The sequence below is a fragment of the Saccharothrix longispora genome (assembly GCF_030852425.1).
Lineage (GTDB): Bacteria > Actinomycetota > Actinomycetes > Mycobacteriales > Pseudonocardiaceae > Actinosynnema > Actinosynnema longispora.
Genome location: NZ_NSDM01000021.1, coordinates 1 through 115,343 on the forward strand (window position 1 = coordinate 1; position 115,343 = coordinate 115,343).

68 protein-coding genes, 2 pseudogenes and 1 riboswitch (1 of these 71 running past the window's edge) are annotated in these 115,343 nt (G+C 76.1%); of the genes and pseudogenes, 37 read left to right on the top strand and 33 right to left on the bottom strand.

The genetic code is table 11. The features are described from left to right. The 4 genes from CKY47_RS33385 to CKY47_RS33400 form a co-directional block, all read right to left on the bottom strand. A partial coding sequence (locus CKY47_RS33385) for a type I polyketide synthase (protein WP_371320782.1) occupies window positions 1–1,733 on the bottom strand: 1,733 nt, incomplete at its 3' end. Between the two features lie 54 nt (window positions 1,734–1,787). Then, window positions 1,788–12,320 carry an SDR family NAD(P)-dependent oxidoreductase gene (locus CKY47_RS33390; protein ID WP_306750349.1) on the bottom strand — a complete coding sequence of 3,511 codons (10,533 nt, stop codon included), beginning with the start codon at window positions 12,318–12,320 and terminating at the stop codon, window positions 1,788–1,790. A 25-nt stretch (window positions 12,321–12,345) separates the two neighbouring features. Further along, window positions 12,346–34,629, bottom strand: coding sequence for a type I polyketide synthase (locus CKY47_RS33395; protein WP_306750350.1), 22,284 nt, complete (start codon window positions 34,627–34,629; stop codon window positions 12,346–12,348). Window positions 34,630–34,729: 100 nt separating this feature from the next. Then, window positions 34,730–43,822 (bottom strand): SDR family NAD(P)-dependent oxidoreductase, encoded by a 9,093-nt coding sequence (locus CKY47_RS33400; protein WP_306750351.1) that lies wholly within the window; start codon window positions 43,820–43,822, stop codon window positions 34,730–34,732. 194 nt (window positions 43,823–44,016) lie between these two features. On the opposite strand from CKY47_RS33400, the gene CKY47_RS33405 reads away from it, so the two are divergent. Genes CKY47_RS33405 through CKY47_RS33435 form a run of 7 tightly spaced genes read left to right on the top strand, consistent with a single transcriptional unit; the run spans window position 44,017 to window position 50,316 of the window. Then, entirely contained in the window at window positions 44,017–45,273 is a 1,257-nt protein-coding gene (locus tag CKY47_RS33405; RefSeq protein ID WP_306750352.1) for a glycosyltransferase, read from the top strand. Beyond that, entirely contained in the window at window positions 45,270–46,109 is an 840-nt protein-coding gene (locus CKY47_RS33410) for a 3-hydroxyacyl-CoA dehydrogenase family protein (RefSeq protein ID WP_306750353.1), read from the top strand. The genes CKY47_RS33405 and CKY47_RS33410 overlap by 4 nt, the downstream gene beginning before the upstream one ends. Beyond that, window positions 46,106–46,363, top strand: coding sequence for an acyl carrier protein (locus tag CKY47_RS33415; protein ID WP_306750354.1), 258 nt, complete (start codon window positions 46,106–46,108; stop codon window positions 46,361–46,363). Before CKY47_RS33410 ends, CKY47_RS33415 begins: the two co-directional genes overlap by 4 nt. After that, entirely contained in the window at window positions 46,356–47,462 is a 1,107-nt protein-coding gene (locus CKY47_RS33420) for an acyl-CoA dehydrogenase family protein (protein WP_306750355.1), read from the top strand. Before CKY47_RS33415 ends, CKY47_RS33420 begins: the two co-directional genes overlap by 8 nt. 19 nt (window positions 47,463–47,481) lie before the next feature. Then, a complete protein-coding gene (locus tag CKY47_RS33425; protein ID WP_306750356.1) occupies window positions 47,482–48,579 on the top strand; it encodes an HAD-IIIC family phosphatase in 1,098 nt (365 codons plus the stop codon). Next, window positions 48,576–49,559 carry an ATP-binding cassette domain-containing protein gene (locus tag CKY47_RS33430; RefSeq protein WP_306750357.1) on the top strand — a complete coding sequence of 328 codons (984 nt, stop codon included), beginning with the start codon at window positions 48,576–48,578 and terminating at the stop codon, window positions 49,557–49,559. The genes CKY47_RS33425 and CKY47_RS33430 overlap by 4 nt, the downstream gene beginning before the upstream one ends. After that, window positions 49,549–50,316: an ABC transporter permease gene (locus CKY47_RS33435; protein WP_306750358.1), complete on the top strand. Its 768-nt coding sequence runs from the start codon at window positions 49,549–49,551 to the stop codon at window positions 50,314–50,316. Before CKY47_RS33430 ends, CKY47_RS33435 begins: the two co-directional genes overlap by 11 nt. 82 nt (window positions 50,317–50,398) lie before the next feature. On the opposite strand, the gene CKY47_RS33440 is transcribed toward CKY47_RS33435, so the two are convergent. Beyond that, complete coding sequence (locus CKY47_RS33440) at window positions 50,399–51,532, bottom strand: DegT/DnrJ/EryC1/StrS family aminotransferase (RefSeq protein ID WP_306750359.1); 1,134 nt, start codon at window positions 51,530–51,532, stop codon at window positions 50,399–50,401. An 11-nt stretch (window positions 51,533–51,543) separates the two neighbouring features. After that, window positions 51,544–52,968: an NDP-hexose 2,3-dehydratase family protein gene (locus CKY47_RS33445; protein WP_306750360.1), complete on the bottom strand. Its 1,425-nt coding sequence runs from the start codon at window positions 52,966–52,968 to the stop codon at window positions 51,544–51,546. 113 nt (window positions 52,969–53,081) lie between these two features. Between CKY47_RS33445 and CKY47_RS33450 the strand changes: the two genes are divergently transcribed. Then, a complete protein-coding gene (locus tag CKY47_RS33450; protein ID WP_306750361.1) occupies window positions 53,082–54,299 on the top strand; it encodes a macrolide family glycosyltransferase in 1,218 nt (405 codons plus the stop codon). Continuing rightward, complete coding sequence (locus CKY47_RS33455; protein ID WP_306750362.1) at window positions 54,299–55,057, top strand: NAD-dependent epimerase/dehydratase family protein; 759 nt, start codon at window positions 54,299–54,301, stop codon at window positions 55,055–55,057. The genes CKY47_RS33450 and CKY47_RS33455 overlap by 1 nt, the downstream gene beginning before the upstream one ends. 19 nt (window positions 55,058–55,076) lie before the next feature. On the opposite strand, the gene CKY47_RS33460 is transcribed toward CKY47_RS33455, so the two are convergent. Next, window positions 55,077–55,787 carry a helix-turn-helix transcriptional regulator gene (locus CKY47_RS33460; RefSeq protein WP_306750363.1) on the bottom strand — a complete coding sequence of 237 codons (711 nt, stop codon included), beginning with the start codon at window positions 55,785–55,787 and terminating at the stop codon, window positions 55,077–55,079. Between the two features lie 339 nt (window positions 55,788–56,126). Between CKY47_RS33460 and CKY47_RS33465 the strand changes: the two genes are divergently transcribed. The 3 genes from CKY47_RS33465 (at window position 56,127) to CKY47_RS33475 (ending at window position 58,612) form a co-directional block, all read left to right on the top strand. Then, window positions 56,127–56,849 carry an SDR family NAD(P)-dependent oxidoreductase gene (locus CKY47_RS33465; protein ID WP_306750364.1) on the top strand — a complete coding sequence of 241 codons (723 nt, stop codon included), beginning with the start codon at window positions 56,127–56,129 and terminating at the stop codon, window positions 56,847–56,849. A 189-nt stretch (window positions 56,850–57,038) separates the two neighbouring features. Beyond that, window positions 57,039–57,392, top strand: a complete 354-nt coding sequence (locus CKY47_RS33470) for a YciI family protein (protein WP_306750365.1) — start codon at window positions 57,039–57,041, stop codon at window positions 57,390–57,392. After that, window positions 57,389–58,612, top strand: coding sequence for an RNA polymerase sigma factor (locus CKY47_RS33475; protein ID WP_306750366.1), 1,224 nt, complete (start codon window positions 57,389–57,391; stop codon window positions 58,610–58,612). The genes CKY47_RS33470 and CKY47_RS33475 overlap by 4 nt, the downstream gene beginning before the upstream one ends. A 33-nt stretch (window positions 58,613–58,645) precedes the next feature. Here CKY47_RS33475 and CKY47_RS33480 read toward each other — a convergent pair whose 3' ends face one another. Beyond that, the gene (locus CKY47_RS33480; protein WP_306750367.1) at window positions 58,646–61,603 is read right to left on the bottom strand and encodes an AfsR/SARP family transcriptional regulator; all 2,958 of its coding nucleotides are present in this window, start codon (window positions 61,601–61,603) and stop codon (window positions 58,646–58,648) included. 66 nt (window positions 61,604–61,669) lie between these two features. On the opposite strand from CKY47_RS33480, the gene CKY47_RS33485 reads away from it, so the two are divergent. After that, window positions 61,670–64,816, top strand: coding sequence for an ATP-binding protein (locus CKY47_RS33485; protein WP_306750368.1), 3,147 nt, complete (start codon window positions 61,670–61,672; stop codon window positions 64,814–64,816). A 90-nt stretch (window positions 64,817–64,906) separates the two neighbouring features. Continuing rightward, entirely contained in the window at window positions 64,907–66,436 is a 1,530-nt protein-coding gene (gene mhpA / locus CKY47_RS33490) for a bifunctional 3-(3-hydroxy-phenyl)propionate/3-hydroxycinnamic acid hydroxylase MhpA (RefSeq protein ID WP_306750369.1), read from the top strand. Here mhpA and CKY47_RS33495 read toward each other — a convergent pair. Continuing rightward, window positions 66,409–66,768, bottom strand: a complete 360-nt coding sequence (locus CKY47_RS33495; RefSeq protein WP_306750370.1) for an LOG family protein — start codon at window positions 66,766–66,768, stop codon at window positions 66,409–66,411. The two genes, mhpA and CKY47_RS33495, sit on opposite strands and share 28 nt — an antisense overlap. Window positions 66,769–66,885: 117 nt before the next feature. Further along, the gene (locus CKY47_RS33500; RefSeq protein ID WP_306750371.1) at window positions 66,886–67,314 is read right to left on the bottom strand and encodes a hypothetical protein; all 429 of its coding nucleotides are present in this window, start codon (window positions 67,312–67,314) and stop codon (window positions 66,886–66,888) included. A 212-nt stretch (window positions 67,315–67,526) separates the two neighbouring features. On the opposite strand from CKY47_RS33500, the gene CKY47_RS33505 reads away from it, so the two are divergent. Then, a complete protein-coding gene (locus CKY47_RS33505) occupies window positions 67,527–70,595 on the top strand; it encodes a discoidin domain-containing protein (RefSeq protein WP_306750372.1) in 3,069 nt (1,022 codons plus the stop codon). A 99-nt stretch (window positions 70,596–70,694) separates the two neighbouring features. Further along, window positions 70,695–70,880, top strand: coding sequence for a hypothetical protein (locus CKY47_RS33510; RefSeq protein WP_306750373.1), 186 nt, complete (start codon window positions 70,695–70,697; stop codon window positions 70,878–70,880). 9 nt (window positions 70,881–70,889) lie between these two features. Here CKY47_RS33510 and CKY47_RS33515 read toward each other — a convergent pair whose 3' ends face one another. The 3 genes from CKY47_RS33515 to CKY47_RS33525 form a co-directional block, all read right to left on the bottom strand. Beyond that, entirely contained in the window at window positions 70,890–71,342 is a 453-nt protein-coding gene (locus CKY47_RS33515; RefSeq protein ID WP_306750374.1) for a hypothetical protein, read from the bottom strand. Between the two features lie 159 nt (window positions 71,343–71,501). After that, window positions 71,502–71,804, bottom strand: a complete 303-nt coding sequence (locus tag CKY47_RS33520; protein ID WP_306750375.1) for a DUF1540 domain-containing protein — start codon at window positions 71,802–71,804, stop codon at window positions 71,502–71,504. Window positions 71,805–72,056: 252 nt separating this feature from the next. Then, window positions 72,057–73,709 (bottom strand): cellulose binding domain-containing protein, encoded by a 1,653-nt coding sequence (locus CKY47_RS33525; RefSeq protein ID WP_306750376.1) that lies wholly within the window; start codon window positions 73,707–73,709, stop codon window positions 72,057–72,059. A gap of 514 nt (window positions 73,710–74,223) precedes the next feature. Between CKY47_RS33525 and CKY47_RS33530 the strand changes: the two are divergent. The 3 genes and pseudogenes from CKY47_RS33530 to CKY47_RS33540 form a co-directional block, all read left to right on the top strand. Continuing rightward, window positions 74,224–74,922: pseudogene (locus CKY47_RS33530) on the top strand (glycoside hydrolase family 18 protein); the annotation flags it as partial. Between the two features lie 549 nt (window positions 74,923–75,471). Further along, window positions 75,472–76,413, top strand: a complete 942-nt coding sequence (locus CKY47_RS33535) for a DNA polymerase domain-containing protein (protein ID WP_306750418.1) — start codon at window positions 75,472–75,474, stop codon at window positions 76,411–76,413. A 114-nt stretch (window positions 76,414–76,527) separates the two neighbouring features. Continuing rightward, window positions 76,528–77,829 (top strand): M28 family peptidase, encoded by a 1,302-nt coding sequence (locus tag CKY47_RS33540; protein ID WP_306750377.1) that lies wholly within the window; start codon window positions 76,528–76,530, stop codon window positions 77,827–77,829. A 25-nt stretch (window positions 77,830–77,854) separates the two neighbouring features. On the opposite strand, the gene CKY47_RS33545 is transcribed toward CKY47_RS33540, so the two are convergent. Further along, window positions 77,855–78,694 carry a PhzF family phenazine biosynthesis protein gene (locus CKY47_RS33545; RefSeq protein WP_306750378.1) on the bottom strand — a complete coding sequence of 280 codons (840 nt, stop codon included), beginning with the start codon at window positions 78,692–78,694 and terminating at the stop codon, window positions 77,855–77,857. 66 nt (window positions 78,695–78,760) lie between these two features. Between CKY47_RS33545 and CKY47_RS33550 the strand changes: the two genes are divergently transcribed. The 6 genes from CKY47_RS33550 (at window position 78,761) to CKY47_RS33575 (ending at window position 84,441) form a co-directional block, all read left to right on the top strand. Further along, window positions 78,761–79,318, top strand: coding sequence for a PadR family transcriptional regulator (locus CKY47_RS33550; protein ID WP_306750379.1), 558 nt, complete (start codon window positions 78,761–78,763; stop codon window positions 79,316–79,318). Continuing rightward, complete coding sequence (locus CKY47_RS33555; protein ID WP_306750380.1) at window positions 79,315–81,321, top strand: NADPH-dependent 2,4-dienoyl-CoA reductase; 2,007 nt, start codon at window positions 79,315–79,317, stop codon at window positions 81,319–81,321. Before CKY47_RS33550 ends, CKY47_RS33555 begins: the two co-directional genes overlap by 4 nt. A 10-nt stretch (window positions 81,322–81,331) precedes the next feature. After that, window positions 81,332–81,739 (top strand): nuclear transport factor 2 family protein, encoded by a 408-nt coding sequence (locus CKY47_RS33560; RefSeq protein WP_306750381.1) that lies wholly within the window; start codon window positions 81,332–81,334, stop codon window positions 81,737–81,739. A 108-nt stretch (window positions 81,740–81,847) separates the two neighbouring features. Then, window positions 81,848–82,597 (top strand): GAF and ANTAR domain-containing protein, encoded by a 750-nt coding sequence (locus CKY47_RS33565; protein WP_306750382.1) that lies wholly within the window; start codon window positions 81,848–81,850, stop codon window positions 82,595–82,597. 127 nt (window positions 82,598–82,724) lie between these two features. Next, complete coding sequence (locus tag CKY47_RS33570) at window positions 82,725–83,774, top strand: cellulose binding domain-containing protein (protein ID WP_306750383.1); 1,050 nt, start codon at window positions 82,725–82,727, stop codon at window positions 83,772–83,774. A 187-nt stretch (window positions 83,775–83,961) separates the two neighbouring features. Then, a complete protein-coding gene (locus CKY47_RS33575; RefSeq protein ID WP_306750384.1) occupies window positions 83,962–84,441 on the top strand; it encodes an allene oxide cyclase barrel-like domain-containing protein in 480 nt (159 codons plus the stop codon). Here the strand turns inward: CKY47_RS33575 and CKY47_RS33580 are convergent. Next, window positions 84,431–85,495 carry an ABC transporter substrate-binding protein gene (locus CKY47_RS33580; RefSeq protein ID WP_306750385.1) on the bottom strand — a complete coding sequence of 355 codons (1,065 nt, stop codon included), beginning with the start codon at window positions 85,493–85,495 and terminating at the stop codon, window positions 84,431–84,433. The two genes, CKY47_RS33575 and CKY47_RS33580, sit on opposite strands and share 11 nt — an antisense overlap. A 122-nt stretch (window positions 85,496–85,617) precedes the next feature. On the opposite strand from CKY47_RS33580, the gene CKY47_RS33585 reads away from it, so the two are divergent. Next, a complete protein-coding gene (locus tag CKY47_RS33585) occupies window positions 85,618–86,214 on the top strand; it encodes an HD domain-containing protein (protein ID WP_306750386.1) in 597 nt (198 codons plus the stop codon). Window positions 86,215–86,235: 21 nt separating this feature from the next. Here CKY47_RS33585 and CKY47_RS33590 read toward each other — a convergent pair whose 3' ends face one another. After that, window positions 86,236–89,475 carry a S8 family serine peptidase gene (locus CKY47_RS33590; protein ID WP_306750387.1) on the bottom strand — a complete coding sequence of 1,080 codons (3,240 nt, stop codon included), beginning with the start codon at window positions 89,473–89,475 and terminating at the stop codon, window positions 86,236–86,238. A gap of 157 nt (window positions 89,476–89,632) precedes the next feature. Then, window positions 89,633–89,821, bottom strand: a complete 189-nt coding sequence (locus tag CKY47_RS33595; protein ID WP_306750388.1) for a hypothetical protein — start codon at window positions 89,819–89,821, stop codon at window positions 89,633–89,635. Window positions 89,822–90,034: 213 nt separating this feature from the next. Here CKY47_RS33595 and CKY47_RS33600 point away from each other — a divergent pair, with 213 nt between their 5' ends. Next, window positions 90,035–91,177 carry a hypothetical protein gene (locus tag CKY47_RS33600; RefSeq protein WP_306750389.1) on the top strand — a complete coding sequence of 381 codons (1,143 nt, stop codon included), beginning with the start codon at window positions 90,035–90,037 and terminating at the stop codon, window positions 91,175–91,177. 257 nt (window positions 91,178–91,434) lie between these two features. After that, complete coding sequence (locus CKY47_RS33605; protein WP_306750390.1) at window positions 91,435–92,175, top strand: zf-HC2 domain-containing protein; 741 nt, start codon at window positions 91,435–91,437, stop codon at window positions 92,173–92,175. A 31-nt stretch (window positions 92,176–92,206) separates the two neighbouring features. Here the strand turns inward: CKY47_RS33605 and CKY47_RS33610 are convergent, their stop codons facing one another. Together CKY47_RS33610 and CKY47_RS33615 are read right to left on the bottom strand one after the other, a co-directional pair. After that, a complete protein-coding gene (locus CKY47_RS33610) occupies window positions 92,207–92,881 on the bottom strand; it encodes a response regulator (RefSeq protein WP_306750391.1) in 675 nt (224 codons plus the stop codon). Beyond that, on the bottom strand, window positions 92,878–95,427 hold the full coding sequence (locus CKY47_RS33615; protein ID WP_306750392.1) for a DUF4118 domain-containing protein: 2,550 nt from the start codon (window positions 95,425–95,427) through the stop codon (window positions 92,878–92,880). Before CKY47_RS33615 ends, CKY47_RS33610 begins: the two co-directional genes overlap by 4 nt. Before the next feature lie 224 nt (window positions 95,428–95,651). Between CKY47_RS33615 and CKY47_RS33620 the strand changes: the two genes are divergently transcribed. After that, window positions 95,652–97,349, top strand: a complete 1,698-nt coding sequence (locus CKY47_RS33620) for a PHP domain-containing protein (protein WP_306750393.1) — start codon at window positions 95,652–95,654, stop codon at window positions 97,347–97,349. Continuing rightward, window positions 97,349–97,873 (top strand): hypothetical protein, encoded by a 525-nt coding sequence (locus tag CKY47_RS33625; RefSeq protein WP_306750394.1) that lies wholly within the window; start codon window positions 97,349–97,351, stop codon window positions 97,871–97,873. Before CKY47_RS33620 ends, CKY47_RS33625 begins: the two co-directional genes overlap by 1 nt. A 184-nt stretch (window positions 97,874–98,057) precedes the next feature. On the opposite strand, the gene CKY47_RS33630 is transcribed toward CKY47_RS33625, so the two are convergent. The 4 genes from CKY47_RS33630 to CKY47_RS33645 form a co-directional block, all read right to left on the bottom strand. Next, entirely contained in the window at window positions 98,058–99,629 is a 1,572-nt protein-coding gene (locus CKY47_RS33630) for an MDR family MFS transporter (RefSeq protein WP_306750395.1), read from the bottom strand. After that, window positions 99,626–100,102, bottom strand: a complete 477-nt coding sequence (locus CKY47_RS33635; RefSeq protein ID WP_306750396.1) for a MarR family winged helix-turn-helix transcriptional regulator — start codon at window positions 100,100–100,102, stop codon at window positions 99,626–99,628. Before CKY47_RS33635 ends, CKY47_RS33630 begins: the two co-directional genes overlap by 4 nt. Window positions 100,103–100,410: 308 nt before the next feature. Next, entirely contained in the window at window positions 100,411–100,698 is a 288-nt protein-coding gene (locus CKY47_RS33640; RefSeq protein WP_306750397.1) for a hypothetical protein, read from the bottom strand. Beyond that, the gene (locus tag CKY47_RS33645) at window positions 100,695–100,877 is read right to left on the bottom strand and encodes a hypothetical protein (RefSeq protein ID WP_306750398.1); all 183 of its coding nucleotides are present in this window, start codon (window positions 100,875–100,877) and stop codon (window positions 100,695–100,697) included. The genes CKY47_RS33640 and CKY47_RS33645 overlap by 4 nt, the downstream gene beginning before the upstream one ends. Before the next feature lie 51 nt (window positions 100,878–100,928). On the opposite strand from CKY47_RS33645, the pseudogene CKY47_RS33650 reads away from it, so the two are divergent. Then, a pseudogene (locus CKY47_RS33650) lies at window positions 100,929–101,153 on the top strand (cytochrome P450); the annotation flags it as partial. Between the two features lie 155 nt (window positions 101,154–101,308). On the opposite strand, the gene CKY47_RS33655 reads toward CKY47_RS33650, so the two are convergent. The 3 genes from CKY47_RS33655 to CKY47_RS33665 all read right to left on the bottom strand — a co-directional run bounded on the left by CKY47_RS33655 (window position 101,309) and on the right by CKY47_RS33665 (window position 104,240). Then, complete coding sequence (locus CKY47_RS33655; RefSeq protein WP_306750399.1) at window positions 101,309–101,893, bottom strand: TetR/AcrR family transcriptional regulator; 585 nt, start codon at window positions 101,891–101,893, stop codon at window positions 101,309–101,311. Window positions 101,894–102,028: 135 nt separating this feature from the next. Further along, window positions 102,029–103,609: an MDR family MFS transporter gene (locus CKY47_RS33660; RefSeq protein ID WP_371320781.1), complete on the bottom strand. Its 1,581-nt coding sequence runs from the start codon at window positions 103,607–103,609 to the stop codon at window positions 102,029–102,031. 19 nt (window positions 103,610–103,628) lie between these two features. Further along, a complete protein-coding gene (locus CKY47_RS33665) occupies window positions 103,629–104,240 on the bottom strand; it encodes a TetR/AcrR family transcriptional regulator (RefSeq protein ID WP_306750400.1) in 612 nt (203 codons plus the stop codon). Window positions 104,241–104,421: 181 nt separating this feature from the next. Here CKY47_RS33665 and CKY47_RS33670 point away from each other — a divergent pair, with 181 nt between their 5' ends. The 3 genes from CKY47_RS33670 to CKY47_RS33680 all read left to right on the top strand — a co-directional run bounded on the left by CKY47_RS33670 (window position 104,422) and on the right by CKY47_RS33680 (window position 106,639). Next, window positions 104,422–104,709 (top strand): early set domain-containing protein, encoded by a 288-nt coding sequence (locus CKY47_RS33670; protein WP_306750401.1) that lies wholly within the window; start codon window positions 104,422–104,424, stop codon window positions 104,707–104,709. A gap of 103 nt (window positions 104,710–104,812) precedes the next feature. Then, complete coding sequence (gene pip, locus CKY47_RS33675) at window positions 104,813–105,730, top strand: prolyl aminopeptidase (RefSeq protein WP_306750402.1); 918 nt, start codon at window positions 104,813–104,815, stop codon at window positions 105,728–105,730. Window positions 105,731–105,832: 102 nt separating this feature from the next. After that, window positions 105,833–106,639 (top strand): Clp protease N-terminal domain-containing protein, encoded by an 807-nt coding sequence (locus CKY47_RS33680; protein ID WP_306750403.1) that lies wholly within the window; start codon window positions 105,833–105,835, stop codon window positions 106,637–106,639. On the opposite strand, the gene CKY47_RS33685 is transcribed toward CKY47_RS33680, so the two are convergent. The 5 genes from CKY47_RS33685 to CKY47_RS33705 all read right to left on the bottom strand — a co-directional run bounded on the left by CKY47_RS33685 (window position 106,615) and on the right by CKY47_RS33705 (window position 111,551). Further along, the gene (locus tag CKY47_RS33685) at window positions 106,615–107,868 is read right to left on the bottom strand and encodes a serine hydroxymethyltransferase (protein WP_306750404.1); all 1,254 of its coding nucleotides are present in this window, start codon (window positions 107,866–107,868) and stop codon (window positions 106,615–106,617) included. The two genes, CKY47_RS33680 and CKY47_RS33685, sit on opposite strands and share 25 nt — an antisense overlap. Window positions 107,869–107,897: 29 nt before the next feature. Next, window positions 107,898–107,984: riboswitch (ZMP/ZTP riboswitch) on the bottom strand. A gap of 37 nt (window positions 107,985–108,021) precedes the next feature. Continuing rightward, the gene (locus CKY47_RS33690) at window positions 108,022–109,008 is read right to left on the bottom strand and encodes an NAD(P)-dependent alcohol dehydrogenase (RefSeq protein WP_306750405.1); all 987 of its coding nucleotides are present in this window, start codon (window positions 109,006–109,008) and stop codon (window positions 108,022–108,024) included. Next, on the bottom strand, window positions 109,005–109,637 hold the full coding sequence (locus CKY47_RS33695) for a DUF2306 domain-containing protein (protein ID WP_306750406.1): 633 nt from the start codon (window positions 109,635–109,637) through the stop codon (window positions 109,005–109,007). The genes CKY47_RS33690 and CKY47_RS33695 overlap by 4 nt, the downstream gene beginning before the upstream one ends. Window positions 109,638–109,749: 112 nt before the next feature. Next, window positions 109,750–110,421, bottom strand: a complete 672-nt coding sequence (locus CKY47_RS33700) for a response regulator (RefSeq protein ID WP_306750407.1) — start codon at window positions 110,419–110,421, stop codon at window positions 109,750–109,752. Beyond that, window positions 110,418–111,551 (bottom strand): sensor histidine kinase, encoded by a 1,134-nt coding sequence (locus CKY47_RS33705; protein ID WP_306750408.1) that lies wholly within the window; start codon window positions 111,549–111,551, stop codon window positions 110,418–110,420. The genes CKY47_RS33700 and CKY47_RS33705 overlap by 4 nt, the downstream gene beginning before the upstream one ends. Before the next feature lie 228 nt (window positions 111,552–111,779). On the opposite strand from CKY47_RS33705, the gene CKY47_RS33710 reads away from it, so the two are divergent. Both CKY47_RS33710 and CKY47_RS33715 read left to right on the top strand, forming a co-directional pair. Then, complete coding sequence (locus CKY47_RS33710) at window positions 111,780–112,643, top strand: hypothetical protein (protein WP_306750409.1); 864 nt, start codon at window positions 111,780–111,782, stop codon at window positions 112,641–112,643. After that, the gene (locus tag CKY47_RS33715; RefSeq protein ID WP_306750410.1) at window positions 112,640–113,299 is read left to right on the top strand and encodes an extensin family protein; all 660 of its coding nucleotides are present in this window, start codon (window positions 112,640–112,642) and stop codon (window positions 113,297–113,299) included. Before CKY47_RS33710 ends, CKY47_RS33715 begins: the two co-directional genes overlap by 4 nt. 91 nt (window positions 113,300–113,390) lie before the next feature. Here the strand turns inward: CKY47_RS33715 and CKY47_RS33720 are convergent, their stop codons facing one another. Then, window positions 113,391–114,146: an SDR family NAD(P)-dependent oxidoreductase gene (locus CKY47_RS33720; protein WP_306750411.1), complete on the bottom strand. Its 756-nt coding sequence runs from the start codon at window positions 114,144–114,146 to the stop codon at window positions 113,391–113,393. 101 nt (window positions 114,147–114,247) lie between these two features. On the opposite strand from CKY47_RS33720, the gene CKY47_RS33725 reads away from it, so the two are divergent. After that, a complete protein-coding gene (locus CKY47_RS33725; protein ID WP_306750412.1) occupies window positions 114,248–115,120 on the top strand; it encodes a helix-turn-helix transcriptional regulator in 873 nt (290 codons plus the stop codon). On the opposite strand, the gene CKY47_RS33730 is transcribed toward CKY47_RS33725, so the two are convergent. Then, on the bottom strand, window positions 115,107–115,343 hold the 3' portion of the coding sequence (locus CKY47_RS33730; protein WP_306750413.1) for a hypothetical protein. The gene runs 177 nt beyond the window's last position; 237 of the gene's 414 nt are visible here — the last part of the coding sequence; its start codon lies off the right edge, out of view — the gene reads right to left on this strand; it ends in the stop codon at window positions 115,107–115,109. The genes CKY47_RS33725 and CKY47_RS33730 overlap by 14 nt on opposite strands.

The window sequence follows — 115,343 nt, forward strand, 5'->3', positions numbered from 1 at the left end:
CCCCACAACGGGTCCACCACCGCCGCCACCTCGTCCAGGGCCTCCGCGAACACCGGGAAACGGGACGCCAACCCCACACCCATGCCCGGCCGCTGCGCACCCTGCCCCGAGAACAGGAACACCACACCGGGATCGGCGGCGGTCCCGCCGATCGCACCGGGGGCCGCGCCCTCGGCCAGCCAGCCGGTCAGCGCCGCGCGGCGCGCCGCCGCGTCGGGGCCCACCAGTGCCAGCCGGTGCTCGAACGCCGCGCGGCCGGTCGTCAGCGCCCGCGCGACGTCCGCGTCCCGCACGCCGTCGGCCGAGTCCAGGAAGTCGGCCAGCGCCGCCGCCTGCGCCCGCAGCGCCGCCGGGGTGCGGCCCGACAGCACGAGAGGCAGCTCCGGGTCCGCTCCGGGAGCGGCCTCGGCGGGCTCCTCGGCGACCGGTGCCTCCTCCAGGACCACGTGCGCGTTGGTGCCGCTGAACCCGAACGACGACACCGCCCCCCGCCTCGGCCGGTCGCCGCGCGGCCACTCGCGGCCGGTGCGCAGCAGCGACACCGCGCCGGCCGACCAGTCGACGTGCGGGGTGGGCTCGTCGACGTGCAGGGTGCGCGGCAGCAGCTCGTGCCTCAGCGCCTGCACGACCTTGATCACGCCCGCCACGCCGGCCGCCGCCTGGGCGTGGCCGATGTTGGACTTCACCGAGCCCAGCCACACGGGCGTCGCGCGCCCCTGGCCGTAGGTCGCGAGCAACGCCTGCGCCTCGATCGGGTCGCCCAGCGACGTGCCGGTGCCGTGCGCCTCCACCAAGTCCACGTCGGACGGCGCGAGACCGGCGTCGTCCAGCGCCGCCCGGATCACCCGCTGCTGCGCCGGCCCGTTGGGCACGGTCAACCCGCTGGTCGCGCCGTCCGAGTTGACCGCCGTCCCCCGCACGACCGCCAGCACCGGGTGGCCGAGCGACCGCGCCACCGACAACCGGGCCAGCACCAGCACACCGACGCCCTCGGCCCAGCTGGTGCCGTCGGCGTCGGCGGAGAACGCCTTGCACCGCCCGTCGCCCGCGATCCCGCCCTGCCGGTCGAACTCGCCGAACACCTCGGGCGCGGCGACCACCGCGACGCCGCCCGCCAGCGCCAGGTCGCACTCGCCGCCGCGCAGCGCCCGCACGGCGAGGTGCAGGGCCACCAGCGACGACGAGCACGCGGTGTCCACGGTGACGGTGGGCCCGTGCAGGCCCAGCACGTAGGAGATCCGCCCGGACAGCACGCTCGCCGTGTTGCCGGTGCTGACGTGCCCCTCGTCGCGCTGCGCCGACCCGCGCAGCAGCTCCGGGTAGGACTGGCCGCTGGTGCCGACGAACACGCCGGTCCGCGAGCCGCGCAGCGACGACGGGTCGATGCCGGCGTGCTCGACCGCCTCCCAGGTCGTCTCCAGCAGCAGCCGCTGCTGCGGGTCCATGGTCACGGCCTCGCGCGGCGGGATGCCGAAGAAGTCCGCGTCGAACAGGTCCACGCCGTCGAGGAACCCGCCGCGCCACCGCCGGTGCGCGGCGGGCCAGCCCCGGTCGGCGGGGACCGTCGTGGTGGCGTCCGCGCCGGACGCCACCAGGTCCCAGAACGCGGCGGGCCCGGCCGCGCCCGGGAAGCGGCAGCCGACACCGACGACGGCCACCGGCTCCACGGCCCGGGCCCGCACCTCGTCGAGCCTGGTCCTGGTGCGGTGCAGGTCGGCGGTGACCCGCTTCAGGTAGTCACGGAGCTGGTTCTCGCTGGCCATCGGGGTCCCTCTCGCGGTCGGGCGTCACGTACCGCGCAGCTCGCGGTCGATGAACTCGAAGATCTCGTCGTCGCTGGCGTCGTCGATCACGTCGACGAACCCCGCCCCGCCGGCGGGGACCGGCACGTCCCCACCGCCGCCGAGCAGGTCGAGCAGGGCGCGCAGCCGGCCGGCCACCTCGTCCCGCGCCGCCTCGGGCAGGCCGCCGGACACGGCGGCCTCCAGCGCGGCGAGGTCGGCCAGGTGCGCGTCCGGCACGGACTCGAACCCGGGTTCCAGCAGCGACAGCAGGTGCGCGGCCAGGGCCGTCGGGGTCGGGTGGTCGAACACGGTGGTCGCGGCCAGCCGCAGCCCGGTCGCGCCGTTGACGCGGTTGCGCAGCTCCACCACGGTCAGCGAGTCGAACCCGAGGTCGGTGAAGCCGCGGTCGGCCTCGACGGCGTCCGGGGACCGGTGCCCGAGCACGGCGGCCACCTGCTCGCGCACGAACCGGACCAGGGCGCGCCTGCGCTCGCCCGCGGTCAACCCGGCCAGCCGGTCCACGAAGGACCCCGCGTCCGCCGCCTCGGTCGCGGCGGACCGGCGGGCCGCCCCGGTGACGAGGCCGCTCAGCAGCGGCGGCAGGTCGGTGTTGGCGCGCAGCCCGGCCTGGTCGAACCGCACGGGCAACGGGGACGGGTCGGCGGCGGCCAGCGCGGCGTCGAACAGGGCGTGCCCGTCGGCCCAGGACAGCGGCCGGGTGCCGGAACGTCCCGACGCGCCGCCGAGGGCCGCGGTCATCCCCGCCTCGGCCGTCCACGGGCCCCACCGCAGCGACTGGCCCGGCAGGCCGCGCGCCCGGCGGTGCTGGGCGAGGGCGTCGAGGAACGCGTTGGCGGCGGCGTAGCTGCCCTGCCCCGGACCGCCGACCGTGCCGACGACGGACGAGTAGGTGGTGAACGCGGCGAGGTCGGCGTCCCGGGTGAGCCGGTCGAGCACGAGCGCCGCGTCCGCCTTGGCCCGCAGCACGGTCGCGAGCCGTTCCGGGGTGAGCGCGGACAGCACGCCGTCGTCGAGGACGCCCGCCGCGTGCACCACGGCGGTCAGCGGGTGCTCGGCGGGCACGGCGGCGAGCACGGCGGCCACCGCGTCCGGGTCGGCGGCGTCGCACGCGACCACGTCCACCCGCGCGCCCGCGTCACCCAGTTCCGCGCGCAGCTCGGCCGCGCCGGGGGTGTCCGGTCCGCGCCGGCCGAGCAGCAGCAGCCGCGTGGCGCCGTGCTCGGCGACCAGGTGCCGGGCCAGCCTCGACCCGAGCGCGCCGGTGCCGCCGGTGATGAGCACGGTGCCGTCGGCCCGCCACGGCGCGGGCAGGGTGAGCACCACCTTGCCGGTGTGCTTCGCCTGGCTGATGTGCCGGAACGCCTCGGGCGCGCGCCGGACGTCCCACGTGGTCGCGGGCAGCGGCCGGACCGCGCCGAGGTCGAGGAGTTCGGCGAACATCCGCCCGAGCCGGTCCGGACCGGCCTCGACCGTGTCGAACGCCGTGTAGGTGATGCCGGGGTGGTCGGCGGGGTCGCGGACGTCGGACTTGCCCATCTCGGCGAACCTGCCGCCGGGGGCGAGCAGCTCCAGCGAGGCGTCGGTGAACGCGCCCGCCAGCGAGTTGAGCACCACGTCGACGCCGCGCCCGCCCGTGGCGGCCCGGAACGCGTCCGCGAAGTCGAGCGTCCGCGACGACGCGATCCGCTCGTCCGGCAGGCCCAGTTCGCGCAGGGCGGCCCACTTGCCGGGGCTCGCCGTGGCGTAGACCTCGGCCCCGAGGTGCCGGGCGAGGCGGATGGCGGCCATGCCGACGCCGCCCGCGCCCGCGTGCACCAGCACCGACTCGCCGGGCTTGAGCCCGACCAGGTCCACCAGCGCGTAGTACGCGGTCAGGTAGGCCATCGGCACGGTCGCCGCGTCGGTCCACGACCAGCCGTCCGGCACCCTGGTCACGGTGCGGCGGTCGGCCAGCGCGCGCGGGCCGTACGCGCCGGACAGCACACCCATCACCCGGTCGCCGGGCGCGAGGTCCGTGACGCCCGGCCCGACCTCCAGCACCACGCCCGCGCCCTCGACGCCGAGCGGGCCGGGTTCGGCGCCCGCCGCGAGGCCGAGCACCGACAGCACGTCGCGGAAGTTCACGCCCGCCGCGCGCATCCCGATCAGCACCTCGCCGGGGCCGGGGGCCGGCACGTGCACCGGCACGGCCGCGATCCCGTCGACCGCGCCGCTGCCGGTCGCGTCGAGCCGCCAGCCCTCGCCGAGGCCGAACGCGGACGGCAGGGCCACCACGTCACCGGGCGCGGGCCGCACCACGCGCGGCGCGAGCAGCGCGCCCCGGCGCACGGCGGCCTGCGGCTCACCGGAGGCGACGGCGGCGGCCAGCAACGCGGCGTCCGCCGTGCCGTCGTGGTCGAGGAGCAGGAACCGGCCGGGTTCCTCCCACTGCGCCGAGCGCACCAGCCCCCACACCGGGGAGGCCGGCAGCCCGGTCAGCGCGTCGGACGGGCTCGCCGCGACCGCGTCGCGGGTGAGCACCAGCAGCGGGACGGCGGCCAGGTCGTCGCGGGCCGCCCAGTCGCGCAGGACCTCCAGCACGGACGCGGTGGCGCCCTCCTCGGCGGGCACCGGCAGCACCGCGAAGGCGGGTGCGGGTGCGTCCGCGGCGAGTTCCGCCGCCAGGGCCGCGGCGTCGGCGACGCGCCGGCCCGGGGTGTCCGGACCCGGCACCGGCGGGCCCAGCACCACCGGCTCCACCGCCCCGACGCCCCCGGCGGTGTCGACGGGCGTCCAGATCAGCGAGTGCAGGCCGTCGGCCCGGCCGCGCGGCGACCCGGTGTCGGCCGGGCGCAGCACCAGCGCGCCGATCGTCGCGACCGGGGCGCCGGCGGTGTCGGCGACGGTCAGGGTCACCGAGTCGGGTCCGGACGACGCGAGCCGCACCCGCAGCCGGCCCGCGCCCGTGGCGTGCAGGGCGACCCCGGTCCAGGAGAACGGCAACTGCTTCGGGTCGGTGTCGGGGTGCGCGAACGAGATGGCGTGCAGGGCCGCGTCGAGCAGCGCCGGGTGCAGGCCGAAGCCCTCCGCCGCGCCCTGCTCGTGGCCGGGCAGCACGACGTCCGCGAACACGTCCTCGCCGCGCCGCCACACCGCGGTCAGGCCGCGGAACACCGGGCCGTAGTGGAAGTGGCGCTCGGCGTGGTGCTCGTAGAAGCCGTCCAGGTCCATCGGTTCGGCCCCGGCGGGCGGCCACGCCCCGTCCAGCGCCACGCCCTCCACGGCCCGCGGGGACAGCAGGCCGCCCGCGTACCGGGTCCACGGCGCGTCGTCGCCGTCCGGTCGGCCGAACACGGCCAGCGTCCGCGTCCCCGCCCCGTCGGGTGGGCCGACGACGACCTGCACGCGCACCGCGCCGTCCTCGGGCAGCAGGAGCGGCTGTTCGAGGGTCAGCTCGGCCACGCTCGGGCAGCCGACCTCGTCGCCGGCGCGGAACGCCAGGTCGAGGAAACCGGTGCCGGGGAACAGGACCGTGTCGCCGACGCGGTGGTCGGCCAGCCACGGGTGGGTGTGCCGGGACAGCCTGCCGGTGAGCAGCACGCCGTCCGAGTCGGGCAGCGGGGTCGCCGCGCCCACCAGCGCGTGCCCGGTGGCGTCGAGGCCGACCGTGCCCACCTCGTCGGCGGCGAACCGCGCCGGCCAGTACCGCTCGTGGTGGAAGGCGTAGGTCGGCAGCGCGACCCGGTTGCCGGGGACGACCGCCGCCCAGTCCACCGGGACGCCCCGGGTGTGCAGGCGGGCCAGGCCCGCGAGCAGGGCGGTGTCCTCCGCGCCGTCGCGGCGGGCCAGGGGCACGACCAGCACGTCCGGGCCGGCGGTGTCCCGCACGGCGGCGGACAGCGAGCCGTCCGGGCCGATCTCGACGACGGTGTCCGCGTCCAGCGCGGCGACCGCGTCGGCGAAGCGCACCGGTTCGCGCACCTGCCGCACCCAGTAGTCCACTGTGGACATATCGGAGGGCTTGCCGGTCACCGTGGAGACCAGCGGGACGGCGGGCGGCGCGAACGCGATGCCGTCGAGCGCGGCGCGCAGGTCGTCCAGCACGGGCTCGACGAGGGGCGAGTGGAACGCGTGGCTGACCCGCAGCGGCCGGGTGCGGAACCCCGCCAGCCGGCGACCCGCCTCGGCCACCGCGTCCGCCGGGCCCGCGACGACCACGGCGTCCGGCGCGTTGACCGCGGCGACGGCCACGCCGTCCGGCAGCAGCGGCACGACGACGTCCTCGGGGGCGCGCACCGACAGCATCGCGCCGCCCGCGGGCAGGGCGGCCATCAGGCGGGCCCGCGCCGACACCAGGCGGCACGCGTCGTCCAGCGACAGCACGCCCGCGACGTGCGCGGCGGCGATCTCGCCCACCGAGTGCCCGACCAGCACGTCCGGGCGCAGGCCCCACGACTCGACCAGCCGGAACAGCGCCACCTCGAACGCGAACAGCGCGGGCTGAGCGACGCCGGTGTCGTCCGGGTCGCCCGACCGCACGTCCACGTCGAGGCGTGCGCACACCTCCTCGAACGCGGCGGTGAACACGGGGAACCGCGCCAGCTCCGCCCCCATGCCGACCCGCTGCGCGCCCTGCCCGGCGAACACGAACGCGGTCGTCGGCGCGCGGTCGGCCCGGCCCACCAGCACGTCCGGCGCGGTGTCGCCGGCGGCGAGCACGGCCAGGCCGTGCCGCAGCCCCGCCGGGTCCGCGCACACGACGGCGGCGCGGTGCTCCAGGTGCGCGCGGGTCGTCGCGGCCGAGAAGGCCAGGTCGCCCAGGGCGCGGGCGTCCAGGTCCAGCCACCGCTCGGCCTGCGCGCGCAGGCCTTCGGGGGTGGCGGCCGACAGCAGCACCGGCACCGTGCCCGCCGCGGTCGCCGTGGCCGCCGTGGTGGTCGGGCGCGCCTCGGCGGGCGGGGCCTGCTCCACGACGACGTGCGCGTTGGTGCCGCTCGCCCCGAACGACGACACGCCGGCGCGGCGCGGCCTGCCGGTCTCCGGCCACGCGGTGGCCTCGGTGACCAGCCGCACCGCGCCGGACTGCCAGTCGACGTGGGGGGACGGGCGGTCGACGTGCAGCGTGCCGGGCACCAGGCCGTGCCGGATGGCCTGGACGACCTTGATGATCCCGGCGACGCCAGCGGCGGCCTGGGCGTGCGCCATGTTCGACTTGACGGAGCCGAGCAGCAGGGGCCGCTCGCGGTCCTGGCCGTAGGTCGCGAGGACGGCCTGCGCCTCGATGGGGTCTCCCAGGGTGGTGCCGGTGCCGTGCGCCTCCACCACGTCCACATCGGACGGCGCCAGGCCCGCGTCGGCCAGCGCCGCACGGATCACCCGCTGCTGCGCCGGCCCGTTCGGCGCGGTCAGGCCGTTCGACGCGCCGTCGGAGTTGACGGCGCTCCCCCGGACCACGGCGAGCGCGGTGTGGCCGTTGCGGCGGGCGTCCGACAGGCGCTCCAGCACGAGGACGCCGACGCCCTCCGACCAGCCGGTGCCCTCCGCCGACTCGGCGAACGACCGGCACCGCCCGCCGGCTGCCATGCCGCCCTGCGCGGTGAACCCGGTGAACGCGGCGGGCGTGGACATGACCATCACACCGCCCGCGAGCGCCAGCGACGACTCGCCCGCCCGCAGCGACCGCGCCGCCAGGTGCAGCGCCACCAGCGACGACGAACAGGCCGTGTCGATCGTCATCGCCGGGCCCTCCAGCCCGAACGCGTACGACACGCGACCGGACAGCACGCTCGCGACCGTGCCCGCGAGGTGGTGGCCCTGGACGTCGGCGGGCGGCCGGTAGTCGGTGCCCACCGCGCCGACGAAGACGCCCGTGGACGAGCCGCGCAGCCCGACCGGGTCGATGCCCGCGTGCTCCAGCGCCTCCCACGAGGTCTCCAGCAGCAGCCGCTGCTGCGGGTCCATCGACAACGCCTCGCGCGGCGAGATGCCGAAGAAGCCCGCGTCGAAACCCGCGACGTCGTCCAGGAAGCCGCCCTCGGCGGTGGCGCTGGTGGTGCCCAGGCCGGCGAGGTCCCAGCCCCGGTCGGCGGGGAACGGCCCCACGACGTCGCGCCCCTCGGCCACCAGCCGCCACAGGCCGTCCGCGTCCGCGACGCCGCCCGGGAAGCGGCACGCCATGCCGACGATCACGATCGGGTCGCTCGTCGCGGAACCGCTCGCGGCCGGGAGGGCGGCGTCGACGGCGGCCGGCCCGAGGAGGAGTTCCGCGAGGTGCGCGGCCAGCGCCTCGGGCGTGGGGTGGTCGAACACGGCGGTCGCGGGGACCGGCGCGCCCGTGGCGGCCCGCAGCCGGTTGCGCAGCTCGACGGCGGTCAACGAGTCGAAGCCGAGTTCGCCGAACGCGCGCCGCGCGGGCACCTCGGCGGCGGACGAGTGGCCGAGCACGGCGGCAGCGGTGTCGCGCACCAGGTCGAGCAGGCGCCGCACGGCCTGTGCCCTGGGCAGGCCCGTCAGCCCGGTGGCCGGTTCCGCGGCGTCATCGGCGGTGGTGTCGGCACGGCCCCTCCGGAACCCCTCCAGCTCGGCGAACAGCGGGCTGGGCCGCTCGGCGGCGAACCACGACGCGAACCGCTCCCAGCCGAAGTCGGCCACGACGAGCTGCGCGGGCCCGCCGTCGAACGCCGAACCGAGGGCCGAGCCGAACGCGTCGAGGGCCCGTTCCGGCGTCAACGCGGGCAGTCCGCGCGAGGCCAGTGTCCCCGCGAGTTCCGCGCCGCGCCCGGTGGCCCACTCGGCCCAGGCGACGACCGTCCCGGGTCGCCCGGCGGCGCGGCGGCGCAGCACGACGGCCTCCGCCGCCGCGTCCGCCGCCGCGGCCGCGGCCTGACCCGGACCGCCGACCGCGCCCGCCAGGCCGGCGAACACCACCAGCGGGACGTCTCCGGCCAGCTCGTCCAGCACCGGGACACCGGCCAGGGCCGTGCGGACCGGGTCGAGCAGGCGCGTGTCGTCCAGCGTGGCCAGCGTGCCGTCGGCCACGACGCGCGCGGCGTGCACCACGGCGGTCAGCGGCCGGTCGGCGGGGATCGCGGCGATCGCGGCGGCCAGCGCCTCCCGGTCGGTGACCGGGCACGCGACGGGCGTCACGTCGTCCGAGGCCTCGTGCGCGTTCCGCGCGACGACGACCACGTGCTCCGCGCCGTGCTCCAGCACCCAGCGGACGACGCGCGAGCCGACCGAGCCGGTGCCGCCGGTCACCAGGACCGTGCCGCTCAGCCCGGGGGCGGCGGAGCTCCCGGAGACCGGCAGGAGGCGTCGGCCGAGCAGACCGCCGGGGCGCACCGCCACCTGGTCCTCGGGCGCGTCGGGCAGGAGCAGTTCGTCGCCCGCCAGGTCGACCAGCCCGCCCCAGCGCTCCGGGTGCTCCAGCGCGGCCACCCGCCCCAGGCCCCACAGCGCCGCGTGGCCCGGGTTGGTCACCGGGTCGTCGTCACCCGTCGACACCGCGCCCCGCGTCACGCACCACAGCGGGGCGGGGAGACCGAGGGAACCCAGGGCGCGCAGCAGCGCCGTCGTCAGCGCGACACCGGTGACCCCGTCGTCCGTGGCGGTCAGCGCCAGCACCCCGGACGGCTCGACACCACCGAGCGCCTCGGTGATCCGGGCCGCGGTGACCCCGGCATCGGCGGACACCACGACACGGGCCGCCGGGCCGTCCGGGGACCACGACGCCTCGTCGGCCACCGCGACCAGCCACGTGCCGTCGAGCGGGCGACCGGGGCCGATCGGCGTCCACCCGGTCCGGTACCGGCCGCTCACCGCGGGCACGGGCAGGTCGGGCCACAGCCTGGTGCGCTGGAACGGGTAGGTCGGCAGGTCGACCCGGCGCGCGCCGGGGAAGAACCCCGACCAGTCCGCGGCGGCACCGGCGCAGAACGCCTCGCCCAGCGACAGCGCGAACCGGTCGTACCCGCCGTCGTCGCGCCGCAGCGTGCCCACGGCGGCGACGGGCGCGCCCGCGGCCTCGGCGGTCCCCTGCACGGCGGCGGTGAGCACCGGGTGCGGCCCGACCTCGACGAACGCGCGGTGCCCCATCGCCACCAGTCCGCGCACGGCCTGCTCGAACCGCACGGTCTCGCGCAGGTTCCCGAACCAGTACCCGGCGTCGAGGCCGGCGGTGTCGAACCAGTCCCCGGTGCGGGTGGAGAAGAACGGCACGGTCCCGGTCACCGGCCGCACGGGCGCCAGCGCGGCGAGCAGGTCGTCGCGCACGGCGTCCACGTGCGCCGAGTGCGAGGCGTAGTCCACCGCGACGCGCCGCACCCGCGCGCCCTCGGCGGCCAGCGACGCGGCCAGCCCGTCCAGCGCGGCCGGCTCCCCGGACACCACGACGGCGGCGGGCCCGTTCACGGCGGCGATCGACAGCCCCGACGGCAGCCGGGGGGCCACCTCGGCCTCGGGCAGCGCCACCGACAGCATCCCGCCGCGCCCGGACAGCGCCCGCCCGATCGCCCGCGCCCGCAGCGCGACGACCCGGGCACCGTCCCCCAGGGACAGCCCGCCGGCCACGCACGCCGCCGCGACCTCGCCCTGCGAGTGGCCGACGACGGCGGCCGGGCGGACCCCGTGCGCCTCCCACAGCGCCGCCAGCGCGACCGCCACCGCCCACGACACGGGCTGGACGACGTCCACGCGGTCCAGGGCGAGGCCGTCGCGCAGCACGTCCACCAGCGAGAAGTCCACGTGCGGGGCGAGCGCGTCGGCGCACTCCCCGATCCGCGCGGCGAACACCGGCGACTCGTCGAGCAGCCGCGCCCCCATGCCCGCCCACTGCGCGCCCTGGCCCGGGAACACGAACACCGGCCGGGCCGCGTCGGGGTCGGCGACGCCCTCGGCGGTCGTCGCCGAGGGGCGGCCGCCGGCCAGCGCGCCCAGGTCCGCCGGGTCGAGCAGGACGGCGCGGTGCGGCAGGGCGGTCCTGGTGGCGGTCAGCGAGAAGGCCACGTCGGACGGCCGGTCGCCGCCGGCGGCGAGGTGGTCGCGCAGCCGCGCGGCCTGCGCCCGCAGCGCCTCCCGGGACCGCGCCGACAGCACCCACGGCACCGGCCCGGGGGGCGCGGCCCCCACCCCCTCGGCCCCCACCCCCTCGGCCCCCACCCCCTCGGCGGCCGGCCCCTCGGCGGGCGCGGCCTCCACGACCACGTGCGCGTTGGTGCCGCTGACCCCGAACGACGACACGGCCGCGCGGCGCGGGGCACCGGTCTCCGGCCACGGCCGGGCGGTGGTCGGCAGCTCGACCGCGCCGGTGGACCAGTCCACGCGCCGCGACGGGTTCGCGGCGTGCAGGGTCGCGGGCACCGTGCCGTGCCGCATCGCCATCACGACCTTGATGAGCCCCGCCACGCCGGACGCGGCCTGCGCGTGCCCGATGTTCGACTTCACCGACCCCAGCAGCAGCGGTCGTGCGCGGTCCCGGCCGTAGGTCGCGAGCAGCGCGCCGGCCTCGATCGGGTCGCCCAGGGCCGTGCCGGTGCCGTGCGCCTCCACCAGGTCCACGTCGGCCGCGGACAGCCCGGACGCCGTGAGCGCCTGGCGGATCACCCGCCGCTGCGCCGGGCCGCTCGGCGCGGTCAGCCCGTTGGACGCGCCGTCGGAGTTCACCGCCGACCCGCGCAGCACCGCGAGCACCGGGTGCCCGTTGCGGCGCGCGTCGGACAGCTTCTCCAGCAGCACCAGGCCGACGCCCTCGGCCCACCCGACGCCGTCCGCGCCCTCGGCGAACGCCTTGCACCGGCCGTCCGGCGCGACCGCGCCCTGCCGGCCGTAGAGCACGAACGCGGTGGGCTTGACCATGATCGTGACGCCGCCTGCGAGCGCCAGCGAGCACTCCCCCGCCCGCACCGCCTGCGCGGCCAGGTGGATCGCGACCAGCGACGACGAGCACGCCGTGTCCACGGTGACCGACGGGCCCTCCAGCCCGAACGTGTAGGACAGCCGGCCGGACACGACGCTCGCCGCGTTGCCGGTGCCCGCGTGCGGGCTGCCGTCCTCGCCGGCCGCCGACAGCAGGTCCAGGTACTCCTGGCCGTTCGTGCCGACGAACACGCCGGTGCGGCTGCCGTGCAGGGCGGCGGCGTCCAGCCCGGCCCGCTCGAACGCCTCCCACGACGTCTCCAGCAGCAGCCGCTGCTGGGGGTCCATCGCCAGCGCCTCGCGCGGGGTGAGCCCGAAGAAGGCCGGGTCGAAGTCGGCGACCCCGGACACGAACCCGCCCTCGCGGGTCGGTCCCACGGCCAGGTCCGCCGGGTCCCAGCCCCGGTCGTCGGGCAGCGGACCCACCGCGTCGACCCCGGCGTCCACCAGGTCCCACAGCTGCTCGGGCGAGGTGACGCCGCCGGGGAACCGGCAGCTCATGGCCACGACGGCGACCGGCTCGGCGCGGCCGGCGGCGAGCTGCCGGTTGAGCCTGCGCAGCCGCTCGTTCTCCTTCATCGACGCCCGGAACGCCTCGATGACCTGGTCGGTGGAGTGGGGCATGGTTCTCCGCTTCGGGGTCGGTTGGTCAGCGGTCCGCGTCGAGGGCGGCCCGGACCAGGGCGTCCAGGTCCATGTCGTCGACGGCCGCGTCGTCCGCGGCCCGGTCGTCCTCGTCGCGGTCCGCGCCGTCGCCCAGGGCGAGCAGGGCGTCGAGCAGGCCGAGGTCGCGCAACCGGTCCAGCGGCACGGTCGCCAGCAGCGCCCGCACCCGGCCCTCCTCGTCGGCCTCCTCCGCCACCGGCGCGTCCGGCGCGAGGACGCCGGCGAGGCCCCGGTGCAGGTGCTCGGCGAGCGCCAGCGGGGTGGGCTGGTCGAACACCAGCGTCGCCGCGAGGGTCAGGCCGGTCAGCGCGGCCAGCCGGTCGCGCAGCTCGACCGCGGTCAGCGAGTCGAACCCGAGGTCGGTGAACGTCCGGTCGGCCGCGACGCGGTCCGCGCCGCCGTGCCGCAGCACGTCCGCCACCTCGGTGCGCACCAGGGACAGCAGCACCTGTCGCCGACCGCCCTCCGGCACGGCCGCCAACCGGGCGCGCAGGGCGTCGGCGGCGTCGTGACCGGTCCGCCCCGCCCCGGTCGGGTTCGCGCCGGTCAGGTGCGCGGTGAGGGCGCCCCCGCGCACCGGGCCGTAGCGCTCCCAGTCGATGTCGGCGACCACGGCGTGCGCGGCGCCGCCCGTCGCCAGGGAGCGCAGCACCTCCACGGCGCGGCGCGGCGGCATCGGCAGCGCACCGGCCCGGCGCGCCGCGTCCCGTGCGGCCGGGTCCGCGGCCATGCCGCCGCCGTCCCACGCGCCCCACGCGACGGACGTCGCGGCGAGCCCGGCGGCGCGGCGGTGGTGGGCGAGGGCGTCGAGCGCGGCGTTGGCGGCGGCGTAGTTGCCCTGCCCGGCGTTGCCGAGGACCGCCGACGCCGACGAGAACAGCACGAACACCGCGAGGTCGCGGTCCCGGGTCAGGTCGTCGAGGTTGCGGGCGGCGGCGAGCTTGGCGCGGAACACGGTGGCGAACCGGTCCGGCGTGAGGCCGTCGAGCAGCCCGTCGTCCAGCACGCCGGCCGCGTGCACGACACCGGTCAGGCCGGGCAGGTCCGCCAGCACGCGGGCCAGTGCGGTGCGGTCGGCCGCGTCGCACGCCACCAGGTCCACCCGCGCGCCGAGCGCGACCAGCTCGTCGCGCAGGCCGGTCGCGCCCGGCGCGTCGGCCCCGGTGCGGCCGAGCAGCACCAGGTGCTCCGCGCCGGCCTCTGCCAGGCCGCGGGCCACGTGCCCGCCCAGCGCGCCGGTGCCGCCGGTGACCAGCACGGTCCCGGTCGGCTGCCACGGGTCGGCGGACGGCGCGGTCGACCGGACGAGCCTGCTGCCGTGCGCCGTCGTGCCGCGCACCGCCACCCGGTCCTCGTCGCCGGACGCCAGCACGGCGGCGAGCACGGGACCGGACGCGGGGTCCCACGCGGCCGGCAGGTCGACGACGCCGCCCCAGCGGTCGGGGCGCTCCGCGGCGGCCACCCCGGTCAGGCCCCACACGGCGGCCCCGGCGACGGAGGGCGTCTCCCCGCCGATCGCCACCGCGCCCCGCGTGACGCACCACAGCGGCACGTCGCCGAGGGCGCGCAGCAGGGCGGCGGTGTCGAGCACGGCGGCGGGCACGCCGTCGCGCTCGGCGTCGTCCACCGCGAAGAACAGGGCGGTCGCGCCGTCGGGCACGTCCGCCGCGCCGCCCACCACCTCGGCGAGGGTCGTCACGCGGGCCTCGGGCAGCGCGGCCAGCACGTCCGCGACCCAGGCGTCCCCGGCGTGGGGCACGACCGCCAGCAGCGCGCCGGGCCGGGCGGCCGGCGGGTCGAGCGGCGCCCAGTCCAGCGCGTAGCGCCAGTCGGGCGTCGGGTCCGCGGTCGGCGCGGCGTCCCGCGGCCAGAACCGCTCCCGCTGGAAGGCGTAGGTCGGCAGCGCGCCCCGGCGCGCCCGGCGACCGCCGTGGAACGCGGCCCAGTCCACGTCCGCGCCGTGCGCGTGCAGGCGGGCCAGCGCCTCGGTCAGCGCGACCGGCTCGGACCGGTCCCCGCGCAGCGCGGGGACGGCCGCCGCGTCGGGCAGCACCTGCCGCACCGCACCCGAGAGCGACCCGTCGGGGCCGATCTCCAGGTGCACGCCCGCACCCGCCGCGGCGACCGCGTCGGCGAAGCGCACGGTGGCCCGGACCTGCCCGACCCAGTAGGCCGGGTCGGTGTGGTCCGCGCCGACGGCGACCGTCGACACGACCGGCACGCGCGGCGGCGCGAACCGCAGGCCGGCGACGACCTCGCCGAACTCCGCCAGCACCGGGTCCATCAGCGGCGAGTGGAAGGCGTGGCTGACCCGCAGCGCGCGGGTCTTGCGGCCGTCGGCGGTCAACCGGTCGGCGACCGCCGCGACCTCCTCGGCGACGCCGGACAGCACGACCGACTCCGGCCCGTTCACCGCCGCCAGCGCCACGCCGCCGGTGAGCAGCGGCGTCACCTCGGCCTCGGTCGCCCGCACGGCCACCATCGCGCCGCCGACCGGCAGCGCCTGCATGAGCCTGCCCCGGGCGGCCACCAGGCGGGCGGCGTCCGGCAGGGTCAGCACCCCGGCGACGTGCGCCGCGGCGACCTCGCCGACCGAGTGCCCGACCAGCACGTCCGGGCGCACGCCCCAGGACCCCAGCAGCCGCGACAGCGCCACCTGGAAGGCGAACAGGGCCGGCTGGGTGTAGCCGGTGAGGTCCAGGTCGTCGGAGGCCAGCACGTCGCGCAGCGGCCGGTCCAGTTCGCCGGCGAGCGCGTCGGCGACCTCGCCCAGCGCGTCGGCGAACACCGGGAAGCGGGCGGCCAGCCCGAGCCCCATGCCGGTCCGCTGCGCGCCCTGGCCGGCGAAGACCCAGGCCCGCACGGGTTCGCGGGCGGCGACCACACCGCTCGACCGGCCCTCGGCCAGCGCGGTCAGGCCGCGCACCAGTTCGTCCCGGTCACCGCACACGACGGCCGCGCGGTGCGGCAGGTGCGCGCGGGCGCGGGCCGACGCCACGGCCAGGTCCGCGAGGTCGACGTGCGCGCCGCGGCCGAGGTGCCCGAGCAGCCGGGCGGCCTGGCCGCGCAACGCCTCCGGGCCGCGCGCCGACAGCAGCACGGGCAGCGGCCCGTCGACGGCGGCGGCGGGCTCCGGCCGGGCGGGTGGGGCCTGTTCGACGACGACGTGCGCGTTGGTGCCGCTCGCGCCGAACGACGACACGCCGGCCCGGCGCGGCGCGCCCGTGTCTGGCCACGCCACCGGCTCGGTGAGCAGCGCGACGTGACCCGCCGCCCAGTCCACGTGCGACGACGGCGCGTCCACGTGCAGGGTGCGGGGCACGACACCGCGGCGCATGGCCTGCACGACCTTGATCACGCCGGCGACGCCGGACGCGGCCTGCGTGTGCCCGAGGTTCGACTTGACGGAGCCGAGCAGCAGGGGCCGCTCGCGGTCCTGGCCGTAGGTCGCGAGGACGGCCTGCGCCTCGATGGGGTCTCCCAGGGTGGTGCCGGTGCCGTGCGCCTCCACCACGTCCACATCGGACGGCGCCAGGCCCGCGTCGGCCAGCGCCGCACGGATCACCCGCTGCTGCGCCGGCCCGTTCGGCGCGGTCAGGCCGTTCGACGCGCCGTCGGAGTTGACCGCGCTGCCCCTCACGACCGCCAGCACCTCGTGCCCGTTGCGGCGGGCGTCCGACAGCCGCTCCAGCACCAGCACCGCGACGCCCTCGGACCAGCCCACGCCCTCGGCCGAGTCGGCGAACGACCGGCACCGGCCGCCCGCCGCGAGCCCGCCCTGGTGGGTGAACTCCTCGAACGCGATCGGCGTCGACATCACGGTGACGCCGCCCGCCAGCGCCAGCGACGACTCGCCCGCCCGCAGCGACCGCGCCGCCAGGTGCAGCGCCACCAGCGACGACGAACAGGCCGTGTCGATCGTCATCGCCGGGCCCTCCAGCCCGAGCACGTACGACACCCGGCCGGACAGCACGCTCGCCGCGTTGCCCGCGAGCAGGTGCCCACGCAGGTCGGCGGGCGGCCGGTAGTCGGCCCCGGTCGAGCCGATGAACACGCCCGCGGCGGAGCCGCGCAGGTCGCCGGGATCGACGCCCGCGTCCTCCAGCGCCTCCCACGAGGTCTCCAGCAGCAGCCGCTGCTGCGGGTCCATCGACAACGCCTCGCGCGGCGAGATGCCGAAGAAGTCGGCGTCGAACAGCGGCGCGTCGTGCAGGAACCCGCCCTCGGCCGCCGCGCTGGTGGTGCGCAGCGAGCCGAGGTCCCAGCCGCGGTCGGTCGGGAACCCGGTGACCGCGTCCCGGCCCTCGTCGACCAGCCGCCACAGGCCGTCCGCGTCGGCGACGCCGCCCGGGAAGCGGCACGCCATGCCGACGATCACCACCGGGTCGTCGGACGCCTCGCGCGGCCGTGCCGCCACCTCGGGGGTCGGGTCGCCGAGCAGCGCGGTGACCAGGTGGTCGCGCAGCGACTCGGGGGTGGGGTGGTCGAACACGGCGGTCGCGGGCAGCGCCAGGCCGGTCGCGGCGGTGAGCCGGTCGCGCAGCTCGACGGCGGTCAGCGAGTCGAAGCCGAGGTCGCGGAACGCCCGGTCGGGCGCGACGTCCGCGGCCGACCCGTGCTCCAGGACGGCGGCCACGGCGGCGCGCACGGTGTCCAGCAGCTCGCGCGCCACCTGCTCGCGCGGCCGGTCCCGGGCGTCCTCCCCGAGGTCCGCGGCGATCCGCACACCGGGGACCTCGGAGAGGACGCGGGAGCCGACCGGGCGCGGGGGGATGCGCGCCCAGTCGACGTCGGCGACCACGACGTCACCGTCGGCGGTCGCGAGCGCGGTCACGGCGGTCGCGCCGTGCAGCGGGGTGAGGCCGGCGCGGTGCAGGCGGTCGGCGGAGGCCGACCCGGCCCACGGGGACCAGGACACGACGGTCGCGGGCAGGCCGAGCGAGCGGCGGCGCGCGGCCAGCGCGCGCAGGGAGGCGTCCGAGACGGCGTCGTCGGCGTGGCCCGCCGCGCCCCACACCCCGGCGATCGTGGTGGGCAGCGCGAACAGGGCCAGGTCGTGGTCGCGGGTCAGCTCGTCGAGGTGGACCGCGCCCTCCCACCGGCCGGCCGCGTGCACCACGCCGGTGAGGGCGTGCGCGGACACCACGGCCGCCAGGGCGTCCCGGTCGGTCACGTCGCAGGCGACGGACTCGGCCGTCGCGCCCAGCGCCTCGACCTCGCGCACCAGGGCGTCGGCGTCGCCGGAGCGGGTGAGCAGCACGAGGTGCGGCACGCCGCGCCCGGCGAGCCACCGCGCGGCGGCCGACCCGACCGCGCCGGTCGCGCCGGTCACCAGCACGGTGCCCCGGGGCGCCGGGGCCTCGGCGGTGTCGACGACCGGGACGAGTCGCTGGGCGCACAGCCCGTCGGACCGCACCGCCACGGCGTCCTCGCCCGCGGTGAGCGCGGCGGCGACCAGGGCTGGGTCGGCGTCTGCCGACACGTCCAGCACGCCGCCCCAGCGGCCGGCGTGCTCCAGCGAGGCGACCCGGCCGAAGCCCCAGAGCGCGGCCTGCGCGGGATCGGTCGCCGCGTCCCGCGTCACGCACCACACCGGGCGGTCCCCGGCGAGCAGCGCGGTCGTGCCCGCCACGTCGAGGAACGACAGCACGCCGTCGTGGTCGCCGGAGGTGGTGACGTCGAGCGGCAGGGAGTCGAGCAGCGGTCGGACCCACCCGGCCGGGTCCTCCGGCAGCACGGCCAGCCAGCGGCCGGTCGGGGCGGGCCCGGCGGGCACGGGGCGCCACTCCAGCCGGTAGCGGTCGACCAGGGCGGCCCGGGCCCTGCGCCTGCCGTCCAGCGCGGCCAGCGCGGAGTCCAGGGCGTCGCGGTCGAGGTCCAGGTCCGCGGCGAGGTCCGCCACGTCGGCGGGGTCGAGGGCGGTCGGGGCGGCGGGTTCCGGCCAGTAGGCGGCCCGTTGGAACGGGTAGGTCGGCAGGTCGACCAGCCGACCGCCGGCGACCCACTCCGACCAGTCCACCGCGATGCCGCGCACGTGGGCGCGGCCGAGGGCGGCGGCCAGCGCGGCCGGTTCGTCCCGGTCGCGCCGCAGCAGCGGCACCACCTCGGCGTCGGGCACGCTCTCCCGCGCCACGGCGGCGAGCGAGCCGTCCGGCCCGACCTCCAGCAGGGTCGTCGCCCCGGTGGCGGCCACGGCGTCGGCGAACCGCACGGTCGCGGTCACCTGCCGCACCCAGTGGTCGCCGTCGAACACCGCGTGCGGCAGCCCGGTCACGGTGGACACGACCGGGATGCGCGGCGCGTGCGCGGTCACCCCGGCGGCGACCTCGGCGAACTCCGCCAGCACCGGCTCGACGAGCGGCGAGTGGAAGGCGTGCGACACGGTGAGCCGCCTGGTGCGCCTGCCCCGCTCCGCCCACCGGCGCGCCAGGGCCAGGACGCCGGCCTCGTCGCCGGAGAGCACCACCGAGCGCGGGCCGTTCACCGCGCCCAGCACGACCCGGTCGCCCAGGAACGGCGCGACCTCGTCCTCCGACGCCTCCACCGCGACCATCGCCCCGCCCGGTGGCAGCGCGGCCATCAGCCGGCCGCGCGCGGCGACCAGCCGGGCCGCGTCCGCCAGGGACAGCGCCCCGGCCACGTGCGCGGCGGCGAACTCGCCGACCGAGTGGCCGACCAGCACGTCCGGCCGCACGCCCCACGACTCCAGCAGCCGGGACAGGGCCACCTCGAACGCGAACAGCGCGGGCTGCGCGAACCCCGTGCCCGCCAGCCGCCCGGCGTCGCCGAGGACGTCGACCGGCAGGTCGAGCGCGGCGAACGCCTCGTCCAGCGCGTCGGCGAACACCGGGAACCGGGCGGCCAGCCCGAGCCCCATGCCGGCCCGCTGCGCGCCCTGACCGGCGAACAGCAGCGCCGACGGCCCGCCGACGGGCGTGCCGGCCGCGACCTCGCGCACCTCGCCGCCGTCGGAGAGCAGCACCACGCGGTGGTCGAACGCGGCGCGCGCGGTCACCAGGGTGTGCCCCACGTCGAGCGGGTCGGCGTCGACGCCGGCGAGCCGCGCGACGGCGGCGCGCACCGCGTCCTCGGAGCGGGCCGACACCGGCCACGGCACCGGGCCGCCCGCGCCGGGGCGCGGGGGCCGGGCGATCTCCGGGGCGTCGAGCACGACGTGCGCGTTGGTGCCGCTCACGCCGAAGGACGACACGCCGGCCCGGCGCACGCGGCCGGTCTCCGGCCACGGCGTCGGCGCGGTCACCACCTCGACCGCGCCGCTCGACCAGTCGACGTGCGACGACGGCTCGGTCACGTGCAGGGTCGGCGGCACGACACCGTGCCGCATCGCCAGCACCACCTTCATGACCCCGGCGACGCCGGCGGCGGCCTGGGTGTGGCCGATGTTGGACTTGACCGACCCGAGCAGCAGCGGGCGTTCGCGGTCCTGCCCGTAGGTGGCCAGCACCGCCTGCGCCTCGATCGGGTCGCCGAGCGCCGTGCCGGTGCCGTGCGCCTCCACGACGTCCACTTCGGACGGTCGCAGCCCGGCGTTGGCCAGCGCCTGCCGGATGACGCGCTGCTGCGAGGGGCCGTTGGGCGCGGTGAGGCCGTTGGACGCGCCGTCCTGGTTGACCGCCGACCCGCGCAGCACGGCCAGCACCTCGTGCCCGTTGCGCCGCGCGTCGGACAGCCGTTCCAGCACCAGCACGCCCGCGCCCTCGGCCCAGGCGGTGCCGTCCGCGCCGTCGGCGAACGCCTTGCACCGGCCGTCCGCGCTGAGCAGGCCCTGCCGGCTGAACTCGGTGAAGATCCACGGGGTGGACATCACGGACACGCCGCCGACCAGCGCCAGCCCGGACTCGCCGGAGCGCAGCGACTGCGCGGCCAGGTGCATCGCGACCAGCGACGCCGAGCACGCCGTGTCCACGGTGACCGCGGGCCCCTCCAGGCCCAGCACGTAGGACACCCGCCCGGAGACGACGCTGCCCGCGATGCCGGTGCCGACGTGCCCGTCGCGCTCCGCGCCGGACCCGAGCAGCAGGTTCCCGTAGTCCTGGCCGTTCGTGCCGACGAACACGCCCGTGTCGCCGCCGCGCAGGCCCGCCGGGTCGATGCCCGCCCGTTCCAGGGCCTCCCACGACACCTCCAGCAGCAGGCGCTGCTGCGGGTCCATGGCCAGCGCCTCGCGGGGCGAGATGCCGAAGAAGCCGGCGTCGAAGGCGGCCACGTCGCGCAGGAAGCCGCCGGAGCGGGTGGTGCTGCCGCGCAGCGCCTCCGCCGACCAGCCGCGGTCGGTCGGGAACGGGCCGATCGCGTCCCGGCCGCCGACCAGCAGCTCCCAGTAGCCCTCGGGGCTGTCCACGCCGCCGGGCAGGCGGCACGCCATGCCGACGATCGCCACCGGCTCGTCCGCGGTCACGGCGGCGCGCGGCCGCTCGGGCTCGGCGGCGGTCCCGCCGAGCAGGGTCTCCAGGTGGGCGACCAGCGCGGTCGGGGTCGGGTGGTCGAACACGGTCGTGGCGGGCAGGTCCACGCCGAGCACGCGCGCCAGGCCGTTGCGGAACTCCAGCGCGGTGAGCGAGTCGAAGCCCAGGTCGCGGAACCGGCCGTGCGGGTCGACCGCGGCGGCGTCGGCGTGCCCGAGGACGGCGGCGGCGCGTTCCCGGACGGCGGCCATCAGGTCGCGGGCCGTCGGTGCGTCGACCGCGGCGGTCCCGGGGACCTCGTGCCGGGACTCCGCGGGCAGCAGCCCGCCCACGAACCGCGCGGACCTCGGCCGCGCCCCGGCGGCCTGCCAGCGCGCCCAGTCGACGTCGGCGACGGCCAGCACGGTCTCGTCGGCCGCCAGCGCGCCCCACAGCGCCTCCACGGCGTGCCCGGCGGCCATCGCGCCGAACCCGTCGCGGCGCGCGCCCGCGTCGACCTGGGCGGCGTCGGCGGCCATGCCGATCTCAGCCCACCGGCCCCAGGCGATCGAGGTCGCCGACAGCCCGGCGGCGCGGCGGTTCCCGGCGACGGCGTCGAGCGCGGCGTTCGCGGCGGCGTAGTTGCCCTGGCCGGGGTTGCCGAGCGTGCCGGCCATGCTGGAGAACAGCACGAACGCGGCCACGTCCCGGTCGCGGGTCAGCTCGTCCAGGTGCCGGGCGGCGTCCACCTTGGTGCGCCACACGGCGTCGAATCGGTCGGGGGTGAGGGCGTCGAGCACGCCGTCGTCCAGCACGCCCGCCGCGTGCACGACCACCTCGGGCGCGTGCTCGTCGAGCAGCGCGGCCAGCGCCTCCCGGTCGGTCACGTCGGCGGCCACGACGCGCAGGTCCACGCCGTCGAGTTCGGCGCGCAGCGCGGCCGCGCCCGGCGCGTCCGGTCCGCTGCGGCTCACCAGCACCAGGCGTTCCGCGCCGGCGCTCGCGAACCGGCGGGCGACGTGCGCGCCGAGCGCGCCCGTGCCGCCGGTGATCAGCACCCGCCCGGTGGGCACCGGGCGGACGGCCGCGCGGCGCGGCGCGCGGACCAACCGGCGGCCCAGCACGCGCCCCGACCTGATCGCGGCCTCGTCCTCCCCCGCCGCGCCGGTCAGCACGGCGGCCAGCAGGCCGGTGTCGACGTCGCCCGGGGGCACGTCCACCAGACCGCCCCAGCGGTCGGGGTGCTCCAGGCCGACGACGCGGCCGAGTCCCCACACGGCGGCCTGCTCCGGGTCGGCCGGGGCGTCGCCGGTGTCCACCCCGCCCCGGGTCAGGCACCACAGCGGCGCGGTGATCCCGGCGTCGCCGAGCGCCTGCACGAGCGCGGCGGTCGCCACGACCGGGTCGCGGCCGGCCGCCAGCAGGGACAGCACGCCCGCCGGTCCCGGGCCCGTCAGGGCTTCGGCGAGGGCCGCCCGGTCACCGCCGGGCACGAGCACGGCGTCGCCGAGCAGCCCGGTCGTCCAGGAGGTGTCGACGCCCTCGGGCGCGACGACCAGCCAGCGACGGAGGGGGGCGGACACCGGGGAGACCGGCACCGGGGAGACCGGCACCGGGGAGACCGGCACAGGGGTCCAGTCGACGCGGTAGCGCCAGGTGTCGACGGTCGCGCCGACCTGGTCGGCCACGTCCGGGACCGGCCAGTAGCGCTCGTGCCGGAACGCGTAGGTCGGCACCTCGGCGGGCGCGACGCCGGGCACGAGGGCGTCCCAGCGCACCGGCACGCCCGCCACCCACGCCTCGGCCACCGACCGCAGCAGCCGGTCCGAGCCACCCTCGCCGCGCCGCAGCGACCCCACCACCACGGCGTCGTCGCCGACGATGTCGCGCACGCTCATCGACAGCACCGGGTGCGGCCCGACCTCGACGAACACCCCGCGCCCGGCGGCCCGCACCGCGCCCTGGAAGTCGACCCGCTCGCGCAGGTTGCGGAACCAGTAGCCGGCGTCCAGGCCGGCCGTGTCGAGGGCCGCGCCGAGCACGCCCGAGTAGAAGTCCACGTCGGTCGACGCGGGCGCGAGGCCGCGCAGGACCTCCGCCAGCGCGTCGCGCACCTCGTCCACGCCGGACCAGTGCGACGCGTAGTCGACCGGGATGCGGCGTGCCCGCACGTCCCGCGCGGTCAACGACGCGACCAACTCGTCCAGTGCCCCGACCTCGCCGGACAGCACGACCGCGCGCGGCCCGTTGACCGCCGCGATCCCCACCCGGTCGTCGACCAGGGCCTCCACCTCGGCCACCGGCAGCGCCACCGACGCCATGCCACCGCGACCGGACAGCGCCTCGGCCACGACCCGGCTGCGCAGCGCCACGACCCGCGCCGCGTCGTCCAGGGACAGCGCGCCCGCCACGCAGGCCGCCGCGATCTCGCCCTGCGAGTGGCCCACCACCCCGGCGGGCGGGACGCCGAGCGACCGCCACACCTCGGCCAGCGACACCATCACCGCCCACAGCGCGGGCTGCACCACGTCGACCCGGGCCAGCGCGTCCTCGTCGGCCAGCGCGTCGAGCACCGACCAGTCGACGTGCCGCGAGAGCGCGGCGTCGCACTCGCGCAGCCGGTCCGCGAACACGGGCGACGACGCGACCAGGTCCAGGGCCATGCCGACCCACTGACCGCCCTGACCGGGGAACACGAACACGGCCTCGCCGCGGTCGGCCGCCGTGCCGAGCACCGCGGCCGGGTCCTCGCCACCGCGCGCCAGGTTCGCCAGCGCGCGGCACCGCTCGTCGTGGTCGGCGCCGAGCACGACGGCGCGGTGCTCGAAGCCGGAACGCCCGGCCAGCGCCGCGGCCACGGCGGCCGGGTCGAGGTCGGGCCGGGCCAGCACGGCGTCGAGCAGCCGGGCCGCCTGGGCGCGCAGCGCGTCCTCCGTGCGGCCGGACAGCACCCACGGCACCGGACCGGCCACGGGAGCCGGGTCGGCGGGCGGCGCGGCGACGGCGGCGGGCGGCTGCTCCAGCACGACGTGCGCGTTGGTGCCGCTGATGCCGAACGCCGACACGCCGATCCGGCGCGGGGCCCCGGTGCGCGGCCACGGGCGGTCGGCGTGCAGCAGCTCGACCGCGCCCGCCGACCAGTCGACGCGCGAGGACGGGGTGTCCGCGTGCAGGGTGCGCGGCAGCACGCCGTGCCGCATGGCGTAGATCGCCTTGACCACGCCCGCGACGCCGGCGGCGGCCTGGGTGTGGCCGATGTTGGACTTCACCGACCCCAGCCACAGCGGCTCGGTGCGGTCGCGGCCGTAGGTGGCGAGCAGCGCGTGCGCCTCGATCGGGTCGCCCAGCGGCGTGCCCGTGCCGTGCGCCTCGACCGCGTCCACCTCGGACGGTTCGAGGCCCGCGTCCGCGAGCGCCGCCCGGATCACGCGCTGCTGCGCGCGGCCGTTGGGCGCGGTCATCCCGTTGGACGCGCCGTCGGAGTTGATCGCCGTGCCCCGCACGACGGCCAGCACCCGGTGCCCGTTGGCGAGCGCGTCGGACAGCCGCTCGACCAGCAGCACGCCGACGCCCTCGGCCATGCCGAACCCGTCGGCCTCCTCGCCGAACGCCCGGCAGCGGCCGTCCGCCGACAGCGCGCGCTGCCGGCTGAACCCGGTCAGCGTCTCCGGCGACGTCATGATCGTGGCGCCGCCCGCCAGGGCCAGGTCGCACTCGCCGGAGCGCAGCGCCCGCGCGGCCAGGTGCAGCGCGACCAGGGCCGACGAGCAGCCGGTGTCGAGGGTGAGGGCGGGGCCCTCGGTGCCGAGCAGGTAGGCGACGCGACCGGACAGGATGCTGGTGGCGCGGCCGGTGAGCAGGTGGCCCTCGTAGCCGTCCTCGTTGGTCAGGACACCGGTGGCGTAGTGCTGGTAGGCCGCGCCGAGGAAGACGCCGGTGCTGCTGCCGCGCACCGAGCGCGGGTCCACGCCGGCGTGCTCCAAGGCCTCCCACGAGGTCTCCAGCAGCAGGCGCTGCTGCGGTTCCATCGCGATGGCCTCGCGCGGCGAGATGCCGAAGAACGCCGCGTCGAAGTCGCCCGCCTCGGGCAGGAACGCGCCGCGCGCGACGTAGGTGCGGCCGGGGCGGTCCGGGTCGGGGTCGTAGAGGCCGGCGAGGTCCCAGCCGCGGTCGGCCGGCAGGTCGCCGACCACGTCCGCGCCCGCCGCCACCAGGTCCCACAGCTGCTCGGGCGCGGTGACGCCGCCGGGGAACCGGCAGCCGACGCCGACGATCGCGACCGGTTCGTCGTTCGCCTCGCGCACGACGGTGGCGGCGGCCCCGTCCTCCCCGAGCAGCAGCACGCGCAGGTGGTCGGCCAGCTCGGCCGGGCTGGGGAAGTCGAAGACCACGGTGCTGGGCAGGGTGAGCCCGGTGCGGGCGTTGAGCCGGTTGCGCAGGTCCACGGCCATCACCGAGTCGAACCCGACCTCGCGGAACGCGCGGTCCTCGGCCACCGCCGAGTCGTCGCGGTGCCCGAGGGCGGCGGCGGCCTCGCCGCGCACCAGCTCGCGCAGCGCGCGGTCCCGTTCGGCGCGCGGCAGGGCGCGCAGGCCCGCGACCAGGTCCGACTCGTCGCGCGCAGGCTCGGGGGCGGCGCGCAGCGCGCGGACCTCGGGGATCTCGTCGAACAGGGCGTTGGGGCGGCCGGTGGTGAACACGGCGTGGAACACCGGCCAGTCCACGTCGGCGACGGCGGGCGCGGTCTCGTCGGCGTCCAGGACACCGCCGAGGGCGGTCAGCGCGAGGTCCACGTCCAGGAACGGCAGGCCGCTGCGGCGCACCTGCTCGGGGTCGACGTCCGGGCGGTTCATGGTGCGCTCGTCGGCCCAGATGCCCCAGCGCACGGACACGCCGGTCAGGCCGCGGGCGCGGCGGTGCTCGGCGAGCGCGTCGAGGTAGGCGTTGCCCGCCGCGTACGCGCCGTGGTCGGCGCTGCCCCACAGGCCCGCGATCGAGCTGAACAGCACGAACGCGTCGAGGTCGGCGGGCAGCAGTTCGTCCAGGTTGGCCGCGCCGGAGACCTTGGCGTCCACCACGGCGGCGAAGTCGGCCAGGGAGGTGTCGGCGAGCACGCCCAGCTCGGTGAGCGCTGCGGCGTGGAACACCGAGCGCACCTCGCGGCCCTCGGCCGCCAACCGCTCCAGCAGGGCGGCCACGGCGGCCCGGTCGCCCACGTCGCACACCGGGAACTCGACCTCGGCGCCCAGGGCTTCCAACTCGGCCTTCAGCCCGGCGTCCACGCCGCGCCGACCGGCGACGACGAGGTGCCGCGCGCCGTCGCGGGCGAGCCGGCGGCACAGGTGCGGGCCGAGCGCGCCGGTGCCGCCGGTGACCAGGACCGTGCCGCGCGGGGTGTACTCGCGGACGCGGTTTGCCGCGCCGGCCCGCACGAGGCGGCGCGCGTGCAGGCCGGTCGGGCGGACGGCGAGCAGGTCGGTGGGCTCGGCGAGCGCGGTGCGCAGCAGGGCGGCGGTGTGCCCGTCGAGGCGGTCCGGCAGGTCGAGGCACCCGCCGAAGCGCGAGGGGTGTTCGAGCGCGGCGACCCGGCCGACGCCGAGCACCTGCGCCGGCACGGGCGAGGTGACGGGGTCGTGCGCGCCGGTCGACACCGCGCCCCGGGTGAGCAGCCACAGCGGCGCGGCGCAGCCGAGGTCGCCCAGCGCCTGCACCAGGGCCACGGTGAGCGCCAGGCCGGTGGCCAGCGCCGGGTGGGCGGGGTGCGGCTCCTCGGCGGCGGCCAGCAGCGAGACGACGCCGGACAGGCCGGCGGTGTCGCCCAACCGGTCGGCGAGCACGGCGCGGTCGTGGCAGTCGGCGTCGAGCACGACCTCCCGGACCTCGACCCCGCCGGCGCGCAGCGCGTCGACGACCTCGGCGTCCCGCCCGGTGGTGCCCCGCCCCGTGCCGACCACGAGCCACGTGCCGGTCAGGGCGGCGGGCCGGGTCCTGGGCAGCGCGCGCCAGACCTCGCGGTAGCGCCAGTGGTCGACGGCGTCCCGCTCGCCGCGCCTGCGCCGCCACGCGGTCAGCGCGGGCAGCACCTCCGCCAGCGCGGGCCGCCGTTCCTCGTCCAGGTCCAGCAGGGCGGCCAGCTCCCCCGCGTCGGCCCGGTCCACCGCGGACCACAGGCCGGCGTCGGCCGGGTCGACCGCCGCGGACGGGTCGGCGGGGCTCACCCAGTAGTGCTCGTGCTCGAAGGCGTAGGTGGGCAGCACGGCCAGCCCGTCGCCCGGCACGGTCGCCGCCCAGTCCACCGGAACACCGGCGACGTGGGCCTCGGCGGCGGCCAGCAGGAGGCGCGCGGCGTCGCCGTCGTCGCGGCGCAGGGTGCCGAGCACCACCGCGTCCGCGCCGACGACGTCCTGCACGCTCGCGGTGAGCACGGGGTGCGGGCTCACCTCGACCAGCGCGGTGTGCCCGTCGGCCACCGCGGCGCGCACGGCCGCCTCGAACTCGACGCGCTCCCGCAGGTTGCGGTACCAGTACGCGGCGTCCAGGCCGGAGGTGTCCAGCGGGCCGCCGGTCACCGCGGAGTAGAACGCGACGTCCGACGCGACGGGCGCGACCGGGGCGAGCACCTCGGCCAGCCGCTGCTCGACCTCGGCGACACCGGAGAAGTGCGAGGCGTAGCTGACCGGGATGCGGCGCGCCCGCACGTCCCGCGCGGTCAACGACGCGACCAACTCGTCCAGTGCCCCGACCTCGCCGGACAGCACGACCGCGCGCGGCCCGTTGACCGCCGCGATCCCCACCCGGTCGTCGACCAGGGCCTCCACCTCGGCCACCGGCAGCGCCACCGACGCCATGCCGCCCCGGCCCTCCAGCGACTCGGCGATGGCCCGCGCCCGCAGCGCCACGACCCGCGCGCCGTCCTCCAGCGACAGCGCGCCCGCCACGCACGCGGCGGCGATCTCGCCCTGCGAGTGGCCGATCACGGCGGCCGGTTCGACGCCCAGCGCGCGCCACGCGGCGGCCAGCGACACCATCACCGCCCACAGCGCGGGCTGCACGACGTCGACCCGCTCCAGCGCGACCGCGTCGCCGAGCACGTCGGACAGCGACCAGTCGACGTGCGCGGACAGCGCCTCGTCGCACTCCCGCAGCCGCCGCGCGAACACCGGGGACGACTCGGCCAGGTCGAGCGCCATGCCGACCCACTGCGCGCCCTGACCGGGGAAGACGAAGACCACGCGACCGGGCGTGCCGGCCTCGCCGCGCACCAGCGCGCCGTGCGGGCGGTCCTCGGCCAGCGCGCGCACGGCGTCGCGGTCGAGCAGCACGGCGCGGTGGTCGAACGACGCGCGCCGCAGCAGGGACCGGGCGACCGCGTCGGCGGGCGCGTCGGGGTGCGCGTCGAGCCAGGACGCCAGCCGCGACGCCTGACCGCGCAGCGCGGCGGGCGTGCGGGCGGACAGCACCCACGGCGTCGACCGCACCGCCGGTTCCCCGGCGGGGGCGGCGGGGGCGGCGGGCGGCTCCTCGATCACGACGTGCGCGTTCGCGCCGCTCAACCCGAACGACGACACACCGGCCCGGCGCGGACGCCCGGCGGGCTCCCACGGCACGGCCTCGCGCAGCAGCCGGACGGAGCCCTCGGACCAGTCGACCCGGGTCGTGGGCGCCTCGGCGTGCAGGGTGCGCGGCAGCACGCCGTGGCGCATCGCCATGACCACCTTGATGACGCCGGCGATGCCCGCGGCCCACTGCGCGTGCCCGATGTTGGACTTGATCGACCCCAGCCACAGCGGGCGCTCGCGGTCCTGGCCGTAGGTGGCCATGAGCGCCTGGAGCTCGATGGGGTCGCCGAGCTTCGTGCCGGTGCCGTGCGCCTCGACCGCGTCCACCTCGGACGGCGCCAGTCGGGCGGCGGCGAGCGCGGCGCGGATCACCCGCTGCTGCGACGGGCCGTGCGGCGAGGTGATGCCGTTGGACGCGCCGTCGGAGTTGACCGCCGTGCCGCGCACCACCGCCCACACCTCGTGGCCAAGTTCGCGGGCCCGCGACAGTCGTTCGACGAGCAGCACGCCGACGCCCTCGGACCAGCCGGTGCCGGCCGCGTCGTCGGCGAACGCCCGGCAGCGGCCGTCCGCGGACAGCGCGCCCTGCCTGCTGAACTCGACGAAGAGCGACGGGTCGGTGAGCACCGTGACGCCGCCGACGAGCGCCATGCCGCACTCGCCGGCCCGCAGCGCGGACACCGCCGAGTGCAGGGCGACCAGGGAGGACGAGCACGACGTGTCGATCGTGACGGCCGGACCCTCCAGGCCCAGGAAGTAGGCGACGCGGCCGGAGGCGAAGCTCGGCGCGGTGCCGACCGCGCGCAGCCCCTCCAGGTGGGCGGCCTCCTCGGCGGTGCCCGGCGCGTACCCGGTCCCGGTCGCGCCGACGAACACGCCGGTGCGGGTGCCGCGCGCGGAGCCCGGGTCGATGCCCGCGTGCTCGAAGGCCTCCCACACGGCCTCCAGGAGCAGGCGCTGCTGCGGGTGCATGGCCAGCGCCTCGCGCGGCGGGATGTCGAAGAAGCCGGCGTCGAACGCGCCCGCGTCGGGCAGGAACCCGCCGGAGCGGGTGTAGGTGGTGCCCTGGCGGGTGCGGTCGGGGTGGTGGATGCGGGCCAGGTCCCAGCCCCGGTCGGACGGGAAGTCGCCGATCGCGTCCACGCCGTCGGCGACGACCCGCCACAGCTCCTCGGGGGAGTTCGCGCCGCCCGGGTACCGGCAGCTCATGCCGACGATGACGATCGGGTCGTCCTCGGCCACGGCCTCCCCGGTCCTGGGCTCGTCCGGCGTGGCGCCGGTCGCACCGAACAGCTCCGCGACCAGGTGGCGGGCGAGGGCGGCGGGCGTGGGGTGGTCGAAGACGGTCGTGGCGGGCAGCCGCAGGCCGGTGGCGGCGGCGAGGCGGTTGCGCAGGTCGACCGCGGTCAGCGAGTCGAAGCCGAGTTCGCGGAACGCGCGGTGCGGCGGCACCTGGCCGGGGTCGGCGAAGTCGAGGACGGCGGCGGCGTGCGTGGCGACGAGCCGGGCCAGCGCGCGCTCCCGGTCGGCGGCGGGCAACGCCGCCGGGCCCTCGGGGTGCGCGGTGGTCGACGCGGCGCGGCGGACCGGGCGGCGGTGGCCGCGCAGCACGCCCGGCAGGTCGGGGCGGCCGGCGAGCACCGCGCGGTCGAGGTCCGCGGGCACCACGACGGGGTCGGCGCCGGCGAGGGCCGCGTCGAACAGGGCCAACGCGTCCGGCGTGGACAGCGGGCGGACGCCGGTGGTGGACAGCCGGGTCACGTCCTGGTCGGTGAGGTGGGCGGTCATCGCGCCGCGCAGTTCCCAGAATCCCCAGGCCAGGGCGTGCGCGGTGAGGCCGCGGGCGTGCCGGTGGGCGGCGAGGGCGTCGAGGAAGGCGTTGGCGGCGGCGTAGTTGGCCTGCCCCGCCTGGCCGAGCGTGCCGGCGAGGGAGGAGAACAGCACGAACGCGGCGAGGTCGAGGTGCGCGGTCGCCCGGTGCAGGTGCCACGCGCCGCCGGCCTTGGCGGCGAGCACGCGGGCCAGCCGGTCGTCGGTCAGGTCGGTGAGCAGGGCGTCGTCGAGGACGCCGGCCGCGTGCACGACGGCCGTCAGGTCGGGGATGCCGTCGACCAGGTGTCGCACGGCGTCGGCGTCGGTGACGTCGCAGGCCACGACCCGGACGTCGGCCCCGTCGAGCCCGCTCGGGACCTCGCCGCCGGTGCGGCCGGCGAGCACGAGGCCCCGCACGCCGTGCCGCTCCACGAGGTGCCGTGCGATCTCGCCGCCCAGCGCGCCGAGCCCGCCGGTCACCAGGACGGTGCCACCCCCGAACGACGCCTCGCCGCTCGGGGTGACGCGCGCGAGCCTGCCCGCGAGGATCGCGCCACCGCGCACGACCAGCTGCGGCTCGTCGGTGCCGGCCAGGAGGGCCGGGACGTCGTCCGGTTCGCCGTCGGTGTCCACGAGCACGAAGCGGCCGGGGTGCTCGGCCTGCGCGGTGCGCACCAGGCCCCACACCGCGCCGGCGGCGACGTCCCGGACCACCTCGTCGGGGAGCGCGGCGACGGCGTGGCGCGTGACGACGACGAGCCGGCCCTCCCCTTCGGCCAGGAACCCGCGCAGGGCGGCGAGCACCCGTGCGCACAGCGCCACGGCCTCGTCCCCGGCGTCGTCGGACACCGACGCGACCGGCAGCACGGTCGTCCCGCCCCGCTCCCGCGCCGTCGGGTCCCCGTCGGCGGGGACGGGCGTCCACTCGACGCGGCGCAGCGCCGCCCCCGTCGTGGTCACGGCCTCCCGGCGGCGCAGGACCAGGCGCTCGACCGACGCCACCGGCGCGCCGGCGGGGTCGACCACCTCGACCGCGAACCCGGTCCCGGTGTCACCCGTCACGCGCACGCGCAGCGCCGTGGCGCCGGTCGCGTGCAGGTCGACCCCGGTCCACGTGAAGGGCAACCCGGCGGGACGGCCCTCGGCGAGCGCGGTGACCTGCAGGGCGGCGTCCAGCAGCGCCGGGTGCAGGCCGTAGCCGTCGGCCGGTGCCGCCTCGGGCGGCGACACCTCGCCGAACAGCTCGTCGCCCCGCCGCCAGGCGGCCGTGAGGCCCCGGAACGCGGGCCCGTAGGCGAACCCGTGCGCGGCCAGCCCGTCGTGGAACCCGGCGAGGTCGACCGGCTCGGCGTCGGCGGGCGGCCACTGGGCGTCCCCCGCCGGGGTCGCCCGCCCGGCGGCCAGCACGCCGGACGCGTGGTGGACCCACTCGTCGCCGACGCGGGAGTGCACGTCGACGGCCCGCCGACCGCCGTCGTCCGCGCCGACCACGACCTGGACCCGGACCCCGGCGGCGGGCACGGTGAGCGGCGCGTGCAGGGTCAGCTCGGCCACGCGCGGGCAGCCGACCTCGTCACCGGCCGCCACCGCCATCTCGACGAACGCCGTGCCGGGCAGCACCGCGGCCCCGTCCACGACGTGGTCGGCCAGCCACGGCAGCGCGGCGGGCCGCAGGCGGGTGCCGAACACCACCGTCCCCGACCCGACCACCTCGATCGGCACGCCCAGCAGCGGGTGCCCCTCGGTGACGGCGGCGGGTCGGGGCGCGGGCCAGTAGCGGCGGCGCTGGAAGGCGTAGGTGGGCAGGTCGGCGAGCGGCCCGTCGGGCAGCGCGTCGGCCACCCGGACGGGGCCGCCGCGCACGGCCAGCTCGCCCAGGGACAGCAGGAAGCGGCGCAGGCCGCCCTCGTCTCGGCGCAGCGTGGCGACGGAGACGCCGGCGCCGGTCTCGGCCAGGGTTTCCGCGATCCCGGCGCGCAGCACCGGGTGCGGCGCCACCTCGACCAGGAACCCGTGCCCCCGGTCGAGCAGCGCGCGCACCGATGGTCCGAAGTGGACGGTCTGGCGGAGGTTGCGGAACCAGTAGCCCGCGTCCAGTTCCGCGGTGTCCAGCCAGTCTCCGGTCACCGTGGAGAAGAACGGCACGGTCCCGGCGCGCGGCGCGACCGGGGCGAGGTCGGCGAGCAGGCGCTGTTCCAGCTCGGCGACCTGGGCCGAGTGCGAGGCGTAGTCCACGTCCACGCGGCGCGCGCGCACGTCCCGCGCGGTCAGCTCGGCGAACACCGCGTCCAGCGCGCCGACCTCGCCGGAGACGACCGCGGACGAGGGCCCGTTGACCGCGGCGATCGACACGTCGGGGTGGTCGGCCAGCAGCGCCTCGACCCGCTCGGCGGGCCACGGCACGGACACCATGCCGCCGCGCCCGGCGAGCCGCTCCCGGATGGCGGTGGCCCGCAGCGCCACGACGCGCGCCCCGTCCTCCAGCGACAGGCCGCCCGCGACCACGGCCGCCGCGATCTCGCCCTGGCTGTGGCCGACGACGGCGGCGGGCCGCACGCCGTGCGCGCGCCACACCTCGGCCAGCGACACCATCACCGCGAACAGGGCGGGCTGCACGACGTCCACGCGGTCCGCCGGCACCTCGCCGCGCAGCACGCCGGCCAGGTCCCAGCCGACGTGCGGCGCGAGGGCCCGCGCGCACTCCTCGGCGCGACGCCGGAACACCGGCGAGGTGTCCCACAACTCGCGGCCCATCCCCACCCACTGCGAGCCCTGCCCGGGGAAGACGAACACGGCCTTGCCCACGCCGTCGGCCACGCCGGTCACGACGTTGGCCGCCGGCTCGCCCGCGGCGAGCGCCGCGAGACCCGTCACCAGCTCGGCGCGGTCCGCGCCCACGACGACGGCCCGGTGGTCGAGCGCCGAGCGCGCGCCGGCCAACGCCCGGCCCACGTCGGCCGGGTCCAGGTCGGGCCGCTCGGTCAGCCACGCGTGCAGCTTGGCCGCCTGGGCGCGCAGCGCTCCCCCGGTCCGGCCGGAGAGCAGCCACGGCACGGCCACCGGGTCGGCAGCGGGCCCGGCCGCGTCCCGGGTGGTCGGGCCGTCCTCACCGGACGCGTCCTCCTCGTCGACCGGCGCGGCCTCGGGGGCCTGCTCCAGCACGACGTGGGCGTTGGTGCCGCTGATGCCGAACGACGACACGGCCGCGCGCCGAGGTCTACCGGTCTCCGGCCAGGGCTCGGCCCCGGTCAGCAGCCGCACCGCGCCCGACGCCCAGTCGACCCGGGTCGACTGGGCGTCGACGTGCAGGGTGCGCGGCAGCACGCCGTGGCGCATCGCCTCGATCACCTTGATCACACCGCCGACGCCGGCGGCGGCCTGCGCGTGCCCGATGTTGGACTTGAGCGACCCCAGCCGCAGCGGTTCGGGCCGCTCGCCGCCGTACACGGCCAGCAGGGCCTGCGCCTCGATCGGGTCGCCCAGCGACGTGCCGGTGCCGTGCGCCTCCACCGCGTCCACGTCGGACGGCGCGAGGCGGGCGTCGGCGAGGGCCGCGCGGATCACCCGCTGCTGCGACGGCCCGTTGGGGGCGGTGAGCCCGTTGGACGCGCCGTCGGAGTTGACGGCGGTGCCGCGCACGACCGCGAGCACCCTGCGGCCCTCGCGCACGGCGTCGGACAGCCGCATCAGCACCAGCACGCCCACGCCCTCGGCCCACCCGGTGCCGTCCGCGCCGTCGGCGAACGCCTTGCAGCGCCCGTCGGCGGCCAGCCCGCCCTGCCGGGTGAAGTCGACGAACATCGACGGCGTCGCCATCACCGTGACGCCGCCGACGAGCGCCATGCCGCACTCGCCCGAGCGCAGCGACCGGACCGCCCAGTGCAGCGCGACCAGCGACGACGAGCACGCCGTGTCCACCGTGACGGCGGGCCCCTCCAGGCCCAGCACGTACGCCAGCCGCCCGGACAGCACGCTCGTCGTGTTGCCGGTCAGCCGGAAGTCCTCCGCGTCACCGCTCAGCGCCGCCGCGTAGTCCTGCGCGAACCCGCCGACGAACACGCCGGTCCGGCTGCCGCGCAGCGACAGCGGGTCGACGCCGGCGCGCTCGACCGCCTCCCAGGCGACCTCCAGCAGCAGCCGCTGCTGCGGGTCCATCGCCAGCGCCTCGCGCGGCGAGATCCCGAACAGCTCGGCGTCGAACCCGGCCGCGCCGTGCAGGAACCCGCCGCGGTCGGTCGCGGACAGCTCCGCCAGCGCCTCCAGGTCCCACCCGCGGTCGGTGGGGAACGGCGTGGTGGCGTCCACACCGGACTCCACCAGCCGCCACAGGCCCTCCGGGTCCTCCACCCCGCCGGGGAAGCGGCAGGCGGTGGCCACGACGGCGAGCGGTTGGCCGTCCCGCTCCTCCAGGTCCTTCACCCGCTGCTTGCTGCGCCGCAGGTCGGCGGAGGCACGGCGGAGGTAGTCCCGGAGCCTGTCTTCGTTGCCCATTCAACCCAACCCATCTCGACGGTCGACGGCGACACGAACGGGTACGCGTCTGCCCAGTCTCGACGGGTGATCGCCGGAAAATCCCTAGAGTCGCGGCGGCCTAGGACAGCCCCAGCTCGTTGTCCAGCAGCTCGAAGATCTCGTCGTCGCCGGCCAGGTCGAAGTCGAAGTCGGCCGGCTCGTCGCGCACGGCGGGACCGCCCCACCGGCCGCGCAGCGAGTCCAGCCGCAGCGCGACCTGGTGGTGCAGCTCGGCGTCCGGGTCGGCCTGCGCGCACAGGGCGTCCAGGCGGTCCAGCTCGACCAGGATCGCGGCCCGCTCCGAGGTCTCGGCGAGGCCGAGCCCGGCGAGCAGCAGGCCGGCCAGCGCGGCGGGCGTGGGGTGGTCGAACACGGCGGTCGGCGCGAGCCGCGCGCCGGTGGCCCCGGTGAGCCGGTTGCGCAGCTCCAGCCCGGTGAGCGAGTCGAACCCGGTGTCCCGGAAGGACCGGTCGGGGGCGACCCGCTCGGGTCCGGACAGGCCGAGCACGAGCGCGGCCTCGCGCCGCACCAGGTCGAGCGCGGCGTCCGCGCGGTCCGGTCCCGGCAGCGCGGCGAGCCGCTCCGCCGCGCCGGACGCGGCGGGCGCGGCGGCGGCGGGCCGGGTGGTGCGGCCCAGGCCGCGCAGGGCGGCCGGCGCGTCGGCGGTGAGCGCGTCGACGTCGACCCGGGTCGCGACGACGGTCGGGTCGGTCCACCCCAGCGCCGCGTCGAACAGGGCGAGGCCGTGCGCGGCGTCCAGCGGCGGGGTGTGCCGGGTGAGGCGGGCCAGGTCGGCGTCGGCGAGCCCGCCGGTCATGCCCGCCTCCACCGTCCACGGGCCCCAGGCGAGGGACCTGGCGGGCAGGCCCTCGGCGTGCCACCGGTCCACCAGGGCGTCGAGGTGGGCGTTCGCGGCGGCGTAGGCGGCCTGCCCGGCGGCGCCGAGGGTGCCGACGACGGACGAGTAGGTGACGAACGCGGCCAGGTCGAGGTGCCGGGTCGCCTCGCGCAGCGCGCGGGCGCCGTCCACCTTGGGCCGCAGCACGGCCGCCAGCCGGTCCGGGGTGAGCGCGTCGAGCAGGCCGTCGTCCAGGACGCCCGCCGCGTGCACCACGACCGTGAGCGCCGGGACGCCCGCGACGAGGTCGGCGACGGCGTCCGGGTCGGCCACGTCGCACGCCGCCGCGGTCACCTCCGCGCCCAGCTCGCGCAGCGCGGCCAACTCCTCCTCCCGGCCCTCGCCGCCGCCGCGCCCGACGAGCACCAGGCGTGTGACGCCGCGGTCGGTGACGAGGTGCCGGGCCAGGGCGAGCCCGAGCCCGCCGAGCCCGCCGGTGATCAGCACCGCGCCGTCCGGGTCCCACGCTCGGGGCACGGTGAGCACCACCTTGCCGACGTGCTTGGCGCGGCTGACGTGCCGGAACGCGTCGGGCGCGCGGCGCACGTCCCACACCGAGGCGGGCAGCGGCGCGAGCGCCCCGGCGGCGAACAGGTCGCCCAGCTCGGCCAGCACCGGCGCGATCCGCGCGGGCGGCAGCTCCAGCAGGTCGAACGCGGTGTAGTCCACGCCGTCCGGGTCGCGCGGGTCGGTCTTGCCCAGCTCGACGAACTTCCCGCCGGGCGCGACCAGGTCCAGCGAGGCGTCGGTGAACTCGCCGGCGAGGCAGTTCAGCACGACGTCCACGCCCCGGCCGCCGGTGGCGGCGCGGAACGCCTCCGCGAACTCCAGGGTCCGGGAGGACGCGATCCGGTCGTCGGCGAGCCCGAGCGCCCGCAGCGCGCCCCACTTGCCGGGGCTCGCGGTGGCGAACACGTCCGCGCCGAGGTGCCGGGCGAGCTGGACGGCGGCCATGCCGACCCCGCCCGCGCCCGCGTGCACCAGCACGGACTGCCCGGCCCGCACGCCCGCGACCCCGACCAGCGCGTGGTGGGCGGTGAGGAAGACGACCGGCGTCGCCGCCGCCCGCACCCACGACCAGTCGGCGGGCACGGGGGCGAGCAGGTCGCGGTGCGTGTCGGCGACGGGGCCGAACGCGCCCGCGAACAGGCCCATCACCCGGTCGCCGACGGCCAGGTCGGTCACGCCCGCGCCGACCGCGAGCACGACGCCCGCGCCCTCGATGCCCATCGGTCCCGGCTCGCCGGGGTAGCGGCCGAGGGCCGTGAGCACGTCGCGGAAGTTCACGCCGGCCGCCCGCACGCCGACCCGGACCGTGCCGGGCGCCGGTTCGGCCGCGGGGGTGTCGAGTGCGCGCAGGACCAGCGCGTCCAGCGTGCCGGGCGCGGTGGTGTCGAGGCGCCAGGGGCCCTCCGGAGGGGTGAGCGCGTCGTCGGGCCGGCAGCGCGCCAGCCGGCCGACCTTCGCCACGCCCGAGCGCACCGCGGTCTGCGGCTCGTCGGTGAGCAGGGGCGGTCCGCCGTCGACGTCGACCAGGAGCAGCCGGCCCGGGTCCTCGGCCTGCGCCGAGCGCACCAGCCCCCACACCGCGGCGGCGTCGGGGTCCCGCACGGCTTCGCCGGGTTCGACGGCCACCGCGCCCCTCGTCACCACGGCCAGTGGGAAGGCCGGGGCGTGCTCGCGCCACAGCCGCAGCTCGTCGAGCACGCGGACCACCTCGTCGCCCGACACGGGCAGCAGCGCCAGGCCCGGCGCGACCTCGCGCGCCGCGACGGCCTTGACCAGCGCGGCGACGTCCGGGTAGCGGTCGGCGGCGGGCAGGCCGAACGGGTCCTCCCCCACCACGACGGCGTCGGCCGGCAGCGCGCGGGAGGGCGCCGGGGTCCAGTCGAGCCGGAACAGCGCCTCCGGGCCCGGTCGGGCCGCGCCGGTGGGCGCTGCCCGCAGCACGAGCCGGTCCACGGCCGCGACCGGCGCCCCGGTCGAGTCGGCGAGGACCAGCCCCACCTCGCCGGGCGCCACGCCGGTGACCCGCACTCGCAGCCCGGTCGCGCCGGCGGCGCACAGGCGCAGGCCGGTCCAGGCGAACGGCAGGCCGGGCAGGCGGGCGGGTTCGGTGAGCAGGGCGGTGGCGTGCAGGGCCGCGTCGAGCACGGCGGGGTGCAGCGCGAACCGGTCGTCCCCGACCGCCTCGACCGCGCCCGACACCTCGGCGAACACCTCGTCGCCGCGCCGCCACGCCGCGCGCAGGCCGCGGAACGCGGGGCCGTAGGCGAACCCGTCGGCGGCCATCCGCTCGTAGAAGCCCTCCAGCGGCACGGACCGCGCGCCCGGCGGCGGCCACGCGCCCGCGAGGTCCGGCACGGGCGCGGCGGTCGGCGCGAGCACGCCGCGGGCGTGCCGGGTCCACGGCCCGTCCTCGCCCACCCGGCCGTGCACGGACAGCGCCCGCCGCCCGCCCTCGTCCGGCCCGTCCACGACGACCTGCACGGTCACCGGGTCGTCCGCCAGCACCAGCGGGGCCTCCAGGGTCAGCTCGTCCACGGCGGGCACCCCCACCTCGTCGGCCGCGCGGACCGCCAGCTCGGCCAGCGCGGCCCCGGGCAGCAGCACCGCACCGCCCACCACGTGCTCGGCGAGCCATGGCCGGGTGTGCGCGGACAGCCGGCCGGTGAGCACCGCGCCCCCGGTGCCGGGCAGCTCGGTGGCCGCGCCCAGCAGCGGGTGGCCGGGCACCCGCAGGCCCACGGTGGACACCTCGGCGGCCGGCGCGGACGACCAGAACCGCTCGTGCCGGAACGGGTAGGTGGGCAGGTCGACCACGCGCCCGCCGGTGCCCGCGCAGAACGCCGCCCAGTCGACGGCGACGCCGTGGACGTGCAGCCGGGCGACCGCCTCGGCCACCGCGTGGTCCTCGTCGCGGCCCGTGCGCAGGGTCGGCGCGCACACCAGGCCGTCCCCCCGGGAACCCTCGACGGCCTCCTGCGCCATGGCGGCGAGCGAGCCGTCCGGGCCGGTGTCCAGGGCGATCGTGACGTCCAGGTCGGCCAGGGCGCGGACGGCGTCGGCGAACAGCACGGGCTCGCGGACCTGCCGCACCCAGTGCTCGGGGTCGGTGGCGTCGACGCGCGCGCCGGTCAGGGTGGAGATCAGCGGCACGCGCGGGACGCGCGGGGTGAGCCCGGCGACGACCTCGCGGAACCGGTCGAGCATCGGGTCCATGAGCGGCGAGTGGAAGGCGTGGCTGACCCGCAGCACACGGGCGCGGTGGCCTCGCGCGGCGAGGTCGGCGGCGGCCCGGGCCACCGCGTCGGCGTCGCCGGACAGCACGACGGAGCGCGGCCCGTTGACCGCCGCGACGACCAGCCCGTGCGCCAGGACCGGCCGCACGTCGTCCACCCCGGCCCGCACCGCGACCATCGCGCCGCCGGTCGGCAGCGCGGCCATCAACGAGCCCCGCGCGGCGACCAGGGCGCACGCGTCGGGCAGCGACAGCACGCCCGCGACGTGCGCGGCGGCGACCTCGCCGACCGAGTGGCCGACCACGGCGTCCGGCCGCACGTCCCACGACCCCAGCAGGCGGGCCAGCGCGACGCCGAGCGCGAACAGGGCGGGCTGGGCGAACCGGGTGTCGTCCAGGGCCGCCGCGTCCGCGCCGAACAGCACGTCCCGCAGCGGGCGGGGCAGGTGCGGGTCGAGCAGGCCGCACACCTCGTCCAGCGCCTCGGCGAACACCGGGTGCGCGCGTGCCAGCCCGGCTCCCGCGCCGAGCCGCTGCGCACCCTGCCCGGCGAACAGGAACGCGGTGGCGGGCGCGGGCGCGGCGGTGTCCACCAGCACGCCCTCGGCCGACTCGCCCGCCGCCACCGCCGCCAGCGCGGTCGCGCGGTCCTCGGCGACGACCGCCGCCCGGTGCCCCAGGTGGCCGCGCGTGGTGGCCAGCGACACCGCCACGTCGGCCGGTCGACCGTCCACGGCGGACAGCAGCCGGGCCTGGTCGCGCAGCGCCTCGGAGGAGCGCGCGGACAGCACCCACGGCACCACCCGGCCGGCGTCCCCGGGGTCCAGTTCCCCCCGGTCCCGGTCCCCCTCCTCCAGCACGACGTGCGCGTTGGTGCCGCTGATGCCGAACGAGGACACCGCGCCGCGCCGGGGCCGGTCGCCGCGCGGCCACTCCCGGGTCGAGGTGACCAGCTCCACCGAGCCGGCCGCCCAGTCCACCCGGGACGACGGCGCGTCCACGTGCAGGGTCGCGGGCACGGAGCCGTGGCGCATCGCCTGCACGAGCTTGATCACCCCGGCCACGCCCGCCGCGGCCTGGGTGTGCCCGATGTTCGACTTGAGCGAGCCCACCAGCAGCGGCGACGGCCGGTCCCGCCCGTAGGCGGCGAGCAGCGCGCCCGCCTCGATCGGGTCGCCGAGCCGGGTGCCCGTGCCGTGCGCCTCGACGACGTCCACGTCCGCCGGGGTGAGCCCGGCCCGGCGGAGGGCCGCGCCGATCACCTCGCGCTGCGCCGCGCCGCTGGGGGCGGTGAGGCCGTTGGACGCGCCGTCGGAGTTCACCGCGCTCCCGCGCAGCACCGCCAGCACCGGCAGGCCGCGCCGGCGGGCCTCGGACAGCCGTGCGACCACCAGCACGCCCACGCCCTCGGCCCACCCGGTGCCGTCGGCGGCCTCGGCGAACGCCTTGCACCGGCCGTCCGGCGACAGCCCGTCCTGCTTGGCGAACTCCACGAACAGGCCGGGCTCGGACATCACCGTGACGCCGCCCGCCAGCGCCAGGTCGCAGTCGCCCGCCCGCAGCGCCTGGGCGGCGAGGTGCAGCGCGACCAGGGACGACGAGCACGCCGTGTCGACGGTCAGCGCCGGTCCGGCCAGGCCGAGCACGTAGGCGATGCGGCCGGACAGCACGCTCGGGGTGGTGCCGGTGAGCGCGAAGCCCTCCGTCCCGCCGGACGTGCGGTGCAGCGGCGGCCCGTAGTCCTGCGCCATCGAACCGAGGAACACGCCGGTGCGCGTGCCGCGCAGCGCGGTCGGCGCGAGCCGGGCCCGCTCGACGGCCTCCCAGGCGACTTCGAGGGCGAGCCGCTGCTGCGGGTCCATGGCCGACGCCTCGCGCGGCGAGATGCCGAAGAAGTCCGCGTCGAACCCGGCCACGTCGGCGAGGAAGCCGCCGGACCGGCCCGTGCCCGTCACGGCCGGGCTCCAGCCCCGGTCGGCGGGCATCGGGGACACGGCGTCCACGCCGTCGGCGACGAGCCGCCACAGCGCCTCGGGCGAGCCCGCGCCGCCGGGCAGCCGGCACGCCATGCCGACGATCGCGATCGGTTCGTCCGACCCGACCCCGACCTCGGTGGCCCCGACCTCGGTGCTCCCGGTGGGCGTGGCGACGTCACCGGCCGAGCCGGCCGTCGCGGCCAGGTGCGCGGCGAGCCGACGGGGTGTCGGGTGGTCGTAGACCACCGAGGCCGTCACCGCGACGCCGGTCGCCGTGCGCAACCGGGCCGCCAGCTCGACCACCATGGTGGAGTCGAAGCCCTGCGACCGCAGGGGTTCGTCGACGAGCACCCGGTCCGCGTCGCGCAGACCGAGCACCACCGCGCACTCGGCGCGCACGGTCCGCAGCGCCGCAGCGGGCTCGAAGCGCCGGGGCGTCGCCGCGACCGGCTCGGCGTGCTCGCCGATCCAGTGCTCGCCGATCCAGTGCCGCTCCCGCTGGAACGGGTAGGTGGGCAGCGGAACGCGCCCGCCGCCGGGGTAGAGGACGTCGAAGTCGACCGGCCCGCCGTGCGCGACCAGTTCGGCCACCGACGCCAGGACCCGCCGCGTGCCGCCCTCTCCGCGCCGCAGCGTGCCGATCGCCGCCACCGGCCGGTCACCCGCCGTGTCGCGCACGCCACCCGTCAGCACCGGGTGCGGGCTGACCTCGACGAACAGGCCGTGGCCCGCGTCGAGCAGGGCGTCCACGGCCGCCCGGAACGCGACCGGCTGCCGCAGGTTGCGGTACCAGTACCGGGCGTCCAGGGCGGCGGTGCCCAGTTCGCCGCCGGTCACCGCGGAGTAGAACGGCACGCGGGACGCACCGGGGCGCACCGGGGCCAGCAGCTCGACCAGCCGGGCGTGCAGCCGCTCGACCATCGGCGAGTGCGACGCGTAGTCCACGTCCACCCGGCGCACCCGCCCGGTGGACCGCCACCGCTCGACGAACTCGTCCACCGCCCCGGCCTCGCCGGTCACCACGACCGACTCCGGTCCGTTGACCGCCGCGACCTCCAGCCGCCCGGCCCACGGCGCGAGCCCCGCCCGCACCTCGTCCTCGGGCAGCGCGACGGACACCATCCCGCCGTCGCCGGCCAGCGTCCCCGCGATCAGCGCGCTGCGCAGCGCCACGACCCGCGCGCCGTCCTCCAGGGACAGCGCGCCGGCGACGCAGGCGGCGGCCACCTCGCCCTGCGAGTGCCCGACGACCGCGGCGGGTTCCACCCCGTAGGACCGCCACACCGCCGCCAGCGACACCATCACCGCCCACAGCACGGGCTGCACGACGTCCACCCGGCTCAGCGGGGGCGCGCCGGCGTCCTCCCGGAGCACGGCGGCGACGGAGAAGTCCACGAACCGCGACAGCGCCGCGTCGCACCGGGTCAGCTCCTCGGCGAACGCGGGCGACGAGGCCAGCAGGTCCCGTCCCATGCCCGCCCACTGAGACCCCTGGCCGGGGAACACGAACACCGGACCGCCGGCCACCGCCGCACCGCGCACGACCCCCTCGGCGGGTCCACCGGACGCGACCGCCGCCAGACCGGCCGCCAGGTCGGGGCCCAGCACTGCGGCCCGGTGCGGCAGCAGGGCCCGGCGGGTGGCCAGCGTGTGCCCGACGTCGGCGGGCGACAGCGACGCCACGTGCGGCAGCAACCGCGCCGCCTGCGCCCGCAACGCCTCCGGGTCGCGCGCGCTGAGCAACCAGAACGGCGCGTCCGCCGATTCCTCCTCCGCCGACTCCCCCTCCGCCTGCTCGCCTCGTGGCGCGGCGGAGAGCACCAGGTGGCAGTTCGTGCCCGACACGCCGAACGACGACACACCGGCCAGCAGCCGGCCGTCGGACGCCGCGGGCCACGGCACGGCCGAGGTCGCCACCTCCAGGTTCCACTCGTCGAACCGGATGTCCGGGTTGGGCTCGGCGAAGTGCAGGCTCGGCGGCACGACGCCGTGCCGCAGCCCGAGCACCGTCTTGAGCAGGCCGGTGACCCCCGCCGCGCCCTCCAGGTGACCCACGTTCGTCTTGGCCGACCCCACCAGCAGCGGCCTGCCGCCCCGTGCGCGCCCGTACACCTCGCCGAGGGCCGCGGCCTCAACCGGGTCGCCGACCGGCGTGCCGGTGCCGTGCAGCTCCACGTGACCGACCTGCGCCGGGTCGACCCCGGCCCGCCGGCACGCCAGCCGGGCCAACTCGGCCTGCGCCCGCGCACTCGGCACGGTCAGCCCCTCGGCCGGGCCGTCGTTGTTCACCGCCGAGCCCTCGACGACGGCCAGCACGTCGTCGCCGTCGGCCAGCGCGGCGGACAGCATCTTCAGCACCACGACGCCGCCGCCCTCACCGCGCACGTAGCCGTTGGCGCGGGCGTCGAAGGTGTGGCAGCGGTGGTCGGGCGACAGCGCGCCGAACCGCTCGACGACCTCGGTGCCGTCGGGGGCGAGGTTGAGCTGCACGCCGCCGGCCAGCGCCAGCACCGACTCGCCGCGGCGGAGGCTCTCCGCCGCCAGGTGCACGGCGACCAGCGACGAGGACTGGCCGGTGTCGACGACCATGCTGGGACCGCGCAGCCCGAGCAGGTGGGACAGGCGGGTCGCGGCGGACGCCCGGTGCAGGCCGGTCAGGGTGTGCGGGCCGATCTCGCCGGCGGTGCGGGTGAGCACGGCGTAGTCGTCGGCCATCGCGCCGAGGAAGACCCCCGTGTCCGTGCCGCGCAGCGCGTCGGCGGGCACGCCCGCGTGCTCCAGGGCCTCCCAGCCCAGTTCCAGCGCCAGCCGGTGCTGCGGGTCCATCGCGCGCGCCTCGCGCGGCGAGATGCCGAAGAACGCCGCGTCGAAGGCGTCCACAGCGGACAGGAACCCGCCGGTGCCGCGACCGGGCACGGTGGCGACGGCGTCGGTCCCGGAGCGCAGCAGCCGCCAGAACGCCTCGGGGTCGGGCGCCGAGGGCAGCCTGCACGACAGGCCGATCACCGCGACGGCGGTGCGGGCGCGGTCCGGTGTGGGTGCTGGTGCTGGGGTCACGACTGGCTCCCGCTGGTGCGCGCGGCGACAGCAGACCCGACCGGGCCGACGGTCGCGATGGGTCGTCGATGCCCTCCCCAGTCTCGCCGCCGGGCGGCCGGTGCGGGGCACGCCTTTCTGGGGCTTTCCCCAGACATGCGCCCCTATCGTCACGCTCGGCAGTCCAGGCACACCCGACCCAGGCGAAGGTGCCCATGAGGATCACGATGCTGACGTTCGGCACCCGCGGTGACGTGCAGCCGCTGGTCGCCCTCGGCCGGACCCTGCGCGGGCGCGGCCACGACGTGCGGATCGGCACCGCGCCGTCGTTCCGCGGCCTGGTCGAGGACGCCGGCCTCGACTTCCGGGCCGTCGAGCCGCCGCCGGGGATGCGCGAGGACCTGTTCAGCCAGCCGGGCATGAACGCCGCGATCCGCAAGGGACCGTCGTTCGTGCGCACCGTGCGGTCCGTGCAGCCGCCCACCGACGACGAGGTGGTGGCGATGTTCGAGGGCATGCGCGCCGCGAGCGCGGACGCGGACCTCGTGGTGACGGCCCCGCTGACGCACATCGCCGGGTTCACCGACCCCGACCGGCCGTGGTGTTCGGTGTCCTGGATCCCCATGACCGCCACCCGGGACTTCCCCGCCTACCAGGCGAAGCCGCGCCCGTGGGGCGGCGGCTACAACCGGCTCACGCACCGGTTCTTCGACACCTTCCAGTGGACGTCGATGTGCTGGATGGCCAACAAGTACGTGGAGCGCGTCGGCGGCGCGGCCCTGAAGGGCACGTCGCGGTTCGGCGAGATCGGGCGCGACCGGCCGCTGCTGTACCCGTTCAGCGACGTCGTGGTGCCGCGCCCGGCGGACTGGCCGGACCAGGCGCACATCACCGGCTACTGGTTCCACGACCGCGAGTGGTGGAACCCGCCGGCCGACCTGGCCGACTTCGTCGCGCAGGCCCCGCCCGTCCTGCTCACGCTGGGCAGCACGTGGCCGGTGCACGACGCCGACCGCACCGTGGACTGGGCGGTCGACGCGGCCCGCGGCGCGGGCAGGCCGCTGGTGGTGGTCGGCGGCAACGACCGCGAGCTGCCCGACGACGTGTTCCGGGCGACCGAGGTCGACTACGCCTGGTTGATGCCGCGCTGCGCTGCGGTGGTGCACCACGGCGGCTGCGGCACGGCCGGTTCGGCGCTGCGCGCGGGCATCCCCCAGGTCACGGTGCCGGCGGTGTTCGACAACCCGTTCTGGGCGCGGCGGATGCACGGCCTGGGCGTGGGCCCCGCTCCCCTGCCGCTGCACCGCCTCACCCGCGACGGCCTGGTCGCCGCGGTCGCCGAGTCGGTCGCCGACGACCGGATGCGGGAGCGCTCGGCCGCGCTGGGCGAGGCGATGGCGGGCGAGACGGGCCTGGCCACCGCCGCCGACGTGGTGGAGAAGTACCTGGCGAGCACCGGGACCGCCGCGTGATCGCGATCTTCGGCGCGGGCACGATGGGGTCCGGCATCGCGGCGCTGGCGCTCGGGCACGGCGTGCCGGTGACCCTCGTCGACCTCGACCGGTCCGTCGTGGACGACGCCGCGACGCGCGTGCGCGGGCACCTGCGACACGGCGCGCTCATGGGTTCCTTCCCCGACGTCGAGCCGGCCGGGCTGACCACCGCCACCGACCCGTCGGCCGCCGCGGGCGCCGAGCTGGTCGTCGAGGCGATCACCGAGGACGAGCGCGCCAAGGCGGCGCTGCTGGCCCAGCTGTGCGGGATCGTGCCGCCGGGCACGCCGCTGGTGTCCAACACCTCCGGCATCCCGATCGACGAGCTGGCGGAGGCCGTCACCGACCCGGCCGACCTGGTCGGCGTGCACTTCATGAACCCCACCTGGCTCATCGGCACCGCCGAGGTGGTGCGCGGCGGCCGCACCGGCGCGCACGCCCTGGACGCCGTGCTCGCGCTGCTGGACCGCCTGGGCCGCAGGTCGGTCGTGGTCCGCGACGCGCCCGGCTTCGTCACCAGCCGGCTGCTGCACCCGATGATCAACGACGCGGCGCGGATCGTGCAGGAGGGCACCGCGACCGCCGAGCAGGTCGACGAGCTGATGCGCGGCTGCCTGGGCCACCCGACCGGTCCCCTGCTCACCGCGGACCTCATCGGCCTGGACAACCTCGCCGACGCCCTGCGCGCGCTGGCCGACCGCACCGGGATCGCCTCGCACGCGCCGTGCGAGCTGCTGCTGGCCAAGGTCGCCGCGGGTCACCTGGGGCGCAAGAGCGGCCAGGGCTTCTACGACTACGGAAAGGTCTTGTCGTGACGGTCGAACCCACCTCGGCGGACATCGCCGGTCCCATCACCGCGTTCCTCCGGGAGCGCACCAAGGTCGACGTGCCGGCGGACCAGGACCTGTTCGCCTCGGGACTGGTGTCGTCGATCTTCGCCATGGAGCTGATCGTGCACGTCGAGCAGACCTTCGACGTCGCGATCACCGGTTCCGACCTGCGACTGGACAACTTCCGCACGGTGGACCGGATGACGGAGCTGGTCACCCGGCTGCGAGCCGGTGCCTGAGCCGGCGGACCCGCGCGCGCTGGTGGACGACCTGGTCGCCGCCGAGGCGGGCGACTGGGACCTCGCGGGCGCGGTGCCGGACGGGGTGCTGCGCCGGCTCGGCGCGGCCGGGTTGCTGTGCCCGCAGGTGGACGGGCGGTACGGCGGGCTCGGCCGGGACAGCCGGTGGACCGGCGAGTTCACCGCCCACCTGGGCAGCCGGTGCGGCTCCGTGCGCAGCGTGCTGACCTCGCAGTCCATGGCCGCGGGCACGATCGCCCGCCTGGGTGACGCCGCCCAGCGGCACGAGCACCTCACCCGGCTCACGTCGGGCGCGCTCGCCGCCGCCGCGTTCAGCGAGCCGGGAGCGGGCAGCGACCTGTCGGCGATGACCACCGAGGTGCGCCGCGACGGCGACGGGGTCGTGCTCACCGGCCACAAGACGTGGATCACCGCCGCCGCCTACGCCGACCTGGTCGTCGTGGTCGCCCGCCAGGACGACGGCGCGGCGGCGGTCGTGGTGCCCGCCGACGCGCCGGGCGTGGTGGTCACGCCGGTGGTCGCGCCCAGCGGGTGCCGGGCCGCCGGGCACGCCGACGTGCGCCTGGACGGCGTGCGGCTGCCCGCCTCGGCCGTGCTGGGCGGTGGCGGGCAACCGCTGCCGCTGCTCGTCACGGCCGCCCTCCAGCACGGGCGCATGTCCGTGGCGTGGGGCTGCGTGGGCATCCTGCGCTCCTGCCTGACCGAGGCGTCCCGGCACGCGGCGACCCGCGAGCAGTTCGGCGTGCCGCTGGCCGAGCACCAGCTGGTCGCCCGGCACCTGGCCGAGCTGCTGGTGGCCGAGCGGTCGGCGACGCACGCCTGCGAGCACGCCGCCGACGCGGTGGACGCCCGCTCCCCCGACCAGGTCGTGGCCGCGGTGCTGGCCAAGCACACCGCCGCGACCCTCGCCGCGCGCGGCGCCGCGTCGGCCGTGCAGGTCCTCGGCTCCGCGGCGGCCCGCGACGGGCACCCGGTGGCGCGGGCACACCGCGACGCCAAGCTCATGGAGATCATCGAGGGCACCAGCGAGATCTGCCAGCTCATCCTCGCGCGCCACGCCGTAGCCGCGGCGCGCTGACCGTCCCGGGAGGACTCCGGTGGACCGATCGACCGCGCTGGTCAAGTGCCTGGTGTGGGACCTGGACAACACGCTGTGGCAGGGCACCCTGCTGGAGGACGGCGGGGGTGCGCTGCGCGACGACGTGCTGCGCACCGTCACCGCCCTCGACGAGCGCGGCGTGCTCCAGGCCGTGGCCAGCCGCAACGACCACGACCACGCGTGGGCCCGGCTGGAAGCGCTCGGCGTCGCCGAGTACTTCGTCGTGCCCCGCATCGGCTGGGGGCCGAAGTCCGCCGCGGTGCGGGAGATCGCGGATGAGCTGGGCTTCGCGCTCGGCACGATCGCGTTCGTGGACGACCAGCCCGCCGAGCGCGCCGAGGTCGCCCACCACCTGCCCGAGGTGCGCTGCTTCACCCACGATGACGTGCCGGGCCTGCTCGACCTGCCCGACTTCACGCCCGACGCGGTCACCGAGGACTCCCGCCGCCGCCGCGCCATGTACCAGGCGGGGCGGCGGCGGACCCGCGCCAAGGAGGAGTTCGCCGGGGCCGACCGGGACTTCCTGCGCTCGTTGGAGATGCGCATGGGCATCCGCCGCGCCGGACCGGAGGACCTGACCCGCGTCGCCGAGCTGACCCTGCGCACCAGCCAGATGAACGCCACCGGCATCCACTACCCCGATGCCGTGCTGCGCGAACTGCTCGACGACCCGGCGCACGAGGTGCTGGTGGCCACGATGGACGACCGGTTCGGCGCGCACGGCGCGATCGGCGTGCTGCTCGTCGAGAAGCACGACCGGGTGTGGCGGCTCAAGCTGCTCGCCACCTCGTGCCGGGTGGTCGCGTTCGGGGCGGGCGCGGTGATCCTGACGTGGCTGGCCGACCAGGCGTACCGGGCGGGCGTGCACCTGGCCGCCGACTTCCGCCGCACCGGGCGCAACCGGGTGATGGAGGTGGCCTACCGGTTCTCCGGCTACACCGACGACCCCTGCCCGTGCCTGGACGGGATCGCGGCGGACGACGCGCCGGACGCCCCCGGCGACGGGCAGCGCCTGCACCTGCTGCCCGCGCCGCAGCCGCCGCCGGCGACGATGGCCCTGTACGCGCCCGAGCTGATGACGGTGGCGGTGCGGTGATCACCGCGCGCGGGTTGGCCCGCGACTACACCACGCGGCGCGGCGTCGTGCGGGCGGTGCGCGGCGTGGACCTCGACGTGGCCGCCGGGGAGATCGTCGCCCTGCTCGGCCCCAACGGCGCGGGCAAGACCACGACGCTGCGGATGCTCACCACCCTGCTGCGGCCGAGCGCCGGCACGGCGCGGGTCGCCGGGTGCGACCTGGTCGCGGACCCGGACGGGGTGCGCCGCCGGATCGGCTACGTCGCGCAGCACGGCGGGTCCGCCCCGGACTGCCGGGTGCTGGAGGACCTGGTGCTCCAGGGCCGCATCCACGGCCTGTCCAAGGCCGAGTCGAAGCGCCGCGCGGAACGCCTGGCCGCCGAGCTGGACCTCAACGGCCTGGGCGGGCGGGTGAGCAGGACCCTGTCCGGCGGGCAGCGCCGCCGCCTGGACCTGGCGCTCGGCCTGATCCACGAGCCGCGGCTGGTGTTCCTGGACGAGCCCACCACGAGCCTGGACCCGCAGAGCCGGGCGAACCTGTGGCAGCACATCCGGCGGTTGCGCGAGGAGCGCGGCATCACCGTCGTGGTGACCACGCACTACCTGGACGAGGCCGACTCGCTGGCCGACCGCGTGCTCGTGGTCGACCAGGGCCGGGTGGTGGCCTCCGGGTCGCCCGACGAGCTCAAGCGCGCCCTCGGCGGCGACGCCCTGCTGCTCGGCGTGGAGCGGGTGGACGACGCGGTGCGCTGCCTGGAGGCGCTGCCCGGCGTGGCCGAGGTCCACATCGGACCGGACGGCGTGCGCTGCCGGGTCCGCGACGGCGAGACCGCGCTGCCGACCGTGCTGCGTGCGCTGGACGCGGCGGGCGTGCCGCTGCGGTCCGTGCAGATGCGCCGGCCCACGCTCGACGACGTGTTCCTCGACCTCACCGGCCGCGCCCTGCGCGAGGCGGGCGAGGCGACACCGGCCGACGAGGAGGTCGACAGTGTTGCGTGACACCGGGCTGCTGTTCCGCATGGAACTGCTGCCGTCGCTGCGGAACCCGGGCCTGATGGCCGTGGCGATGACGCAGCCGCTGTTCTTCCTGCTGCTGTTCGGGCCGCTGATGGAGAGGATGGTCGAGGCGGTGCCCGGTTTTCCGCCGGGCGACAGCTGGACCGTGTTCACCCCGGCCCTGATCATCCAGCTCGCGCTGTTCAGCGCGTCGTTCGCCGGGTTCGCGCTGCTGTCGGACCAGCAGAGCGGCCTGCTGGAACGGCTGCGCGTCACCCCGGCGAGCGCGGTCGCGCTGCTGCTGGGCCGGACGCTGACCAACACCGTGCACACCGTCGTGCAGTCGCTGCTGATCATCGGCATCGCGGCGCTGCTGTTCGACCTGACCGTCACGCCGGTCGGCGTCGGGATGGTCCTGCTGGTCGCGGCGCTGCTGTCGGTGACGCTGGCGTCCGCGTCCCAGGCGCTGGCCCTGGTGCTGCGCAACGAGGAGGCGTTCCTCGGGCTGATCAACACGGTGCTGATGCCGCTGCTGCTGCTCTCCGGCATGCTCATCCCCATCACCACCGGTCTCGCGCCGCAGTGGCTCTACACCATCTCCCGGCTCAACCCGCTCACGCACGTGGTGGACGCGGGCCGGGCCGGGTTCCGCGGCGACCTCACGTTCTCCGCGCTGTCCACCGGGATGGTGCTGCTGGTCGTGATGGCGGCGGTGTCGGTGTGGTGGGGCGCGCGGACGCTGCGCCGCGACGACGCCTGAACCGGGTCCTCCCCGCACGACGAAGGGGGGCGGTAGCGGTCCACCCGCTCCCGCCCCCCTTCGTCGTGCGACCCGCCGCGGTTCAGAGGCGGTCGAGCACGTCCAGCAGGGACTCGACCACGTGGTCCTGCTCCCCCACCGTCAGCGAGGGGTACATGGGCAGCGAGAAGATCTCCCCGGCCAGCCGCTCGGTCACCGGCAGCGAACCCCCGCCCAGCCCGAGGTGCGCGAACCCGGTCTGCCGGTGCACCGGCCACGGGTAGCTGATGTTGAGCTGTACGCCGTGCTCCCGCATCCCCTCCACGACCTTCTCCCGCAACGGGTGCCGCACCACGTAGACGTAGTAGACGTGGTCGTTGCCCGGCGCGAGGGTCGGCAGCACCAGCCCGGTGCCCCCCAACGCCTCGGCGTAGCGGGCGGCGATGGCGCGGCGGCCCGCGACGTAGTCGTCCAGGCGGGTCAGCTTGCGGGTCAGGATCGCCGCCTGCACCTCGTCGATCCTGCTGTTGTACCCCGGCGTGGAGACGACGTGGTAGACCTTCTCCATGCCGTAGTAGCGCAGCCGGCGCAGGTTCGCGTCGACCTCCGGGTCGGAGGTGAGCACGGCCCCCGCGTCGCCGTAGGCGCCCAGCACCTTGGTGGGGTAGAACGAGAACGCCGCCGCGCGGCCGGTGGTGCCCGCGAGGACCCCGTTGCGCCGCGCGCCGTGCGCCTGGGCGCAGTCCTCCAGGATCGGCAGGCCGTGCCGGTCCGCGACGGCGGTCAAGGCCTCCAGGTCGACGCACTGGCCGTACAGGTGCACGGGCAGCAGGGCGCGGGTGCGCGGCGTGATGGCCGCCTCGACCTGGTCCACGTCCATCAGGTACGTGTCCTCGTGGACGTCCACGAACACCGGCGTCGCGCCGACCTGGTCGATGGCGACCACGGTGGGCGCGGCGGTGTTCGACACGGTGATCACCTCGTCGCCCGCGCCGATGCCGAGCGCGCGCAGGCCGAGCACGAGCGCGTTGGTGCCGTTGTCGACGCCGACGCAGTGCGCGACGCCGTGCCAGGCGGCGAACGCCTCCTCGAACCCGGCGACCGCCGGTCCCAGGACGAGCTGCCCGGAGCCGAACACGGCGTCCACGGCGGCGAGGACGTCGTCCCGCTCGGCCTCGTACTCACGCAGGTAACCCCAGACGTACTGGGTGGTCCCGTTTCGGGCGGCTCCGGACACCGGTTCCCCTTTCAGGCGGCCAGCAGGCACGCGAACAGCGTCCTGGCCTGCACGTTGACGTAGTGGCTGTGCTGGAGCAGGTCCGCGAGCTGGTGCACGGTCAGCCAGTGGAACCCGGGTGGCGCCTGCGCGGGCACCGAGTCGTCCTCCACGACCAGGTAGCGGGTGCGGGCGTGCAGGAACCGGCCGCCCTCCTCGGACAGCACGGTGTCGAAGCGGACCTTCGCCGGGTCCGGTGCGAGCACCAGGTCGAGGAAGCGCGGCTGGTGCTCGGCGGGCAGGTGGGCGTAGTTCTCCGGGGTGGCCTGCACGGTCGGCGCGAGTTCGACCGTGTCCAGGTAGCCGGGTTCGACGTGCGCGTTGACCAGCACGTGCAGCACGCCGTGGAACTCGCGCACGAGCAGCGCCGCGACGCCGGTGCCGACCGGTTCGAGCAGCGGCTGCCGCCAGGACGACACCTCGCGGCTGTTGGCCAGCACGTCGACCGCGACGACCTTGAAGTAGCGGCCCTCCACGTGCGCGATCTCGTAGTCGGTGCGCTTCCAGTCCCCCACCGTGCACAGCGGGATGCGGCGCGCGTGCAACTCGTGCCGGGCGTGCATGCCGGTGATCCAGCTCAGCACCTCGGTGGTGGTGTGCAGGCCGCCCTCCTCGGCGGAGCGCGACCGGCGCAGCGCCTCGGCGAACGGGGTGGGGCCCCCGGCCTCCCCGCCGCCGTAGGGGATGCACGACAGGACGGTGCGCGTGTCCATGCTGACCAGGTCGTCCTCGTCCAGCAGGGCCAGCAGCTGGCCGAGGGTGAGCCAGCAGAAGTCCTCGTGGGCCTCGACGTCGTCGCCGACCTCCACGACCATGTTGCGGTTGCGCTTGCGGTAGAACCAGGCGCCCTGCTCGGACTGGAGCACGTCGGCGAGCACGCGGGACGGCTCGGCCTCGCGGAACAGCGACAGGTACGGCACCTCCGCGCCGCCGTGCACCCGCATGTAGTTGCTGCGGGTGGCCTGCACGGTCGGCGACAGCTGCACGCCGTTGACGTTGCCCGGCTCGTACTTGGCCTGCACCAGGCAGTGCAGCACGCCGTCGATCTCGCGCACGGCGATGCCGAGGATGCCGATCTCCGGCTGGTTGATGATCGGCTGCGCCCACTCGCGGACGGCGCCGGAGTCGGTGGTGACGTGGATGCCCTCGATGGTGAAGAACCTGCCGCTGACGTGCCCGAGGTTGCCGGTCTCGTGGGCGAACCCCCACCGGTCCATGGCCGCCAACGGCACGCGCCGCACCTCCTGGCGCTGCGCGCGCCTGCGGTCGGCGAGCCAGGCGCGGAACCCCGCGTCGTCGAGCACACCTCCGTCGCGCGCCCGCAACGACCGCTCCACGCGCGACGACCTGCTCGGGTCGGCGCGGCGCAACTGACCGAGTTCGGCGACAGGCTGCACGGTTCCTCCTCGGTGGGCGTGCCCCCAGCGTTCCTGCTCGCGCACTAGGGAAATCCCGAGATCGCGGCTCCTACGCTGGGGTGCGTCGTCGAAGTCGTGGGAGGCGCCCGGCCGTGGCACACATCGCGTTCTTCTCCATCCCGGCGCACGGCCACATGAGACCGCCGCTGGCCGTGGCCGCCGAACTGGTCCGCCGCGGGCACCGGGTGAGCTTCGCGGCCACCGCCGGTTTCGCCGACGCGGTGACCGCCGCCGGCGCGGGGGTCGTGCCCTACGAGACGCGGATGGCCGAGTGGCTGGGACCGGGTCGGGCGGCCAACTCCGACCAGGACGCCGACGCGCTCGCCTGGTCCACCGTGCTGTTCTTCGTCGAGAGCGCCCACCTCACCGCGCGCGCCGAGGGGGCGTTCGCGGGCGACCGGCCGGACCTCGTGGTGCACGACATGTCGCTGGCGCCCCTGGGGCGCGCCCTGGAGCACGCGTGGGGCTGCCCGGCCGTGCAGTCGACGCCGTCGATGGCCTCGAACCGCTACTACTCCCAGCTCGACGCGCTGCTCAAGGCGGGCGGCGTGCGGCGCGGCCACCCTGCGCTGGTGGAGCGCCGCAGGCTCGCCGCCGCGTTCATCGCCGAGCGGGGCCTGCCCGAGACCCCCGAGGCCCTGGTCGGCTGGGCGGCGAAGCGCGCCCTGGTCTACGTGCCGAGGGTGTTCCAGATCGCCGCCGACACGTTCGACGAGCACACCGCGTTCGTGGGGACCTGCCTGGGCGACGACGACCTGGCGGGCCGCTGGGAGCCGCCGGACGAGCGGCCCGTGGTGCTGGTGTCCATGGGCACCACGGTCAACAGCGACCCGGGTTTCTTCCGCGGGTGCGCCGCCGCGTTCGCCGACTCGCCGTGGCACGTCGTGCTCGCGCTCGGCGGCGGCGTGACCCCGGAGTCGCTGGGCGGGCTGCCCGCGAACGTGGAGGCGCACGCGTGGGTGCCGCAGATGGCGGTGCTGGGGCGCGCGTCGGCGTTCGTCACCGCGGGCGGCCTCAACAGCCTGATGATGGCGCTGCTGGCCGGGGTGCCGGTGGTCGCCGTGCCGCACATGTCCGAGGCCCTGCTGCTGTCCCGCCGCACCGCCGCGCTCGGCCTGGGCACCGTGCTCGCCGCCGGCGAGGCCACCGGCCCGCGCCTGCGCTCCGCCGTGACGGCCCTGCTGGCGGACGGGGCCGCCTCCACCGCGGCGGGCGCCGTCCGCGACCTGGCGCGCGCGGCGGGCGGCACGCGGGCCGCGGCCGACGCCCTGGAAGGCCACCTGCCCACTACCGTCCGGAGTGGACACTGATGGAGATCGTCGGCCGAGGTTTCGTGGCGCGCAACCTGTCCCGCGTGGCGCACCGCCACCCGCACGCGCTCGTGCTGGCCGCGGGCGTGTCGAGCACCAGCGTCCTGTCGCGGGAGATGTTCGCCCGCGAGGCCGACCTGGTCCTCGACGCCCTCGACCGCTGCCGCCGCGAAGATCGCACGCTGGTGTTCTTCTCCAGCGCCTCGCACGCCATGTACGGCAGCACGACAAGCCCCGCGCGGGAGGACGTGCCCACCTCGACGGACTCCGCCTACGGCGACCACAAGCGCCGGTTGGAGGCGCTGGTCCGGTCGTCCGGGGTGCCGTGGCTGGTCCTGCGGATGAGCCACGCGATCGGCTGCTGGCAGCGGGAGCACCAGTTGCTGCCCAACTTCGTCAAGCAGATCGGTTCCGGCTCCGTGAAGCTCTACGAGGGCACCTACCGCGACCTCGTCGACGTGCTGGACGTCGTGCGCGCGGTGGACGCGCTGCTCGACCTGGGGGTGCGCGACGAGGTCGTCAACGTCGCCTCGGGCACGCCCTGGCCGGTGGCCGACCTGGCCCGCGCGATGGCCGACCGGATGGGCGCGTCCCCGGTCTACGAGGTCGTGCACGCGACGCCGGTGCGGACGCTCGTGTCGGTGGACAAGTTGTGCCGCCTGGTCCCCGACCTCGGCCGGGTGCGCGAACCGGGGTACGTGGAGGGCATGCTGGACCGCTACATCGGCCACTACTGGCCCGCACCCGCACCCGCCTGACCACCCCGGCGTGGTCGCCCTACTCCACGCACCCGGGGATCACCGCGGGCGGCCACGAGGTGACGTCGAGGATGCCCGCGGAACAGGCCTTGGAGACCAGGGCCGGGCGGTTCTCGGCCTCGAGCTTCCGCAGCAGCGCGGACACGTGGTACTCGACGCCGCCGCGGCTGAGGTAGAGCGCCGCGGCGAGCTGCGCGGTGGAGGTGCCGGCCGCCACGCCCTCCAGGACGCGGGCCTCCATCGCGGTCAGCCGCACCGCCCACCGGGACGTCCGGCCGCCCCCGGTACCGGTCGTCCCGGCGCCGGGGCAGGACTTCCCGGGTCCCGGGTCCGGGCGCACGAGCACCACGACCCCGTCGATCCGCCCGCCCCCGCCGTGCACGGCGAACCCCGTCACCTCACCGGACAGGGCGCCGGCGCCGGAGCGCAGGGCCACGTCGTCCACGAAGCACGGGTGCCGCCCGTCCGCGAGCCGGGACAGCTGCCGGGACAGCCGGTCGCGGATGCCCGGGTCGAGCAGGTCGCAGAACTCCCGGCCGGACAGCTCGGCCGGCCCCCGCCCGAGGCGGCGGTGGAAGTCGGCGGTGGTGTCGCGGATGCGCAACCGGTGGTCCAGCCAGGCGGCGCACAGGCCGGACCGCTCGAAGAAGGACAGGTGGGCGGCCCGGGGCCACGTCGGGAACTTCCGGGCCCTGCCCCGGATGGCCGCGTCGGCCGCGTCCGCACCCATCGGAAGACCACCTCCCATGCTTCGAGACGAGGACCGGTGGCGGACGCCGACGACACCGGGCGGTGTCGAGCACGACGGTGCTGCTGCGGTCGGGACCACCCGGACAGGCCCTCCGATCAGGAGTGATCGCCGCCACACCGTTCAGCATAGCCGGCCCATGTGGTTACACCAAGGTCCTACGTTGGTTTTGATTGCGTTGTCCTTCTTTTGCCTGCGAAGCGACTGCGGTCTCGGCGGTTCCGCGACCATCCAAGGGTCGTGCCGTGGTCGTGGTCCGGACCCGACCACACATGTGAACGGATCTCGACCCGCGACCGGGCCCGCTGGTACAACGTCGCCATGACGAGGACGGCAGTGGTGACCGGTGGCGGCACGGGCATCGGCAGGGCGATCGCCGAGCAGCTGGTGAAGCAGGGGGTGGACGTGGTGGTCACCGGGCGGCGGGCGGACCTGCTGGCCGCCGCGGCGCGGGAGGTGGGCGCCCGTGCCGTCGCGTTCGACGCCGCCGACCCGGCGCAGGTCGAGGCCGCGCTGGCGGAGCTGCCGGACCGCGTCGACGTGCTGGTGAACAACGCGGGCGGCAACGAGACCCGCCGCCGACCGGAGCCGACCGACCTGGCGCAGGTCCGGGACCTGTGGACGGCCAACTACGCGTCCAACGTGCTCACCGCCGTCCTGGTCACCACCGCCCTGGAGCCGAGGCTGGCCGACGGCGGCCGGGTGATCACCGTCGGGTCCATCGCGGCGCGGCGCGGTTCGGGCAGCTACGGCGCGGCCAAGGCCGCGATCGAGGCGTGGACCGCCGACCTGGCCTTCCGCCTCGGCGGGCGCGGCATCACGGTCAACGTCGTCGCACCCGGCGTCATCGAGGACACCGACTTCTTCGGCGGCGAGCCGCTCACCGGCGAGCGCCGCGCGAAGCTCGTCGGCAACCCGGCCAACGGCCGCGCCGGCAAGCCCGCCGACGTCGCCGCCGCCGTGACCTTCCTGGCCTCCCCCGAAGCCGGCCACATCACCGCCCAGGTGATCGGCGTCAACGGCGGCTCCGCCCTGGGCCGCTGACCGAAGGCCCAACCCCCGCGAGTCGTACGCTCACGCCCCGCGAGTCGCACGCTCAGGCCCGGTGAGTTCCACGTTCGGGCCACTCGGGGAAAATTCCCCCGGCTCGGTGTAGAGGACGGCCGGCCCGCTCCGACCATTGGGCGACCGCGAGCCACCGGGGCGCGCGAACGGACGAACGGGACACCCGACGTGAAGTACTTGATGCTGGTCTACGGCAACCAGGAGAAGTGGGACTCCATCCCCGCGGACCAGTGGCCGGACGTGGTCGCCAACCAGGACGCGTTCAACAGGAGGTACCAGGGCACCGGTGAGCTGATCGGTGCCTACGGCCTCGCGGACGCGGTGATGGCGCGGCTCGTCAAGCGGGTCGACGGCGCGCCCGCGGTCACCGACGGGCCGTACCTGGAGACCAAGGAGTACATCGCCAGCTTCTACCTGCTCGACGTGGAGAGCGAGGAGCGGGCGCACGAGATCGCCGCCGACATGCCGTGGGCCGATCAGGACCCGGTCGAGGTGTGGCCGGTCCCCCACGAGGGGCAGTGACGGGGCACCGACGCGTCGAGGACCTGCTGCGCGAACTGGCGCCGCGGGTCCTCGGCGTGCTGGTGCGCCGGCACGGCCAGTTCGACGCGTGCGAGGACGCCGTGCAGGAGGCGCTGCTCGACGCCGCGGTGCGGTGGGCGGCCGACGGACTGCCGGGCAACCCGCGCGGCTGGCTGCTCACGGTGGCGTCGCGCCGCCTGGTCGACCACGTGCGCAGCGAGAACGCCCGCCGCCGGCGTGAACTGGTCGCGACGCCGCAGGCGGAGGTGCTCGCCGCACCGGCCGACGCCGAGCCGGACCGGGACGACTCGCTGGAACTGCTGTTCCTGTGCTGCCACCCGGCGTTGTCCGAACCCAGCCGGATCGCGTTGACCCTGCGCGCCGTGGGCGGCCTGACCACGGCGCAGGTCGCCGCCGCGTTCCTCGTGCCCGAGGCCACGATGGCGCAGCGCATCAGCCGCGCCAAGCAGACCGTGCGCGACGCCGGGTTCGGCGGGCTCGCGGGCGAGGACCACGCCGAACGCCTGCGCGCCGTCCTGCACGTGCTCTACCTCGTGTTCACCGAGGGCCACACCACGACCGACCGCGGCGACCTGACCGCGCCGGACCTGTCCGACGAGGCGATCCGCCTGACCCGCGCGCTGCACGCGCTCCTGCCCGACGACGGCGAGGTGGCGGGCCTGCTGGCCCTCATGCTCCTCACCGACGCCCACCGCCCGGCCCGCACCGCCCCGGACGGCACGCCGGTCCCGCTGCCCGAGCAGGACCGCACCCGGTGGGACCGCGCCCTGGTCGAGGAGGGAACCGGGCTGATCACCCGCACCCTGCCCCGCGGCGCGGTGGGCTCCTACCAGCTCCAGGCCGCCATCGCCGCCGTGCACACCGAGGCGCCGACCGCCGAGGCCACCGACTGGCCGCAGGTGCTGGCCCTGTACGACCTGCTGGAACGCGTGGCCCCGAGCCCGGTGACCGCGTTGAACCGGGCCGTGGCGGTCGCGATGGTGCAGGGTCCGGACGCCGGACTGGCACTGGTCGCGGACCTGGAAGCCGACCGGCACCTGACCCGCACCCACCGCCTGCACGCCGTCAAGGCGCACCTGCTGGAGCTGGCCGGCCGGCCCGGACCCGCCCGGGACGCCTACCGCGAGGCCGCCCGGCGTGCCACGAGCCTGCCTGAACGCCACCACCTGACCACCCGCGCCCAACGCCTCGACGGGTGACGCCGCACCCGCCGGTCCCGCGCCGCCGAACGGTCAGCGCGCCTGTTCGGCGGCGTAGAAGTCGGGCACGCGCAGGCAGGCCGGGTCGAAGTCGTCCGGGACGGCCGGGCACTCCGCGGCGTCCTTCCCCAGTGCTCCGGCCACGCGCGCGAGGCGAGCCAGGGTCCGGGCGGTCTCCAGGTGGTTGTCGGTGCTGCGGCGCAGGTCGAGCGCGTGGCGCAGGGCGGTGTCGGCCACGCGCCAGTCGCCCTCCAGGACGGCCAGGTCGGCGCTCGCCCGCAGCACCTCCGCCAGGCCGTCGGTGCTGCCCAGGCGTTCGTGCACGGTCCGGGCGCGGGCCAGGCGGCCTTCGGCGGCACGCGGCCGGCCGTCGCGCAGGTCGACGTCGGCGAGCGCCTGCTCGGCGTAGGCCGTGCCCAGGTCGTCGTCCATCTCCTCGCACGCGGTCAGGACCCCGTGCAGCAGGTCGGCGGCCTCGGCGAAGTCCCCGAGGTCGGTCAGCGCCAAGGCGAGGCGGTAGCGGCACAGCTCGGCGCGCGCCGTGACGCCCGCGGCCAGGGACAGGGCCTCGCGCAGCAGCGGCACGGCCGCTTCGGGCACGCCGGCCTCGTGGCGGAGTGAGCCGAGCGCCATGAGGCAGTCGCGCAGCAGGTCGCGCGGCACACCGGGGTGGCGGGCCCGTTCGACGGCGTCGGTCAGCCACCGCTCGCCGTCGCCGAACCGACCCAACCTGGCCTCGGCCGCACCGGCCTGGCGCAGGGCCCGCAGCAGCAGCACGTGGTCGTCGGTGTCCCGCGCGGCGGCCACCTGCTCGGCGGCGACATCGCGCAGCTCGGTGAACCGGTCGCGCTGCACGCACACGTCGTACAGGGCGCCGAGCAGGCGGGCGAGCAGGTGGCGGGAACCGCGCTCCCGGACGTCGCGCACGCACAGCCGCAGCTCGCGCTCCCACTCGTCGTCGTAGGAGCGCAGCCACAGGAACCCCGACAGGCGCAGCGCCAACGCGCCCGCGAGGTCGGCCAGACCGGCGCGGCGGGCCTGGCCGACGGCGGCCACCAGGCTCCGGCGCTCCGCCTCGAACCAGTCGGCGGGCGCCTCCCGGGCCAGGGCCGCGGCGGCGGGCGGTGGCGCGGCGACCGGGTCGGCGGTGCGGGCGATGCCGTGCGGGAGGCGGTCGTCGGCCTCGGCGGCGAGCGCCAGCCACCCGCCCAGCACACCGGCCACGGCGTCCCGCTCGCCCGGCTCCACGGGCTCCTGTTCGCGCGCCACGTCGGTGACCAGGTCGTGCAGCCGGTAGCGCACCTGTCCCACCCGGTCCGCCCCGAGCGGTTCGACGAGGTGCAGGTCCACCAGCCGGTCCAGGGGGCCGGGCCGCCACGCGGGGTCGCCCAGCAGCGCGCCGGCCACCCACCCCGGCCAGTCGGGCACCTCCAGCCGCCCGAGCAACCGGAACAGCCGCTGCTCGGGCGGGTCCAGGGCGTCCACGCTGAGCGTGATGCTCGCCCGCACGTCCAGGTCGCCCACGGACAGCTCGTCCAGCCTGCCGCGTTCCCGGGTGAGCAGGTCGAGGAACTCGGCGACGCGCCGGTGCGGCTGCACCGCCAGGCGACCGGCCGCGACGACGACGGCCAGCGGCAGGTTCGCGCACGCGGCCACGACGGCGCGGGCGGCGTCGGGCTCGGCGGCGAACCGCTCGCGCCCCAGCACGTGCGCGAACAGCTCCACCGCGGCGTGGGCGTCCAGCACCGGCACCTCGACCCGCTCGACGCCCACCAGCGCGCCGAGGCGACCGCGCGAGGTGACCAGGACGCGGCAGCCCGCCGTGCCCGGCAGCAGTGGCCGGACCTGACGCTCCGAGTGGGCGTCGTCCAGCACGAGCAGCACGCGCCGGCCGGCGAGCAGGCTGCGGTACAGCCCCAGCCGCCGGCCGGGGTCCTGGGGCACGACGCCGCCGTCCACGCCGAGCGCGCGCAGCGCCCGACCGACGACGAGGTGCGGGTCGGCGGGCCGCGGGCCGCTGCCGCCGAGGTCGACGTGCAGCTGGCCGTCCGGGAAGCACGGGACCGCCTGGTGCGCGGCGGTCACCGCCAGTGCGGACTTGCCGACCCCGCCGCGCCCCACCAGCAGCACGACCGGTGACGCGCCGTCGTCCCGCAGCAGGCGGCCGATCCGGCGCAACGGCTCGTCGCGCCCGGTCAGGCGGCCGATGGGCAGCGGCAGCTCGCGGGGTGGCAGGTCGTGCCGCGCCGCCCGCGCCGGCTCCCCACCACGCAGCACGTCCTGTTCGAGCGCGCGCAGCCCCGGCCCCGGCTCGATGCCCAGCTCGTCGGCGAACGTCCGCCGCACCCGGCGGCAGGCGGCCAGCGCGTCGGCCCGCCGCCCGGCCGCGACCAGCGCCCGGACGCGCGTCTCCCACAGACCTTCCCGGAACGGGTGCTCGGCCAGCTCCGGCGTCACGTCCCGCAGCACGGCGTCCGGTCGGCCCAGCGCCAGGTCGGCGCGCAGCTTCGCCTCGACGACCGCCAGGCGTTCCTCGTGCAGCGCGGCCCGCACCTCGACGGCCTGCTCGTCGGGGACGTCCGCGAGCGCCGGTCCCCGCCACAGCGCCAGGGCCGCGGCCAGCTCGGTCGCCGCCTCGTCGTGCCGCCCGGCCGCCGCCGCCCGCGCGCCCCGTGACGCGGCCCGCCGGAAGTCCGCGAGGTCCAGCCGGTGGCCGTCCAGGGAGAGCAGGTAGCCGCCGGGGTGCGACTCGACCGGGTCCGCGCCGGCGGCGCGCAGGGCGGCGCGCAGCTTGCTGACGACGTTGTGCAGCTGGGCGCGCGCGGTCGGCGGCGGCCGGTCCCACAGCGCCTCCACGAGGACGTCGGCCCGCGTCGGCCGGTCGCCGTTGAGCAGGAGCGTGGCGAGCACGAACCGCGCCCGGGCCCCGCCGACCGGCAGCACCCGTCCGTCGTGCACCGCCCGCACCGCTCCGAGCAACCCGAACTCCACGCGTCCCCACGCCTCCCGCTCCGGTGACGTGCCAGCGTATTGGGTCGCCGGGTAGGCTCGCGGGCGGTGCTGCCAGGGGGTCACGTCGTGCGGTTCGCGATCCTGGGGCCGTTGCGGGTCGAACGCGACGGCGTCCCGGTGGAGATCGGCGGGCGTCGGCAGCGGGACCTGCTGGCGCTGTTGTCGGTGCGCCCCAACCGCTTCCTGTCCGCCGACTGGCTGGCCGACGCCCTGTGGGACGGCCGCCCGCCCGCGAGCGCCGCCGTGACGCTGCGGACCCACGTCGCCGGCCTGCGGCGCGCCCTGGAACCCGGCCGCGGCCACCGGGCTCCCGCCGAGCTGCTGCGCGGCGGGAACGGCGGGTACGAGCTGACCGTGCCGCCGGACGCGGTGGACGCCGTCCGCTTCACCACCCTCGCCGACGACGCCGCCGCGGCCCTGGCTTCCGGCGACAGCCCGCTGGCCGAGCACCGCTACCGCGAGGCGCTGGCGCTGTGGCGCGGTGACGTGGCGGTCGCCGGCCTGGAGGCCGTGCGCGCCGACGCGGCCCGGTTGACCGAGGCGCGGCTGGCCGCCGCCGAGGGGTGGTTCACCGCGTCCGTGGACGTGGGGCGGCACCACGAGGTGCTGCCCGAGCTGCGGCGGTTCGTGACCGAGCACCCGGAGCGCGAGCGCGCACGTGGCCGCCTCATGCTCGCCCTCTACCGCACCGGGCGGCAGGCGGAGGCGCTGGCGGTCTACGACGAAGGCCGGCGCGTGCTGGCCGAGGAGTACGGGGTCTCGCCGACCGAGGCGTTGCGCGACCTGCACCGACGCATCCTGGTCCACGACGTCCCGGGGGCCGGCGGGGCGCGGGGGGCCGGAATTGTCGTACCCCTGGAGGAGAATGGGAACAGGGGTCCCCTGGGCGAGGACCCCTGCGGAGCACGCCCTGCGGTGGTGGCGGGACGGGACGGGCGCGAGGTAGTCGGCGGTCCTGGCGTCGGCGGCGGTCCTGGCGGCGGAGTCGCCCGGGGTGTCGGGATCGACCGGGGTGTCGGGATCGACCGGATCGTGGGCCGCCAACGGGAACTCGCCCTGCTCGACGGGTTGTTGGTCGCCGCGAGGCACGCGGGAGGGCGGTTCGCCGTCGTGGTCGGCGAGGCCGGGATCGGGAAGACCAGCCTGGCCCGGGTCGTCGGCGCACGTGCCGCGGCGAGCGGGACCCCGGTGGTGTGGGCGCGGTGCCCCGACATCGGGCAGACCCCGCCGTTCTGGTTGTGGACGCAGGTGGTGCGCGCCCTGTCGCCGGGTGCGGTGGAGCCCGCGCTGGCCGGTTTCACCGGGCTGTTCGCCGGCCACACCGACCGCGGTGGCCGGACCGACCACACCGGGCACACCGACCGCCTGGACCCGACCGCGCGCTTCCGCGCCTACGACGCCGTCGCCGCGCTCGTCCGCACCGCCGCCGAACCCGCCGGCCTCGTGCTGGTCCTGGACGACCTGCACGCCGCCGACCCCGACTCGCTGCTGCTCCTGCGCTACCTCGCGCCCGCCCTGCACACCTCGCGGGCGCTCGTGGTCGTGACGCTGCGCCCGTACGAGCACGACCCGGACCTGGTCGCCGCGCTCGCCGACATCGCCCGCTCCCCCGGCCACCGCCGCCTGCACCCCGCCGGGCTCGACGCGGACGCCGTGGCCGACCTGGTGCGCGAGCACACCGGCACGACCCCGTCGGCCGACGTCGTGGACCGGCTCGTCACCCGCACCGGCGGCAACCCGTTCTTCCTCACCGAACTGCTGACCTCGCCGGACGACCCGCCGCCGGGCATCCGCGACACCGTCCGCCGCCGCCTGCACGCGCTCGACGACGCCACGCGGGACTGCCTGGACCTGCTCAGCGTCGCGGGCCGGGACCTGGACGTCGCCGTCGTGGGCACGCCCTCGCCCGCCGCCGACCACCTGATCACCGAGACCGCGCCCCGCGTCGTCGGGTTCCGGCACCCGCTGTTCGCCGAGGCGACGTACGCGGACCTGTCCCCGACCCGGCGCGCGACCCTGCACGCCCGCCTGGCCGACACGGGCCGTGACGTGCTCACCCCGGCCGAGCTGGCCCACCACTACGGGCGCGCGGGGAACCGCCGGGCCGACCACCTGCACTGGACGCTGGAAGCCGCCGAGGACGCCACCCGCCGCCTCGCCTTCGAGGACGCGCTGACCCACCTGGACCGGGCCGCGACCCTGCTCACCGACCCGGCCGACGAGCTGGCGGTGCACCTGCGCCGCGCGTCCCTGCTGCACATCACCGTCGGCATCGGCAGCGACGCGGTGGCGGACGCCGCCGCCGACGCCCACCGCCTGCTGAACCGGCTGAGCCCGTCCGGGACCCCCGCCGCGGACCTGGGCACCGCCCTGTGGACGTTGGGCGAACTGGCCTGCAACCGCGCCGACTTCCCGCTCGCCACCGACCTCGCCGAACGGCTGCTCGCAACCGGGAGCGGTGCCCCCACCACGACCGCCGCCCACTACCTGCTGGGGGTGGCCGCCTACTTCACCGGTCGGCTCGCCGACGCCGACGACCACCTCACCACCGCCCTCGACCACCTCGACGAACGCCTCCTGCGCGGGCAGACCGGGCGCACGCCGACCCTGGCGGTCCACGAGTTCCGGGCCCTCGTGCGGTCGCTGCGCGGTCTGGACGCCCGGCCGGACCTGGCGGCCGCGCGGGCCTTGGCCGAACGCACCGACGACCCGTACGGCCGCGCCAACGCGGAGCTGTTCGCCGGCTGGAACGCCCTCCAGGAGCACGACGCGGCCGCGGCCGGGCGCGCGGCCCGGGCGTGCCGCCGCATCGGCGCCGAGGGGCACATGGCGCACTTCGTCACGACCGGCGACTTCTACGCCGAGTGGGCGGCCGTGCTGGAGGGCGACGCGTCCAGGCTGGCCGCCATGCGCGCCGCCGCCGACGGCATCTACCGGCTGGGCCTGCGCGCGACGCGCACGATCACGACCGCCGCCGTCGCCGTCGCCCACCTCGCAGCCGGTCGCCCGGAGGAGGCCGCCGCGCTCGCCGACGAGGGCCTGGCGTCGGCCGGCGCGGTCGGCGAGCGGGTGCTCGTCGCCGAGCTGCACCGCATCCGCGGCCTGGCCAGGGGCGACGCGCACGAGCTGGCCACCGGTCGTGCGACCGCCGAGGCGCAGGGCGCCCACCTGCTGCTGGCCCGCTTCCGCTGAACCGCCCCGCGACCTCCACAGGCGTCTCCACACAATCTCCACAGCCCTCCGCTGCGATGACGCCGGAACCACATTCCCGGAGGGGGACCCATGTACGACGTCGTGGTCATCGGTTGCGGACCGGTCGGCGCGCTCACCGCGAACCTGCTGGGCGCGCGGGGCGTGCGCACGCTGGTCGTCGAGCGCAGCACCGAACCGCACGGACAGCCCCGCGCCTTCTCCTGCGACGACGAGGCGCTGCGCATCTACCAGCAGGCGGGCCTGCGCGCCGAGGTCGCCGAGGGAACGTACCCGCCGAGCCGCGCCGAGTACGTCAACGCGCGGGGCCGGGTGTTCGCCGAGATCGCGCTGGACGAGGTCGACTTCGGCCTCGGCGCGGAGCCGCTGCACTTCTTCGACCAGCCGGCGCTGGAGGCGGTGCTGAGGCGCGGCCTCGACCGGTTCCCGCACGTCACCCTGCGCACCGGCACCGAGCTGGTCGGCCTGCGGCAGCAGGACGACCGGGTCGTCACGACCCTGCGCCACGGCGGCCGGGACACCGAGGTCGAGGCGAGGTACGTGCTGGGCGCGGACGGCGCGCGCAGCACCACCCGGACGGCGGCGGGCATCGCGCTCACCGGCTCGTCCGCCGCCGAACCGTGGCTCGCCGTGTCGGGCGACGTGGAGCCGGGCGCCACGAGGGTCGCGACGACCCGGTTCGTGTGCGACTGGCGGCGGCCCGCGTTCGTGTCGCCGGGGGCGGGCGGCACGCACCGGCTGGAGTTCATGCTCCGCGACGGCGAGGACCCGAAGGCGATGACCGACCCGGCGACCGTCCGGGAGCTGGTCGCCCCGTACGTGGACCCGGACCGGTTCACGGTGACCCGCGCCGTCGTCTACACGTTCCACACGCTGGTCGCGGACCGGTGGCGGGCCGGCCGGGTGTTCCTGCTCGGCGACGCCGCGCACCAGATGCCGCCGTTCCTGGGGCAGGGCCTGTGCAGCGGGCTGCGGGACGCGGCGAACCTGACGTGGCGGATCGCGCAGGTGCTGCGCGGTGACGCCGACGACGCGCTGCTCGACGGCTACGAGGCCGAGCGCCGCCCGCACACCGAGGAGATGACGCGCACCAGCGTGCGGCTGGGCCGCGTGTTCCTGGTGCGCGACCGGTTCGCCGCCGCGCTCAGGGACGCGGTGCTGCGGGCGGTGCAGGCGGTGCCGCGGGTGCGGCGGGCGGTCCGGCACTTCGAGTTCAAGCCGCGGCCGGTGCTGCCCGGCCACCGGGCCCCGGTCGGCACGATGTTCCCGCAGCCCGACGTGGCCGTCGGCGGCACGCGCGTGCCGCTGGACGACGTGCTGGGCGCGGAGTTCGCCGTGGTCGGCCCCGGTGTGGACGCGGCCACCGCGCTGGGGTGGCGCGGGCCGGTGGCCCGGTTCGTGCGCGTGGTGCCGCCCGGTTCCGCCGCGCAGGGCGACATCACGACCGTGGAGGACGTGGACGGCGCGCTCACCGCGTGGTTCGCACGGCACGGCACGGACGTCGTGGTGCTGCGCCCGGACCGGTTCGTGCACGCCACCACCGTCGCGACCCGGACGACCGCGACGGGCCGGGGCTACGGCGTGTCCTCGGCCCAGGTGTAGTCCGGTGGCCGGTAGTCGGCGAAGCGGTCGAGCAGGCGCTCCACGTCGGTGTCCACCAGCAGCATGTCCCGGTGGGGTGGCCGGAGGAAGCCCTCCGCGACCATGTGGTCGACCACGGCCGGCAGCGGGTCGAAGAAGCCGGCCACGTTGAGCAGGCCCACCGGTTTGGCGTGCACCTCCAGCTGCGCCCACGTCCACGCCTCGAACAGCTCGTCCAGCGTGCCGGCGCCGCCGGGCAGGGCGAGGATCGCGTCCGCCAGGCCGGTCATCATCGCCTTGCGCTCGTGCAGGCCGTCCACGACGTGCGGCTCGGTCAGCCCCTCGTGCGCCACCTCCCAGTCCGGCAGCGCCCGGGGGCAGCACGCCGACCACGCGCCCGCCGACCACGCGCCCGCCGACCGCGAGGGCGCCGTCGGCGAGCGCGCCCATCGTGCAGACGCGGGCGGGGGTCACCCGTCCTCGTGCCCGTGGAGCTCCCCGGGGTCGGTGAGGTCGTCCACCCCGATCACCTCCTCGTCCCGGAACACGACCATGACGCCCAGCTCGTCCAGGCCGGGCGCGGCGACGTCGGCGAAGCGGGTCAGCCAGTCCCGGCCGGGGTGGAAGGTGGACCCGGGGTCGGCGACCCCGTCCGGGGAGAACCCGGGACGATCGCGGAAGGCGTCCTCGACGGCGGCGCGGGCGGTGGCCTCGAGGCGGTCGCGGTCGGTCGGCACGCCCGCGACGAACGGCAGGTCCAGGTCGTCGGCCGTGGCGGGCGCCTCGACGATGACGCTGATCGGCGTCTCCCCGTCCACGGTGCCCCAGCAGGACAGCCCGGCGGGCACGTGGTCGACGACCGGCGGCAGGTCCCCGACGCCCGGGATCGTGATCGTCATGGGCCACGACCCTGGGGCCGACCGGGCAACTCCCGGAACGGCGGTCCGGCGGGGGCACCGGCGCCGCCGTTAACGGCACCGGCCGGAACGGGCGCCTCGGTCGCCGAGAACCGGTCCGCCACGCCCTTGACGGAGCGGCCCGGGTGAAGTTCCCTCGAATGGGAGAGCGCTCTCCCAGCCGCCGTCCCCTCCTCCCCCTGCCTGGAGTCGCCATGTCCGCTGCGCCCGCCCGGCACCGTCGCCGGGCCGTGCCCCTGCTCGCCGTCCTGCTCGCCCTGGTCTCCGGTCAGCTCGCCGTCCCCCGGGCCGACGCCCAGGCGGGCGTCCTGCTGTCCCAGGGCAGACCGACCACCGCGTCCTCCACCGAGGGCGACGGCACCCCCGCGTCCGCCGCCACCGACGGCAGCACCGCGACCCGCTGGTCCAGCGCGTTCAGCGACCCGCAGTGGCTCCGGGTGGACCTCGGTTCGACCGCCGTGCTCGACCGCGTGGTGCTGAACTGGGAGGCCGCGCACGCGACCGCGTTCCAGGTGCAGACCTCCGCCGACGGCGCCGCGTGGACCACCGTGCACACCACCTCGAACGGCTCCGGTGGCACGCAGGACCTCGCGGTCGGCGGGTCCGGCCGGTACGTGCGGGTGCTCGGCACGGCCCGCGCCACCGACTACGGCTACTCGCTGTGGGAGTTCCAGGTCTACGGCACCACCTCGGACGGCCCACCGCCCGCCGGCACCCCGATCTCGCAGTACAAGCAGGTCGCCGCCTCCACCTGGGAGGGCGGCAACGCGCCCGCCGCCGCCCTGGACGGCCGCGCGAACACCCGATGGTCCAGCCAGTTCGCCGACAACCAGTGGCTGCGCGTCGACTTCGGCGGCGTCGCCACGATCAACCAGGTCGTGCTGAACTGGGAGGGCGCCTACGCGCGCGGCTACCGCCTGGAGACCTCGAACGACGCGACGACGTGGACGCAGGTCTACGCCACCACGACGAGCGCGGGCGGCGTCGAGCGCCTGAACGTCTCCGGCACGGGTCGCCACCTGCGCCTGTTCGCCACCGCCCGCGCCACCGGGTACGGCGTGTCGCTGTGGGAGTTCCAGGTGTTCGGCACGGTCGACGTCTCCGAGAGCACGCCGCCGCTGCTGTCGCCGCCGACCCGCGCGCCCGCCGGGACGGGCCGGTTCGCGCTGACGGCACCGGCCGACAACGCCATGGTGACGACGACCCGCCGTCCCGCGTTCTCCTGGGCGGCCGTGCCCGGCGCGGTCCGCTACCAGGTGTGGCTCAACCTCAGCCGCACCGACTACGACTTCACCGCCTCCGGCAACCTGATCGACCTCTACACCAAGGTCGCCGAGCCCACCGGCACCGGCTACACCCCGACGTGGGACGTCGCCGACCGCTGGACGTACAAGTGGTTCGTCGTGGCGGTCGACGGCTCCGGCGCCACGACCGCGTCGAACATCCGCACCTTCAGCCTGTACCGGCCGACGCTGACCACCGTCGACGACGGCGTGCGCACCGTCAACGGCAGTCGCGACCTCAACCGGAACGGGACGGTCGAGCCGTACGAGGACTGGCGGCAGCCCGTGGAGACGCGGGTGAACGACCTCCTCGGTCGCATGACGACCGAGGAGAAGGCGTACCAGATGTTCTACAACGCCCAGGCGTTCCCGCGCGCGGGCTGGCACTTCGGGCCGGCCGAGGCGCGGGACCTGCACGCCGTGCTGCTCGGCTCGTCCGGCACGCGGCTGGGCATCCCGGCGGTGTCGGCGGGCGACACCATCGCCGGGTACAAGACGACGTACCCGCTGCAGAGCGCCCTGGCGGCGGCCCGCAACTACCCGCTGGACTACAAGCTGGGCGACATGCAGCGCCGCGAGCAACTGGAGGTGGGCACGCGCGGCGTCCTCGGGCCGCTGGCCGAGGTCGGCACGAAGGTGCTCTACCCGCGCATCCAGGAGGGCAACGGCGAGAGCGCCGACGTCGCTTCGGCGCAGGTGCGCGCCCTGGTGGCGGGGTTGCAGGGCGGGCCGGAGCTGAACCCGGCGTCCGTGCTGGCGACCGTGAAGCACTGGCCCGGCGAGGGCGCGGGCGGTGAGGCGCTGATCGTGTTCGACAACGTGACGATCAAGTACCACACCGCGCCGTTCCGGGCGGCGATGGAGGCGGGCGCGGTCAACATCATGCCGGGGTACGCGGGCAGCTCGCTGCTCGACCCGGGCGGCCCGGGCGCCGGCGACAGCGCCAAGATCCTGGCCTACCTGAGGCAGAACCTGGGCTACACGGGCCTGATCACCACCGACTGGCTGCCGTCGGGCAACTGGGTCGGCGCGGCCAACGCCGGGTCGGACGTGATGGGCGGCGCGGACCCCGGCGCGCCCGGCTACTCGATGGCGCAGTTCACCGCGGGCGTGCCGGTGGCCCGCATCGACGACGCGGTGCGCCGCGTGCTGCGGTTGAAGTTCAAGCTCGGCATCTTCGAGAACCCGTACGGCGACCCGGTGAACGGCCCGTACCGGTTCCACAAGCCCGAGTACGCGGCCCTGGCCAACCAGGCGTCGCGGGAGGCGATGACCCTGCTGAAGAACAACGGCACCCTGCCTGTTCGGCTCAACGCCGGCGACGACGTGGTCGTGGCGGGCGCACGGGCCGACGACCCGGCGTCGTGCTGCATCTGGACCAGCTTCTTCCACGCGGAGTACGGGTCGCAGACCATGCTGGAGGCCATCCGCGCCAGAGCGGCGCGGGCTGGCGTGAACGTCCACGAGGACACCCACCCGTCCCCCGAGCTCGCGATCGTCGCCGTGGGCGAGCCGTCGTACACGCACGCGACGAGCTGGGTGAAGGAGCAGCCGTACCTGCCGGCGGACCAGCTCGCCCTGATCCAGGACTTCAAGCGGCGCGGCATCCCGGTCGTGGTGGCCCTGGTGCTGCCCCGGCCGTACGTGATCACCGAGTGGCACGACCTGGCCGACGCGATCGTCGTCACCTACCGGGGCGGCGAGGAGATGGGGCCGGCCCTGGCCTCGCTGCTGTTCGGCGACTACGCACCGCGCGGCACACTCCCGTGGCAGCTGCCCCGCGCCCTGTCCGACGTGCTGCGCCCCGGTGGGACGGACACGCCGGCGGACGCGGTGGAGCACTGGGACGTCCCGTTCGACCTGGGCGCGACGGCCGCCCAGAGGGCCGACATCCGCGCCCGCATCGACGCGGGCCAACCGGTGCCGACCACCTACGGCAACCCGCTCTACCCGTTCGGTGCCGGCCTGACCCGTTGGTGAACTCCCCGGCCCGGGTCACTCGCGTGAGTGGCCCGGGCATCATCCGGCTCCTCCCGGGTACACCACGCGTTCGAACCGGACGATCCCCGGAGGAGACCCGTGGAGCGCGAGAGCACGCAGCACAGCCCCAAGCTCGACGACCAGCTCAAGCACGAGCTGGAGGGTGAACTGAGGTCGGGCACGCCGACGAGGGCCGAGGAGTGGCGCGACCCGGAGATGCCCGACCACGAGGAGGCCGACGAGCTCGGGCTGACCGGCGAGCGGCGGAGCGAGCCGCCCGCCTGACCCGTCGGTTCACCCGCCCAGGCGGGCGATCCGCGCCCGCAGGCCCTCTTCCAGCTCGCGCAGCTCGCGGGCGGGCGGGCCGAGCCCGGTGAGGGACAGCCGGTGGCGTTCGAGGCGGTCGCTGCGGTAGCGCGGGAAGGCGAGCTTCAGCGCCGTGTCGAGCATGGTGAGGTGGTAGCGCAGGAGTTCCACCGACCGGTCACCGGAGCCCACCAGGTCTGCGGCCCAGCCGGAGAGGCGGCTGTACTGGCCCGCGACCACCCGGCCGTGGCGGGCCACCTCGCACGGGGTCTCGCCGGGCTGCGCGCACCCGAGGATGACCTCGTCCGCCCCGTCCTGGAGCGCCACGGCCGCCGCGACGACCTCCAGGAGCGCCGACAGGCGCACCTGTTCGGCGGTCGCCGGGTCGAGCCGCACGCTCGCCGGTGAACGTCGGTGTCCGTTGCGCGAACAGAAGCGCACGTCCTGACGGTACCCGGCGCCCGGGCCGCGCGGAACTCCGCCATCCGGTCCCTCGGCGCACGGGCCGGCCCCCGCCGTCGCACCGGGGCACCGCGCGACGAAGGGCGTCTCACCCGTACCGGTGTGACGCCCCCGTCGCGCGCGGCTCGACCGCGCGGTTCAGCTCCGCGTGTAGGTCAGGCAGTTCGCGTCGTGGCCGCCCTCGCCCGGGCCCACGCGCACGCCGCCCGGCGCGGTGCACTCCAGCTCGCGGTTGTACGCGCAGTCGGCGCGCGAGCAGGCGCCGACCTGGGCGACGACCTTCGGCAGACCGCCCTTGCGGGCCAGCGGGATGAACGTGCCGCAGTCCGCGGCGCCGTTCTCACCGCTGACGGTGATCGCGAAGGCGTGGCAGCCGTCGTGGTTGTACGAACAGCCGGTGACGGTGCACTCGCTGACGGCGGGCATTTCTGTGGTGGTCATGTCCGCTTCCTCCAGACAACAGTTCTCGGCGTTGACGAACGTTGCCACCGGCTACCCGACCGCGCAACGCGAAAACATGTAGGAAAGCCTAACCTAAAAACAGAACCACAGGTCAGGACACGTGCGAAATGGGCGCGATTCGGGAGATCAAGCCATTGGGTGAAATCGTCGCACATCCCGCGCGACCCGGCCGACCTGCCGCTCCCCCGCTTTTCACCCGCGCGACCCGACGGGGGTGCGCGTTTCCCCGCGTCACGGGGTGACCGCGATGTTGGTCAGGCCCACCACCGCCCGGGTCACCGAGTTGGACGCGTGCACGACGTTGGGCCGGCCCGCGCACTTCGAGGTCGACGTGATCCGGATGGCGTACTGCCCCACCCCGCCCAGGTCGGAGCGGTTCCCCCGCCACACGTTGCCGCAGCCGTTCTGGAACGGCGGCGTCGCGACCGGGTTGTGCGTCTCGTAGCCGTTGGCGAACGTGCCCGGCGCGGTGAAGGTGCCCGTGTTGTCCTCGACCAGGTAGCCGATGCCCTTGACGTCCACCCACGAGTCGGCGGAGTTCCGGCCGGAGATGCCGACGCCGTCGAAGGTGTTGCCGCTGACCACCCCGTCGAACGTGCCCTCCTTGACGTCGACCGGCTCGGCGGTGACGCCGGGACCGACGCGGTTGCCCAGCACCCGCACGCGGTCGCTGCGGTCGACGCCGCCGGTGTTGCCGTGGCAGTCCCAGTTGGAACCCGCCGACCCGATGTAGACGCCTTCGCCGTACCCCGGCTGCACCAGGCCGGTGTGGGTGATCGTGGAGCCGCGCAGCACGCTGTCGGACGACGAGCGCCGGAAGTGCACCCCCTCCTCGTCCACCCGGGTCACCGTGACGCCGTCGACGGTGGTGTGGGGGGAGTCGTCCACGACGATGCCCTTCTTCGACTCCCGCACGGTGAACCCGACCAGGTTCCAGTGCGGCGCGCCGTGCAGCCACAGGCCGTAGCCGGGGTCCCAGCCGGGGGTGGGCGCGGGGCATCCCGGTCCGCTGCCGGACGGGCCGTCGTTGACCAGCACGGCGCCCGCGCCGGCCAGCGTGATCGGGGCGGCCTCCGTGCCGGGGCGCGTGGCGGTGAACGAGCCCCGGTAGGTGCCCGGCGCCATGCGGATGGTCTGGCCCGGCGACGCCGCCGCCAGCGCGGCCCGCAACTGCGCGGCGGTCGACACGTCCACCGCCGCGCCGGCGGGGGCGGTGGTCGCGGTGACGGCGGCGCTCGCCGGGGAGGTGTTGCCCGCCGCGTCCCGCGCCCGCACGGTGAAGGTGTGCGCGGTGGCGGGCAGCAGACCGCCCACCACCGCGGACGCGTCGCCGGTCGTGGCGACCACCGCGCCGCCGGAGAGCACCTGGTAGTCGGTGACGCCGACGTCGTCGGTCGACGCGGTCCAGGCCAGGGACACCGAGCCGGCCGTCACCGCCGTGGCGCGCGGGCCGGTCGGCGCGGTGGGCGGGGACGTGTCGGGCTCGGGCACGTCGTCGCACGGCGCGCCGTCGACCGTGCAGCCGGTGGGCGTGCCCAGGCCGGTGATGTCGAACCCGAACCCCGCCGTGCCGCCGGGTGCGACGCGCCCGTTGAACGCGGCGTTGGCGAACCGGTGGCGCCGCCCGTCGCGGGTGAGCACGGCGTTCCAGGCGTTGCCGACGGTCGAGCCGGGCGGCAGGTCGAACTCCACGACCCAGCCGGTGGTCCCCGCGTCCCCGGTGTTCGTGAGCGTGAACCGCCCGCCGTAGCCGGTGCTCCACACCGATTCCCGCGCGAACCGCGCGGTGAGCGCCGCGGCGGAGGCCGTGGCCGGTGCGACGGCGGGCGCGGCGGTGAGCAGGCAGGACACGATGATGACCAGGACCGCGGGACGTCTTCTCATGCCGGGTGCACCCCTTCGGGACCGAGGGCCGTGGAGGGTCGCGGCTCACCCCGTGGACCTGCTCTTCATAGTGGCCGCCCGCCGGCCGGTCAACGGACCCGGCGGACGGCGGCGACCGGTGACGTACTTTTATCATGACTTGAATCAAGCCCTTCAGTAAGGTCTGGTCCGGCTGCCGCCCGTAGTGAAGGGACGTGTCGATGAAGCCACACGCACCTCGGTGACGTCGTCCCCGGCGCCCCCCACTGCGCGAGCACGACCCCGTCGTAGCACCGGGACCCCTGATCGCGTCCGCCCCCGCGCGGACCGCCGCCTCCGCACGGCAGGACGCGACCCGTCGCCCTCGCGGGCTCACCACCGCACCGCCTCCCCGCGCCCGTCGCGCCGTCGCGCCGGGGTGCCGGGGCGCCGGGGTGCCGGGGCGACGGCGGCACGAGCGACGCCGCGGGCAAGCCCCTCCGAAAGGGAACGTCCATGCAGTCATCGGCAACACCCCGGCGCACCACCAGGTGGAGTGCCGCGGTCCTCACCCTGGCGGCCGTGGCGACGAGCCGTCGCCGTCGCCGTCGCCACCGCGCCGGCGGCCCGGGCGGCGCTGCCGGCCGGGTTCAAGAGCGTCGGCTACCTGCCGTCCTGGGCCGGCAGCGTCGACTCCATCCAGTACGGCAAGCTCACGCACGTCAACTACTCGTTCGCCCTGCCCAACGGCAACGGCACGCTCCAGGCGATCCCGGACACCGGCAAGCTCACCTCGCTGGTGAACCGGGCCCACGCCAACGGCGTCAAGGTCTCCCTGGCCATCGGCGGCTGGAACGACGGCGACGACTCGGCGTTCGAGGCCCTCGCCGGCAACGCCACCAGCCGCGCCACGTTCGTCGACAGCGTCGTCGGCCAGTACAACCTCGACGGCGTCGACATCGACTGGGAGTACCCGGACCCGGGCGCCTCCGCCGACAACTTCACCGCCCTCATGAGGCAGCTCGGCACCGCCATGCGCAGCCGCGGCAAGCTCCTCACCGCCGCCGTCGTCTCCGGCGGCGGCACCGCCGAGGGCGTGCGGACCGCCGTGTTCGACCACGTCGACTGGCTCAACATCATGGCCTACGACGGCGGCTCCCCGCACGCCGACTACGACTGGTCCATCGCCGCCGCGAACCACTGGAAGGGCCGCGGCCTGCCCGCCTCCAAGACCGTGCTGGGCGTGCCGTTCCACAGCCGCCCGAACTACTACACCTACGCGCAGCTCGTGGCCGTGGACCCGGCCAACGCGAACCGCGACTGCACCACCGTCGGCGGCGTGCAGCAGTGCTACAACGGCCTGCCCACGATCCGCCGCAGGACCCGGTGGGCGGTCGCCAACGCGGGCGGCATCACGAACTGGGAGCTGTCGCAGGACACCACCGGCAGCACCTCCCTGCTCAGCGCCATCTTCGAGGCGGCGGGCGGCGCCAACCCGCCGGTCGACCGCACCGGCGCCGGCACCGCCAACGGCACCCCGGTGCAGCTGTGGGACTGCAACGGCACCGGCGCCCAGGAGTGGCGGGCCCAGGCCGACGGCACCCTGCGCAACCCGGCGCTGCCTCGACGCCACCGGTGCCGGTTCGGCGGACGGCACCCGCCTCCAGGTCTGGGACTGCTTCGCCGGCGCCAACCAGGTCTGGCGCCTGCCCGCCTGATCCGCCCCTCGCGGCCCGCGTCCCTCCCGAAGGGGTGCGGGCCGTGCCCGGTTGCCGGCGCGCACCGGACCCGGAAGGGTTGTCCCATGAAGGACGAACGGGACGGCGTGGCGCTGACCAACCTCGACCAGCCCCTCTTCGACGGCACCGACGCGACCAAGGGCGACCTCGTCGACTACCTCGACGCCGTGCGCGACCGGATCATCCTGGTGCTGGCCGGGCGGCCCCTGACCGTCGTGCGGGTGCGCCCCGGGCAGGAGCCGTTCACCCAGAAGAACCTGCCCAAGTACACGCCGGACTGGGTGCCGACCACCACGCTGTGGGCGGAGACGTCCAAGCGGGAGATCCGCTACGCGGTGTGCGACGACCGCCGCACCCTGCTCTGGTTCGCCAACCAGCGCGCCGTCGAGTACCACGTCACGCTCGGCCCGGCGGGCGCGTTCGACCGGCCCACCCACCTCGTGCTCGACCTCGACCCGCCCGCGGGCGCGGGCTTCGACGCCGTGGTCGCCGCCGCGGACCTCGTGCGCCGCGCGCTGGCCGACGACGGGCTCACCGGCGTGGTCAAGACCAGCGGCTCCAAGGGCGTGCACGTCTTCGTCCCGGTCGACGGCACGGACGACGACGTGGCCGCCGCGACCCGCGCCCTGGCGGCCCGCGCGGAACGGCTCGACCCCGCCATCGCCACCACCGCGTTCATCAAGGACGACCGGCACGGCAAGGTGTTCCTCGACTCGACCCGCGCGTACGGGGCGACCGTGGCCGCCGCCTACAGCCCGCGCATCCGGTCGGGCGCGACCGTGTCGTTCCCGGTCGCGTGGGACGACCTGGCCTCCGTGACGCCCGCCGACTTCACCGTGCGGACGGCGCCGGCCCTGCTCGGCGACGCGGACCCGTGGCACGAGTGGATGCCCGCGCCGCAGCGGCTGCCCGACGACCTCGTGGCGGAGGGGCACACCATCCCCGTCGCCCGCGTGCAGGCCATGCACGAGGGCAAGCGCCGCGCCCGCGCGCAGCGCGCGCGGTAGGCGGCCGGCACAGCGCCCGTGCGGCCGAACGCGCCACGACGAAAGTCGCTACCGCACCGGTCCCCCAGCACCCACGCTTCACCGTGGCGATCCCTACACCCTGCGGAGGAAGCCATGTCCCTGAAGCGGACGATCCCGCTCGCGAGCACCCTGCTGCTCGCCGCGGCCCTGCTGAGCCCACCCGCGGCGACGGCGGGGACCCCGGCCGCCGCCCTCGCCGTGCCGGACATCTCCCTGGCGAACGTCCAGGCCCACCTCGGCGACCTCCAGACCATCGCCACGAACAACGGCGGCAACCGGGCGCACGGGCGGCCGGGTTACCTGGCGTCGGTCAACCACCTCCGCGCCAAGCTCGACGCGGCCGGCTACACCACGTCCGTGCAGCAGTTCACCAGCAGCGGCGCGACCGGGTACAACCTGATCGCCGACTGGCCGGGCGGCGACCCGGACGACGTGCTCATGCTCGGCGGCCACCTGGACAGCGTCAGCGCCGGACCGGGCATCAACGACAACGGCACCGGTTCGGCCGGCCTGCTGGAGGTCGCGCTGACCGTGTCGCGGCAGGCCCTCGCGCCGCGGAAGCACATCCGGTTCGGCTGGTGGGGCGCGGAGGAGCTGGGCCTGGTCGGCTCGACCTACTACGTGAACCAGTTGCCGACCGCCGAGAAGTCCCGGATCAAGGCGTACCTGAACTTCGACATGATCGGGTCGCCGAACCCGGGGTACTTCGTCTACAGCGCCTCCGGTCAACCCGCCGGGTCGCTGGCGCTCCAGCAGACGCTCCAGGCGGCGTTCACCGTGCCGACCGAGCTGACCTCCGTCGGCGGGCGGTCCGACCACGCGGCGTTCGCGCGGGCGGGCATCCCGGTCGGCGGGCTGTTCACCGGCGCCGAGGTCGTCAAGACCGCGGCGCAGGCGCAGAAGTGGGGCGGTTCGTCGGGCGTCGCGTTCGACCGCTGCTACCACCGCTCGTGCGACACGCTGACCAACGTCGACGCCACCGCGCTGGACCGCAACAGCGACGCCATCGCGTACGCGCTGTGGACGCTGGCCGGGACCGGCGGCGGCACCCCCGGGCCGCGGTTCGAGAACGCGACCGACTTCGCGATCCCGGACCTGGGCACGGTCGAGAGCCCGATCGCGGTGTCCGGCGTGACGGGCAACGCGCCGTCCGCGCTGGCGGTCGGCGTGGACATCACCCACACCTACCGGGGCGACCTGGTGATCGACCTGGTCGCCCCGGACGGCACGGCGTTCCGGGTGAAGAACTCCAGCGGCGACAGCGGTGACGGCCTCGTCACCACCTACACCGTCGACGCCTCGGGCGAGGTCGCGAACGGCACGTGGAAGCTGCGCGTGCGGGACGCGGCGTCGGCGGACGTCGGCCGGGTCAACGGCTGGTCGCTCCAGTTCTGACGGTCGGGTGCGGTCACCGGGCCGGTCAGACCTCGACCGTCCCGGTGATCGCCCGCCGCACGGCGCCGCCGATCCACAGGGTGTCGCCGTCCTTCGAGACGCGGATGCGCGCGGCCCGCCCCAGGACCGTGCCCTGGGCGGCCACGTAGCTCGGCGGCGCCACGCCCTCGTCCAGGAGCCAGTGCGCCAGGCCGGCGTTGAGGCTGCCGGTGGCCGGGTCCTCGGGCCCGGCGCCTCCGCCGGGCAGGAGGGCGCGGACCTCGAAGTCGGCGTCCGCGCCGGCCGGGTGGGGGCCGACGAGGCCGATGTCCAGGCCCGCCAGATCGACAGGGTCGGCGGTCACGTCGAGCACCCGGGCGGCGTCGGCGAGCCGGACGCCGATCCACTGCGGGCCGTTGACCAGCCACGAGCAGCCCAGGACCTCGGCCCGGTCCAGGCCGAGCCCGGCGGCGACCCGGGCGACCAGCGGTTCCTCGACCGGTTCGTACCGGGTCAGCGGCGGCGCGGCGAACGCCAGGTCGTCGCCGTCCACGCGGACCGGCACCAGACCGGCCGCGCACTGCTGGAAGACCACGCCGGGCGCGGCGGAGTTGCCGCCCGCGGCCAGCCACGCGTACGCCGAGCCGAGCGTGGGGTGCCCGGCGAACGGCAGCTCGCCGCCCGTGGTGAAGATCCGCACGCGGTAGTCCGCGCCGGGATCGGTGGGTGCGAGCAGGAACGTCGTCTCGGACAGGTTCGTCCACGCCGCGAAGCGGCGCATGGCCTCGTCGGAGAGGTCGTCCGCCCCGTGGACGACCGCGAGCGGGTTGCCCGCGTACGCGGCGGAGCCGAAGACGTCGACCTGGTGGAACGGGTGCGTGCCCATGCCTCGTCACGGTACTCCTTATGCAACTTGTTGCACTGCACTCCGTTGCACGTTACGGTGCGGCGCATGGCGTTGGAGCACGCGATCCTGGTCTCGCTCGACGAGCGCTCCGGCTCGGGCTACGAGCTGGCGCGCCGCTTCGACCGGTCGATCGGCTTCTTCTGGGCCGCCACCCACCAGCAGATCTACCGCACGCTCAAGCGCATGGTGGAACTCGGCTGGGTGTCGGTGGACGAGGTCGCCCAGGACGGCAGACCGGACAAGAAGGTCTACGACATCACCGCGGCGGGCCACGAGGAGCTGCGCCGGTGGGTGGCGGAGCCGAGCGAGCCCGAGACGTTCCGGCACGACCTGTCGGTGAAGGTGCGCGGGGCGTCGCTGGGCGACGCGGCCGTGCTCGCCGACGAGGTGGCGCGGCACCGCGACCTGCACGGGGAACGGCTCGACGCGTACCGCGCCATCGAGAAGAAGGACTTCCCCGACCCGTCCGCCCTGTCCGGGCGGCAGCTGCACCAGTACCTGGTCCTGCGCGGCGGCGTGCGGGCCGAGCAGGCGCTGGTCGAGTGGTGCGACGAGGTGCTCGCCGCCCTGCGCCAGGACGAATCCCGAGAGGACCGGCGATGACCGAGTACCCGACCCTGCTGTCGCCGCTCGACCTGGGCTTCACGACGCTGCCCAACCGCGTCCTCATGGGCTCCATGCACACCGGCAACGAGGACCGCGCCAAGGACTTCGACGCCCTCGCCGCCTACTTCGCCGAACGGGCGCGCGGCGGCGTCGGGCTGATCGTCACCGGCGGCTTCGCGCCGAACCGGGTGGGCTCGCTCTACCCGTTCGCCTCCAAGCTCACCACGCGAGGCGAGGCGCGGAACCACCGCGCGATCACCCAGGCCGTGCACGAGAACGGCGGGAAGATCGCCCTCCAGCTGCTGCACGCGGGCCGCTACGCCTACCACCCGTTCAGCGTGTCCGCGTCGGCGATCAGGGCGCCGATCTCGAAGTTCCGGCCCCGCGCGCTGGGCGACCGGGGCGTGCGGGGGCAGGTCGACGCGTTCGCCCGCGCCACCGCCCTGGCCCGCGAGGCCGGGTACGACGGCATCGAGGTCATGGGCTCCGAGGGCTACTTCATCAACCAGTTCCTCGCGCCCCGCACCAACCGGCGCACCGACCGCTGGGGCGGCACGCCGGAGAACCGCCGCCGCCTCGCCGTCGAGGTCGTGCGCCGCTGCCGCGAGGCCGCCGGGCCCGATTTCGTCATCGTCTACCGGCTGTCGGTGCTCGACCTGGTCGAGGACGGGCAGACCTGGGACGAGGTGGTCGCGCTCGGGCAGGAGGTCGAGGCGGCGGGCGCGACGATCATCAACACCGGCATCGGCTGGCACGAGGCCCGCGTGCCCACCATCGTCACCTCCGTGCCGCGCGCCGCGTTCACCGGCGTCACCGCGCGCCTGAAGCCGCTCGTCGGCATCCCCGTCGTCACCTCGAACCGGATCAACATGCCGCAGGTCGCCGAGGAGGTCCTGGCGCGCGGCGACGCCGACCTGGTGTCGATGGCACGGCCGTTCCTCGCCGACCCGGACTGGGTGCGCAAGGCCGCCGAGGGCCGCGCGGACGAGATCAACACGTGCATCGCGTGCAACCAGGCGTGCCTGGACCACACCTTCTCGCTGAAGAAGGCCACCTGCCTGGTCAACCCGCGCGCCGGCAACGAGACCACGCTGGTGCTGCGACCGACCCGGCGGGTGAAGCGGGTCGCGGTGGTCGGCGCGGGACCGGCGGGGCTGGCCGCGGCCACGTCGCTGGCCGAGCGCGGGCACGCGGTGGAGCTGTTCGAGGCCGACGACGACATCGGCGGCCAGTTCGCCATCGCCCGGCGCATCCCCGGCAAGGAGGAGTTCGCCGAGACGATCCGCTACTACCGGCGGCGCGTCGAGCTGACCGGGGTGAAGCCGCACCTCGGCCGGCGCGCCTCGGCCGACGACCTGACCGGCTTCGACGAGGTCGTCGTCGCCACCGGTGTCGTGCCGCGCGTCCCGGCGATCCCCGGCGTCGAGCGCGCCCTGTCCTACGTGGACGTCGTGCGGCACGGCGCCGAGGTCGGCCCCCGGGTCGCGGTGATCGGCGCCGGCGGCATCGGCGTCGACGTGTGCGAGTTCCTGACCCACACCCCGGCGGACCTGGCCGGCTGGCGCGCCGAGTGGGGCGTCGCCGACCCCGCCGAGCACCGGGGCGGCGTCACCGCGCCCGCGCCCGCCCCACCCGCCCGGCAGGTGTACCTGTTGCAGCGCAAGACCTCCCGCATCGGCAAGGACCTGGGCAGGACGACCGGCTGGGTGCACCGCGCGGCGCTGCGGGCCAAGGGCGTGGAGGAGCTGACCGGGGTCCACTACGAGCGCATCGACGACGAGGGCCTGCACATCGCGTTCGGCCCGGAGCGGCGGGACCCGCGCGTGCTCGCGGTGGACGCCGTCGTGCTCTGCGCGGGCCAGGAGCCGGTGCGCGACCTCGTCGACGACCTGGCGGCGCGCGGCGTCGTCACCCACGTCATCGGCGGCGCGGACGTCGCCGCCGAACTGGACGCCAAGCGCGCCATCGACCAGGGCACGCGCCTGGCCGCCACCATCTGAGAGGAGCACCGTGAACGCGGCACTGGAGTTCAAGGCACGCGTCGAGTCCGGCGACGTCGTGGGCGCCACCGGGCTGTTCGCCGACGACGTCGTGCTGCACAGCCCGGTGAAGTTCCGGCCGTTCGAGGGGATCGACGCGGTGCGCGCGCTGTTCCGCGTGCTCCAGCGGACCTTCGCGGACTTCCGCTACGTCGGGCAGTACGACGGCCCGAACGGGCACGTGCTGCACTTCCGCACCCTCGTGGAGGGCAAGCAGGTCGAGGGGATCGACCTGCTCGAACTCGACGACGAGGGCCGGATCGGCGCGATCACCGTGATGATCCGCCCGCAGTCGGCCCTGATCGCCGTGGGCGAGGCGATCCTGGCGGGCCTGGTGGCGGACGGCGTCGTGCCGGCGGGCGGTCCGACCCCGAGCTGAACGCGGGCCGTGCGCTATCGTGCAGCGCCGGCGGTGTTCAGCAGCGCAGCACCCGGGCGATCGACTCCCGCAGACCTCGCGGGAGTCCACTCGCGAAGGGGTGCACCGATGACGGGCGACCGGAGCGCGTTCCTGCGCCTCGCTTCCGGGCTTGCGGAGATGTCCCGGCTGATGGGCGAGGAGGACTACGAGGCCACCGCCCGGCGGTTCGTCGCCCACCTGGTCCAGGAGGTGCCGGGGTGCGACCTCGCGTTCATCGCGGTGGGCCGCGACGACGGCGCCGAGGTCGTCGCCTCGACCGGTGGACCGCTCGACGACACCGGCCGCGTCGACCGGGACGGCCCGGTGGCCGAGGTGCTGCGCCACCGCGAACCGCGCCGCCTGGAGGACACGCGGGAGGACCGCCGATGGCCGCTGTTCGCCTCCCGGCTCGCGCTCCGCAGCTACCGCAGCTGCCTGGTGCTGCCCGTGCCCACCGAGCGCTCCCCCGGCGCGGCCGTCGCCCTGCTCTCCCGCGCGCCGCACCGGTTCGACGACCACGCCTACGACCTGGTCCTGCTGGTCACCCTGCACACCGGGATCGTGCTCGACAACGTCGAGGTGCTGCACCACAGCAGGCGGATGGTGGAGCACCTGACCACCGCGCTCGGCACCCGGCACACCATCGGCCTGGCCCAGGGCCTGCTGATGCGCCACTTCGCGCACGGCGCCGACACCGGTTTCGCCCTGCTGCGCCGGGCGTCCCAGCACGCCAACCGGAAGCTGCGCGACGTGGCCGCCGACCTGGTGGACGCGCACGAGCGGAACGAGTTCCACCAGGCGCTGGTCCGGCACCGCATCGACCCGGCGACCATGTAGGGACACCCGCCGCGCGCCCGACGTCGCGTCTCGCTTGGACTTGCACCGGAACAGCCGTTGCTTCCGCCGCGACTTTCCGTAGCGTCGGGGTCGAACCGCCGCCCCGCCCGCACCGGAAGGAAGACCCATGGCCCGAACACCCCGACTGCTCGCCGCCGTCGCCGCGCTCGCGGCCCTCGTCACGGCGTCCGCGATGAGCGCGGCCCAGGCCGGGTCCGACGTCGCGCCCGCGGCGGCGGTGCGGGTGATGCCGCTGGGCGACTCCATCACCGACGGCTTCAACGTGCCCGGCGGCTACCGCGTCGACCTGTGGCGGAAGCTCGTCGCCGGCGGCCACTCCGTCGACTTCGTCGGCTCGATGGCCAACGGGCCGGGCAGCCTCGGCGACCGCGACCACGAGGGCCACTCCGGGTGGACGATCGCGCAGATCGACGCCAACATCACCACCTGGCTGCGCACCCACACCCCGCGCACGATCCTGCTGCACATCGGCACCAACGACATCTACGGCAGCAACCCCGGTGGCGCGCCGCAGCGCCTGTCGGCGCTGATCGACAAGATCACCGCCCAGGCGCCCGACGCGGTGCTCCTCGTCGCCACGATCACCCCGCTGTCCTCCTACGACGCGGCGGTGCGCACGTTCAACGCCGCCGTCCCCGGCATCGTGCGGAGCAAGGCCGACGCGGGCGGGAAGGTGCACCTGGTCGACATGTACCGGGCGCTGACCACCGCCGACCTGGCCGACGGCGTGCACCCCGACGCCGGCGGCTACGCCAAGATGGCCACGACCTGGTACGACGCCCTGCGCTCGATCCCGGGCAGCATCGACGACGGCGGTAGCACGCCGACCACCACCACCACGACGACCACCACTCGTCCGCCGGGTGCGTGCACGGCCGCGCACCGCGTCGTCGGCTCGTGGCAGGGCGGCTTCCAGGCGGAGGTCACGGTGACCGCCGGCGCGGTGCCGATCACCGGGTGGCGGGTCGACTGGACGCTGTCCGCCGGCCAGGCGGTCGACCAGGTCTGGGGCGGGGTGTCGAGCGGCAGCGGGTCGACGGCGGTCGTGCGCAACGCCGCCTGGAACGGCTCCCTGGCGTCCGGCGCCTCGGCGACGTTCGGCTACATCGGGGGCGGCGCCGCGTCGACGCCGACCCTCTCCTGCACCAGCCCGTGACCGGACCGGGCCACCGCCCTTCACCCCGAGGTGTGGTTGACCGGCGGCACGGGATCGGCGGGTGCGCGGACGGTACCGGTGTGGACGGTCGGTCAGCCGTTCGCGATCCCGCTGCCGGATGATTACCACGGCACCGCAACGGAACTAGCCTCGGAGGTACGACCGGGTCCCGACGTGGAGGTGTGCCGTGCAGGTCCAGCCATGGCTCGTGGTGGCGCTCACCGGGGCGCTCGCCGGCGCCGGCGCGGCGGCGGACACCGGCGGCCGGGAGGCCACCGTGGAGGTGCTCAGCAAGCGGACGCTGATGTCGGCGGCGGCGAGCCCCGTGGTGGGCAGCGGTTTCGTCAGCGGCGGCGAACTGCTCGACGCGCAGGGCGCCCGCGTCGGCGACGGGTTCTCGCACTGCGGCGTGGTCGCGGTGTCGGTGGCCGTGCCACCCGCCGTGACGACGCACTGCACGTCGGTGTTCCGCCTGGGCGACGGGGAGCTGCACCTGTCCGGCAGGCGCCACTACAGGTCGATCGCGGCCGGGTTCGACGACACGGCGGTGGCGGTCACCGGCGGCACCGGCGCGTACGCGAACGCACGCGGTGAGGGCAGGGCGGTCCGGGCGGGCAGCGGGGCCGAGGTGGGCTACCGGTTCACCTTCACGCTGGTCACCGACTGAGCCCGAGCCCGCCGGCTGGATGCGGGCCGAGCAGCAGGTCGCCGCCGACCGGCAGGGCCGGTGCGCGGCGGTTGTCCACGACCACCAGCTCCGGCCGGTCCCCGGCACGCCACTGCCCGCCCGCCAGCGGGATGCGCGCCACGCCCGGCACCGGCCCGCCCGCCCAGTCGAGCACACCGGCCACCGTCGGCACCCGCGCGCCCGACAGCACCGCCGCCGCGCCCGCGCGGGAGGTCGACCCGGTCGCGGCGTGGCACGCCACCTCCATCAGGGCGTGCGCCAACCCCAGCGGCTGCGACCACGGCGACCCGGTCGCCGTCTCGTAGGCCGCGGCGAGGTCGCGGCCCGTGCCGCCGGCGCGTTCCGGCGTCCACGACACGACCGTGGCGACCCGGTCCAGCACGTGGTGCCGCGCCACGGCGAAGGGGTAGGTCAGCCAGCGCGAGCAGGTGACGAGCCGGGGCCGGGCGCGGTGGAGGGCCGCCGCCAGGTCCGCCGCCGTGGCGGCGGAGGTCACCACCTCCAGGCCCGTCACGTCGGGCAGCCGCCAGGCCTCGCGGTACGGCAGGTCGACCAGCTCGTGCCCGCGGGCCTCGGCGACCGGCCGGAACCACCGCCGCAGCGCCCGCCCCTGCGCGCCGTCGTTCCACAGGCAGCCGACGCGCACCGGCCCCACCCGCTCCCACAGGTCGGCGAACACCTCGGCGATGTCGTCCAGCCCCCAGCCGAAGTGGAATGCCCAGCCGGCGTCGGGCACCCGCGCGGCGAACACCTGCCACGGCAGGGTCGTGGACACGCACGGCACCTCCCGCTCGACGCAGGCGGTGGCCACCGCGGGCAGCGTCTCCGTGCCGCCCAGCGTCACCACCAGCCGCGCGCCGGCCTCCGCAAGGGACGCGACGGCCGCACGCGCCCCGTCTGCGGTCGACGCGCTGTCGCGCACCAGCACGTCCACGGGCCACGGCAGGGCGCGCGCGGCGAAGTCGAGCGGCACGCCGAGCGGCGCCAGCCTCCCGGTCGACGCGAGGACGACCCCGATCAGCGGTACCGGCACAGCGGCACCGTACCGACGGCGACCGGCCACGATCGGGCGATCCCCGCCCGTCGCCCGCGGTCCGGCCGCCGATCGCACGAAGACCTGGGTGGGGACGGGTCGGGCCGGTTAGGCTGCGCCGGGTGGACTTCTTCACCCCGCCCGACTCCCGGGCCGCCTCGGCGGCGCTGGAGGTCGTCCAGGAACACGGCGAGCCCTGGCTGCTGAACCACTCGCTGCGCACCTACTCGTGGGCCTGCGCGCACGCCGCGCGGGAGGACGTCGCGCACGACGGCGAACTGCTGTACGTGGCGGCGCTGCTGCACGACCTCGGCCTGACCGCGCCGTTCGACAGCCACACCCTGTCGTTCGAGGAGGCGGGCGCGCGCGTCGCCCGCGTGTTCGCCGCGGGCGCGGGCTGGGGTCCGGCGCGGCGGGACCGGCTGGCCGAGGTGATCGTGCTGCACCTGCGCGACGACGTGCCCGCCGACGACGACCCGGAGGCGCACCTGCTCCAGGTGGCGGTGGGCGTCGACGTGTCGGGGCGCGGGGTGGACCTGTTCCCGCCGGGGTTCCGGGCCGAACTGCTGGACCGGTACCCCCGCCTGGGCTTCGCGGAGGCGTTCCTGGAGCGGATGCGCGACCAGGCCGAGCGGAAGCCCGGCTGCGCGGCGGCGGAGCTGCTGGCGACCGGGTGGGCCGACCGCGTCACGGGCAACCCGCTGGACCTGCCCGGCTAGCGGGCAGGTCCGGCGGGGCGGTCACCTCAGGCCGTAGGCCCGGATGACCGTCTGGTCGACCGAGTTGCCCTCGGCGTCGCGCGCCTGCGCCTTGAGCGAGACGAACTCCGCCCCGGCCGGGTGCCGCACCGCGGCGATCCACCGCTCGCCCAACCTGACCAGCGGCACCGGCTTCCAGGTGGCGCCGTCGTCGTAGGACACCTGCACGGCCGTGCGGACCCCGGCGGACCCGGTGGCGCCGTTGCGCTGCACGTACACCGGGAACGCGAACGGTCGCCCGGCGGCGGCCCGGTTGGACCGGTCGAGGGCGGGTGCGAAGCGCACGGCCAGCAGCGGCAGCGGCCGCGGGTCCTCCCCCGCCACCGTGTCCGAGGCGAACGTCCAGTCGGCCGCCACGCGCGTGGACAGCTCGGCCACGCCGGAGCGCCCGGCCTCGACGTGCAGCGCGTAGGTCCCCGGACCGGCGGGTACCGCGCCGCGGAAGTACCCGCTGTTCGGCTCGTCGCCGACCAGCACGCCGTCGCGGTGCAGCGTGGTCCTGGCGGAGTCGACCCGCGAGGACCCGAAGTGGTTCGGGTCCTGGTCGGTGAACAGCGGCACCGAGATCGCGATCTCGTCGCCGATGCGGCCCGCCCACTCGTCCGGGCGGTTCCCCACCGGGAAGGCCGGCCCGAACACGGCGGTGTTCCACCTCTCGGTGACCGTCCGGCCCGCGGTGAAGCGCCTCGGCCGGGCGGTCGACTGGTAGCCGTCCGACGGGAACGCCCGCGGGTCGGTCACCTGGTGGAAGTCGCCGTACCAGTCGAAGTCCGGCGAGTAGTACTCGGTGACCTCCAGCGGGAGGGGGCCGCCCGCCATCTGGTCGCGGAACCCCGTCGTGCCGGGTTTCGCCGACGCGGACAGCGACCTGACCTTCACCAGTTCCCGGCGCGGGAACGCCCGGTCGAGCGACTCGGGCACCGCGCCGTCGTGCCGCCACCCCACGGAGTACTGGTACGGGCTGCCGGCGTACGTCCCGTCGCCGTCGGGCCTGGCGAGCCTGGCCGCCGCGCTGAAGCTCGCCGCGCCGGGCGACGAGGTCGTCGACGGCGCGAACGCCAGGCCGGCGTCGGGCCGGAACCCGATGAACCCGTTGCCGGTCGTGCCCCAGGCCGTGGTGAGCGTGAAGAACGCCTCGGTGTGGCCCACCTCCGCGCCCGGCTCCTCCACGCGGAACCCGAGCGGCTCGCCGGCGCGCGCGTCGAACACGACCTCGCGCGGGCCGGAGACGGTGAAGGCGGGTTCGAGGAACTGGGTGTGGCGGCGGGTCCCCGGGTCCTGGACCGTCGCGTCGAGGTAGAACGTGCCCTTGGGCAGGCGCGTGACGAGCGTGCCGGACGGGTCGTACCCGAGGTGCGCCTTCGGGTGGTCGAGGTCGACGAACCGGTGGGAGTACTCCGGGGTGGGTTCGCCGTCGTGGCCGAGGAACGTCACCTCCACGTCGTAGCTCTCGACCTCCTTGCCGACGCCGACCGGCGTGCGCAGCGTCGTCGCGCCGCCGGTGGCCACGACCACGCCGCCGTACAGTCCGTCCGGCCCGTCGACCGAGGTGCGGACGGTGAGGAAGACCGGCACCTCGCCGCGGGCGGGCACGGTGACCGTGGACGGGGACAGCTCGACCATGCCGGCGGGGGCCGGGTCGCCGTTCGGGTCGCGCAGGTCGGCGGTCACCTCCAGGGTCACCGGGGTCGCGCCTGGGTTGCGGTAGGCGAGCCGCGCCTCGATCGGCGCGTCGTCGCCGTGCGGCCAGCGCGCCGTGCCGAGGCTCAGCGACGCGGGCGACGACGCCACGGTCTGCTCGACGGCGGCGGCCACGTCGACCCGGCCCGCGCCCTGCTCGTGGACGGTCAGCCCGGCGTTGGGCTCCGCGTTGGCCATGAGCGTGCTCTTGAGCTCGGCGGGACCCCAGTCGGGGTGCCGGGCGGCCAGGATCGCCGCCGCGCCGGCCACGTGCGGCGCCGCCATCGAGGTGCCGGACAGCGCGACGTGCGCGTCGCCGACGGGGGTGCCGATGCGGCCGTTCGCCGCCTTCGCCGCGACGATGTCGACGCCCGGCGCGGTGATGTCCGGCTTGATCGCGCCGTCACCCCGGCGCGGCCCGCGCGAGGAGAACCCGGCGAGCCCGTCCGCCCGGTCCACCGCGCCCACGGTGAGGGCGTGCTCCGCCGCCGCCGGGCTGCCGATCGTCTCGTCGGACGGTCCGCTGTTGCCCGCCGCGACCACGAACAGCGCCCCGGTGGTCCGGGTGAGCCGGTCGACGGCCTGCGACATGGGGTCGGTGCCGTCGGTGGGCATCGAGCTGCCGAGGCTCATGTTGACCACGTCGGCGCCCGCCGACGCGGCCCACTCCATGCCCGCGATGATGTCGGACTCGTAGCCGCCACCGTGGTCGCCCAGCACCTTGCCGTTGAGCACGACGCTGTCCGGCGCCACGCCCCGGTGCGCGCCGGAGCCGGTGATGGTGGCGGCGACGTGCGTGCCGTGGCCGACGTGGTCGTCGGTGTCGGGGCTGTCGCTGAAGTTGCGCGACTCCACGACGGCGCCCGCGAGGTCCGGGTGCCCGGCGTCGACGCCGGTGTCCAGCACGGCGACCCTGGCGCCCCGACCGGTGTGCCCGGCGGCCCAGGCGCCCGGCGCGCCGACCTGCGGGACGCTGCGGTCGAGCGTGGCGCGGACCGGGCCGTCCAGCCACACCTTCGCCACCCCGGCCGCCTGCGCGCCGGCCCAGAACGCGGTGTCCTTCGGTGCCCTCACCGCGTACCCGCCGATGCCGGGCAGCGGCCGCCCGGCGACGGCGGGGCCGTCCGACGTCACGATCAGCGGTGTGGTGCCGGTGGACCGGTCGTCGTACCCGGCGCGGATCAGGGCGGTCACGTCGAACAGCCGGTCGTCCAGCCGGCCGGACCGCAGGTCGTCCAGCACGTCGTCGGGCAGCACGTGCAGGTCGCCGCGCTCGTCGCGGCGCTGGACGAACGTCGTGTCGGCGCGCCCGGGGCCAGGGCGCACCTCGGCGCGGCCGGCGCGGACCGTGACGACGTCGCCGGTCAGCAGGGTGACCGTGCCCTCCGGTTCGCGCGCCCCCGGTGACGGGGTCGCGGGTGGCGGGGCCGCGGCGTGTCGCGACCCGGGCGGTTCGGCGGACGCGGACAGGCCGGTCGTGGCGGTCATCGCGACCGCCACGACCAGCCCGAGCGCCAGCGGCGCCCTGGTTCTGCGGGACATGCGGACTCCCCCTGTCACCGTGGCGGTACCTCACCGACCACCACTGCCCTCGGTGACCAGGACACCGCGGAGTGCCACGGGGTTGCTTCGGGAAAGCGCATTCAGGGGTCGACGTCCCCTCCGGCCCGGTCGCGGGCGGGTCATCCCACCCGGGCGGTCACCACAGGGTCGCGCCGGCGTCGGGCTGGTCGGGCGCGGGCGCGCCGTCGTCGACCTCGACCACGCTCACCCGGTCGTCGTCGATGTCCCACAGGCCCATCAGGCTGACGACCGCGTGCTCGACCCCGGCGCAGCGCTCACCCGGTAGGCCGGGCGGGAGCGCGATCCGGATTTCCCGGCTCTTCACGACCCCATGATCGGCAGTGGCCACCGGGGGCGGCAATGACACGATCGAGCACTCCGGCGTTGCGCTCGTCGCGGCGGCGAGCGGATCGGGAACGGCGGAGCGGACCACCGGTCCCGCGTTTTGCGCTGTCCGGCCCACACCGTCTCGATGGGCTCGGGACTACGGTCGAATCGATCCAGTGCGCCCTTCCGGACATCTCGCGATGGAGCGACCATGCCCGAGCCACGCCTGCCCGCGGTCGTGCTCGCCCTGGCGACCGCACTCGTCCTGACGACCCCGCCCGCCGCCGCGGCGCCGGCCGACACCGCCTTCGCGGTCGCCGAACTGCCCGGTCTGCCCGGTTACCCCACGCACCGCGCGATCGCCCTCAACGACCTCGGCCAGGTCGTGGGCGCCACCTACGGCAACGGCGCGCCGCACGCCGTGCTGTGGTCGCCGGGCGGTGCGGCCACCGACCTCGGCACGGGCGTGCCGACCGCGATCAACCGGCGCGGCCAGGTGCTCGGCCTGGTGCCCGTCAGCGGCGCGGGCCCGTACGTGCAGGAGCCGAAGATCTGGTTCGAGGGCCGGGTGACCGACCTGACCCCCGCCGGCGCGGGCTGGGTGATCGCGCAGGCGATCAACTCGCACGGCGTGGTGCCGATGACGTACTCGCCGTCGCCGGCGGGCTACCACCAGGACAGGGCGTCGGTGTGGCGGGACGGGCGGCACGTGCCGCTGCCGCTGCCCGGGGCGCACCTGTGGCTGGACGCGGTCAACGACGCGGGCGTCGTCGTCGGGTCGAGGACGCCGATGTCGGGCGAGCCGTACGCGTTCCGCTGCCCGACCACCGCCTCGTGCGCGCCGCTGGCCGCCGCGCCCGGGACCGGCGGGTACGCGGTGGAGGCGGTCAACGAGGCCGGCGTGGTCGTCGGCAACCGGTACCCGCTCGCCCTGCGCTGGGAGGGGGACGCGGTGACCGTGCTCGCCGACGAGGGTGGCGTGGCCGACGGCCCGCAGGCGATCAACGAGCGCGGCGACGTGGTGGGCTGGTCGGCGGTGGGCGGGGTCCGGCGCGCGGTCGTGTGGCCGGGCGGCGGGAAGCCGGTCGTGCTGGGCGTGCCCGGGCCTGCCGAGGCGGTCGCGGTCAACGAGCGCGGCGACGTGGTCGGCTGGACGTCCGCCGAGGACCCGGACGCGCCCAGGGCGTTCCTGTGGCGCGACGGGCGCGTCACCTACCTGGGGTCGCTCGGCGGTGCGCACAGCCTGCCGGTGGCGATCAACGACCGGGGTGTCGTGGTCGGCGAGAGCACCACCGCCGACGGCGTCCTCAAGGCGGTGCGCTGGACCCCCGTCCCCACCACGCCGATCCACTGACCTCCCCGCGGAGCGGCCACGCCCACGTCACGCAAGGCCGCGGCGGCGCCGACGACCGCACCGCCGTCGACCGCGACACCGGCCGGCGCCTCCCCGGCCGGCGCCTCCCCGGCCGACGCCCTCGTGGCCGCCACCTCCACCGCCGCGGCCGAGCTGCGCGGCCCGCCGGTCGCCCGCGCACGGCGTCGTCGCGCTGAACGGCCGGCCGAGCCGCGCATCCCGGGAACTTCCGCCGCCGGGTGACCGACAATGTCGGAGTGGACTGCGAGACGTGCCGCGAAGCCCTGTCCGCCCGCCTGGACGGGGAAGCGGAGCCGGTGCCCGCCGCCGAGACCGACGCGCACCTGGCGGACTGCGCGGCGTGCCGGGCGTGGCAGGACGGCGCCGCGACCCTGACCAGGTCGTTGCGCCTGCGACCGGCCACGCCCACCCCGGACCTCGCCGCCGCCGTCGTGGCCGCCGCGCCCCCGGTCGTGCGCACGCGGGGCTGGTACCCGCGCGCCGGCCTGGCCGGCGTGGCGGTGGCCCAGCTGACCCTCGGCCTGTCCCAGGTGCTGGGCACGACCCCCGCCGCGGCGCAGGCGTCGGGGCACGGCATCCACGGCTCGACGGGCACGCACCTGTTCAACGAGAGCACCGCGTGGAACCTGGCGCTGGGCCTGGGCCTGCTGTGGGCGGCCCTGCGCCCCCGCTCCGCCGCCGGCCTGCTCCCCGTGGTGGCCGCCTTCGTCACCGTCCTGGCCGCCTTCTCCACCCGCGACCTGATCGCCGGACAGGCCACCGCCACCCGCGTCACGTCGCACGCGGTCCTGGTCCTGGGCCTGGCCCTGCTGCTGCTCGTCCGCCGCACCCACCGCACCCCGGACGGCACGAGCACCCCCGTGCCCACCGCGCCGGGCACGACCGGCGCCCCCGCCGCACCGGACACCCCGCGCGCCGACCCGGAACCGCCGCACCACCCGCGCCTGAGGCCGGTCAGCCGCCGCGGGGTCGCGTGACCTCGGCGGGCGGGCACGGCGTCCCCGGCCCTCACGGTCGGAAGCGGTAGCCGCGGCCCGGTTCGGTGAGCAGGTGGCGGGGTCGGGCGGGGTCCGGTTCGAGCTTGCGGCGCAACTGGGCCAGGTACACGCGCAGGTAGTGCGTCGCGTCCGTGTACGCCGGACCCCACACCGCCACCAGCAGGTCGTGCGCGCTGACGACCTCGCCGCCGGCCCGCACCAGGGCTTCCAGCAGGCCCCACTCGGTCGGCGTCAGGTGCACCTCGCCGCCGTCGCGGTGGATCTTCTTCGCGGCCAGGTCGGCGGTGAAGGACGCCGCCGACACGGGTGGTTCGCCGGACGGCCGCCGCGCCGAACGGCGCACGGCGGCGCGCACCCGCGCCAGGAACTCGTCCGTCCCGAACGGCTTGGTGACGTAGTCGTCGGCGCCGGCGTCGAGGGCGCGCACCTTGTCCGCCGAGTCGAGCCGGGCGGACAGCACGACGATCGGCACGGTGCCGGCCCGGCGCACCTCGGCGATCACGTCGACGCCGTCCGCGTCCGGCAGGCCCAGGTCCAGCACGACGAGGTCCGGCCGCAGCGCGCACTCCCGCAGCGCGCCGGCGGCGTCGGCCGCGGTCCGCACGTCGTAGCCGTGCGCGGTGAGCGTGATCCGCAGCGCCCGTAAGAGCTGCGGGTCGTCGTCGACGAGCAGGACGGTGGTCATGACGCCGTGGGCAGCGAGATGACGACGGTGAGGCCGCCACCGGGGGTGTCCTCGGCGGTGATGGCACCGCCCATGGCGTCCACGAACCCCTTGGCCACGCTCAGGCCCAGCCCGACGCCGGGGGTGGCGTCGCGGTCGCCGAGCCGCTGGAACGGGGCGAACACCGCGTCCGCCGTGTTCTTCGGCAGGCCCTGGCCGTGGTCGACGACGCGCAGCTCCACGCGGTCGTGGTGGGCGCTGGCGCGCAGGGCGACCTCGGGTTCGTCGACCGCGATGGCGCCGTCGCCGTCCACGTCGACCGCCCGGCGCGGGCTGAGCCTGCCGTGCCGCAGGGCGTTGTCCACGACGTTGGCCACGACGCGCTCCAGCAGCCCGAGGTCGGCGCGCACGGCCGGCAGCTCCTCCGCCACGTCGACGGACACGGTGCGGCGCTCGTCGATGCCCGCCAGGGCGCGCGCCACGACCTCGTCGAACGTGACGGCGCGCAGCTGCGGCGCCACGGCGCCGGTGGCCAGGCGCGAGGAGTCGAGCAGGTTGTCGATCAACCCGGTGAGCCGGTCCGCGGAGATCTCGACGGTCTCCAGCAGGTCCGCGGTGTCCTGCTCCGACAGCCGCAGCTCGGCGTCGCGCAGGCTGCCGACGGCGGCCTTGATCGAGGTCAACGGCGTGCGCAGGTCGTGCCCGACGGCCGAGAGCAGGGCGGTGCGCAGCTCGGTGGTCTCGGCCCGCCGCTGCGCCTCGGCGGTCTCGGCGGCCATCCGCTGCTGCCGCAGCGCCATCAGCGCCTGCCCGGCGGCGGCCTCCAGGGCGCGCTGGTCGCCCGCGGGCAGGGTCCGGCCGCGCAGCGCCAGGTGCACGTCGGCGGTGACCGGCACGTCCACGTCCGCCTCGTCGGGTTCGTCGCACGGCCGGGGGCCGGCGCACGCCACGCGCTCCCACCCGCCGTCCCGACGCTCCAGCAGCGCCACGGACTCCAGCCCGAAGTTCTCCCGCACCTTCTCCAGCAGCCGCGCCAGCGGGTAGGGGCTGGTCAGCACGGTGCGGGCGTAGGAGGCGAGCAGCGCGGCCTCGGTGCGGGCCCGCGCGCCCTGCTCGCCCAGCCTGGCGGCGCGGTCCACGACGAGCGCGACCAGTGCGCCCACCACCAGCATCGCGATCAGCGTGACCACGTTCTCCGGCGTGGCCACGGCGAGGCTGTAGCGGGGCGCGGTGAAGAAGAAGTTCAGCAGCCCGGCCCCGAGCAGCGCCGCGCAGACCGCCGGGCCGAGGCCGCCGACCAGCGCGACCACGACGGTGGCCAGGAAGTAGCCGACGAGGTCGGTGGACACCGTCAGCCCGTCGTCCCACAGCAGGCCCAGGCCGGTCACCGCGCCCGGCAGCACGGCCGCCAGCGCCCACCCGGCCAGCGCGCGGGACCGGCCCAGCGCGGTGCCGGCCGACCGCCGGCGCGGACCGCGACGCGCCTCGTCGTGCGTGACCATGTGCACGTCGATCGGCCCGGACGCCTGCACGACGGCCGAGCCGATGCCCTCGTCCAGCACGCGGGCCAGCCGCGAGCGGCGCGACGTGCCGAGGACCAGCTGGGTGGCGTTGACGCCGCGGGCGAACTCCAGCAACGCGGTCGGCACGTCGTCGCCCACCACGGTGTGGTAGGTCGCGCCCAGGTCCTCGGCGGTGCGCCGGGCGCCGCCCACGAGCCGGGGCGGCGCGCCGGCCAGCCCGTCGCCGCGCAGGACGTGCACGACGAGCAGGTCGGCCCCGGCGCGCAGCGCGATGCGGCGGGCGCGGCGGATCAGCGTCTCGCTCTCCGGGCCGCCGCTGATCGCCACGACGACCCGTTCGCGGGCCTCCCACGTGTCGGTGATGCGCTGCTCGCTGCGGTAGCGCTGCAACGCCACGTCGACCTGGTCGGCGACCCACAGCAGGGCCAGCTCGCGCAGCGCCGTCAGGTTGCCGACGCGGAAGTAGTTGCCCAGCGCGGCGTCGATCTTGTGCGCGGCGTAGACGTTGCCGTGCGCCAGCCGGCGGCGCAGCGCCTCGGGCGTGAGGTCGACCAGCTCGACCTGCTCGGCGCGGCGCACGACCTCGTCGGGCACGGTCTCGCGCTGCTCGACGCCGGTGATGCGGGCCACGACGTCGTTGAGCGACTCCAGGTGCTGCACGTTGACCGTGGACAGCACGTCGACGCCCGCGTCGAGCAGCTCCTCCACGTCCTGCCAGCGCTTGGCGTTGCGCGAGCCGGGCGCGTTGGTGTGCGCCAGCTCGTCCACCACGACCACCTCGGGCGCGCGGGCCAGCACCGCGTCCACGTCCAGCTCGGCCAGCTCGACGCCGCGGTGCGCCACCACCCGCAGCGGCAAGCGCTCCAGCCCGTCGAGCAGGGCGGCGGTCCTCTCCCGGCCGTGCGTCTCGACCAGCCCCACGACCACGTCGGTGCCCCGCTCCCGGCGCCGGCGCGCCTCGCCGAGCATGGCGAACGTCTTGCCCACACCGGGTGCCGCGCCCAGGTAGATCCGCAGCTCCCCGCGCTTGCGCCTGCTGTCCACGTCCCCAGTCTGCTCCCGGTCCCCGCCGGGCGACGAGCCGGTCGCCGGGTGCCCGGCGCGCCGGTGACCGGACCGACCGACCGGCTCCGCTCCGTGGCGGCGGGACCACGGACCGGGTTCGAAGTGTTCACCCGGAGTTCGGCGGCTCGCACCACCGGAACACGTGGCCGACTCACGATACTTCGCTGCGCCGCCGCTGTTCGGGCCAGATCGGAGTCCCCCGCATGCCGCACCACCACCACGGCCACGACCACCACCACGACCACCACCACGAGGAGGTCGAGGGGAGTTGGCGCGACGACCGCGACGACCGTCCCCTGTCCGTGGCGCGGCGCGGGTTCCTGGCCGGGCTGGGCGCGGCCGGGATCGCGACGGCGGTGGGCGCGACGCCGGCGCACGCGCACGACGACCGCCCGGCGCGGCCGGTGAACCCGTGGGGTGGGCGGAACCGCTGGTACGCGGGTGACCACCACATCCACACCAAGTACTCGTCCGACGGGCAGTACGAGGTGGCGCAGCAGGTCGCGAAGGCGCGGCAGCACGGGCTGGACTGGGTCGTCATCACCGACCACGGCGGGGTGGCGCACGAGAAGTTCTCGATCGACCAGGTGACGCCGGACATCGAGCGGGCGCGCCGCTCGTACCGGGACGTGCTGGTCTACCAGGGTCTGGAGTGGAACATCCCGGGCGCGGAGCACGCGACGGTGTTCCTGCCGCCCGGCCGCTCCACCGTGGACATCCTGCGCGCCTTCGAGGCCGCCTACGACGGCGGCGTGCTGTCCACGCCCGCGGCGCAGGGCGGCAAGGGGCTGATCACCCGCTCCACGAGCGCGGACGGCGAGCCGTACGCGTTGGCGGCGTTGCGCTACCTGGAGTCGCAGGTGCTGTCCGGCCGCACGGAGATCGCGCTGATGTTCGCCAACCACCCGGCGAGGCGCGGCGTGGACAGCCCGCACGAGATCCGCGGCTGGCGCGACGCGGCGCCGGACGTGGCGGTCGGCATGGAGGGCGCGCCCGGCCACCAGGCGGCGGGCATCAGCACCGCGAACGGCGGGCGGGGCGGCGCGCGCGGGTACTACGACGGGTCGCCGAACCAGGACAGCTTCCCCGGCTTCGCGCCCACGGCCACCGAGAACCCGTACCGCACCTACGGCGGCTTCGACTGGATGACCGCGAAGGTCGGCGGCCTGTGGGACTCGCTGCTCGCCGAGGGGCGGCCGTGGTGGGTGACGGCCACCTCGGACGCCCACCAGGTGCACCGGGACACGTTCAGGCCGGGTCCCGGCGACCACGGCACCACGGGCAGCAAGGGCGCGCCGGTCGACACCGGCGTGGAGCAGGTCTTCGGCGACTACTTCCCCGGCTTCTACAGCTCCACGCTGGTCGGCTCGGACTCGAAGTCCTACGTGGACGTCATGCGGGGCATGCAGGGCGGCAAGGTCGTCGCCGTGCACGGCCGCGTCGTCGACGGCCTGAACGTGCGGGTGCGCTCGCTCGGCGAGGGCGACAACCGGGGCGTCACGATCGGCGGGCGCACGTTCGTGCGGCGCGGCGACGACGTCGAGGTGACCGTCGAGGTCGACCTGGCGCGGGGCGCCAACTTCTCCGGCGTGGTGCCCCGGCTGGCGAAGGTCGACCTCGTCGCGGGCCCGATCACCGGCCCGGTGGCCGACCGCGACGCGTTCAGCGCGCCGCTCACCACGGTCGTGAAGACCTTCGAGGTGGGCCGGAGGGCGCGCGGCACGGTGAAGTTCACGCACACCTTCCGCGACATCGACGGCGCGTTCTACCTGCGGCTGCGCGGTTCGGACGGCAACCGGCTGACCTCGGACGGCAACCCGGTGATGGACGTCCTCGGTGACGCCGACCCGTGGTCGGACCTGTGGTTCTACGCGAACCCGGTGTTCGTCGACGTCATCTGATGACCTGGATCGGGGTCGTGCCCGTCCTCCCCGGCGGCGGGCACGGCGCGGCCCACCTGGACGCGCTCGTGCTGGCGGCGATCGGGGACGCGGACTTCGTGTTCACCCACGTCGACCACCGGGGACCGGTGGCGGTCACCGCCGTTTCGGCGCACGTCACCGGCGAGCCGGTGGCGGAACTGCTGGGCGCGCCGGTGTCCACACCGGACTCCGCGGACTCACCCGGCGCACGCGCGGCCGTCGGTGCGCGTGACCGCACCGACGGCCGTTGCATCCGCTTCCCGGGGCAGGGCGCGCTGACCGGCACGCACCCGGCGGCGGAGGTCGTGGCCCGCTCGGCGATCGAGCGGGTCGTGGGCATCGGGGTGCCGGTGGCGCCGACCGACCCGGTGGAGACGCTGGGCTTCCTGCGCCCGGTGTGCCGGGACGGCGAACTGGTGCTGCTCGTGGAACCCGCGGTGGGCGGGGTGCTGCGACCGGCGGAGTCGGAGAACCCGCACGAGTGCTGCGGCGGCGCGCACTGACGTGACGGGCCGCGGAGGTCCGGCGGCGCGCCGGCCGCGAACGGGCAGCCCGTGCGGGTCGTCACGCTGCTGGGCCAGGAGATCGCCCTGCCCGGCTGCCGGATGGGTTTCTGATCGGCTCGTGACGCGGCACCGCGCCCGACCGCAGGAACGGTCGGGCGCGGTGTGCCCGCGAACGGGGGGGTCACGCGACGGGCTCGGTCTCCTGCCCGACGTCGACGAGGTCCAGGCTGCTGCGCAGCTTCACGGGCTTGAGCAACAGGGCGGCGATCACGCCCACGACGGCGATGCCCGCCGAGATGAAGAAGATGTGCCCGGTGGCGTCGCCGTAGGCGGCGCGCACGATGTGCTGCACGGCGTCGGGCAGGGCGGCGATGTCGAGGCTGCCGCCACCACCGCCGGTGGCCGGGATGCCCGCCGCGGTCAGGTCGCGGGTGATGGCGTCCTCGACGCGCCGCGCCAGCACGGCGCCCAGCACGGACACGCCGATCGTGCCGCCGAGCGAGCGGAAGAACGCGACGGTCGAACTGGCCGCGCCGATGTCCTTGAGCGGGACGGTGTTCTGCACCGCGAGCACCAGGTTCTGCATGGTCATGCCGACCCCGACGCCGACCAGCAGCATCGCGGCGCCGACGAACACCAGCGACGTGTCGTGGTCGATCCGCCCGAGCGCCAGGAACCCGATGACCAGCACGATCGCGCCCGTCACGATGTAGGGCTTGACGTTGCCGGTCCTGGTGATGAGCCGGCCCGCGATGATCGAGGAGCCGAGCACGCCCGCCATCATCGGGATGGTCAGCAGGCCCGCCTCGGTCGGGGTGTAGCCGCGGCCGATCTGGAAGTACTGGCCGAGGAACACCGCGCCGCCGAACATCGCCATGCCGACCGCGAGGCTGGCCAGGATCGCCAGCGCCGTGGTGCGCTGCTTGACGATCCGCAGCGGCACGACCGGTTCCGCGGCCCGTGCCTCGACGGCCACCGCCGCGCCCAGCAGCGCGATCGACCCGCCGACCATGGCGAAGGTCTCCCAGGACAGCCAGGCGAACGAGGAGTCGACGAACGAGATCCAGATCAGCAGCACGCTCACGCCGGCCGCGATCAGGCTCGCGCCCAGGTAGTCGATCCTGACGTCCTGCCGGCGGGCGGTCCGCACCTTCAGCGTGGCCTGGAGCACGAACAGCGCGATCACGGCGACGGGCACGCCGATGAAGAAGCACCAGCGCCAGCCCAGCCACGAGGTGTCCACGATGAGGCCGCCCAGCAGCGGGCCGCCGACGGTGGCCACCGCCATCACGCCGCCGAGGTAGCCGTTGTACCGGCCGCGCTCGCGGGGCGGGATCATCGCGGCGATCACGACCTGCACGAGGGCCTGGAGGCCGCCGACGCCGATGCCCTGGAACGCGCGGGCGGCGATGAGCTGACCGGCGCTCTGCGCGAGGCCGGACACGATCGAGCCCAGGATGAACAGCACGATGGCGACCTGGACGAGGGTCTTCTTGTCGAACAGGTCCGCGAGCTTGCCCCAGATCGGCGTGGTGGCGGTCGCGGTGAGCAGCGTCGCGGTGACGACCCAGGTGTACTGGGTCTGCGAGCCTTCGAGCGCGCCGATGATCTGCGGCAGCGCCGTCGAGACGACGGTGCCGCTGAGCATCGCGACGAACAGCACCAGCAGGAGGCCGCTGAGGGCTTCCATCACCTGCCGGTGGCTCATCGCACCGGGACCGGTACCGGTGCTCGTGGTGGCGGGTGCGCTCATCGCGCGGCCTCCCAGGTGGAGCCCAGGGCTCCTTCGACGTTGGTGGTCAGGCGCCCGAGCGCGGACGTGAGCGCCTCGACCTCTTCAGGGGTCCAGTCGGCAAGCGCGCGGCCGAACAGGTCGTCGTACCAGGTCCGGGCCTCGTCGAGCGCGGCCCGGCCGCGGTCGGTGACGACGAGGATGCTGGCGCGACCGTCGCCGGGGTCGGCGCGGCGTTCGACGAGGCCGTGGGACACCAGGGCGGCGACCGCCCGGCTGACCGTGGACGGGTCGAGCCCCGCCTGGACCGCCAGCTCCTTCGCGTGGCAGCCGGTGGGCTCGCCGTGGCCGTTGGCCCGCGCGATCAGCGTCAAGGTCCCGAGCAGCCCGCTCGGGATCGACGGGTGGCGCTCGGAGCCGAGCTGCTTGACCAGGCGCACGACCTTCATCAGGTCGCGCAGCCGGGTCTCCAGTTCTCGCGTGGCGACGTCCAAGTCGCCTCCCTCCCGCGTTGCTTGCCACATACAAGTATCCACCAAACTTGCGTGTTGTGCAAATTTGCTCAACGTGCACCTTTGGTGGGTTCACCACCAGGGGACGGTCGAGCAGACGGCGCCCCGGCGTGGCTGGTGACCGGCCACGAGGCCGCCCGCGCGCTGCTCGCCGACCCGCGGCTGAGCTCCGACCGGTTCCGCAGCGAGCGGATGCCGGCGAAGCTGCCGCCGGCGCCGCGCGCCCGGATGACCGACCGGCGGCTGCGCGCGGGCAACTTCATCACCGTGGACCCGCCCGACCACACCCGTTACCGCAGGCTGCCCACCGGCCGGTTCACCGTGCGGCGCATGCGGCGGCTCACCCCGCGCGTCGAGCGGATCGTCACCGACCACCCGGCCGCGATGCGCGCCGCCGGCCCGGCCGCCGACCTGGTGACCGCGTTCGCGCTGTCCGTGCCGTCACTGGTGATCCGCGAGCTGCTCGGCGTCGCGTACGCCGACCGCGCCGGGTTCCAGGAGCGCGGCGCGACCCTGCTGCGGCTCGACGCGGAGGTGGACGACGTGGTGCGCGCCGCCGAGGCGCTGCGGGCGTTCATGCACGGGTTGATCCGCCAAGCGGGCGGAGCCGGCCGACGACCTGCTGTCCGGGCTGATCCGGGCCAACCCCACGCTCACCGACGACGAGCTGGTCGACATCGCGAACCTGCTGCTCGTCGCCGGTCGCGGGACGATCGCGAACATACCGGCGCTCGGCACGTTCGCGCTGCTGGAGCACCCCGACCAGCTCGCCGCGCCGCGCGCCGACCCGTCGCTCGTGCCGGGGGCCGTGGAGGAGCTGCTGCGCTACCCGTCGATCATCCACCTCGGCATCACCCGCACCGCCGTGGAGGACGTCGAGGTGGCGGGCGAGGCGATCCCGGCCGACGCGACCGTGGTGCTGTCCGCGGCGGCGGGCAACCGGGACCCGGGGGTGTACCCCTCCCCCGACGAGCTGGACGTGACCCGGCCGCGCGGACCGCACCTCGCGTTCGGGCACGGCGTGCACCAGTGCCCGGGCCGGCAGCCGGCCCGCGTCGAGATGACCACCGGGTTCACCGGACTGCTCCGCGAGCTGCCCGACCTGCGCCTCGCCGTGCCGCCCGAGGAGGTGCCGCTGCGCGGCGACATGCTCGTCCACGGCGTGCACTCACTGCCCGTGGCCTGGGGTCAGACCTCCGCGAACCCGGCGCCGAGCCGGTCGACGACGACCCCGATCAGCTCGGCCAGCTCGGGGCGTTCGGCGGCGTCGAGCCACCACCCGACGGTCACCCGCACGGTGGCCATCACGGACGCCGCGAACATCACCGGGTAGAGGTCGGCCTCGGGGTCGACCCCGACCCGCCGCGCGACCACGCCCGCCAGCTCCCGCTCCTGCGCGGCGAACGCCGCGATCTGGTGCGGGAGCAGCGCGGGCGTGCGCCGCAGCACCCGCAACTGGGCCACGCGGGCCGGGTCGATGTGCTCCGGCACCACCTCGGCCAGCGCGGCGCGCAGCGCCGTCAGGACCGGTTCGCCCTCCGGGCGCGCGGCGAACGCCTCGACGAACGCGGTGGCGGTCGACACGTCGCCGGCGACCACGGCCTCTTCCTTGGACGAGAAGTAGTTGAAGAACGTGCGCAGGGACACGCCGGCCTCGTGCGCGACCTGCTCGACGGTCACGCCGTCCAACCCGTGCACCACGCACAGCCGCAGGGCGGCGTCGGCCAGCGCGGTGCGGGTCGCCTGCTTCTTCCGTTCCCTGAGCCCGGTCACGGGTGCAGTGTCCCACCCGCCCTGTCCGCACCACCGGAGCGGCGCGATCGGACACGCGCCACGACGAGGGGCGCGGCGCCCGGTTCGGTCCCGGACGCCGCGCCCCTCGTCGGTCGACAGCGGTTCGGCAGCCGCTCAGTGGCCGCCGCCGGCCATCTCGGCGGCCAGGCGCTCGTCGCCGCTCATGGTCTTGAGCGGCTTCTCCTTGAGGAACAGCACGGCCACCAGGGCCAGCAGGGCGATCGGCGCGCCGATCAGGAACAGCTCCGCCGTCGCCGTGGCGTAGATCTCCCGCACGACCACGCGCACCGGCTCGGGCAGCAGGTTCAGGTCGGGCACCTCGGAACCGCCCGTGCCGCCCGCCACCGGGCCGAACTTCTCCGCGCTCAGCGTCTCCACCCGCGTGGCCAGGACGGCGCCCAGCGCGCTCACGCCGATCGTGCCGCCCAGCGAGCGGAAGAACGTCAGGGTCGATGTCGTGGCGCCCAGGTCGCGCGCGGGCACGTCGTTCTGCGCCACCAGCACCAGGTTCTGCATCAGCATGCCGACGCCGACACCGAGCACGGCCATGTGCAGGCTGACCGTGAACACCGTCGTGTTCGCGTCGATGGTGGACAGCAGCAGCATGCCGCCGACCATGATCGCGCCACCCGCGACCAGGAAGACCTTCCACCGACCCCACTTGGTGATCAGGCTGCCGGCGACCGTGGAGGACACCAGCAGGCCGAAGATCATCGGCAGGCTCATCAGGCCCGCCTGGGTCGGCGTCTTGCCCATGCCGATCTGGAAGTACTGCGACAGGAACACGGTGCCGCCGAACATCGCCACGCCGACCAGCGCGCTGGCGAGCGTGGTGAGCGCGACCGTGCGGTTGGCGAAGATCGTCAGCGGCACGATCGGGTCGGACACCCGGGACTCCACCCACACCGCGAGGACCAGCAGGCCCACGCCGATCGCCACGAGCAGCGCGGTCCAGCCGGAGGCCCACTCGAACTGGTGGCCGGCCAGCGTGGACCACACCAGCAGGGTGGACACGCCGCCCACGATCAGCGCCGCGCCCAGGTAGTCGACCTCGACCTCCTTGCGGACCACCGGCAGGCGCAGGGTGCGCTGGAGCAGGATGATCGACGCCAGGGTGAACGGCACGCCGATGAAGAAGCACCAGCGCCAGCCCAGCCACGAGGTGTCGACCAGCACGCCGCCGATGAGCGGCCCGGCGACCGTGCCGACGCCGAACACGGCGCCGAAGATGCCCGCGTACCGGCCCATCTCGCGCGGCGGGATCATCGCGGCCATCACGATGGTGGCCAGCGCGGTCATGCCGCCCGCGCCCAGGCCCTGCACGACGCGGCTGGCGATCAGCACCTCGACGTTCGGGGAGAACCCGGCGATCAGGGAGCCGACGACGAACAACCCGAGCGAGAGCTGGATGAGGAGCTTGCGGCTGTAGAGGTCGGCGAGCTTGCCCCACAGCGGCACGGTGGCCGTCATGGCGAGCAGCTCGGTGGTGACGACCCACGTGTAGACGGACTGCGAGCCGCGCAGGTCGGCGATGATGCGCGGCAGGGCGTTCGACACGACGGTCGACGCCAGGATCGACACGAACATGCCGAGCATGAGGCCCGACATCGCCTGGACGACGTCCCGGCGCGAGCGCGTGCCGGTCGCGCCGCCGTCGTTGCCGGTCGGTGGACCGGCGTCGGTTTCGGTGGACATGTTCCCCCGGTTTCTTCGGTCAGGGCTGGGGTGGGTTCGCCAGGCCCGCGGCGAGCAGGTCGAGCGCCTCGGCGATCAGCTCGTGCAGCGGGGCCGACTCGTCGGTGCGCGACCAGCGGGCGACGGCCACCCGGAACGCCGCGCCGGTCGCCGCGCCGAGCAGCAGCGGGTACGTGTCGTCCTCGGACCGGCCGACGCGCTCGGCGACGGCCGCGACGACCTCGCGCTCGACCGCCTCGCCGCCGGCGAGCACCTTGGCCAGCAGCACGGGGTGCTGCTGCACGACGCGCATCCTCCGCAACCACGACTCGCGGTCGACGGCCACCTCGGCGGCGATCTCGGCGAGCAGCGCTTCCCGGACCGCCGCGACCGCGGACAGCTCCGCCGGCTGGGCGAGCACCAGCGCGCGGATGCGCGGCCCCGCCTCCGGGTCGGGGGCGAGGACGGCCTCCTCCTTGGTGGCGAAGTAGTTGAAGAAGGTGCGCGGTGACACGTCCGCCGCGGCGCTGATGTCCTCGACCGTGACATGGTCGAGGCCGTGCCGCGCGACGAGGTCGACGGCGGCGCGGCTGAGCGCGTACCGGGTCAGCCGCTTCTTGCGGTCACGGAGGCCTTCGGCGTGGACGGGCACTCGACCAACCTAACCAAAAAGATGCACACACTGCAAGTTTGCAACGAGTGAACGTTTGCGGCCCACCCCTCCCGCCCACACGTCACCCGTACGCGCGACGGTCCACTTCGGACGCCCACGGCGCGTCGGGGCATAGGGTCGGGGCCGTCCAAGATCGCCCCGTGGTACCCGAGGGAGAACCATGCTCCGCAACGCGCGCCTCTTCGGCCCGAAGCGCCGCGTGACCTTCTCGCTGCCGCTCGACCAGCCCGACGGCCCGGTCAGCGTGGTGGGATCGTTCAACGACTGGACGCCGGGCGTGCACGAGCTCCAGCCGCGCCGCGACGGCACCCGCACGGTGTCCGTCATCCTGCCCCCCGGCACGCACCGGTTCCGCTACCTCGGCCCCGACGGCCACTGGTTCGACGACACCGACGCGCACCAGGTGGACCACGACGGCGGTGTGATCAGGATCGACGTCCTGCACTGAGCGGGCTCCGCCGAACCGAGGGACGTGCGGGTGAAATCCCCTCCACCCCCAGAGCTGTCGGGGCTAATGTGACAGCACTGTTGCATTCAGCTGGGGAGGATCGGTGCTGTACCCGGAGATCGAACCGCACGACCACGGGATGCTCGACGTCGGCGACGGGCACCACGTCTACTGGGAGGTGTGCGGCAACCCGGACGGCAAACCGGTGGTCTGCCTGCACGGCGGGCCGGGGTCCGGGTGCTCGCCGCGCACCCGCCGCTACTTCGACCCCGCGGCCTACCGGATCGTGCTGCTCGACCAGCGCGGGTGCGGGCGCAGCACGCCGCACGCCGGGCGACCCGAGGTGGACCTGTCGACCAACACCACCGACCACCTGGTCGCCGACCTGGAGCTGCTGCGCGAGCACCTGGGCATCGAGCGGTGGCAGCTGTTCGGCGCGTCCTGGGGCTCGGTGCTCAGCCTGGTGTACGCCGAGCGCTACCCGCACCGGGTGACGGAACTGGTGCAGGCGGGCATCGCCACCGGCATGCGGGAGGAGACGGACCTCCTGACCAAGGGCCTCGCGCCGATGTTCCCCGAGGCGTGGGCGAGGTTCCGCGCGTTCGCCCCCGAGGGCGACGACCTGCCCGCCGCCTACCTCGCGAAGCTGCTCGACCCGGACCCGGCCGTGCACGACCGGGCGGCCGAGGAGTGGTGCCGGTGGGAGGACGCCCTCGCCGCGCAGGGCGACCGCTTCGACCCCCCGGAGTACCGGCTGGCGTTCGCGCGCCTGGTCACGCACTACTGGGCGCACGGTTCGTGGCTGCGCGAGGGCGTCGTCGTCGAGGAGGCGTGGAAGCTCGCGGGCATCCCGGGCGTGATCGTTCAAGGCGTGCTCGACCTGGGCAACCTCATCGGCACGCCGTGGCGGTTGGCGCACGCCTGGCCGGACGCCGAGCTGATCATGATCCCCGGTTCCGACCACGCCGGCACCGACGACCTGGCCGCCGCCCGGGTCGCGGCGACCGACCGGTTCCGGTAACACCCGGCCACCGCGTGCGATGGTGTGGACGCGGGTTGTGGCGCGAGTGCCGGAGGGGCGGGCCTCGGACGAGGGGTTCGCCGAGGCGGTGGCGGGGGACTGATGGGCTGGTACACCGAGGCGGCGCAGCGGGTGTCCGCGCTGGCGCTGAGCGAGGCGCGGGCGCTCGGTCACGCCACCATCGGCACCGGGCACCTGCTGCTGGGCCTGCTCGGCGAGGGCGGTGCGGCGGCGACCGTGCTCGTGTCGTCCGGGGTGACGCCGCAGGGGTGCCGCCCCCACGTGCGGGAGGTCGAGCGGGGCGGCGTGCCGTTCCCGGGACACCTGCCGTTCACCCCGGGCGCGAAGCGGGCGCTGGCGGCGGCCGTCCGGGAGGCGTTGGCCCTGGGGCACCGGCACGTCGGCACCGGGCACCTGCTGCTGGGCCTGCTGGCCGAGGTCGACGGGGTGGCGGTGGACGTGCTGGCGCGGTGCGGCGCGGCGCCCGAGGACGTGCGGGACCGCGCGTTCGCGGAACTGGCGGGCATCTCGCTCGCGGGCTTCCCGCCGTCGCCGCGCACCGCCCGGCTGTACCTGAGCCACCGGCCGCGCGACCTGCACCTGGCGGGGCGGATCGCGGACCGGCTCGACGACATGGGGTGCGCCGTCGTGCCCGACGCGGCGTCGTGCGACGTGCTGCTCGCCGTCGTCGGGCCGGGGTGGACCGTGCCGGACGAGCCGGTGCGCGACGAGCTGGAAGCGGCCCGGACGCGGTTGGTCCCGGTGATCGCGGTGCTGGTCGACGGGGTGGAGCTGCCCGCCGACCAGCTGCCGGGCACCGGGTGCGTCGCCGTGCGGCACGAGACGTTCCGCGACGACGTGGCCCGGTTGGCCGACGCCGTCCGCTATGCCCAGCCGGGCATGGGGTAGCCGGACATGAGGTCGGCGACCTCGGCGGCGATCCGGTCGAGCCCGCGGTCGTCGGTCGCCCTGATCGCGCGGTCGATCCACTCCGCGACCTGCGGCATGTGGTCGGCGGTGAGGCCGCGGGTGGTGACGGCGGCCGTGCCGAGGCGGACGCCGGACGGGTCGAACGGCTTGCGCGGGTCGAACGGGACGGTGTTGTGGTTCGCCTCGATGCCCGCGCGGTCGAGGGCCTTCGCGGCGGGCTTGCCGCCGACGGCCCGGTTGGTCAGGTCGAGCAGGACGAGGTGGTTGTCGGTGCCGCCGGAGACCAGGTCGAAGCCGCGGTCGAGCAGGGCGGCGGCCAGGGCGCGGGCGTTCTGCACGACGGCGTGGGCGTAGAGGCCGAAGGACGGGTCGAGGGCCTCGCCGAGCGCGACCGCGATGGCGGCGGTGGTGTGGTTGTGCGGACCGCCCTGGAGCCCCGGGAAGACGGCCTTGTCGATCGGCTTCGCGTGCTCGGTGTCGGTGAGGATCATCGCGCCGCGCGGGCCGCGCAGCGTCTTGTGGGTGGTCGTGGTGACGACGTGGGCGTGCCCGACGGGTGACGGGTGCGCGCCGCCCGCGACCAGACCCGCGATGTGCGCGATGTCGGCGACGAGGACCGCGCCGACCTCGCGGGCGATCTCGGCGAACCCGGCGAAGTCGATGGTGCGCGGGATCGCCGTGCCGCCGCAGAAGATCACCTTCGGGCGTTCGGCGAGGGCCAGGTCGCGGACGTCGTCGAGGTCGACGGTGCCGGTCTCCTTGCGGACGCCGTACTGGGCGCTGCGGAACCACTTGCCGGTGGCCGAGACGCCCCACCCGTGGGTCAGGTGTCCCCCGGCGGGCAGCGCCATGCCCATGACCGTGTCGCCGGGCTCCAGGAAGGCCAGGTAGACGGCCAGGTTGGCGGGCGAGCCGGAGTACGGCTGCACGTTGGCGTGATCGGCGCCGAACAGGGCCTTGGCCCGGCTGACGGCCAACTCCTCGACCGGGTCGACGACCTGCTGGCCCTCGTAGTAGCGGCGGCCGGCGTAGCCCTCGGAGTACTTGTTGGTGAGCACCGAGCCGGTCGCCTCCAGGACCGCGGTGGAGACGTAGTTCTCCGAGGCGATGAGGCGGACCTTCTCGAACTGGCGACGGGCCTCGGCCTGCACCAGGCGGGCGACCTCGGGGTCGGCTCCGGTCAAGGACGGGATGGCGGGTTCGTGCACGACGGCCTCCACGCGCGCGAGGGCGCTCGCCGTGGCACCCAGGCGCGCGGTGCCCGTCGGCTCAACGCTCCCCGGTGGTCGGTCCCACCCTCGGCACGCCAGTCGCGAACACCGCCGAGCCTACCCGCCGCCGTCCGGGGAGCCCGATCCGCGTCACACCGCGATGACGACCTTGGCGCGGGCGTGCTCGTCCTCGACGTACCGGATCGCGTCGGGCACCCGGTCGAGCGGGTAGGTCCGGTCGACGACCGGCACGAGCGCCCCGGACTCGGCGAGCCGCCGCAGCGCCGCCAGGTTCTCCCGGCCGGGCCGCGCCTCCAGGACGAGCACCCGGTGCCTGCGGACGAGCGGACCCGCGAGCGCCGCCCGGACGATGAGCCCCATCGGCCCGAGGACGCTGCCGCCGGTGGACACCCCTCCCCCCGAGAGCAGGAGGGTCCCGCCGGGCCGGAGCGCGCGCCGGAGGGCGGTCAGCGGGTGGTTGCCCACCAGGTCGAGCACGACGTCGTGGCGTCCTCCGTCGCGGGTGAAGTCGTCCCGGGCGTAGTCGATGACGTGGTCCGCGCCGAGCGAGGCGACCAGCTCCGCGTTCCGGGCGCTGCACACGGCGGTCACCTCGGCGCCGAGGTGCCTGCCGAGCTGCACGGCGAACGTGCCGACGCCGCCGGACGCGCCGTTGACGAGGAGCCGCTGCCCCTGCCGCACCCGCCCCAGGTCGCGCAGGCCGACGAGCGCGGTGTTGGCCGCCAGGGGCAGCGCGGCGGCCTGCTCGAAGGTCAGGTTGGCGGGCTTGGCGTCCACCACGCCGTCCGGTGCGGACACGTACTCGGCGAACGCGCCGTCCGCCTCGCCGTACACCTCGTCGCCCGGCCGGAACCGGGTCACGCCGGCGCCGACCGCCGCCACCTCGCCCGCGAAGTCGGTGCCCCTGATGGCCACCTTCGGGCGGGCGAGCCCCATCACGCCCGGCATGAGGCGCGCCAGGTACGGGTCGCCGCGCATGACGTGCCAGTCGCGGGCGTTCACCGCCGCCGCGCGCACCCGGACGAGCACCTCCCCGGCCGCGGGCGTCGGCCGGTCGACCTCGACGAGCCGCAGCACGTCGGGTGAGCCGTACCGGTCCTGGGCGATGGCCTTCATCGTGCCTCCACCGGGTTCGGGGTGGTGCGGGAGCGGCGCACGGCCCGTTCGGCCACGGCCACGTTGACCAGCCAGCCGGCGAGCATCAGCAGGGCCTCGGCCGTCCGGTCGGGGTGGCCGAGGACCGCCGTGCCGAGACCGAGGGTGAACACCTGGGTGCCGGCGGCCAGGCCGACCGCGTACGCGCGGGTCATCCAGGCGCGGTGCCCGCCGACATCCCGCCGCCGGGCCGCGATGACGCCGAGGACCAGGAACAGCGCCCAGAGCGCGCCGAACACGAGCCGGGTGCCGGTGAGGAGGACGGTCGCGTCGGCCTGCCGGAAGGGGAACAGGGTCAGCCACAGCCCGGACAGCGCGGCGGCGAGACCGCAGAGGACCACCAGCCGCCCGGCCACGCGGTGCCACCGCCGCCGCCGGGCGCGGAACCGGGGCGCGAACTGGAAGGCGCCCAGGACGGCGTAGCCACCGGCCCCGATGATGTGCGCCACCAGGGGTGCGCCGCCGTCACCGGGGTCGCCCAGCCGGAAGGCTCCGGCGATGACGGGGACGGCGCCGAGCGCGAGCAGCCCGGCCGGGACGAGCCACCCCCGATCGGGTCGGGTGGCGCGTGGGGGCGCTGTTGTCGTCATGCCGCAGATCGTGGCCGCCGCGGCGGTGCCGGCTCATCGGTATTCAGGCCGCTGTCCGGCCGGACCAAGAGCCGGCCCCGGGTCGTACTTTCGGCTACCGGCGGGTGTTCGGCTACCTGCGGGCGCCGCCGCGCCGGACGCGGTCGGTCTCGTGGGCCCAGATGGCGATCTCGACGCGGTTCCGCGCGCCGAGCTTGTTCATCAGGCTCGTGACGTGGGTCTTGACCGTGCTGAGCGTGATGTGGAGCTGCTGGGCGACCTCGCTGTTCGTGCGCCCGGCGGCCACGGCGGCGAGGACCTGCTCCTCCCGCTCGGTGAGCGGCTCGACGGGCTGCACGGGGGTGACCGCCGGCCCGGCGCCGGCGAACGCCGCGAGCAGCCGCGCGGTGACGCTCGGGGCGATCAGCGCGTCGCCGTTCGCGGCGGCGTGCACGGCCTGGGCGAGCAGCACGGGTCCGGCGTCCTTGAGCAGGAAGCCCCGCGCCCCGGCGCGCAGCGCCGCGTAGACGTACTCGTCGAGGTCGAAGGTGGTGATCACGACGACGGCGAGCGGGTCGGCCACGTCCGGCCCGGCGAGCGCGCGGGTGGCCTCGATCCCGTCGAGCAGCGGCATCCGGATGTCGAACAGGCACACGTCGGGGCGCAGCCGCCGGGCCAGCTCGACCGCGTGCCGGCCGTCGGCCGCCTGGCCCACCACCTCGATGCCCGGCTGGGCGTCGAGGATCATGGTGAGGCCGGTGCGGACGATCTCCTGGTCGTCGGCGACGACGACGCGGACGCTCACGCGGTCGCCCCGGTGCGCGGCAGCACGGCGGTGACCGTCCACCCGCGGCCGGGGTCCGGGCCCGCCTCGCAGGTGCCGCCGAGCAGGCCCGCGCGCTCGGCCATGCCGATCAGCCCGTGCCCCCGCCCGGCGGCCGGGCGGGCGGGGGTCTCGCCGTCGTCGCTGACCCGCAGGTGCACCGAGCGGTCGTCGGCGACCACCCGGACCGCGATCCGGGTGGCGTGCCGGGCGTGCCGCAGGGCGTTGGTGACGGACTCCTGGGCGAGCCGGTAGACGGCGGTGCCCACCGACGGCGGCAGGTCGTCGACGTCTCCGACGACCTCCACGTCGACCTCGGGGCCGAGGTGCGGGCGGGCGGCGAGCTGCCCGAGGTCGGCGACGCGCGGGGTCGGGGCGAGGTCGACCCGCTCGTCCTGCCGCAGCACGCGGACCATGGCGCGCATCTCGGCGAGCGCCCGCGACGCCTCGGACTCGATCACGCGGAGCGCGTCGACCGCGGCCGCCGGGTTCGCGGCGGCGGTGGCGAGCCCGGCCTGGGCGCGGATGGCCATCGCCGAGACGTGGTGGGCCACGGTGTCGTGCAGGTCGCGGGCCAGCCGCTCCCGTTCGAGCAGCTTGGCCTGGTCCAGTTCGCGCGTGCGCGCCCTGACCCGGTACCGCAGCGCCGCGCCGAGGGCGCAGGCGGTGCACACGACGACCGCGCCGCCGAGCGTGTCGCCGAGGCCGACGGTGCCGAGCGCGAGCGAGGAGCCGAGCTTGGCCAGCACGACCAGCGACCCGAGCGCGGCCTCGCGGCCCGATCCCCAGCGGTACAGCGCGAACGGCAGGAGGAGCAGGTAGACCATGGTGTTCAGCTCGGGCTCGACACCGGTCGCCAACGGGGTCACCGCGCAGACGCCGAAGGCGATCACGACCGCGCGCAGCGGCCTGGTCCGCCGCAGCGGCAGCGTGGGCAGCAGCCCGACGGCGACCACCACCGAGACGACCGGGAACGCCAGGTCCGCCCGCAGCGCGCCCTCCAGCACGGCGGCCACCGCGAGCGCGCCGACCAGGACCAGGTCCCACCGGGCCCGCGGCGTCGGGTGCGGCGGTCGCGGTTCGTCCCACAGGGAGCGCAAGAGGTCGTGCACCGGCTCAGGGTACGGGCAGCGCGACGGTCCCGGATCGACCGGAAGCACGGTCGATCCGGGACCGGTCCGCGCCCCGGTGGATCGGCCCGGCGGATCGGCCCGCGGGATGGCGGGTTTGGGCGGAACGGTCCATTGCCCGACTGCCCCGGTGGATCAATACTCGGGTTGGAAATCTTCCAACCGGCTTAGCGCCACGTCAGCGTTTCCCCCTGCCCCGAAAGGACTGACGTGCTCGATCGGCGAAAGTTCGTGCTGGGCGCCGCCGTCACGGCGACGCTCGGCACCACGGTCTCGACAACACTCGCGGGCCGCGCGGCGGCCGCCCCCGCACCCGCCCTCCCGACGGCCGGCACCGGCTCCCCCACCAGGGCCGCCGGGGTCTTCACCGACCCCTCCGGCACGGCGTTCGCCCTGGTCCACCTCGACGGCGCGTGGGTGCTGGTCGACGAGCGCGGTTCGGTGCGGATCACCACCGGCCTCGCCGGCGCGGACCTCGTGGACGTCTCCACCGACGGCGACCGGGTCGTGGCGGTGGGCGCGCTCAGCGGCGACCCGACCGCGGCGATCTGGGAGTCCACCGACGGCACGACCTGGCGCGAGGCACGTCGCCTGCACGGCGTGCGCTCCGAGTTCACCGCCGTCGGCGGCGGGCTGGCGCTGGGATCGGTGGTGAAGCACGAGCGGGCGTCGCTGGTGCGCATCGCGGCCCGCCGGACCGCGAACGGCTGGTCCACCGTGCCGGTCCGCGGCCTGGAGTGGACCGACGGGATCAAGGCCACGGCGGTCGCGCGGACCGCGACCGGCTGGGTGGCGGCGGCGGTCGGCACCGCCGGGACCGTGCTGCACACCTCGCGCGACGGGGTCGCGTGGAGCGCCCGGCCCGGTGTGGACGAGGTCGCGGTGCGCGGCCTCACGGCGGACGGCCACTGGGTCGGCAACGACGTGGTGGACGCGACGCCGCTCGCCGGCACCCTGGACGCCGGTCGGCGGCGACCGGACGTGCCCGCCGACGCGAAGGCCCTGGGCGCGATCGGCGCCCGCACCGGCTGGCTGGCCGGTGGCCGCCTGATCACCGCGGAGGCGGCCCGATGATCACGTTCCAGAACATCGACGGCACGCCGGTCTACTACTGGCGGTCCAACCGCGGCAACACGACCACCCGCAACTGGCAGGTGACGCAGGCGTTCTACGACAGCCTGGTGCTGTGGGTCAGGGACCTGCGGTCGCTGTCGTCGGCGTACGGGGGCATCAGCTACCTGGTGTCGGCGGGGTTCTACGTGAACAAGCCGGGCGAGCACGGCACGGGCACCGCGATGGACCTCGACCACGTGCGGTGGAGCGGCGGGCAGACGATCTCGCCGCTGGACCGGCACCACGCGTCGGGCACGGTCGCGACGCGCCGCCGGTACCTGGCGGTGGACGCGGTGTGCCGGCGGCGGTTCCGGTTCGTGCTCGACGGGTGGTACAACGCCGCGCACGAGGACCACATCCACTCGGACTTCGGCGGCCTGCCCGTGCGGTGCGTGACGGGGTCGGAGAGCGACACGAAGTTCGTCCAGGCGCTGTGCAACAACTTCATGTCGTCCGGTCTGGCGGTGGACGGCATCTGGGGTCCGCTGACGACGAGCGCGTTCAACACCGCGAAGTCGCGGCTGGGCGTGACGGGCGACCCGCACACGAGCAGCGCGTCGTGGCAGTCGTTCCTGTCGGCGGCGGCCCGCAAGGGGTTCGCGAACCAGGCCTTCTAGGCCGCGGGCGAGGCGCCGCCGATCCCGCGCGCGCCGGACCGGGGCGGGTGCCGTGCTCCTCCGCACGGCACCCGCCCACCCCCCTGCCCGATCAGGCGCCCGCGCCGCCGGTGACCGGCAGCACGACCCCGGTCACGTACGAGGCCCGGTCGCTGAGCAGCCACGCCGCCGTCTCCGCGACCTCCTCCGGGCTCGCCGCCCGGCCCAGCGGGATGCCGGCGGTCAGGCGCTCCACCACGCCGGGGTCGGCCCGCTCCCAGTCCTCGACCATGGCGGTGACGGTGAGGCCGGGCGCGATGGCGTTGACGCGCACGCCCACCGGGCCGTAGGTCACCGCCGCGCTCTCGGTGACGCTGTTGACGGCGCGCTTGGCCGCGCCGTAGGCCGGGAGCGCGGGGTTGCCGATCAGGCTACCGACGCTGCTGGTGTTGACGATGGCGCCCGCGCCCGCCGTGGCCAGCATGGCCTTCACCTCGGCGGCGACGGCGTAGAACACGCCCTTGTGGTTGACGCGGGTCACCAGGTCGAAGTCGTCCTCGGGGAAGTCGACGACCGGGTGCGGGGGGACGTTGACGCCCGCGTTGTTGAAGGCGACGTCGAGCCGGCCGTGGCGCTCCACGACGGTGTCGACGACGCGGCGGATGTCCGCCACGTCGCCGAGGTCGGCGACCGCGTACGAGGCGTCGCCGCCGATCTCCTCCGTGAGGAGCTCCAGGTCCGCCCCGGTGCGCGCGGCCAGCACGACGGTGGCGCCCTCCCGGGCGAACAGGCGGGCGGCCGCGGCGCCGATGCCCCGGCTCGCACCGGTGACGAGGGCGATCTTGCCGTTCAGGAGTCCGTTGGTCATGGCTCCACCGTGCTGCGCCCGCCCCGGCCCCGGCAGGCCCGGACCGTGCGGGGTACTCCCGGTACCTGGCAGCCCCCGGCACGCCGACGGACGATGGGCGCATGGACAAGCACGGACTGGCCTCGTTCCTGCGCCGGTGCAGGGAGCGGTCGTCCCCCTCCACGGTCGGCCTGCCGGTGGCCGGACCGCGCCGCACGCCCGGCCTGCGCCGGGAGGAGGTCGCCGGGCTCGCGCACATCTCCACGCAGTACTACACGCGCCTGGAGCAGGCCCGGGGTCCCCGGCCGTCGCGGCACGTGCTGGCCGCCCTGGGGCGCGCGCTGCGGCTGACCGACGCCGAGCGCGCCCACCTGCACGCCTTGGTCGGCGAGGCGGTCGGCCCGCCGACCGGGCCGCCCGCCGAGGTTCCGGACGGCGTCCTGGAGCTGATCGAGCGCCTGCCGGACACGGCCGCGATCGTGCTCGACGCCAAGTACGACGTGCTGGCCTGGAACCCGCTGGCCGCGGCCCTGCTGGAGGACTTCTCGGCGCTGTCGCCGCGCGACCGCAACGTGATCCGGCGCTTCTTCCTGCGACCCGACGACCCGCGCCGCCACTACGGCCTGTCGCACGGCGACGCGTTCGCCCGGTTCGCCGCCGGGCACCTGCGCGCCGCCGCGACCCGCTACCCGCACGACCGGGCGACGCAGGCCCTGGTCGCCGAGCTGCTGCGGCACAGCCGCGAGTTCGCGGAGCTGTGGCCGACGCACGACGTCACCGACTCCCGGCACCTGGTCAAGTCGATCGACCACGAGTTGGTGGGGCGGGTGGAGGTGACGTGCGACGTGCTGGAGGTGCCCGAGCGCGACCAGCACCTCGTGCTGTTCACCGCCGCGCCCGGGACGCCCGCGCGGGAGGCGCTGCGGCTGCTGGGCGTCGTCGGCACCCAGCGGATGACGACGGAGGACGAGCCGGGGCGGGTCAGCCCGCCGTGACCCGCGCGGACGTCCTCGCCGGTCGCAGGCCGGTCGCCACCACCAGCACGGCGGCGGCGGTGGCGACGACCGGCACCAGCAGGGCGTCGTGGAAAGCCGCCAGCGGGCCCTCCTCCCCCGCCGCGACGGTGAGCGACGCGGCCGAGGCCAGGCCCAGCGCGGCGCCGAGCTGGGACGAGGTGTTCCGGATGCCGCCCGCGAGGCTCTGCTCCGCGTCGGCGAC

What these genes read in the sequence shown, in the direction of transcription:
- CKY47_RS33390 (WP_306750349.1), bottom strand. Translation starts at nt 12,320, where the DNA reads ATGCCCCACTCCACCGACCAGGTCATCGAGGCGTTCCGGGCGTCGATG.
- CKY47_RS33395 (WP_306750350.1), bottom strand. Translation starts at nt 34,629, where the DNA reads ATGGGCAACGAAGACAGGCTCCGGGACTACCTCCGCCGTGCCTCCGCC.
- CKY47_RS33405 (WP_306750352.1), top strand. Translation starts at nt 44,017, where the DNA reads ATGAGGATCACGATGCTGACGTTCGGCACCCGCGGTGACGTGCAGCCG.
- CKY47_RS33455 (WP_306750362.1), top strand. Translation starts at nt 54,299, where the DNA reads ATGGAGATCGTCGGCCGAGGTTTCGTGGCGCGCAACCTGTCCCGCGTG.
- CKY47_RS33460 (WP_306750363.1), bottom strand. Translation starts at nt 55,787, where the DNA reads ATGGGTGCGGACGCGGCCGACGCGGCCATCCGGGGCAGGGCCCGGAAG.
- CKY47_RS33465 (WP_306750364.1), top strand. Translation starts at nt 56,127, where the DNA reads ATGACGAGGACGGCAGTGGTGACCGGTGGCGGCACGGGCATCGGCAGG.
- mhpA (WP_306750369.1), top strand. Translation starts at nt 64,907, where the DNA reads ATGTACGACGTCGTGGTCATCGGTTGCGGACCGGTCGGCGCGCTCACC.
- CKY47_RS33500 (WP_306750371.1), bottom strand. Translation starts at nt 67,314, where the DNA reads ATGACGATCACGATCCCGGGCGTCGGGGACCTGCCGCCGGTCGTCGAC.
- CKY47_RS33505 (WP_306750372.1), top strand. Translation starts at nt 67,527, where the DNA reads ATGTCCGCTGCGCCCGCCCGGCACCGTCGCCGGGCCGTGCCCCTGCTC.
- CKY47_RS33520 (WP_306750375.1), bottom strand. Translation starts at nt 71,804, where the DNA reads ATGACCACCACAGAAATGCCCGCCGTCAGCGAGTGCACCGTCACCGGC.
- CKY47_RS33525 (WP_306750376.1), bottom strand. Translation starts at nt 73,709, where the DNA reads ATGAGAAGACGTCCCGCGGTCCTGGTCATCATCGTGTCCTGCCTGCTC.
- CKY47_RS33535 (WP_306750418.1), top strand. Translation starts at nt 75,472, where the DNA reads ATGAAGGACGAACGGGACGGCGTGGCGCTGACCAACCTCGACCAGCCC.
- CKY47_RS33540 (WP_306750377.1), top strand. Translation starts at nt 76,528, where the DNA reads ATGTCCCTGAAGCGGACGATCCCGCTCGCGAGCACCCTGCTGCTCGCC.
- CKY47_RS33545 (WP_306750378.1), bottom strand. Translation starts at nt 78,694, where the DNA reads ATGGGCACGCACCCGTTCCACCAGGTCGACGTCTTCGGCTCCGCCGCG.
- CKY47_RS33550 (WP_306750379.1), top strand. Translation starts at nt 78,761, where the DNA reads ATGGCGTTGGAGCACGCGATCCTGGTCTCGCTCGACGAGCGCTCCGGC.
- CKY47_RS33555 (WP_306750380.1), top strand. Translation starts at nt 79,315, where the DNA reads ATGACCGAGTACCCGACCCTGCTGTCGCCGCTCGACCTGGGCTTCACG.
- CKY47_RS33565 (WP_306750382.1), top strand. Translation starts at nt 81,848, where the DNA reads ATGACGGGCGACCGGAGCGCGTTCCTGCGCCTCGCTTCCGGGCTTGCG.
- CKY47_RS33570 (WP_306750383.1), top strand. Translation starts at nt 82,725, where the DNA reads ATGGCCCGAACACCCCGACTGCTCGCCGCCGTCGCCGCGCTCGCGGCC.
- CKY47_RS33590 (WP_306750387.1), bottom strand. Translation starts at nt 89,475, where the DNA reads ATGTCCCGCAGAACCAGGGCGCCGCTGGCGCTCGGGCTGGTCGTGGCG.
- CKY47_RS33600 (WP_306750389.1), top strand. Translation starts at nt 90,035, where the DNA reads ATGCCCGAGCCACGCCTGCCCGCGGTCGTGCTCGCCCTGGCGACCGCA.
- CKY47_RS33610 (WP_306750391.1), bottom strand. Translation starts at nt 92,881, where the DNA reads ATGACCACCGTCCTGCTCGTCGACGACGACCCGCAGCTCTTACGGGCG.
- CKY47_RS33620 (WP_306750393.1), top strand. Translation starts at nt 95,652, where the DNA reads ATGCCGCACCACCACCACGGCCACGACCACCACCACGACCACCACCAC.
- CKY47_RS33625 (WP_306750394.1), top strand. Translation starts at nt 97,349, where the DNA reads ATGACCTGGATCGGGGTCGTGCCCGTCCTCCCCGGCGGCGGGCACGGC.
- CKY47_RS33630 (WP_306750395.1), bottom strand. Translation starts at nt 99,629, where the DNA reads ATGAGCGCACCCGCCACCACGAGCACCGGTACCGGTCCCGGTGCGATG.
- CKY47_RS33640 (WP_306750397.1), bottom strand. Translation starts at nt 100,698, where the DNA reads ATGAACGCCCGCAGCGCCTCGGCGGCGCGCACCACGTCGTCCACCTCC.
- CKY47_RS33660 (WP_371320781.1), bottom strand. Translation starts at nt 103,609, where the DNA reads ATGTCCACCGAAACCGACGCCGGTCCACCGACCGGCAACGACGGCGGC.
- CKY47_RS33670 (WP_306750401.1), top strand. Translation starts at nt 104,422, where the DNA reads ATGCTCCGCAACGCGCGCCTCTTCGGCCCGAAGCGCCGCGTGACCTTC.
- CKY47_RS33680 (WP_306750403.1), top strand. Translation starts at nt 105,833, where the DNA reads ATGGGCTGGTACACCGAGGCGGCGCAGCGGGTGTCCGCGCTGGCGCTG.
- CKY47_RS33690 (WP_306750405.1), bottom strand. Translation starts at nt 109,008, where the DNA reads ATGAAGGCCATCGCCCAGGACCGGTACGGCTCACCCGACGTGCTGCGG.
- CKY47_RS33695 (WP_306750406.1), bottom strand. Translation starts at nt 109,637, where the DNA reads ATGACGACAACAGCGCCCCCACGCGCCACCCGACCCGATCGGGGGTGG.
- CKY47_RS33715 (WP_306750410.1), top strand. Translation starts at nt 112,640, where the DNA reads ATGATCACGTTCCAGAACATCGACGGCACGCCGGTCTACTACTGGCGG.
- CKY47_RS33720 (WP_306750411.1), bottom strand. Translation starts at nt 114,146, where the DNA reads ATGACCAACGGACTCCTGAACGGCAAGATCGCCCTCGTCACCGGTGCG.
- CKY47_RS33725 (WP_306750412.1), top strand. Translation starts at nt 114,248, where the DNA reads ATGGACAAGCACGGACTGGCCTCGTTCCTGCGCCGGTGCAGGGAGCGG.